Below are 114,982 nucleotides of genomic sequence, written 5' to 3'. Positions count from 1 at the left end.
GTAGAGGCGGACTTCCTCCTCGTCCAGCGCGTCACGCTGGAGCACGACGAAGCGGTCGGCAGCGACGGCCAGCACACTCGCGTCGGCGGGGAGATTCAGCCGTCCCCGCGGCTGTCCGTCGGGTCCGATGACGAGCCAGTCTCTCGTCTCCTCGGCCGGGCGCGTCGCGAGCCCGATCCAGACGAGCTCGTCGGGGCCCAGCACCGCCGAGTGGAAGGCCGGGTGCGTCTCGCGGAAGGGCGCGTTTTCGACAAACTCCACATACCAGTCAGGTGCGTCCGGACCGCGCCGGGCGAGTCGTGCCGCCCTCGATGTCTCGATCTCATCCGCCGTCACCGGCCAGCCACCGCCCGTTCCCCGAATGCGACGCGTCAGATTCCCCCCGGCGGTATGGACGGACAACTCGAAGAGGTCCGTATCGCCGAGTATGGCTCGATCCCGGGATCCGCCGGCGACGATGTCCCGCCCGAACCCCGGCTCTCTGCGGGTCACGCCTCCGCCGGGAATCTCCCCATAGCTCCATTCCTTCGCGGGGAGCATGGCGAGCGTGTCGGGCTCGGTCCCGGGATCCGCGAACGCGAGCAGCGGCGTGGTATCGCGTTTGGTTCCCTCGGGCATGAAGAATCGCTGCTCGCCCAGGATCGCCAGCATGCTCCCATCGGCGGCTATCGCGAGAGGTCTCAGATCGACGATGGCGCTCTGCGCGGAGAGGGGCCACGAGTCGAGGAATTCGCCGCTCGCGGAGAACTCGGTGAGGCGCGCCAACCGCGCGTCATAGGCCACAAACCCCTCGGGCGTCCCGATCAGGGCGGTGATCGCGCTGAACTCGCCCGGTCCCTCGCCCTGGCCGCCGATCCGGGTTGCGAGCGAGCCGTCGCCGGAGAAGAGCAGGACCTCGCTCGCGCCCGTATTCGCCAGCGCCACGCCGCCATCGCCGAGGAGAATCGCATCCCCGACGTAGAACAGTTCGATGCCGCGCTCCTTCGTGGAGAACACCAGGTCAGTCGTAAGGTCAGCGGCTGGGAGTTCCTCCACGCTGCCGAGAGAGATGTTCATCACGCCCGCCGAGTCGGAGACCTGGACGGCCCTCCGGGCCGCATCGTCCGGCCGGTCCGCCGGGGAGCGAGGATCGGCGCACGCGACGAGGGCGCACAGGAATCCGACGGAAAGAATGCTGCGGCAAGCGCTCATCGTGACCGTCCCCGGCTGAGTCCCCTGCGATGGCGACCGGTGTCCGCAGACGGCGGTGCCACCCTGTAGAGGCGTGATCCCGGCCGTTGGTTGTCTCCGGCCGTCGCTAGTCGGACGCAGGCACGTTCAGCGCGCGCCGCAGGGCCGCGCTCCCCCCTACAACGGGCAGTTCGATGCGGGTGTCGCCCAGATCGACGCTCAGGGTCGTGCCGGGGTCGGGGTGGAGCGTGAACTCCCTGTCGCTGGAGAAGATCATGAGGCCAATCCGGGCCCCGGCGGGGTTCGCGGACCGGCTGGAGGTCACGAATTCCGGTCGGCTGCAGCCGCCACTCACGGTGGAGAAGCTGCGCGTGGCGCACCCGTCGCTACCCGGCAACCCACTGCTCGCGGAGTCCATGTACCTGCTCCGGTACATCGAGCGAATGGGAACCGGTACGGTGGACATGATCCGGCGCTGCGTAGACGCGGGATTGGCGGAGCCGGAGTTCGACGCCAGCGGCGGCTTCGTGACGAGAATCGAGCGGGCCGGGGCAGGACCTGACGGCGCGCCGTTGTCGGGTAGTACCCAAGAAACTACCCAGGAACGAATACTCGCTCTGCTGTGTGAGGACCCTGGGCTAACTCGCAGGGCCTCGGCGACCCGCATCGGAATCACCGCCGACGGTGTCAAGTACCACCTCGACAAGCTCGGAAATGCCGGTCGCATCCGCCATGTGGGCGCGACCAAGAAGGGACACTGGGAAATCCTGAATGATGGCTAACGCTTAGTAGGGGGCTTCTTCAACGGATCGGACCCACCGGTCCGAGGCGTCCGAGGGCACGCGGGCAAGCCGTGCGGCCTTCGATGTCTCGATTTCGTCCGCTGACACCGGCCAGCCGCCGCCCGAGCCCTGGATCCGTCGTGTCGGATGTCCGGAGGCCGGTGTGGATGGACCGACCTGGCGGGCGCTCAGGACGCAGGCACGCTCAGTGCGCGCCGCAGGGCCGCGCTCCCCCCTACGACGGGCAGTTCGATGCGGGTGTCGCCCAGGTCGACGGTCAGGGTTGTGCCGGGGTCGGGGTGCAGCGTGAACTCCCTGTCGCTGGAGAAGATCATGAGGCCGATGCGGGCCCCGGCGGGGATGACCTGATCGTCGGGCTGCAGATCGAACTCCAGTTCAACGAAGTCCCCCGGCGCGAGCGGCGTGCCGCTGCGAGGCGAGGCGATCTCCTCGGCACCCGCGTTGGCCGGGTCGGCCCAACCTCTCGTGATGACGTTGTCGTTGAGATCGTCGCTTTCGGTCCAGGGTAGGGACACCAGCCAGACCGAAAGATTGGCCGCCGGCGCGTCCGCCGACACGCGCACGCGGACGGTGGCCACGCCCGAAACATGGACGTCCTCCTGTAGTTCGGGGGTCGCGTAGAGCAGGCGGTGGTTCGACCATTCGGCTGCGGCGAGCTGGCCGCCGGTGAACGAAAAGTTGTCGATGATCGTTCCGCTTGCCGGGTCCCCGCCGTGGTCATCGGCTGGACCTTCCAGCGAGAGGGCCCCCGTCCAGTTTCCGTCGCCTCTCGGATGGAGCGCCACACCCTCGGCTTCGGGGTGGGGATAGCTCGGATAGGACGTCGGCTGCTCGCGGTCGTCTCCCTCCCGTGCGATCCACGCCGCCGGGTCTTCCTCGACCCCGTTCTCGACCCCGGCCACGTAGCGCGTGAACCACCGGTTCACCATCTCCAGCGGCGGCGGGCCGCCGTGTCCCCCCTGGTGGTAGTAGATCTGCAACGGCACGCCCCGCTCCCTGAGAGCCATCGAGATGCGGTAGCTGTGCTCGGGCATGACGTTCCAGTCGTTGAAGCCGTGACTCATCAGGGTGGCCGCGCGCACGCCATCGATGTGGTTCAGGTAGTCCCGGCCCGCCCAGAAATCGCTGTAGTCGCCGGTCGTGCGGTCCAGGCTGGCGGTCATCTCGTCGCGCACGTTCGTGAGGCAGTAGTCGCGCACCTCAAGAAAGCCGCTGAAGATGAAGTCGAACAGGACATCGACATCCTCTCCCGGATATCCTCCCGGCGACCTCACGAGCCCGTTGGAGCGGTAGTAGTGGTAGTAGGACGTGTTGGGGGCGACCGGAACGATCGCCTCGAGCCCCTCGACGCCGGTGGTGGCGGCGGCGAGCGGGAGCGTGCCGTTGTAGGAGGTGCCCGTCATCCCGACCCGGCCCGTCGCCCAGTGCGCTCGAACCTCTTCGTCCCCGTCCACGCTCGTGAAGCCGCGCGCCCGTCCGTTGAGCCAGTCGATGACGGCCTTGGGCGCCAGCGACTCGTTCGCGCCGCCCACCGTCGGACACCCCTGCGACTGGCCCGTCCCCGGGGACTGCGAGTGGATCACGGCGAAACCTCTGGGCACCCAGGTTGCAACATGCGAGGTGGAGATCCTCGGCTGGCTGGGGACGTGGGCAATCGTGGGGGGGAAGGGGTCGCGCGCCCGGGGTTCGCCCCCCACCTCCTGGCGGATATCCCAGAAGTGCGCCAAGTCGACGCCGGCGACACCCGAGTAGTAGGGACTGGTCTCGTAGATCACGGGCACCTTCAGCCCTTCGTCATCGGTCTGTGCCGGGCGCGTGACATCCGCGTGCACCCGGTCGGGCCGGCCGTCGCCGTCGGAGTCGAACTCGGTCTCGACCCACAACTCGTGGCGGATCCAGCTGGACGAATCCGCGAAGGCCGGGACGATCTGCGCCTGCCCGTCCTGGATGACGAGGCCCGTCTGGGCGGTCACCGCCGCAGGAGCGAGGGCAAGTGCGAACGCCGGCACGAGGCACCGTGGCGTGCGGGGGCGAGTCATGCCGCCTCGATGTCGGTTAGGGCAAAGTCCTCGCCCTTGAACAACAGCGGCTCGCCGGCAACACGCGCGAGTCCGTACGCGAAACAATCGCCGAAGTTCAACGCTGCCGGATGACGCCCCTTGCCGAAGCGACGCCAGGCATCACGGGCTGCGGAGGCATGTTCGAGCGAGACGGGAACCAGTTCGATTTCCGCTCGTTCGACGAAGAGGTCCAGTTCCGTATCCGCCGCGCGGGCACGAACTCCGATGACGATTGACGCCTCCAACAGGTTGGCGACCGACAGTCGGCAGCGTGAGGTCTCCGCGATCTTCCTCGCGTAGCGTGGCGCGTCCGCCTCGCGAAAGAGCACGGCGAGAATTGCCGATGTGTCAACAATCATTTGGGCAGTCCGTGCGCATCATAGAGAAAATCGCCGTGTTCGACCGCGGACGGTCCCGGATCCAGCCGCGTCGCGCAGCGTTCTCCGATGGCGAGCAACTCCCGGACCAGCGTATCGGCGTTCCGCCGACGCTTCTCGGCCCGCAGGCGGTCGCGCAACGCGGCCGTGATCGCGCCCGTCTTCGTTTCGCCGGTCAGCCGGGCCAACTCCGCCGCCAACCGGCACGTTTCCGCGTTCTTGATATTGAGGCTCATCCTTGCACCGCCGAAGGTAGAACTCTGCCAGAGATTCTACCCTGAGGTTAACCGCCGATCAACGGTGCCACCGCACTTATTGGGGGAGATCAGGGTCGTCGGATGGGGCGGCCGGCAAGCTCGCCGGTCACCTCGTCGTCCCGAATCGCGAACCGGCCGTTCACCAGCACGTGTACTACGCCCTCGGAGAACTGGTGCGGATCGTCGTACGTGGCGTGATCCGTGTACCGCCCCGGGTCGATGACCGCGATGTCGGCGACCATTCCCTCTCGGATGTAGCCCCGGTCGTCCAGCCGCAGGAAGTCCGCGGCGAGGCCCGACATGCCGCGGATCGCGAAGGGAAGCCCGATCGCCCCGTCCCGGTTGACGAAGTCATTGATCTTCTTGGGGAACGTGGCGTAGACCCTCGGGTGGACGATCTCCGCCCCCGGTGTCGGCGTGACGCCGTCCGTGCACGTCATCATCCACGGCATCGTGGCGAGATAGCGCGTGTTCTCGACGTCGTAGAGGTCGCGGTTCATCACCCACGGGTTCGACTCGGACATGATCTCGCGCACCGCCTCCGGGACGGTCAGTCCGCGGTCCTCCGCCACGTCGGCCAGCGTCTTGCCGTTGAACTCGGGCCTCGCGTCGGCGAACACGATCTTCCCGGGTCCGCCGCGGATCTCCAGCATCTCCATCGTCTGCACGTCGAGAACCCGGGCCGTGTCGGGGTTCTGGAAGCGGCGCACCATCTGCTCCGGGCCGCCGGCCTGCGCCCAGCGCGGGATCGTGTAGGCGCGCAGGCTCGACATCGTGGACGTGTGGACGTGCTGCGCCGCCGCCACCTCGAGGCCTTCCGCCCGCGCCGAGTCGATGATCGCCGCGCCCTCAGCGGCCCGTCCGTAGAGGTGGGCCCCCTGCGCGTTGAAGTGGCTGAAGATGGTCCGGAGTCCGGACTCCGCCCCGATGTGGATCGCCTCCCGGATCGAGTTGTGGTAGCCGACCCCCTGGTAGGATGCACCGAGGTCGCGGTCGTGCGTGTCGTAGACCGGGGAGTGCTCGCCGCCGATCGGGTATTCCGCCGCGACCCGGCCCAGTTCGATGACCTCGTCGGCCTCCGCGTAGTAGCCGGGCGTGTAGAAGAGCCCCGACGAGAGCCCGAAGGCACCGTCTTCCATTCCCTTCCGGACAAGCGCCTTCATCTGATCGAGTTCGTCGGCGGTGGGGGCGCGGTCGTCCATCCCCATGACGGCCTCGCGGACGGAGCCGTGGCCGATGTAGGAGACGATGTTCTTGCCGACTCCGAGGTCTTCCAGCTCGGCGTACAGCGTGGCGAGGTCCGTGGTGCTGGCCCCATCGACGCCGATGACGCCGGTCGTGATCCCCTGCGTCAGGAACTCGACCGCCGGTCGACCGTACGCTTCGTCCAGGGTGATGTGGCTGTGCATGTCGATGAACCCGGGCGTCAGCAGGAGGCCGTCGAGCGCGATCGTGTCCCGCAGCGCGAGGTCCGCGGGCGCGGCGTCGCCAACGAAGGTGATCCGGTCGCCCTCCACCGCCACGTCGGCCGTGAACGACGCTTCTCCGGACCCGTCGAGGACCGTCGCGCCTGTGAACAGCACGCTCGTCGCCAGCAACCCCGCCTCCGCTTCGGGAGCATCGCCCGGCCCGCAGGCCAGAGTCACGCCGGCGAGCACGGGACACATCGCGAGGATCCGCCGTCGCAGCGGGCTGGCGGCTGGCGTACTGTCAACGCGTTCGACGTTCATCGCTTCTCCCTTTCGACCTTTCGACCGAGGCTGCCCCATGCCGGCACGTCCGCACGGACGGGCGCTGGACGCCCTGCGACCGACGACCCTGGAGACGGGAACGGCCCCCTTCGCCGAGGGATCGTGCACGATCACGATGGGGATGACGCGCGTGCTTTGCACGGCCTCGGTGGAGGAACGCGTGCCGCCGTGGCGCGAGGGGCGAGGCGGTTGGGTCACCGGCGAGTACGCCATGCTGCCCCGGGCAACGGCCGAGCGCACGCGTCGGGAGCGGCGCGGCGCACGGGGCCGTACTCAGGAGATCCAGCGACTCATCGGTCGATCTCTACGGGCGGCCGTCGACCTCGCGGCGCTCGGCGAGCGGACGGTGACCGTGGACTGCGACGTCCTCGTAGCCGACGGCGGCACACGCACGGCGTCGATCACGGGGGCGTGCGTCGCGCTCGAGATGGCGTTCCAACGGCTGGTATCGGACGGCGCCCTCGAGGCCAGTCCACTTCGCCAATGGGTCGCCGCGATCAGCGCCGGCATGGTGGACGGCGAGGCGAGGCTCGACCTGGAGTATGTGGAGGACGCAGCCGCCGATGTCGACTTCAACTTCGTTTATCTCGATGACGGACGCCTCGTAGAGGTGCAGGGGACAGCGGAGGGCGCGCCCTTCACGCGAACTGAGCTGGACGAACTGCTCCGCCTCGGCGCGGCGGGTGCGGATGAACTGATTGCCTTGCAGAAGGCTGCCGAAGTGCCCCTTTCGACCCTGTTAGATTCTGCACGGTGACCGACCCCGCCATGCGTTGCCCGTCCGAAGGATGGGGATAGTCGCCACTGCGAAGAGACCCCTCGGATCGGTCGTGTTCGGGCAGCGCAGCAATTGAGGCCATTCGTTCGGCGGCGCCAAAGCCTGATCCGTTTGCCGTCCCATCGGCTCCCCGTTGCTCGGAGCACTCGCTCGCTAGCGGTCATCGAGCAACGTCACTGCAGAAACCTGCATCCGTGCCCGTACAGGCAGCCCTCCGTGATCGGTTGCAACGAGTGTGATCACGGCATCTCCCTGGCTCTTGCCCTCCAGGATCACATTGTTCCCGGAGACGGTTACGGGGATTCGGTGCGGTTCATCCGACGTCGCCGAGAATGTCAGCGGACCACCCTCCGGGTCGCTGAAGTACTCTGACACCCCGTAGGGAACGCGGAAGCCGACCGGAATGATCCTCGCGGGAACGCCCTGCCTCCACCGGGGCGGCTCGTTCGGAGGAGTCCCGGGTGGGCGGACCACGATATCGAAGATCTGATGGACAGGGTGGGTCGACGCCACGACATCGTTGGACGCCGTGACGACAATCTGCGCCGGGCCCAGGCTACGGGCCTCGAGCACGAGCGAATCTCCCGCAATCGACGCCTGCACCGCGCCCGATGACGACGTAGCGCTGAACTTCGCAGAGCTTGGGACGCTGAACAAACGGCTCAAGGGGATGGCCGCCAGTTCTCCCAGCAGCAGTTGCCGCGACGGGAGGGAGGGGCCGGCACGAGGCTGTCCCGAAGGTCTGGGAATCCCGAACTCGTCCGGATTCGGAATGGGAGGCACGCGCACTTTGACGCGGAGCATCAGATCAGCCTTGCGATCGGACGGGTCGGTCGCCGCTACGAGCACATGTGCCAACCCAACCGGCGCAGCCGGACGGAGTTCTACAAATCCGCCGGACACCCTCGCCGCCAATGCGGTTGGAGGGTGGGCCTCGACTTCGACCGTCAAGGTCAGGGCGTCTCCGGTAGGGTCGATAAACAGCGGCGCTACGGCGACACCGGTAGACACTCCAATTGTAATCGGGGGAAACTGACCGATGACTTCGGGCGTCCCCGCCCGTCTGCCGAGGCCCGTACCCCAGCCGTCGCAGGCGGCAAGGGCACAGACGGTGGCAGCGAGCAGCAGTCTGCGATTCGTCATCGCATTCCTTCAGCGCCGGCGGGCTCGGATGAGATGGTTGAGGAGAGGGTATTCGCGGTCGAGATAGGTATTGCCCTCCGCGATGATGCGACCCTGGTCGCCTCGCCGCAGGCCGCCGCCGGAGGCCTCGCTGTACCTCGAATAGAGCGCATCCACGACCTCCATCCCGCTTACGACCTCGCCGAAGGGTGCGAATCCCGTCGAGTCCAGCCGTACGTTGTCTACAAGGTTGATATACACCTGGGTCGCGCGGGTTCCGGGTTCGGTGAAGGCAAAGGCGATCCGGCCGCGGGTGTTGGAGGCGACGACGGGGTCGTCGGGGATGAAGGCGTTCATCCACTCGGCGGTGAGGGCGGGGTCGCCCGCGAGCCCCCACTGGACGATGAAGTCGGGGACGACGCGGTGGAAGCGGGCGTCGTCGTAGTAGCCGGACTCGACGAGTGTGAGGAAACGCTCGGCCCCCAGCGGCGCCCACTCGGGATGCACGGCGATCACGAACTCGCCCTGGCTCGTCTCGACGCCCACTTCCACCGGTCCGACCGCGGCGACCGTCGGGGTGCCAGCGGCATCCGGGACGGTCTCGACGCGCTCACATCCCGCGAGGATGAGAGTTGCCGTAAGCAGACTCGTGACGCGCGGATCGACCTTCACTTCAGGAACTGCTCGAAGAAGTCGAGCATGTCGAGGAGCATCTGCCGGCGGTTCGCCTTCCCGTAGACGTAGTAGTTCTCGTTCGGGTACGTCTTGTACTGGAACGGCTTGTAGTAGTTCTCCAGCGCCCGCGCGAAGATCTCCGACTGGTCGGAGCCCGGATAGCGACCCACGCCGTGCACGAGGAGGATCGGCGTCGAGACGTCGGCGACGTGCGAGATCGAGGAACTGTGGCTCCACACGTCCTCGCTCGTCTCGAACGGCCCGAGTTCGTGGTCGAGCAGCTTGATGTGCCGGAGTTCGTTCTCGCCGTGGTAGAAGTGGACCCAGTCCGTGTATCCCGACCCCGGGATCGCCGCCCGGAAGGCGTCCGGCGCGAAGGCCACGGCGTACATGCTCATCACGCCGCCGTAGCTCGTCCCCGTGATCCCGATCCGCTCCGGGTCGACCTCGGGGAGCGCCCGCAGGTAGTCGGCGCCCGCGACCACGTCCTCCAGGTCGCAGTGCCCCCAGCAGCCGTTGTTCGCGTCGGCGAAGTCCTTCCCGTAGCCCGAACTCCCGCGGATGTTGGGCAGCAGCACGACGTACCCGCGCTGGACGAAGAACTGCACGTGCTGCCGGAAGGTGTCGTGGAACTGCGACGTGGGACCCCCGTGGATCCACATCACACCGGGGAGGCGCGTCGCCGGCGGCGGCCCCCGGCGGCCGATAGAGGTAGGCCGGGATCGAGTACCCGTCCGTGCTCTCGTAGCGGATCTTCTCCGGCATCACGAGCCGGCCGCCGAAGTTGCCGGCCGGCATGGAGGAGGCGAGTCCCCGGCTGTTCCCGTCCTCCAGCGAGACGACGTACAGGTCGCGGGGGCTCAGGAGGTCCTCCTGCAGGTACGCGATCGAGCGTCCGTCGGGGGCCCACGAGGGGCTCGACGCAACGCCGTCCTTCGGTGACACGAGCACCCTCGGCTCGCCGCCGTCCGCCGGGACGACGCGCAGGTCGTGGTGCCCGTTGTGGTTCTCCGTGTAGGCGATCCAGCGCCCGTCGGGAGACCATGCGGCGGCGCTCTGGTCGGCCTCGGCCGGGGCGACCGGACGCGGCTCTCCCCCCTCCCGCGGCGCGAGCCAGTAGTTGATCCAGCCGCTCCGGTGGGAACGGAAGAGGATCGAGCCCCCGTCGGGAGACACGCTCGGATAGCCGAACGTCGCCCCCGCCCCGTAGTCGAAGAAGTCGCGGTCCTCGATCACCGTGCGCGGGTTCGCGCCGGCGGCGTCGACCTCGATCACGTCGTGGTCCTCCCACGCGTCGTCGAGGCGGACGTAGAGGATGTGGCGGGAGTCGGGCGTCCAGGTCGGGAAGACCTCGTAGCGCTTGTCCTCCGTAAGGCGGTCCACCTGCCGGGTGGCGACGTCCACCTTCCAGATGTCGTAGTTCCCGTAGCGGTCGCCGGCGAAGACGATCGAGCGCTCGTCCGGAGACCAGCTCATCGAGTTGATCCGCGCCCCGAGGTCGGTGAGTTGGACGTCGGATCCGTCGCGGGTGGACCAGATCCAGATCTCGGGGGCGCCGCTCTTGTCGGATACGTAGGAGATCCACGTCCCGGAGGGCGACCAGCCCGGCATCTGGGAGGTGAGGAAGTGGCCCGAGCCGCCCATGTCCACCGGCACCCGGGTGGGGAACCCGCCTTCGGGGGAGAGGGTCGCGAGCCCGCCCGTGAGCCCCGACTCGAACAGGATCGCCGAGCCGTCCGGCGACCAGGACGGCGCGCCTCCGACCACGGACTCGATGGAGAGGAGCTGGTCGATCGAGAGGGCGCCGTCAGCGCGGCCGTTCTGCGCGTGCACCTCGCTCCCGCCGCCGACCGCAGCGCTCAGGGCGACGAGGAGGCCGAATATCGCCGTAGGATGCGGGTCGCGAGCCATGGATCGTCCTTTCGTCGCGTCAGTGCCCCTCGGAGGTCGTGTTGCGGCGCAGCGGGTCGCCCTGGAAGCGCCACACCGACTCGAAGTCCTTCGGCGGCGCCTCCCCCAGGAGGCGGGCGCGCACCATCTCGACCGGCATGCGGCCGCCCCGGAGGATCGCGTCGTGGAAGGCGCGGTTCGTCATCTCCCCCGACTGCACGAGCTGCTCGTGCAGGGCCCGGATCTGGAGGCCGCCGATCATGTAGGCGACCTGGTAGAGCGGCGAGTAGGAGCCGTTGAAGCTCCGCCGCACCTCCGCCTCGGCGTTGGCGCGCTCGTGCCCCACGCGCTCGACGAGGAAGTCGATCGCCTCCTGCGGGGTCATGCGCTCGAGGTGGAAGGAGAGGGAGAAGATGATCCGGGCGGTGCGGTGCATGCGCCAGAACAGCATCCCGATGCGGTCCTCGGGCGTCGACGGGAAGCCGAGGTCCCAGAGCAGCATCTCCCAGTAGAGCGCCCACCCCTCGCCCCAGAAGGGGGTCGAGAACGCGCCCCGGTGCGAGTTGAAGCGGCTCGTCATGAACCCCTGCAGGTGGTGTCCGGGAATCAGCTCGTGGTGGACGGTCGCGCGGGAGAAGTGTTCGTTGTTCCCCCGCATGCTCATGAGTTTGTACTCGTGCTCCATCCCGTCCGTGGGGAAGGAGACCTGGATCACCTCCCCGCCGAGGAAGAAAGGCGACACCTTCTGGCGCTCCGGCGACATCATCTCGATGCGCCAGATCTCGTCGGCGAGCGGGGGGACGGTGACGAGGTCGCGCTCGGTGACGAAGGCGAGCGCCTCATCGGCGAGTTCCCGGATCATCTGCGGCTGGTCGCCCGGGTCGCGGTGCAGCGTCTTCACGTACTCGAGCGCCGCGCGCCAGTCGTCGCCGTAGCCGAGTTCGCGCGAGGCCTCGATCATGCGCTCCTCGCACCACGCGTACTCCCGCTCGGCGATCGCGATGAGTTCCTCGGGCGTGTAGGGGATCATCTCGTGGCGCAGGTCCGCAGCGAGACCCTCGGCCCCGATCGGATCGCCGACGATCGGCTCGTCCTCGCCCTCGCGGTATCCGATGACCGTCTCGCGCAGGAAGGTCGCGTAGCCGTCGAGCGCGGTCTTGGCGCGGGCGTACGGGTCCTCGTTCCACCACGTGAAGACGGGGTCGTAGCCAGCGTAGTGCTCGTACCAGTCCTCGAGCAGGCGCGTGTGCCGGGCGAGCGTCGTCACCGCCCGGAGCGCGACGATGCGGGAAACGTCCGTCTCGCTCCCCAGCCGCGCCTCGACGCTCTCGCGCGTGGCCTCGACCTCGGCCGGCAGGGCCGCGAGCAGGGCCGCCGCCGCCTCGGATTCCACCGGCTCCCGCCCACGCCGGCGTTCCTCCAGTTCGACGATGAGCGAGGTGAAGGGGATGAACCCGTTCATCTCCCCGGCGAGGCGAGCCTCGCGCTCGATGAGATCCAGTTGATACGTAAGGTCATTGATGAGGAGGACATAATCGACGCGCCCCTCGAGGCTCAGCGTCTCGAAGTCGAGCGCGTCGATCCGTCGCCGCCAGTCGGAGAAGAAGTCGTGAAAGCGGCGGTTGCGCTCCGGAGAGTAGGGGACGTTCCACCGGCGCCCGAGCGCCGTGCGGTCGGTGCTGTAGCGCTCCACGACGGCCGCCAGCTCGCTCGTTTCAGTCCCGATGAGCGGATCCAGATCCTGACCCGCAACCGGTGCGGCGGCTACGAAGACCAGCGCAAAAAGGGAGATCAGGGCTCGCGTCGTTCTCATGGGTCGACCCTCCGGAGGACGTAGTGGCCGGAGACGACATCCATCCGGAGTTCGCCAACCGCCCCGTTCGCGTCGCGCACGAACCGGAACCGGGTGCTCCCCCGCCCGAAGGTGTCGCCCCCCAGCCAGGTGAGGGCGCCCGCCGAGCCCGGGCCGGCGTCGATCGTCAGCTGGCCATCCTCGATCCCCACCTCGGCCACCAGGCGCTGTCCGCGCGCCGGGCCCTCGTATCGTCCCGCATAGGGAGCCGCGTCGCCGTCGAACGGGATGGGCATGACGTCCGCCCGCTGCCCGAGAATCACGTCTTCGACCTGCTGTGCGATGTCGCTCGACGCGACGCCCCCGGCGGTGTTGATGAGGACCGCGATCGACAGATCCTCGGCCGGATAGTAGCGAAGGTCGGTGACGAAACCGAAGATCCCGCCCCCATGCCGGATCCCCTTCGCTCCGTCGCGGTCCGTGATCGCCACCCCCTTCGCGTACCGGAGTTCGGTGCCGTCGAGGAGCGGCTCGGGGGTGATCATCAGCCGGTAGCTCTCGGGACTCAGGATCGTCCCTCCCTCTCCATCGCCATGGAGGGCCTGATTCCACGCCATCAGGTCCCGAACGGTCGAGCACAGGGAACCGGCGGCGTAGGGCCAGAGATGGTTGAGGTAGGGGGCCGGGAGGAGGCCGTCGTCTCCCGGCTCGTATCCCCTGGCCCGGTTGGGGACGAGTTCGTCCTTGTGGCAGTAGCGCGAGTTCTCCATCCCGGCCGCTCCGAAGAGCCGCTCCTCGACGAAGTCCTCATAGCTCATCCCGCTCGCCGCCTCGATGATGAGTCCGGAGAGGAAGTAGGCCGAATTGTTGTACGTCATCGCGGTCCCGGGCTCGAACTCGAAAGGCTCGGCGGAGAAGAGCGTGACGAGCGTGTCCCGGGGGAGTTCCAGCGGGGCGATCTCGTCCCACAGGTGCCGCATCTCGGTGTAGCCCTTGATGCCCGAAGTATGGTCGAGGAGCCGGCGAACGGTCACCGTCCGATCCCCGACCGGGTAGTCCGGAAGCCACTTCGTGAGGGGGTCGTCGAGGGAGAGTTTCCCTTCCTCCTGCAGGAGAAGAACGGCGGCCGCCGTGAACTGCTTCGTCACGGATCCGACCTCGTAGACCGCGTCCGGGGGCGTGGGCACGCCGAGTTCGAGATCGGCGTGGCCGAACTCCTCGATCAGCAGGGTGTCGGTCCCGCGCACGACCGCGATCGACATGCCCGCGGCGCGCCCCTCCTCTACGGGGGTCGTGGCGAGGGCGTGGATCTCGTCGACCTGGCCAGACGTAAGGTATCCTTCGGGCTGGGGACCGGGCTCGCCGCACCCTCCGACCGCGAGGGCGGCGGATACGACGGGGAGTCCTGCGCGGAGGGGGCGGAGGCGTCTCGGTCGTGGCATGAAATCTCCTGCATCTCGACGGGTTCAGACCTATCTTCGGACGGCAGGGTAGATGTGTCGATAGTCCGGGGGCCGTCGTTCATCCGGCGCCGGAGAAAGGATTTCGATGGAATCGACAGCGGCGCCGGCTTCGATCTTCGCGGGGCGCGAGCGTGCGGCGGAGTCGGCGGACAGGATTCCGTGGTTTCTGACCGCGATCCTGTTCGCCTCGGTGAGCGTGATCGTAGGCATCACGTGGGACATCTCGTGGCACCGGACGATCGGCCGGGACACGTTCTGGACCCCCGCGCACATGGCGGTCTACGCGGGCGGGCTGGCGGCGGGGCTGTCGTGCGCGTGGCTCGCGCTCAAGACGACCTTCGCCGGGACGGACGCGGAAGTGGGACGCTCGGTGCGGCTGTGGGGGTTCCGGGCGCCGCTGGGGGCCTGGGTGGCGATCTGGGGCGCGATCGCCATGCTCACCTCGGCGCCGCTGGACGACTGGTGGCACAACGCGTACGGCCTCGACGTCCAGATCCTGAGTCCGCCGCACATGGTCCTCGCGCTGGGGATCTACGCCATCCAGATCGGCGCCATGCTCATGGCGCTCTCGTGGCAGAACCGGGCCTCGGAGGCGGGGCGTCGCAAGCTCGCATGGGCATGCGTATTCAGCGCCGCGGCGGCGATCATGTCGCCATCGGTGCTGCTGCTGGAGTACACGTTCCCCAACCAGATGCACGGGGCGACGTTCTATCTGGTCACCGCGGGAGTCTTCCCCTTTCTCCTCTTCCTGGTGGGGCGCGCCGGACGGTTGCGCTGGCCGGCGACATGTGCGGCCCTGGTGTACACGGGGATTTCGCTGATGATGATGTGGGTGCTGCCGCTCTTCCCGGCGGAACCGCTGCTCGCGCCGATCCTCCGTCCGGTCACCGCCATGCAGCCGCCCGAGTTCCCGCTCCTGCTGTTTGCGCCGGCGATCGCGATCGACCTTCTGCTGCGGCGGTATTCCGCGCCGGGCGAGGCGCCGGCCCGGGCATCGACGGACTGGTGGATCGCGTCGGTCGGCGCCGTCGCCTTCGTGGGCATCTTCGGCGTCGTGAACTGGTACTTCGCCGACTTCATGCTCTCGGAGGGGGCGCGGAACTACGTCTTCCAGGGCGACACGTGGGGCTACACGAGCAGGCCGGGCGACTGGCAGTACGTGTTCTGGCACGGCGGTCCCTTCAGGGGCGGCGAGTTCTCGGCGGCGCGCTTCGTGGCAGGGGCGTGGTGGGCGCTTCCGATCACCTTCGTCTCGGCCCGCCTGGGCCTGTGGTGCGGCAACTGGATGTCGCGCGTGCGCCGATGAGGCGGGACCGGGCCGCCCGCCTCCTGCGCTGGGCGGCGCTCGTGGCGGGGCTGTACGTCGCGACGGCGGGGCACGTCGGGAGCAACAACGTCTTCTTCTCCGGCGAGGCGGGTCCCTACCCCGTTTCCGTCGTCATCCGTCCGCCCGAGGTCATCCCGGGGCTGGCCGAGATCTCGATCCGGGTGCCCGGCGGCGGGGTCGACCGGGTGACAGTACGGCCCGTGCGTTGGGACGCGGCCACGGAAGGCGGGGCGCCGCCACCCGACGTCGCCGCCCCCGTAGCAGGCGACCCTGAACTGTACGCGGCCGAGTTGTGGCTCATGACGGTGGGCGCGTACCGGGTCGAGGTCGCGGTCGAGGGAAGCCGTGGGGACGGGGAGGTTTCGGTCCCGGTAACGTCCATCATGCTCGGCGTGCGCGACCTGCCGCCGGGGCTCGGCTGGATCCTGCTCGCACTCGCGATCCTGCTCGTCGCCGGCGTCGTCGCGCTCGCCGGCGCCGCGGTGCGGGAGAGCCAGCTCCCGTCAGGGGAAACGGCGGGTTCCCGGCGGCGGTGGCGCGCCCGGGTCACCATGGCCGCCACCGCTGTGGGGGTCGCGGGCCTCCTCTACGTGGGGAACCTGTGGTGGGAGGCGGTGGACCGGGAGGTCCGAAGCGGCATCTTCGCGCGCCTCGCCGTGGAGGGCGCGATCGTCCACGCCGGGGGAGTGCCCGTGCTTGAGATCGCGATCACGGATCCGGCGTGGCGTGGCCGGGACTGGAGCCCGCTCGTGCCGGATCACGGCAAGCTGATGCACATGTTCGTGGTGGGGGCGCCGGGCATGGATGCCTTCGCGCACGTGCATCCGGTCCCCGTGGATTCGGCCACGTTCCGCGTGCCGTGGCCGGACCTGCCCCCCGGCGAATACCGGATCTACGGCGACATCGTCCACGAATCCGGCTTCGCTCAGACCGTGGTCGACACGATCACGGTCGACGCGGCGGCGCTCACGGCTCCCGAGGCGGGAGATGTCCCGCCGGGGACGCCCGCGGGCCTGCTGCGAGACGCGGACGACTCGGCATGGACGGGCGTTCCGGTCGCGCTCTCGGGGCCGGGCTCCGAGACGCGGCTGGACGATGGCTCGATCCTCGAATGGCAGGGCGATCAGGAGCTGCGGGTCGACGAGGAGACGGTGCTTGCGTTCCGGGTCTGGGATCCCGACGAGAAACCGGCGCGACTGGAGCCCTACATGGGCATGCGCAGCCACGCCGCGCTCACGCGGGATGACGGCGCGGTCTTCGTCCACCTGCATCCCGCGGGCACGATCTCGATGGGCTCGCTCGCCGTGCTCGCGCCGGCACCGGCACCGACGGCTGGAGGACCGACGGCTGAGGCCGGCGGCACCGGCGTAGTGGAGTTCCCGTTCGCCTTCCCGCAGCCGGGGGACTACACCATCTGGGTCCAGGTCAAGCGCGAGGGCCGCGTGCTCACGGGAGCGTTCCAGGCGACGGTTCTGGAGTGAGCGAACCCATCGCGATGTGCTTCAGCGGCGGCAAGGACAGCGCCCTGGCACTCCACGCGCTGCAGCAGTCGAGTGCCTACCGTGTCGAGACCCTCATCACGACGGTAACCGACGCCTACGACCGGGTGAGCATGCACGGCGTGCGGCGCGCGCTCGTGCGCGACCAGGCCGCGGCCATCGGCATCCCGTTGGTGGAGGTCGTCGTCGCACCGCAGTCCTCGAACGAGATCTACGAGCGCGCCATGGGCGAGGCGTTCGACCGCCTGTACGACGACGGCATCCGGCGCGTGGCCTTCGGGGACATCTTCCTGGAGGATCTCCGCGAGTACCGGGAGCGGCAACTCGCGGCTTCGGGTCTGGGATGCCTGTTCCCGATCTGGCAGCAACCCACTGCGACTCTCGCCAACTCCTTCATCCGGGACGGGTTCGAGGCAGTCGCCGTGTGCATCAACCCGGCGGTTCTGGACGCGTCGTTCGCGGGACGCGCGTTTGACGCCGGCTTCGTCGCGGATCTCCCGGAGGGGGTCGATCCATGCGGGGAGAACGGGGAGTTCCATACCTTCGTGTGGGCGGGTCCGATCCTGCCGCGGCCGGTCCCGGTGACGCGGGGCGAGGTGGTGGAGCGAGACGGGTTCGTCTTCTGCGACCTGCTCGCGGCAGAGGGCGTAGCGCCGACGGCGCGGGGGGTAGCAACTCCGCAGCGGATTGAGACGATAGACCGAGACTGAGGGTACAAGGGGTGATAGCGGATGTTCAGAGTATTCGGCCTCATGTTGGGCCTTACGGTCGTACTGGTGCTCGCGGGCGGGGCGCTGTTCGGGCAGCAGGGGGCCGTCATGTTTCTCGTTCTTTCGGCGGTCATGAACTTCGGGATGTACTGGTTCAGCGACCGCATGGTGCTGCGCATGTACCGGGCGCAGATCGTCGACCGGTCGCAGGCGCCGGAACTCTACGACCGGGTTGACCGGCTGCGCCGGCGGGCGGGACTTCCCGCGCCGGTGGTGGCGATCTCGCCCCAGCCGCAACCCAACGCCTTCGCGACGGGCCGCGATTCGGCGCATGCGGTGGTCTGCTTCACGCAGGGGATCCTGCGGGCGCTGCCGCCCCGGGAGCTGGACGGCGTCATCGCGCACGAACTGGCCCACATCAAGCACCGGCACATGCTCGTCGGCACGATCGCCGCGACGATGGCGGGCACCATCGCGATGATCGCCTCGATCGCCCGCTGGGGCCTGATCTTCGGCGGGGGCCGGGACGACGGCGACAACCCGCTTGGTGTGCTGGTCATGGCCATCGTCGCGCCGCTGGCGGCCGTCATCATCCAGATGGCGATCAGCCGCCGGAACGAGTTTCAGGCCGACCGCACGGGCGGCGAGATCACGGGCGATCCGATGGGTCTGGCGGGCGCGCTGAAGCGCCTGGAGTCAGGGGCCCGCCGCATCCCGATGGACGTGAACCCGGCCGGCGCGTCGCTCGCGATCGTGAACCCGTTTGCGGGGCGCCGCAGGGGGCTCACCTCCCTGTTCACGACCCACCCGCCCACCGAGGAGCGGGTGGCCGCGCTGCGCGCTCAAGCCTACCCCTCGGCCTCGACCCAGCGCACCACGCGCCCGCTCAGCCGGATCGGCGGGGGGAAGCGTCCCTCGGCCGACCAGTCGTAGATCGTGCTCCGCGACAGGTCCGTCCGGGCCTCCACCTCCGACACCCGCAGGAATCGGGGCGCCGGCTTCGTTCTCCTCTTGCTCTGTCGCTTGGTCATCGCTCGACTCCTCCTGGTCTTCCTCGCCCACGCCGGATGCCGCCGCCGCCGATGGGCGCGGCGCCGGTCCCAAGTGCCGCCCGCGCCGGTGCCGTGGTCCGCGATGAACGCCAGAACCCGGTCCGCCGTCCTGAGCGACGGCGAGCGGCCGCCCGCGATCTGGCGCATCAGGTTCGGGTCGCCCACGGCCCTCATTCCGAGCGTCGTCGGACTCATGCCCGTCTCTTCCGGGAACGCATTCACCCGTGTGTTGAATTGATCCTCCAGCGTCTGCATGACTGCCGTTCCAACCGTGTCAAGACCCCTAACGGTGAGGGCCTCTTCGAGGAAGTCAATTCTTAGGAAATCTCCTAAGTGTCTGTCCCGTCCGATGTTGTCCGACGTGTCCGTCCTGTCCGGGAGGCCGCCGCCAATGCGGTGGCGGAGCACCCCCGCGAGCACTTTGGGGGAACCCGTTGAACGGGTGTCGCGAAGCGCGGCCGGCGGGGGGATGGGCACCGCCGACGCCGGGCCGTCCGCGCGGTGCGGCGGAAGGGGAGTGCCGGGGCTTCCGGCGCCGCCGTCGCGGGCAGCCGGGACCGGGCGTGGGGCCGGGTGTCAGGGGTCCGTGGGGGCCGGACCGTCCTCGAGGACCGGATCGGGGGCCGCGGGCGAGGCGGGGCGAGCCGGGTTCCCCGGGAACACCAAACGGAAAGAGGGGGCGCGCCGGCCGGCGCGCCCCCTCTCACACCATCCTTCCCTCGACGCTTCTCTGCTTCGTCTCGGGCGCCCCGCGCCCTACCGCCCGATGGCGACCGCGTAGTCCTCCGGGTCCCCAAGCGTGAAGTCCTCGGCCGCGACCTGGAGCAGGCTGACGCGATAGCGTGCCTGGTCGCCCCGGTGGGGCACCCAGATCCGCAGCACCGGCGCGTCCGGCGGGAGCGCTCCGGCGATGACGATCTCGCGCCGCGTCGAGGACGATTCGTCCGTCTCGAAGATCTCCAGGCCCGGCGCCTGCACCGAGTCGATGGCCGGACCCTCGATCACGAGCATGGCTCCGATGTCGCGCGCACCCGCCGGAGCCGTCAACCGGACGTGCAGGGGGCCGGGATCCGTGAACGCCGCGCCCACTGCGTCATGGCCGGGCGTGTCAGCCGGCGGGCCGGCGATGCCGTCCCCGAGGCCGCAGCCCCAGGCCGAGATCAGCGCGGCCGGCAGCGCAGTCCGCAACCACCCGGACCGCCGGGTCCGGGAACCGGCGGCGGGCGGGGCCGGAGCCTTCCGGCGGCGGCGGGCGGGGCCGCGCGCGCCCTTTCGCCGCTGGCTGGCTCCTCGCGCCGGCTGGGACGCCGGCATCGCGGGGGGAGCGGAGGGCAGCGGTCCGGCGCCGTCAGCCGATCCGGATCCCGGCTGGCAGCGGTTGATCCAGGCAAGCAGATCGCCGAGGTCGTAGGTTCCGTTCCCGTTCCCCATACCGTCCAGGGCGGCGACCTGGTCATTGTCCATATCTCCGTCCCTCCATAACGCCGCGGCCGCAGCCCCCGGGGCCAGGCCGTCTCCGCCGGCCAGCGCCGAGCAGGCGCGCGCGGCCAGGTCTTCCTTCATGGGGACACTGGCCGCCGAACTCCCCGCCGGACCCCGCACCGTCGCCGAGATCGTCTCCGACAGCGCCCGGCCGTCCTTCGTGCAGACCGCCGCCGGGGTGCCGCAGGCCGCCCCGGCCGCGAGCGTCACCGTCACGTCCACCAGCGAATCCGGCTCGACCGTCAGCTGCCACAGGTCCCGGCGCCGGTCCACCCGACTGGCCTTCGTCGCCCGGCCCCCGGCCACCGCCACCACGTCCTCCCGCAACCGCCGACCGTTCATCCAGCTGAGCGGCTCGCTGAACGCGATCCGCAGTGTGAACGCGCTCTCGCCGTCGTGCGTCTCCGGCATGTCCCGGAACTCCGCCGTCAACGGCGTCAGCGCGTCGTCGTTGTCGACGATCGTGCCCGTCGCCGTCGCGTCGCCCAGCGTCGCGTCCGCCGCGTTCGACAACGTCAGCGTGAAGGTCTCGTCCTCCTCGTCCGCCGAGTCGTCCGTCGTCGCGACGCTCACCGTCTTCGACGTCTCGCCCGCCGCGAAGGTCAGCGTCCCCGACGCCTCCGTGTAGTCCGTCCCGCTCTCCGCCGTGCCGTCCGACGTCCCGTACCGGACCGTCACCTGTCGGCCGCTCGCCGCCGACAGCGACACCGTGAACTCGACCGCGTCGCCCTCGGTCGCGCTCGCGTCCGACACGCTCACCGCCGGTGACTCGTCCGCCGGGCCCTCCACCGTCGCCGAGATCGTCTCCGACAGCGCCCGGCCGTCCTTCGTGCAGACCGCCGCCGGGGTGCCGCAGGCCGCCCCGGCCGCGACCGTCACCGTCACGTCCGCCGGCGAGTCCGGCTCGACCGTCAGCTCCCACAGGTCCCGGCGCTGGTCCACCCGGCCGGCCGACGTCGTCCGGCCGCCGGACACCGCCACGACGTCCTCCCGCAACCGCCGGCCGTTCATCATGCTGAGCGGCTCGCTGAATGCCGCCCGGAAGGTGAACGCGCTCTCCCCGTCATGCGCCTCGGGCAGGCCCTCGAACGACGCCGTCAGGCCCTCCGACGCGACGTCCTCGATCGTGCCCTCCGCCTCTGGGTCCGGCACCTCCACCGGGTCTTCCGAACCCTCCGAGCGCGCGTTCGACAGCCGCAGCACCACCGTCTCCGCGTCCTCCGTCTCCTCGTCGCGCAGCACCGCCACCTCTACCGTCTCGCGCGTCCCCCCGGGCGCGAACCGCACCGTGCCCCGCTTCGCCTCGTAGTCCTCGCCGGCCGTCGCCGTGCCGTCCGCGGTCTCATAGTCCACCGTCACCGGCGCTTTCGCCGCCTGCGCCAACTCCATCGTGAACCGTAGCGTTTCGCCCTCGCGCGCCGCCGCGTCGCGCACCCGCAGCGCCACCGAATACCACAGCACACCCAGGTGATGCAGCTCCGCATCGTAGCCCTGCTTGTTGCGGATCGTCGCCCCGTTCCGCGCCAGGCTGTTGGGCACCACCTCCACCGCGCTTATCCGCCCGTCCCCGGCCATCACCGCGTACTCGAAGCTCAGGGTGTTCGACCCCGACCCCCCCTTGTACGACGCCGTGCGCGCCAGCAGCCGGTTCTCCGGGTCGCCCAGACGCAGACCGATCGTCGGGGTGCCCCCGGTCTTGTTCACCTTCACCGGGTCCAGGTTCCGCTGCCCCGGACCCCTGAATTTGACCGTCACCCGTACCTTGTCGCCCGCGGTCCACGCGCCTCCGCCCGGCTTCTGCACATCGACCCGCATCACCCGCGTGCGCGTGAACTCCGGCCCGACGTCGTCCCCGCCCCCGAGCGGACGGATCGTCGCGCCCCGCAGCAACACCTTGCCGTCCACCACCTCCACGCCCCGCGCGCCGGCCTCGGCCGCGCCCACCGTGTAGGCGAACATCAGCGTGGCCGTCCCCGAGCCGCTCACGTACCGCGCCAGCGCCACCCCCAGCACTTCGCCGTACCCCGGCCGCGCGTCGGAACGGAATACCACCGCCACGTACGGACCCGGCGGCTTGCACGTGCCATCGGCGTTGTAGGACCAGCACTCGTCATCACTGGACGGTTGTTCCACCGCCACCGGCAAGGTGTAGCGGACCTCCAGATCGACCTGCTCCCCGGCGCTCCACATCCCGGCCGCGCCCGGTCCGTTGACCACCCTCACGTTCCGCATCACGGGCGTGTCGTTGTCGCGGATGACGATGGTTTGCTCGGGCGACTCTCCCTTACCGGCTTCGACCGTGAACACGATGGTCTCGTCCAACTCGCCTTCCTGGTCGTCGACGATGCCGATCTCGAAGGAACCCTCCCACACCCAGACCGTGCCGGCGGTGTTGGAGAACGCCGAGGGCGGCAGCGCCAGCTCGAGAACCACGAGTCGGCCCCCGCCCAGACCCGCGGCCGCGACCGGCGGCGTGTAGTCCACGCCGCGCGTCGCGGTCTCGGCATCCCCGTGATAGAAGTTCACATCCGTGTTGGCCACCGGAGCGCCGTCCCGCTTCGTGAGCGTGTAGGTCACGGTCGCCGTGCCCGCGTCCTCGTCCACGGCCGCCGGCGCATCGACCGCGACCTCGAACGATTCCGCGTCGTTGTTGTGGATGGTCAGCGTCACGTCGTCCGGGTTCGGTATGGTCAGGTACGACACGACGCCGGAGATCGTCACCACGTCCGGCGGTTCGGGCTCGTCGTCGTCGACCGGCCGGATCGTCACCAGCCCGGTGCTCTCGGTCGCGTTCGCGGTGAAGCTCAGCGTCCGGTTCGTGCTCAGCTCCAAGTCGTCGTCGGTCATCGGCGCCACCGGGGTCGCCGAGATCTCCACCGTGAAGGACACGGGCGTCGCCGGCGACACCGTCGCCGTCACCGTGATCGGTGTTGCGTCTTCAAGGACCGCGTCATCGCTCAGATGCAGCGTCACTTCCAGCCCCTGCAGCGTCATCTCCAGCTCCGGCGGAATCACCACCGTGCCGTTGATTCTGAATCTCAATTGCCCAGTGTCGGAGGACCAGTCGCCCGTGCCACGCCTAAACCGCTGGCCGACGCTCCATCCCGCGGCTTCGCCGCTGTCGGCGGATGTCGATGCTGTGTAATACACAGTCAGATAAGCCCTTTCCCCGCTGTAGGACACGAACACGAAATACGTTGTGCCAGCTTCCAGGGTCGTGCCTGCCGGGGCGTTGAAGGTGTTGGCGGCGTCGGCGATCCACGTCCCGGTGGAATGGGTCAGCGTGGCGACCGAGGCGTCGGGCGCGGAGCCGCTCGTCGCGGACCAAAGCTCGACAGTTACATCGGCCGGAGTATTGGGGACTTCGTAAACGTCCAGCTCGATGCTGCCGAGGTGGTAGCCGGAAGCGTTGGAGCCGGTGGTGAACCCTTGAGCCTGTCTGAAACTGCCAATAATTAACGCTGGCGAACCCTCGTTGTGGGATTGCCCGAGGTTGCTCAGCAGCACGTCCTGTGCCTGGGCCACCCCGGGCGGCAGCAGCAGGGCGAGCGCAACGAGCAGCGCGTGCACGGGCGGCTGAGGACCGACCCGGCCGGGACGCGTGGCGGCGGATGCCCCCTGCGGCTTTGAACGCGTCGGTCGAGGCGGGCCACAGCGCTGCCGCGGAGCAGGAGAGATGCTGGCGGCGCGAATCCGGACATGGTGGCCGCCGCCGTCGGTTGGTGTGTAAGGAGAGGGACGGCCGCCCCGGCGGGGCGGCAGGGTGTCAGGCCGTGGAGGCGGGCAGCCGTGTTCCCTCGCGCTTGAGACGCTCGGCAAGATGGTACCCGCGCGGCGCTCGCGGCCGCGTCCGTCCGGTATCCTAGTCATCGCGATGTCCCCTTCGCTCGTTCGCCTGCGGTTTCCGCGCGCGGATTTAGCTCTCGATAATTGTAGTTATCGAGAGTAAACCGCTTGGCTGTATGTCATTGTGCAGGGGGCACTTATGCGGATTTCGGCGCCAGGAGGCGTGTCCGGCCGTCCCGACCCGGCCACTCGAAAGTCACAAACTGGCGAGCGGCTGACCGCCTACTTGGAGGACGCCCGCGGCGCCCTGAGCGGCCATACGGTGCGAGCGGTGAGAGCGGACCTGGAACGGTTCGCGGCGTGGTGCGCGGAGCGGGGATGTTCTCCGCTGCCCGCGCGCGCGGGCACGATGGTGGCCTACGTCGAGGCGATGGCGAGTGAGCGAGCGCCGGCCACCGTGCGCCGCTACGTGTCGAGCATCGCCACCGTGCACAAGGCGGCCGGGGAGCGGAGCCCTCTCGAGCACGTGACCGTGAGGCGGGCCCTGAAGCGGATGCACCGGCGGAGGGGGTGCCGGCAGAGGCAGGTGCGGGGGCTGACCTGGACGCTCCGCCGGCGCCTGATGGAGGCCGCGGGCGACCGGGCGATCGACGTCAGGAACCGAGCGATTCTGGCCGTGGCCTACGACGCCATGCTCCGCCGCTCCGAGCTGGTCGCGCTGCAAGTCGTTGATGTGACGATGGAAAGGGGCGGTTCGGCCTCGCTCCTCGTGCGCCGCGCGAAGACCGATCCGGAGGGCGGCGGCGCGATGCTCTACCTGCACCGAGACAGCGTGAGGCTGCTCTCGGAGTGGCTGAGCGCGAGCGGGATCGGTGGCGGGCCGCTCTTCCGTTCGATGCGCAAGGACGGCACGCTGGGCGGCCGGCTGCATGAGAGCCAGGTGCCGCGCATCTACAAGGCGATGGCCGAACGGGCCGGGCTCCCGGCGCGGATCGTGCGGCGGCTCTCCGGGCACAGCCCCCGCGTGGGCGCGGCTCAGGACATGATCGCCTCGGGCATCGGGATCCCTGCGATCATGCAGGCCGGGCGCTGGAAGAGCGCCCGGATGGTGCAGCGCTACGGCGAGCGGCTGCTCGCCAAGCGCAACGGCGCCGCACAGCTGGCACGGCTTCAGAAACGCAGATGAGCCCCGAAGAACCCGGTGGGGCTCTCCGGTCACAAAGGTTGCCGCAATTTACTCTCGATAACTACAACTATCGAGAGCTATCCGGAAAGCTACGCGCTATGTTGTGAGCGATTAGTGACTACGCGGGTGCAGGTCGTGGCCTGTTAGTGGCTTTTTTCGCAAAACCCGCTATCCTCCACTTCCCTCCCGATTCGGCGGAACGCTGCCGGACCGACCGGCCGGAGCCTTTTTCGGCTCCGGCCCACCCTTCGGAAGCGAGTGGAGCATTGAGCGATCCAGTCCCTGCCGGCCCCGGAAACGGAGCGTCCGGTGACCGCACATCGCGGCTGAGCGCGGCGATCCTGCGCATCAGCGCGAGCCTCGACCTCGCCACCGTGCTTGAAGAGGTGGTCGATAGCGCGCGGGCTCTGACCGGCGCCCGCGCCGGCGTGATCACGACGATCGACGGTCGGGGCCGGGTCGAGGACTTCGTCACCTCCGGGCTTTCTCCCGAGGAGCGCCGGAAGATGGACGAGTGGCCCGACGGCGAACGGCTCTTCCGGCACCTCCGCGACCTTCCGGCCCCTCTCCGGGTGGCGGACGTTGACGACTACCTCCGCTCGCTCGGCCTCTCCCCGAACCCCTGGGGCTCGAAGACGATGCAGGGGACGCCGATGCGCCGCGGCGGCGGGCATCTCGGCAGCTTCTTCCTCGCCGACAAGGAGGACGGCGGGGCGTTCACCGACGCGGACGAGGAGGTCCTGGTCCTGTTCGCCTCGCAGGCGGCCACCGCGATCGCCAACGCGCGCACGCACCGGGACGTGGAGCGGGCGCGGACCGACCTGGCGGCACTCATCGAGACCTCGCCGGTGGGCGTCGCGGTGTTCGACGCCGCAACCGGCCATCCGGTGTCGTTCAACCGCGAGGCCAGGCGCATCGTCGAGGCGCTCCGCACCCCGGGCCGTCCGCCGGAGCAACTGCTCGAAGTGATCACGTGCACGCACCCGGACGGGCGGGAGGTCTCCCTCGAAGAGCTCCCCCTGTCCCGGCAGCTCGGGCACGCGGAGACGATGCGCGCCGAGGAGGTCGAGCTCTCGGTGCCCGACGGGCGGAGCGTCCGGACGCTCTTGAACGTCACGCCGATCCGTTCGCCGGACGGAGGCGTCGTGTCGGTCGTCGTCACCATGCAGGACCTGGAGCCGCTCGAGGAGCTGGAGCGGCAGCGGGCGGAGTTCCTCGGCATGGTGAGTCATGAACTGCGCGCCCCGCTCACCTCGATCAAGGGCTCGGCCGCGACCGTGCTCGACGCCGCCACGCTCCCCTCCCAAGCCGAGATGATGCAGTTCTTCCGCATCATCGGCGGGCAGGCCGACCACATGCGGGGCCTGATCGCGGACCTGCTGGACGCCGGCAGCATCGAGGCGGGCACGCTCACCGTCCAGCCCGAGTCCTCGGACCTGGCGGCCCTGGTGGACCGGGCCCGCAACACGTTCCTGAGCGGCGGAGGCCGCCATGCCGTCATGATCGACCTGCCGCCCGACCTGCCGCGGGCGATGGCCGACCGCCAACGCATCGTGCAGGTGCTGAACAACCTGCTGTCGAACGCGGCGCGCCACGCTCCGCCCTCCTCGCCGATCGGCCTCGAAGCGGCGCGCGAGGACGGCCATATCGCGATCTCGGTCTCGGACGAGGGCCGGGGGATCCCGCCGGACCGGCTGCCGCACCTGTTCCGCAAGCGCGCCAGCACGGCCGGGGGCACCGGGCTCGGCCTCGCGATCTGCAACGGACTCGTCGAGGCGCACGGCGGCCGCATCCGCGCTGAAAGCGGGGGGACCGGGCAGGGCGCGCGCTTCTCGTTCACGATCCCCGTGGCCGGGGAGGCCGCACCCGGGGCGGCCCCGCCGAGCGCGCCGTCCGGCCGGGCCGGGAGGCAGGGGGACAAGGGTCGCGTCCTCGTCGTGGACGACGATCCGCACACGCTCCGCTACGTGCGCGACATCCTCTCCGACGCGGGCTACGCCCCGGTCGCGACGGGCGAGCCCGGAGAGGTCGCCCGCATCATCCGCGCCGAGAAGCCCCGCCTCGTGCTGCTCGACCTCATCCTCCCCGGGACCGACGGGATCGAGCTGATGAAGCACATCCCCGCGCTCGCCGACCTCCCGGTCATCTTCATCTCCGGCTACGGCCGGGACGAGACGATCGCCAAGGCGCTCGCGAGCGGCGCGGCCGACTACATCGTCAAGCCGTTCTCCCATACCGAACTGCTGGCGCGGGTCCAGGCGGCGCTGCGCGCCCACGCCCGGCCCGAGACGTTCGCGTGCGGGGAGCTCGCCGTCGACTTCGGCCGGCGCCGCGTCACCGTGGCCGGCCGAGAGGTCCGGCTCTCGGCCACCGAGTTCGAGCTGCTCCGCGTCCTGTCGGCAGGCGGGGGACGGGTCGTGACCACGGAGGCGCTACTCCGGAAGGTGTGGGGGCGCCGGGGCTCCGGCGACACCGACCGCGTGCGCACCGCCCTCAAGAAGCTCCGCAAGAAGCTCGGCGACGACGCGGCCGACCCGGTCTACATCTTCAACGCGCACGGCGTCGGCTACCGCTTCGCCGCGGGCCGCGGGCCTCCGCTGCGGTAGCGGGCAGCATCCACTGTCGGGTGTCGGGTTACGCGCCACCAGCTTTGCCCTGGTTAGGTCTTGAAGGGTTACTCTACGGGAGGAACCATCAATCCGCAGAGGAGACCCGACCGCTGCGATCCGAGACCGCTCGGCATTTCAAAGATGAGATGCGAAGAGAGATCACTCCAGCTGATAGACCTGATTGGCCGGTTCGAGGCCCGGTCATCCGCCGATCATCGGGCGAAGAGGTGAGCTTGCGTCGGCTTGCCAGTGCGCGTGCCGAGGAGGGGGCACCGCCCCCCGCCAGCCCCCGCCGGGGACCCGCGAAGCTAGCTGTCCGTTCGCTACGCGGTCAGGTATCTCTTCGGGCCGGTCCCGTTTCGAATGCACCGGCTGAGCCGCGATGTCTCTATCGAATTGAGAGCGGCAGTCTGTACACACCACGACTCCAAATTCTCGGCCGTCCCCTGTGTAGACGATGTGGAATCCGAATCCCCGTTTCGGCGCTCCCATATTGATCTCAGCGTGCTCCTCGTTCGTCTGTTGCATCCCGTTCACCTTCTGCTGAGAGTCCTTTGGCACTTGGGTTCTAAGCACTTCTTCGCGGGTTCCTTTGTTGCCAGCGGTCTTCGTATGCGGCGCAGATCCGGTGGATCATCGTTGCGTGGTGCATGGGGTCACCCGTCTGGGGTGCGGGAGTTCCCGTGACGAGCTTCGGGTCTTGCGGACGGGGGGCTCCGTACGGCGGGGCGGGGTTCTTTCTCAGACCTTGTTGGCGACCAGAACACGCGGGACACGTTCACGGCCACGGTTCCCACGGCGATCGTCTTCTCGTTGTAGCTGTGTGCGTAGCCATGGAACGCCTGCGGGTCGCGCAGCCGATTGCGGCGTGCCTTCCCGTGCTCCGTCATGATGGCCTTGGCTTCGAGGGCCAGCTCGATGGTTGCCGGAGTTTCGAAGGTGATAGACCCGTTGCTCGGCGGGATGGGTGATCCCGGTGGCGGGCCCACTGCCAGGTCGATATTCCAATCCTGGTAGTGGACCTTGACGGTGTGATTCAGCTTGGCGACGATCTCGCCCGCTTGGGCTCGTTCCGCGAAGGCCGGACAATGCGCGAGCAGGTCATCGACGATCGCGAGGCAGACGGCGTTGCTGTGGGCGTCGGATCGTGGATGGTAGTTGTTTTCGGCCAGGTGGCGAACGAACGCCTCGAGTGCCTTCAAGGGCAAATCACCTCCGCCGGCACCTGCAAGGCGTCCACCTGCCCCAGCCGTCCCCGTCCGATCTCGACATATCTCGGTTCGATCTCGTACCCGATGCTCGAACGGGCGGTGAGCATGGCGGCGGCCGTCGTCGTGCCCGTCCCCCAGAACGGATCAAGGACGGTATCCCCCACGAAGCTGAACATCTGGATCAGGCGGGAGGCCAGTTCCACGGGGAAAGGTGCCGGATGGCCTCGTTTGCGGGCTTCACCCCGGATGTCCTCCCAGATCGACCGGAACCAGCACCGGTGGTCGTCCGGTTCGATGAGGCTGAGCGCACGCTGCGCCGCCGTTGGCTTCCGATAGCTCCCGGGCTTTCGCAGCATCAGAATGGTCTCGACATCGTTCTTCACGATCGCGTTGGGTTCGTACGGCTTCCCCAGGAACCCGACCCCCTTCGCTTCGGTCGCCATGTTGGCGATCTTGTACCAGCGGATCGGCGTGAGGTAGTCGAACCCGATCCGGCGCGCACGAACCGAGATGTCGGCCGGGAGCGGAAGAACGTGATGCCGACCTCCGGCCCGCCGTGAAATGCAGACGCTTCCCACGACCACGCAGAGCCGGCCGCCGGGAGTCAGGAGGTCGTAGCACCGCCGCCACACCCGGTCCAGTTCGTCCAGGAAGGATTCGTAGTCATCGATGCCGCCGAGCTGGCCGTGGTCCGCCCGGCCACCGTCGTAGTCGACGAGGTTGAAATAGGGCGGCGACGTGACGACGAGGTGGACCGGCTCCCGAACGTCGGCCAGGTCGCGAGCGTCGCCGAGATGCAGCGTGTGCGTCGTCCGGTCCGGCGCGGCCCCGTCCCGCCACGCCTCGATCTTGGCCTGACGCTTCAGACGAATCGAGGATTCGGCTCCGGACATAATCTCGTTGACGCCTACCGTCATGCCGGCCCTTTCACCTTTCGTCGTCATGCCTCTTCACGGGGGGACGACCCAACTTAATGCCTCGTCAGCCGCGGAGCAGGGCGGCGGCTTCGTCGATCTTGTCGGCGAGGCCTGTGAGGATGCCGGCCAGGCGCTCCACCTGTTCGGACGCCTCGTCCCACCCACGTTCCTCGATCGCTTCGCGGATCCCGGGGAGCGTCTTTACGCCGTAACCCGTATAGAAGCCCGGCGCGTAGATCTGGTGCCGGAACCAGTTGCGGCGCGGGAGTCCGTCCTCGCTCGTCATCAGGCGCTCGGTCTGGATGAGCGCGGCGTTCAGGCGCCGCTGCACGTCGGCGTGCTCGCTCATGTCGGCACCACCCCCGGAACCATCGCCGCCGCTGGCCGCCGCCCGGTGCGCGGCCCGCATGGCGTCGTAGGCGGCGTCATAGGCGGCGGCGCTCGCCTCCAGGCGCGTGATCGCGTTCTGCACAGGGGCGAAGTTGAGGAACGGCACCTCGTCCTGCGCCTCGGGCGGCACGTACGACTTCGTGGGGTCGGCCGCGAGCGTGTACGCGTCCGACGCCACGAGTGCGTTGCGGCGCTCCGTCTGTTCTCGCGTCTCGTCGAGGAGGGCCATCACCTCGTCCCGGTACGTCTTCACGTTGGCCACGAACGGAGAGAACCGCAGCGGGATGACGTCCGCGTTCGCCAGTCGCAGCGTTGCGCGGGCCGTCGTCTTGGCGAGCGCCGCGCCATACTGGAAGCCGGGGTCGCCGAACCGGGTGTAGTGGTCGAACGAGTCGTACTGCGAGTGGTACGACCCGCCGCCGCTCTCGCCCCCGAAGCTCAGGTTCAGCGACGCGATGCCCAGATGCTGCAGGAAGGGCGTGTAGTCCGAGCCGGAGCCGAGCGGGCTGATCGTGATGTCCGAGCCGTCATCCGCCCGGCGCCCGCCGCCCACGGCACGGGCCGCGTGCAGCCGCTGCCACACGGAGACGCCGGTCTGCGGGTCGTCGACCGAGCGGGCCACGTCGTTGATGAAGCTCTGCAGCGTGTGCGACCCGCCCATGCTCAGGAAGCCGCGGCCGCTCCCGTCGGTGTTGATGTAGGCGACGGCCTTCTGGCGCAGTTCGTCGGCGTGGTGTTCGACCCACTCCGTCGAGCCGAGCAGCCCGGGTTCCTCGGCGTCCCAGGAGCCGTAGACGATGGTGCGCCGCGGCCGCATCCCCGCCTGGGCCAACTCGCCGATGACGCGAGCCTCCTCCATCATCGTCACATGGCCGCTGATCGGGTCCGCCGCCCCCATGGCCCAGCCGTCCCGGTGGTTGCCGCGGATGACCCACTCGTCGGGGAACTCCGAGCCGGGGAGCGTGGCGATCACGTTGTACGCGGTCTCCAGCCCCCAGTCGAACTCGAGCCGTACGCGGACGGTCGCCGGACCGGGGCCCACGTGGTAGGTGAGCGGGAGCGCGCCCCGCCACGACGCGGGCGCCACCGGACCCTCGAGCGCCCGCAGCAGGGGCAGCGCATCGCCCCACGAGATCGGCAGGACCGGGATCTTCATCACCGTGGGCGACTCTTCGGGGGTCATGCGCTCGGCGTCCGCCGTCGCCCCCACGCCCGGCGTGAGGGGGTCCCCCGGATAGAGCGGCATGTCCTGCACCGCGCCACGCTGGACGCCGAACTCCGCCCGGTAGGCCCCCTTCGGATAGGCGTCCCCCTGGAAGAAGCCGTCATCCCGCGGGTCGGAGTACAGGATCGTCGCCAGGGCCCCGTGTTCATGCGCCACCTTGGGCTTGATGCCGCGCCACGACCCGCCGTAGCGGGCGATGACGATCTTCCCGCTGACGTCGATCCCCATGCGCTCGAGTTCCTCGTAGTCGCGGGGGATCCCCTGGTTCACGTACACGAGTTCGGCCGTCACGTCACCGTCAGCGGAATACGCGTTGTAGGTGGGGAGGCGACCCGCCACGCCGGACGATCCGTCTTCGGGGATCTCGGGCTCCTCAAGCGATGCGACGAAGGGCTCGGGCTCGAGCATCTCCACATGCCGCACGAGCGGCTTGGGGAAGAGGACCTCGTACTCGGCGATCTCGACCTCGTAGCCCCAGTCGCGGAACTGTTCCGCGACAAACATCGCGTTCTCGTAGTTGTACGGCGCACCCACGAAGAACGGCTCGCGCGTCATGCGTTCCATCCAGCTCTCGAGGTTGCTCGCCCGCACGCTTTCGTCGAGCCGGGCCTCGGCAGCCAACTGCGCGGCGGAGGACTCGGCCCCGAAGCCGAGGAGCGGCCGGTCCTGGGCCCGGGCGGGGGCGGCGGCCAGCGCCTGGAACGCGGCCAGCGCGACCAGCGTCGAGATCACGTTTCGCGGCTTCGTCGCCATGGGATTCATCTCCTGTTGCCTCACTTGTCTTCGTTCCGGTCTGAGGTTCTGCTCTCCCAAGTGTGGTCGGCAGGGCACCGCACCTCGCAGTCGAGGAGTTCGTCCCCCTGGAAGCGGGCGAAGGCCTCGAAGGGACGGTCTTCCAGCAGATGCGGCAGCCAGTAGCGGTCGTCCGCCCACATCCGATCGTACGGAATGTCGTCGATGGGCGCCCAGAGGGGGACAGCCTCGTCCGTCTCCGAGGGTTCGCCGTCCAGCGCATCCGCGCGGAAGACGTGGATGAGGATCGATACGCCGTCCACCACGTCGAACGCCACCTCGCCCAGCTTTCGCGGGTCGAGGGGACGCGCCCGAAGTTCCTCCTCGAACTCGCGCACGGCCGCGTCGAGGCAGCTCTCGCCCGGGTCGACCTTCCCCCCGGCGCCGTTCAGCTTGCCGGCGCCGATCCCGCGCTTCTTGTGAATGAGGAGGATCTCGCCGTCGCGCACCACGTAGAGGAGCGTCGCGTCGATCTCGGGCCGCCAGTCGTCCCGAATCATCCGCCGCTCCACAGGACGATCGCTCCGCAGCGGTTCGAGGGAGGTGCGAAGTCGTCGGACAAGGACACGGGCCGTGGGTAGACTTCCAGGGCCGCCAGTTCGGCCGGAGTCACGAGGCGATCCACGTCCTGTTCCTCCCGGTCAACACCGCGGCTATCCACCTGCAATGCCCCGTCGAGATAGATCGGAACGCGAGGACAACTGCCGGCCTGCGACGAGACGATTCTGCACCCGCGTCCCACGCAGATCTCCCGCAGCGGGGGAACCCTCTCCAGGAGATCCGTGACGCGTTCGGCGTCCAGGGCCTCGATCTCCTCACGGGTGAAGAAGTATCCGTGTCCCAGACGCGCGCCCTCGGCTCTGCGCGCATAGAACCCGATGGTCTCGAGACGCGGATCCCGCCGTGACGAGAGGATGCGCGATGTCGACGCCTCCGGATCGGGGCTGAGTTCAGCGCGGACATCGGTCGTGGCCCCGGAAACGATGAAGATCGAGTCCGCCGCGGAGCCGGTCTCCGGATGGAAGATGAGGAGCCGGTAGTCGCCGGGACGCATCTCCGGAATCTCGAAGAATCCGTGCTCGTCGGTCGTCGCAGCGTAATCGGTCCCTTCGAGTCTGATCTCGGCGCCGACGGCGGGCCGGCCACGCCCCTGACCGATGGTGCGACCGACGAGGTGGCCAGGGCGGGAGACCGGGATCGTCAGGTCCCGCACGACGATCGTCGTATCGGCCGGGACCACGGGACCGAGCCCGCCGCTCAGGCCGGCGAAGCTGGCCCATACGTCGACGCTCCCCCGCGGATCGAGGTCGCAAAATCGGTAACGGCCGGTGTCGTCGGCGGTCGTCGTTTTCTCCCGCCGGGCGCCGCCGGGATCGGTGATCCAGGCGGTGACCGTGGATCGCGGCAGGATCACCTCTGTGAGGTCATCGGTCACGGTGCCTTCGACGACGAGAGGAGCCGGTCTTCCCGTCACCTCCGGTTCGCAGAGGACGATCCGCAGACGCTCCAGTTCGTACTCGTTGAGCCACTGCCGCGTCCAGATGATGATTGTCGTGCAGAACGGATCGGCGCGTGCATCCCTCACGACTTCCGGGACCCTGTGGGCCCCGTGGTAAACCTCCACGGCTCCGATCCCGGACGCTGACAGGGTGGTGATGAGGCCGCTCCGATCGAGACGGCCGTCGATGATGACCTGGGGAGACCCGCCGCACGCCAGGCTTCCCCCGCCGCGGCCCCGGGCGAGGATGATCTCTCGGATGAGGTTCGGGGCGGCCGCCCATGTACCGACGCCCCATCGTGGGGGCGCCTGTGCCTGCGTCCACCACGCGTCCGACGACATCCGTGGGCTGCTGTGGCATGGCGCTCGCACCCTGGGGCAAAGCCGAGTAAGCGAGGACGAGCGCGAGGACGAGTGCGCTACCCAGGGATCCGCGCCACCTCGACCCTCGGGTACGGCGCGTTCCAGGAAAACACGACGAAGCCATCGGTCACCGCCAGCATGGAAGGGAAGGAATCTCCCCAGTACTCACCCTCTCCCGTTTCGGGATCCAGAACATACGTCTCCACGGTAGAGCGGCCCGTCTGGTTGAGGATGTCCTCCCTCAAGCTGTAGCTGTATTGCACGAAGACGGGGACACCGTTGCCGCCGGCGACCCGTCTAAGGAAGTGGAGGGCCCGCTCATCTCCGAAGATTCCCGTGCCGACTTCTCGCCCGCCACGTCCTTCTCTCGCCTCCGTCGGCTGGAGACCATCGATTCGAGCGTTCCACAACAACTCACCGTCCACGATGTCATATGCCTCTATGGCGTTGCGCAGCCGGTAGGCGATCACGACCCAGCCTGCGCGATTAACGCCGCACGCCACCTGTCCGCGCGACAGCATCTCGTAGACCAGGCTCGGCGAATAGCGGTAGGGGACGGCGAAGCTCAACTCCGATCGCGGGCCCGCAGGCATCCGATGGAGGACTTTTTGCCCGGCGCCGGAGCGCATCCCGTGAACGATCAGATCGTCCCCCACCCAACAGGCGTCCCGGGGTTCGCCCTCGAAGCGGCTGCGGTCGTGGTATTCGAAGCGGTCGCCCCGGCGCACGAAACGGTGGATGAGCTGGGCCTGGTCCGCCACCAGCAGGTCGCCGCCGGGTTCAAGCACGAGTGCCTCGCCGGGCGGCGCGGTCAGGCTGTCCGGGATGGGATGGATGACCACGCCCCGACTCCCGGGGGAGTCGCACGCCGCAAGGAGTAGGACCTGTGCAAGCGACCATCGGAGCATCCTCGACGACGTCATTCGTCCCTCGACCAGGTCCACTCGCGAATCACGACATGCGGTACGGGCTCCGCGACCCTGGAGAATGCAAGATCCCCCGAGAACAGTTCGATGCGCGGAATATCGTACGATTCGTCGAGAATCTCGCCGCTCTCCCCGTCTATCAGGAACGTTCTTGCGACCGTGGCGGGATCCGTGGCCTGACCCCATACGCCCTCCTGCACCTGAACCAGGAATCGTCCTCCTGGCGCTGGAACTAACGTAACAGGTCTGTCGTTTGTGCTTCGGCCTGGCGGAGGGTTCCAGCGGACGACACCGCGCTCGCGTGTGATGACCGCGGTTTCAACACCCGGCAATTCAATGTCCCACAACAGCGCCCCGTTCGCCGAATAACCGCGCGCACGAGGGACTGCGCGGGAGACCACGTAGACCCTGCCGTAGGCATCATCGCAAGCCAGGAGGCCGTCATCCGTCGCGGCTGCCATGAAGGCATCACCCTCCACAAACGGCGATCCGAACGACGACGCAAGGTTGGCCGCTTGATCAACGCGGTGGACAATGTGGCCAGAACCCTCCTGGTATCTCAGCAAGAACAGAGCATCGTCGAGCAGGCATACCTTGGTGGGACCGGCGACCGGCAGTCGCAACTCACCGGCGTACCCGAGATTGTCCGAATCCAGCTGGAACCGCGTGAGTCGGTTCTGGCCCCAATCGACGACATGGACCGAGCCCCAGGCGGAGACCATCGCTACCGGGCGCGTGAACTCGCCGGGACCCGCACCCTGGCCTCCGGCCCAATCGATGAATTCGCCCGCGATCGTGAACGCCGAGAGGCGATGCCCCAGCCGGTCCAGGACGAACAGGACTCCCCTACTCTCGTCGACCGAGAGCGCCGTCACGTCTCCGAACATCTGTGTCGGATCGCCCTCCAGGACGCCAAGACGACCTACTTCACTGAACTCCAGCGAATCCAGCGAAGTGTACGCGGGGTCTTGCAGCCCGCCGAGCGATGCTCCGGCGGGAATGATCCATGGGAGCGTCGCACCGAGGAAGGCATTGCGGAACCGGCGTTTGCTGGGCGTCATAGGCCCCCAGGGATCGCGCGCCGCGGATCGGTCGAACACCACTTCGCCATTTAAGACGGTCATTTCGCAAGACATGTCACGCAGTTCGATCGTCGGGACGGTGAGGGGATGTCGTCGACGGGCGCCCAGACGGGGACCGCTTCGTCCGTCTCCGAAGGCTCGCCCTCCAGCGCATCGGCGCGGAAGACGTGGATGAGCATCGATACGCCGTCCACCACGTCGAACGCCACCTCTCCCAGCTTTTGCGGGGCGAGCGGGCGCGCGCACAATTCCTCACGGAACTCTCGCGCGGCCGCAGCGAGGAGGCTCTCGCCGGGGTCCACCTTCCCCCCGGCGCCGTTCAGCTTGCCGGCTCCGATGCCCCGCTTCTTGTGAATGAGGAGGATCTCGCCGTCCCGCACGACGTACAGGAGCGTCGCGTCGAAGTCGCGACGCCAGCCGTCCCGGGTCACGCTCGCGGCTACCCGCTCCAAATGACGATCGCGCCGCACCGGTTGGATGGAGCGGCGAACTCCCCGGGCAGGGAGACGGCCCCGAGGTAGACTTCGATGGCGACGACCTCATGCGGAGCCGCCAGGTCGTCCACGCCCCCCTGCTCGAAGTCCCAGGCGCGGCCATCCATGACCAGGGTGCCGTTCAGGTAGACGGACACGTGGGAGCATCTCCCCGCCCTTGGCGAGACGAGGCGGCAGGTCTGTCGCGGGCAGACTTCGCGCAGGCCGTCCACCTCGGTGAGGAGGTCGGTGAGGCGGGTGGGCGCGAGGGCCTGAATCCGCTCCCGCGTGAAGAAGTGTCCGCGGCCCCGCGTCGCGCTCTCCCGCCTGCGTTCGTAGAAACCGACCTCCGTGAGACGCGGATGCCGCCGCTCGGCCACGATCCGCGGCCCCGCCGCGGGCGAGGCGGCGTCGGGCGCGGGAGGCGGCGTGGGGTCGAGTTCGACGCGGACATCCACCGTTGAACCGGAGGGGACCGGGATGGTTTCTCCGGCGACACCGGCGTCGGGGTGGGATACGGCGAGCCGGTAGTCCCCAGGGATCAGGTCCGGGATCGCGAAGAGGCCGTGCTCGTCGCTCGTCGTCAGATACCCGGCCTCCGCGGGCGGGCCACGGTCGCCGGGGGCCGGTGCGGCCGCGCCCGCCGCCAGCCTGATCTCGGCCCCCGGCACGGGTTCGCCTCGCCGGAGATCGAAGACGCGGCCGGCGACGTGGCCGTGACGAGAGATGGGGACCTCCAGATCCCGCGTCACGGGGGCCGTATCGGCCGTCACGGGGGCTGTCTCGGCCGCCACGGGCGCCAGTTCGCCGCTGAGGCCGGCGAACCTGGCCCAGATGCTCACGTCCGTCCGCGGATCGAGGTCGCAGAACCGGAAGCGACCGTTGTCGTCGGCGGTCGTCTCCTTCTCGCGCCGCCGGCCGGCCGGTTCCGTGATCCAGGCCGTCACGGTCGCCCGGGGCAGGAGAATGCCGGTCAGCGCATCCGTGACCGTCCCCTCGACCACGAGCGGAGCCCGTTCCGTTGTGGGGCCGGGCTCGCAGAGAACGATCCGCCGCTCTTCAAGCTCGGCCGCGGTCAGCCACTGTCGTGTCCAGACGATGACCGTGGGGCAGAGCGGATCCTCGCCCGCCGCGCGTATCAGAGGCACGAGGCCCGGCACCTTGTGCGGCTCGGCGTGGACCTCGACGCCTCCCATTCGGTGATGGGCGAGCGTGGTCATGAGGCCAACGCGGTCCCGGCGGCCATCGATGAGGATCTGTGGAGCGCACCACACGCCGCCGGACCGGTTCATGTTGAGAATGGTCTCGCTCATGTTTCGCCAGCCGACGATCAGGCCGTCGCCCCCGCGGCGGATGTCCTCGGGATCGTAGAATCTGCCGCTGCCGTGCGCCCGGCGCTCGTAGAAACCGACCTGCTCCAGGGACGACGGTCTCCACTCGACGTTGACCTCGAGCGGGGCGACTTCGATCGCGGCCGGTTCGATGCGGAACTCCAGCGAGAGTGTGCCGCCGGCCCGCGCCTCGACCTCGGTCGTCCGCGTACCGTAGCCGATGTGCCGGATCTCGAACGTGTGGGAGCCGGCGGGGACGACCAGATGGAACGCTCCGTCCGTGTTGGTGAGCGTCGAGATGTCCAGCGCGGGGATGGAGACGAGCGCCACCGAGATGGGTGCTCCGGTGCCGGCGTCGAGGAGGTGTCCCGCGATCTCTACCGGCTGCTGCGGCAAGGCGCTCCGAGGGAGAGCCAATCCCGCCAGCGCGAGCGCGGCGAGCGCGCCAACGGCCGGGCGACGTGAAACGGCCGGGCGTCGGGAATCGAGCGCCTCGCCCGTCTCGGCGCTGACGCGGTGTCTCGCCACGGGCCGCTAGGTGTAGATGCCAAGGACGTTGGTGACCCTTGGCTCGACGAGTCTTTGCATGGGTGTGAGCCGTCCGATGGCGGTTGTCGTCGCCTCAGGTTGTACGCACTCGAAGCCTCAGACGCGGAGAACTTGCGCCCGCACTAGCACTAGCGAAGCCAGACGCGGAGAACTTGCGCCCGCACGCGCGAGTGCGGATAGGACCGGCCGTAGGCCCACTCCGCGAGCGAGGTGCGGATGAAGCGCTGCACCTTGCCGTTGGTCCTGGGCGTGTACGGGCGGGTGAGGATGTGGCCGATCCCCAGTTCCCGGAGCACCCGCCGGAACCGTTTCGACCGGTAGCAGCCCCCGTTGTCGGTCATGAGCTGGCTGATCTTCACCCCCTGGCGCCCGAAGAAGCCGACCGCGCGCAGAACGCCACCGCGTCTGACAGGAACTCTCATTTTACTCGTCGATCCGGTGAACAACCACCGTGGCATCTACAGCTAGGGCATGAGCGTGCCGGAACGGTCGAACACCACTTCGCCATTGAAGACGGTCATTTCGCACGACATGTCACGCAGTTCGATCGTCGGGACGGTGAGGGGGTCGCGGTCCCATACCGCGAGATCGGCGTATTTGCCGGGCTCGATGGAGGACATCCTGGCGAAAGTGAACCGTTCCGAGCTTGTCGGTGAGGGGGTCTCGAGGAACATCTGGTGGGCGACCCAGGTCGTGAACGAACGCAGCGCCGTCTCGACGTCCACGGACTCGGCGGTGCCGTAGGGTTCGCTGCCGTACACGCCGAGGAGGGGCTGGCGGGCGACGGAGGCCCATACCCCGTAGCGCGCCGGGTAGGGGGTGACGAAGAAGTCGGAGCCGCTGGCCCAGATCATGCCGCGATCCCGATAGGAACGGAACGGGTTCAGCCGCAGGGTGCGCTCGGGCCCGAAGTTCCCGGCGTAGGTGTCGCCGATCCACCATGTGAAGGTGGGGGAGGGCTCCGGATAGCCGGCCTCCCACTCGCGCTGGAGTTCGGCCATCGCGTCGAGCGCGCGATCCGTGGGGATGTTGGAGTGGATGATCCCGTGGCGGAGGCCCCGCGTGGGGGTGGCCTCGATGGCCTCGACGAAGCTGTCGACGGTCCAGTCGATGGCGCGGTCCCCGATGGAGTGGATGGAGACGTGCAGCCCCGCGTCGTGGTAGGCCCGGAAGCGGCGGCGCAGTTCGTCCGGGTCCATGGTGGGATAGCCGCGATTGCCGGCATCGGTGCCGGTGTGGTCCCGGTTCCAGTCCTCGTACAGCCAGGCGGTGCGGGCGCCGCCGCTGCCGTCGATGTACAGCTTCACGCCGCCGGGGATGAGGCGGTCGTCCCCCGTCGACTCGTAAGGGCGGGTGAAGGTCGCGAGGCTGTCCGCGTAGGCGCGCACCTCCTCGAGCGTCCCGCCTCGCCCCCGCCAGAGCGCGAAGATGCGGACCGAGAGGTCGCCGTCGGCGAGCACGTCGCTGTAGGCCTCCCACGCGCCGCGCCCGATCCCGGGGTCCTTGCCGCCGGTCATGCACTCGGCGTTGAACGCGTCGGCGAGGGTCCGGATCCCCTCGCGCTGCTGCTCCGGGCCGAGGGAGGGGATGAGCCGCGTGACGAGCCCCATGGCGGATTCCTTGAGGACGCCGGTCGGCTGCCCGGCCGCGTCGCGGTCGATGGTGCCCCCGGGCGGATCGGGGGTGTCCGCCGTGATGCCCGCCATGTCGAGGGCAAGGGAGTTGGCCACGCCGTAGTGGCCCATCGTGTGGGCCAGCCACACGGGCTGCCCCGCGGCCACGGCGTCAAGGTCCGACGCGTAGATGTAGCGCAGTTCCTCGAGCTTGCCCTCGTCCCAGCCGCCGCCCCGTACCCACTCGCCCTCGGCCAGGCGCCCGGCCTGCTCCGCGACCATGCCCTGCACGTCCGCGATGTTCTCCACGTTCGGATAGCTGAGGTCGAGCCGGTACAGCCGGTTCGCGCCCCCGTTCGCGAAGTGGACGTGCGCGTCCATGAGGCCCGGCGTGACGGCGCGGCCCGCGAGGTCGACACGGCGGGTCTCCGGACCCGCGAGCGCCTCGATCTCCGCCGTCGAGCCGACCGCCACGACCCGCTCGCCGCGCACGGCCACGGCCTCGGCGACGCGGCTCTCGGCGTCCAGCGTGATCACGGGCCCGCCCACGAGGATCAGGTCGGCCGGGTCGGCCGGCGGCGGGCTGGAGCAGGCGGCCAGGACCGCACCCGCCAACACGGCAGGCAATGCGACAGATCGGTTCGGTCGGTTCATCATCTGGCTCTGCAGTAGGGGCGAAGCGAAGGCTGCATGGCGAATACGGCGCCGAGCAGCAGGAGCGGCATCGACCAGGCGGTCGCCGCGACGGGCCCGAACGCGTCCGCGAACCCGCCGACGACCGGAATGATCAGCGTCCCCACGGCCCAGGCGAGCCCCATCACGATGCCCGAACTCGACGCCGTCCCGGAGGGGAGGATCTCCTGCGCCATCACGACGATCGGCGGCAGCAGCGCCATGTTGAGGAAGCCCGCGCACACGGCCATCACGATCGCGGCCGGGCTCGCCGGCGCCAGCGTGAGGGCGAGGATGTGCGTCGGCATGGCGAGCACGCTGATCGCGGCCAGCAGGTGCTGCCGGTTGAACCGGTCCGTGAGGAAACCGGAGGCGAGCGTCCCCAACCCCTGGGCGCCCAGATAGATGCTCAGCACCACGGCGCCCGCCGTCTCGCTCTCGCCCGCGCGGTGGGCGATGATCGGGATGAAGGTGAGGACCGCCTTCTGCGCGAAGGAGCCGACGACCGAGATCCCGAACACGAGACCGAGCGGCCCCTTCAGCATCCGGATCAGCTCCATCGGCGGCGGCGGCGGGGTCCCCGGCCCCACCCGGGTCCGTCCCTTCACCCCGAACCAGAGCGCAATCCCGAGCAGGACGCCGGGGATCATCGCGATCCACAGGCCGGGAAGGCCGAACAGGCCGACGATCGCGACCGCGCTGATCGGCCCCAGCGCGAACCCGATCGCCCCCCCGAAGGAGAAGACTGACATGCGCACGCCGCTGCCCCGGCCTTCTCCCGCGCGCGCGACGAGCGAGGCGCCCGGCGGATGAAAGGCAGCCGACCCGAGGCCTCCCACCATGAGAAGCAGGAGAAGTACGGAATAGCTGGGCGCGAGCCCGAGGAGCGAGATGAACACGCCTCCCACGATCGGGCCTGCGGCGAGGAAGGCGCGTCGCCCGTACCGGTCGGCGAGGTAGCCGAAGGCCGGCTGCGGGAGCGCCGTCGAGATGGAGAGCACCGTCGACAGCGTCGCGGCGAGCGTGATCGAGAGGCCGAGGTTGTCCATGATCCGCGGCAGGAGCGGCGGCAGGAACGCGGTGTACGCGTCGATCGTCGTGTGCGAGACGACGATCATTGCCACGACCGCTGCGGGCCGCATCGAAGTGCGTCCCGAGAGGCCGGTGGGGGGATTGGCGAGCGCCGCGCTCGGTTCGTGCAGTGTCGAACTCCGATCCGGTTCGGATGGCAGCCGGTTGACAACCCATGTTAACTGAATCGAGGTGGTCATGGTTAAGGCGACTCCACGGGACCGGACGATCGCAGGCGCTTGGCGACATGTGGTTGCCTCGTCATCGCTGCAGGTCTACATTATCGATAACCCTAAGCGTTAATATCTTTTATGGAATGGTGGCGCCGAGGTGGCTTTCGATTGGACATCGTTTTCAGGACCAAACGGCTTGAAAAGCAGTGTAATTCGATTCACGCAGGGACCCGGGTTTGGGGGGCAGATGGAGCCAGAAGGATCAGGCGCCGCCTCGACGACCTACGAGCGGCAGAGAACCTCGAAGTGATGAGGAGATTGCCCGGTCGCTGTCATGAACTGAAGAGGGAGTTGGCCGGAGTGCTCTCCCTCGATTTGCGTCACCCGTATCGCCTCTTGCTCGAGCCGGCAGACGAGCCCGTACCGGTGAAGCCGGATGGAGGGCTCGATTGGACCGGCGTCACAACCGTAAGGATTCTTGGAGTCGAGGACACCCATGAGTGAGTCCGCGAGGAGCCGATACTCCCCCGATGAGGTGTCGCCGCCCGGCGACACTCTGAGGGAAATCCTGCGTGAGCGATGCTTGACACAGGCTGAGCTGGCGACCCGCACGGGACGACCGAAGAAGACGATCAGCGAGATTGTCAACGGAAAGGCCGCGATCACGGTCGACACGGCGCTGCAGTTCGAATTGGTGCTGGGAGTGCCGGCCGCGTTTTGGAATACTCGAGAACAACACTATCGCGAGTATCTCGCACGTCGGGCACAAGAGGACGCGTTGGCTCGGCGTGTGTCCTGGCTCTCGAAGTTCCCCGTCGCGGAGATGGTGAAGCGAGGCCTGCTTCGGCGAAGGGCGAGCAAGCCCGAGCGTGTGCGGGAGTTGCTGGCGTTCCTGGGCGTCTCCAGCCCTGAGCAGTGGTCGGATCTCTTTGCGCTTCAGAACGTTGCGTTCCGAAAATCGGCGGCTTTCGATGTCGATGAAGGCTCGCTGGCCGTCTGGCTGCGGCAAGGCTTGATCGAGGCTGAGAGAGTACCTGGCCAGCCATATGACCGGGCGACTTTCAGGGCGGCGCTTCGGGAAGCCAGAGCCCTGACCCGGAGAGAACCGGAATTCTTCCAGGACAAGCTCGTTGCCGCCTGTGCGCGGGCCGGCGTCATCGTTTCGTTCGTTTCCGAGTTCAAGGGTTGTCGTGCGAGTGGCGCCACGCGCTGGATTGCGCCGGACAGGGCGCTGGTTCAGCTGAGCCTTCGGTATCGTACCGACGACCATTTGTGGTTCACGTTTTTCCATGAGGCCGCCCATATCCTGCTTCATGGAAAGAAACTGATCTTCATCGAGGGGCATCGGCACGAGGGAGAGCAGGAAGCGGAGGCCAATCGGTGGGCGGCCAATGCGCTGGTTCCGAGACCTGAGTTCGAGCGACTCCGGAGGATGCGGCCCTACAGCAAGGCCGGGATTCGGGCGTTTGCCCGCGAGTGCGGCGTATCTCCGGGCATTATCGTGGGGCGGTTGCAGCACGAGGGTCTGTTGCCGCATTCGCATTGCAACGAGTTGAAGCGTCGCTTCAAGTGGGCCGACGAACCTGACACCGGGAGGAGTCGTCAGCGATGACTGCGAAACGACCGTGGCGGGGTTCGATCTTCTGCCTCTTCGGGATCGCGGCAGCAGGGGGGTGCGGGGACCTCGGGGACCTGCGCGACCTCGTCGAGGGCGAGGCGACCTACGTGATCGCCGGGGGGCGCTGGCTCGACGTGCATACCGGAACGCTCGTGGAGAACGAGGGCATCACCATCCATGACGGGCGGATCATCTCCATCGGCCCGCCGCCGGATACAGCCGACTTCACGATCACCGTCAACGTCGAGCGGGAAGACACGATCCTTCCGGGGTTCTTCGACCTCCACGCTCACTACGCGGTGGACCTGTTCGGCGAGGGCCGTGTGGATGAGACCGCCGCCTATCCCGAACTCTTCCTCGCCAACGGCGTGACGACGACGTTCCCGGCGGGCGAGATGGACCCGGTCCGCATGCGCGAACTGCGGCTCGCCATCGAGAGCGGCGATCGCAGAGGTCCCCGAATCCTCAACTCCGGTCCCTACTTCGGGTCCTGGCGGCGAGGATGGGACGACGATGCGATGACCGCCGACTCGATCCGCCGCGAAGTGGACCACTGGGCGTCACTCGGCGCGGCCGGCTTCAAGGCCAAGGGGATCCGGCCGGAGCACCTCTCCCCTCTCATCGAACAGGCGCACGAGCACGGACTCACGGTCACCGCCCACCTCGATTCCGGCTTCGGGAATTCGGTGAACCCCCGCGGCGCGATCCTCATGGGCATCGATCGCGTCGAGCACTTCCTGGGCGGCGACATGATGCCGGCGGATCGCACGGCGTACGCCTCGCTGCAGGAGTTCGACGACTTCGAGGGCGACGCACTCCGCGACATCATCGACCTCTACGTCAGCCACGGGGTGAACTTCGACGCCACGCTTTCCATCTACGGATACTGGGGTCCGCACGACCCGGAGATGACCGAGTACTGGACGGATGAACTCCGCTTCCTGACGCCCTACATGCGGGAGATCGTCGAGGCCCGTCCGCTCCGCCCCGTGAACGAGTCGTTCGCGAAGATGTCGCCGATCAAGTGGAGGACGCTGAAGGCCTTCTACGATGGCGGGGGACGGGATCTGATCACCCTCGGCACGGACCACCCGAGCTGGGGACAGTACTGGTCTCCGTTCGCTGTGCACCGTGAATTGCTGGCGCTCGCGCGCGCCGGCGTCCCGCCAGCGGACGTGTTCCGCATCGCGACCCTCAATTCGGCGCGCGCGATGGGCCTGGAAGCCGAGTTGGGCAGCATCGAGGAAGGGAAGATCGCGGATCTGGTCATTCTGCGCGGGAACCCGTTGGAGGATGTGCGGGCCGCCCGGGATGTCCGGTTCGTCTTCGCGCGGGGACGTCTTCATTCGCCGGACGAACTGCTCGCGAGGACGGAAGGAAGGATCGGGCCGACGGACGCTTCGGAGGAATCCGCCTGGCGTCCCGGCCGGCGGCGCTAGTGTCACGTCACACATCAAACGTCGGATAGAGACGCTTGAGCTTGACACGTGCGTCGTCCGTGGTGAATTGCCAGTTGACCTTGGCTTGGATTCGGTCTCTGGCCGCCTGCCAGGCGGCGACTTCGGCGCGTAGGGTGTCGATGGAGTCGATGCGGCGATTGAGGCATTGGCGGATCATGACGTTGAGTTCGACCTCGGCGACATTCAGCCAACTGCCGTGCTTGGGAGTATGGACGAACTCGAAGCGATCCCAAAGCGCCTTGGCCTCGGCGGGTTCGAAGGTTTCGTAGAGCGCGCCGGGGCGGTGCGTGTTGAGGTTGTCCATCACCAGCGTGATTCGGGTGGCGTCGGGGTACTGCGCGGCGATGTCGCGCAGGAAGCGGGCCCAGTCGGTTTTGGTCCTGCGCTCGGTCACCTTGGTCTGGCGTCGGCCGGCCAGTGGTTCGGTGGCCATGAACACGTTGCAGGTGCCGAGGCGCCGGTACTCGTAGTCTTCGCGGGCCGCCCGCCCCGGTGCCGGCGGGACGGGCGTGCGCGTCTCGCCGATCAGCTGGCGCGGCGTCTCGTCCATGCACACCACCGGGAAGTTCGCATCGTACGGACGCCGGTAGACGTCGAGCACCCGCTCCATGCCCGCTGCGAAGTCGGCATTGCGCCGCGGCGGGATCACCCAGCCGACGCGCCGCCACGGTTTGAGGGCGTTTTTTTTAGCACCCGCCGCACCGTCTCGTGCGAGACGCTGTCGATATAGCCAAGTTCCACCGCGCGGTCCGCCAACAGGCGCAGCGACCACTGCGCGCGCCCCTCGGGCGGATCGCCGCAACTGAGCGCGACCAGCCGCGCCTCGAATTCGCCGTCCGCCTTGCGAAGGTATTTCGCGCGACGACCCTGCCGGCCCCCAAGCGCCGCATCCAGACCGTCCTCCACAAACCGCTTCTTGACCCGGTCCACCCTGCGCGCGCTGATCCGCAACACCCCGGCGATCGCCCCGCCGGTCGTGCGCCGCTCGTTGAACTCGCCCTCGTCGCAATTGAGCAGAACCAGCGCGTTGATCACCTTCCGCGAACGATGCGAACCCTTGCGTGTCATCGCCGCCAACGCCTCGCGCTCCCCCGCTTCCAACTCCACCGAATACCGTTTCATGCCAGCCTCCCCGCCATCGTGAACCGGCAAGAAGTCTATCACGATCCTTACGACATATCACGTGTGACATGACACTAGTTCAGAAATCCGTAGCGAAACGCCCGGCGGGGTCCTCGAACGCCTTCCCAATCCGCGCGGGGGACGGATCGCCGGTCATCGCGGAGAACGGTCGGTGCGGCGGAACAACGCAAGCACCTTTCCGCTGTACGCGAGCGGATGCGCGGTGGGCGAGACGGAGATCCCCATGTGCGCATCGGTCCTGAGGCGAGGGAAGAGGCGCGGCCTGAGTATCCACCACTCGCCGATCAGCCAACGATCACCGGCTACACGCTCGAAGCGAAGGTGCCCCCCGAAAAGAGACTCCTGGACGTGGGTGCGGCTAATGCGGGCGCGGCGTCCAGGAAAACGACGACCCTCTATGTCATGCCGTAGCAGCGGAGCCAAATGTCGATCGAGGAACGGCCGCAGCGACGTGTAGTTGAACTCCAGTTCCCGCGGTTCGTTGGCCACGGTGTCGATCCACAGCACGCCCCTGACGTCGACGGCCTCCCGGCCGGGCCTCGGCTCGAACGCCAGTCCGGCCGTGACCTCAGCCCCGGTTCGCGCGGAGAGTTGAGGCCGGCTTGCCCCCGCACGCCCGAACGCCAGTCCGGCGGTGATCTCAGCCCTGGTCCCGGCCTCGGCTGTGCTCAGGCAGTGCGTCGCGAGGAACCCCGGCGACGCCAGCGCGGCACCGTCCGGGGCGTAGAACGTCGTCATGGAATCACGAACGACGTCCGCGTATCCGTACGCCTCCATGTGTCCCGGCGGCGCGTTGCTCAGCGGCTCCGAGACCATGACGGTCACGGTGTCCCGTCCCCAGCGGAACCCGTATTTCCAAATCCTGACCGGCCGTTCCAGCCGCACCAGCAGAGAGTCGCGAGTCTCCGCGGTCGACATTGAGTCCAGGATCGGGAGGACCGACTCGTAGAGTTCGAACGCCCGCCGCCGCTCCTCGGGCGTCGTCGGGCAGTTGTTCTGCTCCGTGACCATCAGCTCCGGGAGCGGCACCGGTCGCACCGGGATCTCCAAGCGCAGGGTGAGCGGCTCCACGTCGGATGCCACGCTGATCGTGTCGGAGGCCCACGACTCGTAGCCGATCCGCGACACCCGAACGCGGTACGTGCCCGGAGGCGGCAGCGGCAGGCTGAACGCGCCGCGCCCGTTCGACAGCGTCTCCCACACGACGACGCCGTCGAGACCGTCGAGCGACACGACCGCCCCGTCCACCGGCGCGCCATCGCGCTCCGACACGAGGATGCCCGTCAGCCGCGCGCCCGGCTCCTGCGCGGCGACCGCGGGCGCAAGCAGGGCGAACGCGAGGCTCGCGGCGAGAATCGCGCGGACGCGGGCGTAACGAGTCATGCGGTCAGCCGCCCGCGCCCTGGATCCGAAGCACCTGGACCGCCGGCACGCCGAACGCGTCGCGCACCTCCGCCCATACCCGGTCTCCGCTCACGGCGAGCAGCCGGGCGCCCTCGGGGACCGCCACCCGCGACACCACCCCCGCGCCGCCCTCGCCGGAGACGACGATCCACTCGTTCGACCGTCCGGACGCGTCGTAGCGTCGAAACCACATGCCGCCATCGGGGTCTATGATCACGCCCTCGTCGACGATGCCCCGCCCTCGGTTCTCGACCGGCGGGTGGTGGCCGGGCGCGTCGAGCGCCTCCAGCACCGCTTCGACCCCCGCCGCGCGGTTGGGGAACACGCCGAGTTCGACCACCCGCTCCACGGGTCCGAGATCTTCCGCCCACGCCCGGATCTCGCCGGCGTCCAGGGGGCGCGGCTCATACGACACCTGAACGGTGTCCACGATACCTCGCAACACGTCGTGCCGCTCCGCGACGAAGAACGCGGGCGAGCCCTCCGGCGTCGGACGTCGGATGACCGCGACGCGTCTCCCGCGGGGGCCCACGGCAATCATATCGCTGTGAGAATACGGGTTGCGCAACCGCAGGCTGCCGTCGCCCGTCGGTACTTGGGCCGCGACGGATCGGTCCCGGAGGTCCAGAAGCGCAAGGGGAGCGCCTTCCGGAGCGGTCCCGCGCTCGACGCGAAATGCAAGCACCTCCGCCAGCACGTCCCTCTCCGCCCACCTGAAGGCCATGATGCTGTGGTTCGCCAGCGCCGCGAACGGTCGCACGATCTCTCCGCCCGCCGTCGCGGCATCCCACGTGGGCGGGCCGAAATCCGCCAGACTCTCCCCGGTCGAAGCATCGTAAAGGTTGACGCGGCGCCGCGCATCCGCGACCCACAGCGTGTCGCGCCCCAGCAGCCCGACGCGGTCCGTCCGGCGGAGGGCCAGCAGTTGCCCCCGGTCCGGCGTGGTGTCGAGGATCCCGAACGGGACGTCGATGACCCGTCGACGCCTGAACGCACCCGACGAGTCGTAGATGACGAGGTGACGTCGGTCCGACGCGAGATCGGCCAGCACTTGCACGAAGCCGGAGTCGAGCGCGAACACTCCGGTGCCGACCCAGGGGTCGCTGGAGTAGTAGGCCTCGTTCCCCGGAGGGATGCGACCGGATGCCGCCGGGCCGCCGTCCCCTGTGGCTGCCGACCACCCAAACGGGAAACTGCGGGACGACACGATGACCCCGCGCGGCGTACCCGACACGGCCACCGCCGCGCTGTCGGACCAAGGGCTCCGCAACTCGGTCACCGGATGGGAGTAGGGATCGCCCCCGGCTCGCAGCAGGGAGACTCGGGTCGTTGGGGCTTCGGCATCGCCGCCAGGGGCCGTGCCGACGACGAACACCCAGCCCCTTGAAGCTCGGAATCGTTATGAAGCTAGGAGCTCCTCGGCAGCTGGATAGTGCCAAAATCGATGAATTTTGTTGCGAAAACGATGAGTTTTGTCAAGAAAACGATGAGAACGAGAAAAACCATCCTACGGCGGAGGCTCGCTGATCCGTCGGCGGCTGGCACCCGGTCGCGGGAACCTCGTCCAGGAGCGGCGGCGGCACATGCTCCGAAATGAACGCCGCGAGCGGCAGGTCCGGGGCCGGTCGCTCCAACTCCCTGAGGTGTGCCTCGGCCACCGGCGGGATTGCGGGTCAACGTGCACCGGAGAGTCCGAGCCGGACCGCTAAGTTCTCCCAGCGGGATCCTGGATCGGCGAAGCTGCCGCGCCCTCAGAATCACGAGGCCCGAAGACAGCCGGCCTAGTGGTCGTCACGCAGCCGGGCCGTGCGCCGAACTCGTGGGACGGGGTCCCCGGAGAACAGCGAACGGCCTGGACCCAGCGCTGAAGCCGGGTTCCGATGTCGTTGAACCGGACAAGCTCGGTCATTTGCACTCGTGCCGGAAGAACGTCAATCCGACCCGCGTCACCGCGACCTCCGGTCTTGGTGGCCACCATCCCGCAGTTGGTCGGGCGACCGGGAGGAGGGGCGGCTCGTGCACCCCAAAGGCGTTCAACACATGGGGCAAGGCGGTGGTGGTCGAGCGGGACGTGCCCGCGACGTGGGCACGCCGAGACGTCTGTCCTGCGGAACCTGGTCTTGCGCCGCGCGCTACGCCGACGCTCAGATGCAGAGCAGGCCCGCCTCCGAGGGAGGCAATCCACTCACCGTCCGAGGTTAATCATGAGATCCGGCACCCTGAGCCAGCGAAACCCGATTCCCCGACGACAAGTGCTGATCCAGGGAGGCGCCGCGGCGGCCGGTCTCGCGGTCCTGCCGACGGACATCTTCCGCGGCTGGCTCGCCGGATTCGAGCAGGAGGTCGTGATCCCGTGGGTCCAGCGCCCGCACCCGGGGCTGACCGAGCGGATGAACATCCTGAACTGGGAAGAGCTGGATTCCTGGATCACGCCCGTCAGTCAGATGTTCCGCGTGGGGCACTACGGATCGCCGGTTATCGCCGAGAGCGACTGGAGTCTTGAGATCGGGGGGCTCGTCGACCGGCCCCGCACGTTCAGCCTGGCCCAACTTCGGGAGCGACCCCGTCAGGAGGTCGTGTTCACGCTGGAGTGCTCCGGGAACCGTGGCCGTCCCTCCTTCATCGGCGGCGTGCACAACGCGCGCTGGGCGGGGGCCCGGCTCGCGGATGTCCTTTCCGACGCGGGCGTGCAGGACGAGGGCATCGAGGTCGTCTTCTTCGGGGCCGACGAGGGCGAGGAGGAGATCCGGGGCAACACCGTGACGCAGAACTTCGCGCGCAGCCTGTCGCTCGAAGACGCGATGGACCCCGGCATCATCCTCGCGTGGGAGGTCAACGGCGAGCCGCTGCCGAACGCGCACGGGTCCCCGCTGCGCGTCATCGCGCCCGGCTGGTACGGCATCGCGAACGTGAAGTGGCTGACGCGCATCGGACTCCGCGACCGGCGCTTCATGGGCAAGTTCATGGCCCGCGACTACGTCACGCTGCGGGCGGAGGAGCGCGACGGGGCCACGGTGTGGACGGAGACCTCGGTGGGTCGCGTCAACATCAACTCGGTCCCCGCCAAGGTGACGCGAAACGGCGACAGCTACGCCATCCACGGGGCCGCGTGGGGCGCCGACATCGCGCGCGTGGAGGTCCGCGTCGACGATGGCGCGTGGCGGGCGGCGACGCTGGGCGAGGGCCAGGGCGACCCGCACACATGGACGTTCTGGCGCGCGGATTGGGACGCGACGCCGGGGGAGCACACGATCGTCTCGAGGGCGATCGACGCGAACGGGAACGTCCAGCCGGCGGCGGACGACCCGATGCTCGTGAACAAGAGGACGTACTGGGAGAGCAACGGGCAGCTGACCCGGACCGTCCTCATCGACTGAGCCGGTCGGCCCGCAGGACTGCTAAGGGCGTAACCTGACGCTCTTCGCGCGGATCCGCCGGATCAGCCAACCGTAGGCGGCCAGGTTCAACGCCAGCACGGCGAGCCCGAGCCAGATCTGGATCTCCCGGTTCAGCGCGCCGGGATAGATGATCGGCAGCAGATAGCGCTCGATGAAGCCGCCGGAGTAGCCGGCCTGACCGCTCGCGACACGAAGGTTGTTCTCGAGCGGCGTGAGCGGGCAGATCCAGCCCGCGAATTCGATCAGCGCTCCCCACACGAAGCAGGGAACGTGCGCCCACGCGAGCCTCGGCCAGCGGACCGCCGCGAACCCGCCGGCGACGACAAAGGCGATGAAGAGGAGGTGTGTGACGAGGACGATGTCCGCGAGCAGCCTCCACCCCACGACGCGGAGCTACTCCACCTGGACGGGGTGCGGAAGCGGGACGTTCAGCAGGTAGCCCTTGTCGTTCATCAGAGGCTCATCCGGCTGTGTGTTCCCCGCCGCATCCGTGGCGCGCGTGACGAGCGTGTGCGCTCCCGCCCTCGCCTCCCATTCGAACTCGAAACGCTGCCAGGCCAGGGGGAGGATCGGTTCGACGATCGTGGCCTGCAGCCAGGTCGCGCCGCCATCGGGGCTCCATTCAACCGCCGCCACGGGACCGTCCGGGGCGTGTGCGAAACCGTGGATGGCGTGGGAACCCGGCGCCAGCCGAGCGGGACGCGGGAGAGCCAGCGCGCTCTTGACCACCAATTCGTTGATCACCTTCCCCTGCGCCGGCGCGTAGTCCTCAGCCGGCCACTCGTCGCCGATGAGGACGTAGGAACTCGTGTTGTTGCGGTTCCATACGCGTTCGGTGGCGATCTGGATCCGGCCCAGCCACTTGATGCTGTTGGAACCCGACCATCCGGGCACGATCGACCGGGCGGGAAACCCGTGGTCGGCGGGGAGCGGCTCCCCGTTCATGCGAAGCGCGATCAGGGTGTTCGGATCCAGCGTCTTGTCGAGCGGCATGGCGCGCTCGAAACCGGAGCTGTCCAGGCCCACGAGGTTCACGTCGACGGCTTCGGGTCGGACGCCGGCCAGTTCGAGGACGGTGGCCAGGGAGGGCCCCGACCACTCCGCGCAACCAACCGCGCCCGTCGACCACTGCCCGCCGCTGGCGCGCGTGCCGGTGAGTTCGGGGTACAGGCCCCGCCAGTTGCCGGCACATTCGAGGTAGGCGGTGATCGTACGCTGCGGCAGGGCTTCCAGCGTGGACAGATCGAGGCTCAGTTCGGTCTCGGCGCCGTCCCCTTCGACCCGGAGCGAGTAGCTGGCCGGGTCGATCGTCAGCGTGGGAGAGTGGTTGCGGACGAAGAAGAGTTCGTTCGGCGTGAGGAAGCCGTCGATCAGTTCGAGCCGGGTCTCCAGATTCGTGACCCGCTGCACGAAGGGCGAGGGATCCTTCACCCACCGGGCCGCCGCGGCTACTTCTCGTCCGGCGGCCGCCGCCGATCCCGCGTCGCCGGCACGTTCACAGGCGGCGAGCCAGGCGGCCGCGGGTCCCACGCTCGCGGCGCGGACGAAGTCTCGACGTGTGAGGCGGAAGGTCCCTTTTTTCGGTTTCATCTGCGCAGTCTCGCGGTTCGACGCTTGGCAGGGCGCGTTCAGAGAGCATATTAGGCGTATGCGACCGAGGAGCAACGCAGCCGGGACGGCCGGGGGGCGGCGGGGAGCGGGCGGTGTCCACCGGAAGCGACACTCGGTCCCGGCGCTGCTGCTGGGCACGATGGGGGCCGGATGGGCGTCGTGCAGCCCGGAGAGCAGCCCGGCCTTCGAGGTCGTCGAGACGACGATCGCCGAAGTGCAGGCGGCGATCCACGACGGGACGACGACCTGCCGAGCGGTCGTGGAGCGGCACCTCGCCCGGATCGCGGCCTACGAAGATCTCATCAACGCGATCACCGTGCTCAACCCGCGCGCCCTGGAACGAGCCGATGCGCTCGACGCGTCGCTGGCCGGCGGCGAAGCGACGGGACCGCTCTTCTGCGTCCCGATGCTGGTCAAGGACAACTTCGACACGCACGATATGGTCACCACCGGTGGCTCGATCGCGCTCGCTGACAACCTTCCGCCGGACGACGCCTTCATGGTGCGGAAGATCCGCGAGGCCGGCGCGATCGTCGTCGCCAAGACAAACATGGCCGAGTGGGCGTTCAGCCCGCGGCAATCCGTCAGCTCGTCCTTCGACACCACCCGCAACGCGTACGCCCTCGACCGCGTCCCCGCCGGTTCCAGCGGCGGCACGGCCTCCGGGGTGGCCGCCGGCTTCGGCGTGATCGGGCTGGGGAGCGATACCGGCAATTCCATTCGAGGGCCCAGCTCGCACCTCGCCCTGGTGGGCATCCGATCCACAATCGGCCTCACGAGCCGGGACGGCGTGATCCCCCTCTCCTTCGACCGGGATATCGCCGGTCCGATGGGCCGATCGGTGGAGGATGTCGCGCGCGTGTTTGATGTCGTGGCCGGCTACGACCCCGCGGACCCGTACACTGAAGCCGGACGCGAGCGCGTGGAGGAAGACTACGCCGCCTTCCTCGAGGTGGACGGGCTGCGCGGGGCGAGACTCGGCGTTTTGCGCGCTCTCGTGGACCCCGCGGAGACGGACGACGAGATCCTCGCGCTCTTCGAGACGGCGATCGACGACCTGCGGCAGCTGGGGGCGGAAGTCGTCGACCCGTTCGAGTTCGATGTGGAGGCGGAGTCGCAGCGCGAAGGGATGTTCTGCCGCCGGTTCCGCTACGACATGTGGGTCTACCTGCAGTCGCTGGGCCCGGGGGCGCCGATGGCCGATGTCCTCGAGGTGCTCGAGGACGGGCGCTATTCCGACCATGCGCAGGCATCGCTGCGGCGCAACCAGGGCGCCCCTCTCGATGTCCATCCATCGAGTTGGGACGAGCCCTGCCCGGACTACGCGGAGAACGAGGGCCGACAGGCGTACCTCGGCAACCTCGTGCGGGCGATGGACCTCGAGCGTCTGGATGCTGCCATCTACCCGTCCTGGCTTTGCGTGCCGGCCGCGATCGATCGGGGTGACGAGGACTACTGCGGGGACAACAGCCAGCGCGTGGCCCCGGCGACCGGCATGCCGGCCATCACGGTTCCAATGGGTTACACGTACGGCACGCTGCCGGCGGGCCTGCAGATTCTGGCGCGTCCCTATGATGAAGGTCTGCTCCTGCGCCTCGCTTACGGCTTCGAGCAGGGTACGCGACACCGCCGTCCCCCGGACGGCTTCCCGGAGATCAGTAGGTAGTCACCCGAGATCTGTCCCCTCCCATAAAGGGGGGGGACGGGTGGCAACTCGGGCACCGTCGAGGTTATTTATGAAGCAGTGCAAGAACCATTCAAGGACGAAGTGAAGTGACCCCCAAAAGTTGGACACCCGATCTCCGGGTTTATTGTGCTGCTCAACCCTCGCGGTAGAAGTCCTCGATGATCGTCAGGGGTGGCCGGTCTCCGAGGGAGGAGTGACGGCGCACCCGATTGTAGTAGTTGATCCGGTCCCGCACGACGGCCGCGAGCTCCTCGAGCGAGCCGGCGTCGAGGACCAGCGACCGGTTCTCCACCTTGAACCGGCCGAAGAAGCTCTCCATCTCCGGGTTGTCCCTCGGTCCGCGGAGCGCGTGGGAGAGGCGCGCACCCGCCGCCAGCAGCCGGCCGGTCCATGCGTAGCCGGTGAACACGGGGTCCCGGTCCTGGTGGACGATGATCCCGTCCAGCGAGTTCCGGAGGCGGGCCAGGGTCCGCTCCGCCGCCGTCCAGGCCGAGAGCGCCAGATCGGAGTTGGCCGACGCTCCAACGGCGAAGCCCGGCACGTACTTCGCCCGGTGATCGAGGATGGGGATCAGCCACGCCTTCCGGGTCCCGCCGGCGTAGAGGAGTTCGGTGAAGTCCGTGTAGAAGACCTCCAGCGCTCCGATCTCCGCCTTCGACCGCCCCGACAACAGGTTGGCGCGCGGCCCCGCGGCGTCGATGGCCCGCCGGACCGCGCTCGGCTTCGGCCGCGTAACGGTGCGCCTCAAGGACAGATCCCACAGCCGGTGCAGCCGCGCCACCACCTTCCGGTTCACCCGGTAGCCGTAGGTCTCCCGGAGTTCCGCGGTACTCCGGCGGTACCCATACTCCGGGTGCGCCTCGGCGATCGCCTTGAGCGGCGCCCCGGGTGCGCGTACTTCCGTGCGTAGGCGACCCTCGTCCGCGTGTGGTGGTACCACGTCGAGCGCGCCAGCCCCACCGCCCGCAGCGACGGCGCCGGGCCGTACGTCTCGCGCGTGCCGGAGACGAGCGCCACCTTCTCAGCCACGCTCAGCCGCTCCGGCCCAAGAAATTTTTTTAGCAGCGCGATCTCGACCTCCTTCTTGCCCAACAGCTGCTCCAGATCCCGGATCCGGCGCTCGTACTCCTTCACCGTCGTCTCCTCGGCGAAGACCTCCGGCGCCCGGTCCACGAAGTGCCGCCTCCAGAGCTGCACCGAGTTCGGGTGCACCCCGTACGCCCTGGCCACCTGCCCGGGCGTCTTCTCGCCCCCCAAGACCTCCAGCACCACCCGCGCCTTCAGCTTGGGCGTGTACCGCCGCCGTGCCATGACAACCTCCCTCCGGTCTGCCAGGTTCTACCCTGCGCGGCACCGCGCCCGGAGGTCAATCGTCACAATGGTGGGGTGTCCAGGATCTGGGGGTCATATCCAAGACCGCAGCTTGGGGCGCTGACCTCTGCGAGTCCGGGTGTCGGTGCTGACGGTACTTGTACACGAGGAGGTAGCAACATGACGACCAGCACACGCCTTGTTGCGGTGCTCGCTCTGGCGTGGCCCGTGCCGGCGCTGGCGCAGGACGGCGCGATCAGCGGCACCGTCACCGACGAAGACGGACTCGCCCTGCCGACGGTGAGCGTGACGGCGACGAGTCCCGTACTCGGCGACGAGTCGCGGACGGCGCTGACCAACGCTCAGGGGCTCTACAGCCTGACGGGGCTGCCCTCGGGTACGTACTCGCTGCGCTTCGTCTACCCCGGTTTCACGATCGAGACGCGCGGCGGCGCGGTGGTCGGGGCCGGCGACCGAACCGTGGTCGATGTCCAGCTCATATCGCTACGCACGGCGACGGTGCAGGAGCTGACCGCGGTGGTGACGGGCACGCACTTCGCGGCCCCGCCCATCAGCCTCCCGTACGCGGTGGACGTGGCGAGCCGGGAGTCGATGCAGGAGCAGGGTTCGCCGCAGACCGTGGACTTCTTCAAGAGACTTGGCGCCAACCACGGCACTCTCGGGGAGCGCAGCAGCTGGTACAACCGCAGCGGGGCGCTGATCCCCGAGACCGTAGCCAGCGTCAACCTGCGGGGCCTGGGGGCCTCGCGTACGCTCGTACTGCTGAACGGGCGGCGGCAGGTGTACACGCCGTCCCGGCTCCCCGGCGGCCGCTTCGTGGACGTCAATGCGTTTCCGAGCATCGCGCTGGACCGCATCGAGGTGCTGAAGGAGGGGGCCTCGGCGATCTACGGCTCCGACGCGGTGGCGGGCGTGGCGAACTTCGTCACGCGGCAGGACTTCGAGGGCTTCGAGTTCACCGCGGCACACGACTACTTCAGCGGGGCCGGGGACTCGAACGCGGGCGCGATCTGGGGCGGCAGCCTGGGGGCGTCCACGAACGTGGTCCTCTCGGCGGAGTGGGCGGCACGCCAGGACCTCATGCCGGAGGAGCGCGACTGGGGGCTGCGGCCGTACCCGGGACCCGGCGGCGGGGGATGGTCCTACTACGGGAACCCGGGCGCCTTCCTCATGCCGAGCCTGACCGGGAACGAGACTCCCGGCGAGTTCGTGAGCGCGCTCATCGACTCGCAGTTCGGGGACAATCCAAGTCTGTTCGTGGATCCCGAGTGCGAGAACTTCGGCGGGGTGAACGAGGGCGTGACCTGCCGGTTCCGCTACCAGCCGTACGACAACCTGATCGAGAAGCAGACGCACGTCCGGGCCTTCGGCGAACTGAACAGCGAGCTGGGCACCGGCACGACGCTGCATGTGGAGGGGCTGTGGGCCGAAGCCACCATACCCGAATGGAGGACGACGCCCTCGTTCCCGCCCATCTCGCTCTACGACGGCCTGCAGTTGGTCGTGCCCGAGAACCCGGGACGGCAGGCGTTCTGCGCGGCCAACGCGGCCGGCGGCGGGTTCGGCTCCGCGGCGGACTGCCTCCAGGACGACTGGTACTTCTACGGGCGCATGGTCGGCAACAGCGGCCCCGGCCGGGAGCTGCGGCGGTCGTCGCGCACGCAGCGGATCGCAGCCTCGCTGGACCGCCACTTCGAGAGCTTCGGCGGCGGCGAGGGCCACCTGGACATCTCGGCCAGCTACTCCCGTGCCACGGGCAACGTGAACCAGCCGGCCGAGTACGCCTACCGGAAGTACCTGGCCTACCGCGGGTTCGGCGGCCCGGACTGCGGCGTGGGCGTGGTCGTGGATCCCACCTCGGCGGCCGGCATGTCGCTCGGCTCGACCGGGGGAGCCGTGGCCGGGCAGGGCGACTGCATGTTCTACAACCCGTTCAGCAACGCGATCCAGCGCGCCGAGCAGCCGGGGACGAGCTACACGAACGCCAACAACCCCGGCTACGTCGCCGGCGCGGCCAACTCCCCCGAGTTGCTGGCCTGGATCAACGAGGAAGTGGACCTCTTCAACACGGCCGATCTGTTCGTGGCCGAGGCCACCTTCAGCGGCAGCGCCATCTCGGACGCGCTCGGCTACGCATTGGGATACCAGTTCCGCCGCTTCGACGTGACGGGAACGCCCAACGACGCGGGCAACCAGGCCATCAACCCCTGCCAGGTGCCGGGGGACCGGTCCTGCCTCGAGCAGGCGGGGCCGTTCACGTTCACGACGGGGTATTTCCCCTATGACGACGCGCAGACGGTCCACCGCTTCTACGGCGAGATACCGATCAATCTCGGCGATTGGCTCGATGTACAGTTTGCCGCCAACTACGAGTTCCACGATATCGCGAGCAGCTTCAACCCGAAGGTCGCCGCACGGGTGAACCTGTCCGAGTCCGACAACCACCAGTTGGCGCTGCGCGGGTCGCTGCAGTCCACGTTCCGGGTTCCATCGGTGGACGACGTGAATACCGACCAGATCACCGCGCTCGAGTACGTGCAGGAAGTGGATGTCTACAAGGCGGTGGACACGCGCGGTAGCGAGGATCTCGATCCGGAGACGGCGCTGACAGGCAACGTGGGGCTCATCCTCTTCCACTATCCGAGCCGCACGCAGGCCACGTTCGACTTCTGGAGCTACGACTTCAGGGATGTGATCAATGTGATCCCCCACGCGAGCATCACGCGGCTCTACCACGAGGAGGGCGCCAGCCGCGCCGCAGTTCAGGAACTCGTGAAGTGCCCGGACGGCTGGGGGACCGGGACGTGCAGTTCGGCCCTGATCGAGCGTATCCGGATCAACCTGATCAACTGGCCGGGCATGCAGACTTCGGGCTTCGACTGGAGCGTGGCAACGCGTCGCACGCTCGGGGGCGGCGAAATCTCGCTCGGACTGGACGGCACCTATACCCGCACGTACAACATCGATGCTCTCAACTTCAATGGCGTGGAACTGCAGGCCGCGGCGCAGGGGGCGGGGAAGCTCAACCGCTACAATCCGATCGCCTGGCCTCTGCCGAAGTGGAAGTGGTCAGCCTCGGTCGGTTACCACCAGGAGCGCTACTCGGTGATCGGCAACCTCCACTACATCTCGTCCTACGACGATCCGGACTCGGTTGATACGGACCACCGGGTCATCGACTCGTTCGGCACGTTCGACGCCACCGTGATGATGAGGCTGACCGACGGCATCGATGCCTTCGCGACGGGCTTCAACCTGCTGGGGACGGGGCCGCCGCTCGTCAATCAGGAGGGTTCGTACGACGGCCTCACGCACGATCCGAAGGGGCGGCGGATCAAGGCCGGGATGACCTACACGATCAACTAGCCGGGGGGCTCGGCGGGGCGCGCGACCATGATGCCGTCCTGGGAGCCGATGGAGAGGATCCGTTCGGCAAGGGGCTGCTCCGAGATCTCCACGGAGCGGCCGACCAGGGGGGCGTGGAGCAGGTGGAGCGCCCCGTCGCGCCACACGGCGAATCCGGTGTGGGCGACGTCCAGCCCGGCGACGGTCGAGGTGGCCGCGATCACATCGCCGGGCCGGATGCGGCCCGCCACCTGCGCGATCCGGCCCTCCGGCACGTACAGCCGGTCCGGCCCCTCGTCGAGCCTCTCCTCCATCGTGGCGATGGCTTCGAGTACGCCGGCATCGGCCAGCTGCCGGTACGCCTCGGGGTGCTCGGACATGAAGCGCACCGGCTCCGGATCGGCCGCGGGATCCAGCTCGCCGGTGACCACGCGCAGCAGGCCCTTCAAAGCGTTGTCCGTCAGCCATTCCGAGAAGTAGTGGAGGCGGCTCGGATATCCGTCGAGCGTGCCGCCACGATACCGAAGATCCGTCAGGTGGGCCTCGTACCGGGCCCGCGCCGCGACGGGATCCGCGAGGGCCTCCGCTCCGTCTTCCCGGACGAAGCGCGTAAGAGCGAGGACGTTCTCGACGAGCGTCACGCAGTCCAGTTCGCGGAAATTGATGACGAGCCGCTCCCGTCCCGGCTCCTCGAGCGTGCCCGGCGTGTACGTCGTGCCGACGAACGACTCGGCCAGCTGGACGATGGCCTCGCCCAACTCCGTGTCGGCGAGCCCGCGTTCGGCGGCGAAGCGGACCTTCTCCTCGAAGACCGCCCAGTCCTCCGGTGTCCAGACCGCCGGGCCGGGCGACGTGGACGCCGAGCCTCCCCCGCCCGACCCCGATCCGATACCGGCCGTCTCGTCAACCACGGTCGAGGTCGGGGGCTGTCCCTGCCACGATGCGAGGGCCGCGATGGCGACCACGGTCACCACGATGCAGAGGATGACCTTCACCAGCGTGAGAACGCCGCGCCATTTCATCTCGAATTCACGTCGAACTGAGGTTGAGTACCACCCGTTCCTCCCCTTCCCTGTATTCGACCCGCAGGGAGCGGCTCACCGACCCCCACAGGTGGGGGTGCGCGCGAAACGCCTCCGTCAGATAGACCCCGAGCGCCCTGACATGGAACGCGTGTTCCCAGCCCCGGCGCATGAGGCGGGCCGCCTCGCCAACCTGCGTGTGGGGTCCGCCGCCCGCGATCGCCTCGTGCAGGCGTTCGGCGCCTCTCGCGAGATCAGCCCAGCGTCCACGGGTATCTCCGTTCTTCCTCGCCAGATCGCCCACCGTCCACCAGTGTCGCATCCGGCGCTCGAAGCCGGCCAGCCCCGCGTGACCGGACCCGCGGGCCGACGCCGACGCGGCGGCGGCGAGGTCGCCGGCCGAGAGCGACGGATCTTCCAGATACTGATGCCACGGGTCCCCGTACAACAGCTGTCGGAGGAGCGGTGTCTCGCGGCCCGGTTCGTCGGCGAGCCACGGGACCGCCCGGCCCAGCGCCATGCCGAGCGCCCGCGCGTCGGCCCCGGTGAGCAGCTCCAGGAGGGTCGGGAAGGTCGCCTTTCTGAACCGGAGGTGGAACGACACCTCCACGTCTCTCCGCTCCCGCCCCACGCGTTCGAGGCGTGCCCTCGCGGCCCGCGCGCCCCCCGGCGTCACGCTGCCCCAGAGGACACCGAGATCGACGAACCGCCCCGCGTCACGAGCTGAGAGTCGCCGCTCTCCGTACTGCATGAGGAGGTGCAGCGTGTAGTTGAACCCGTCCGCGGTCGGGGCGGCGCCGGGGGTCCAGTCACGGGATCTCGCGGTCAGCGTCGTCTTCCATTGGCAGCTGTCCCGGCCCCACTTGCCCGCGTAGCCCTCGATCGCGGTGAAGCTGAAGCGGCTGCGCTCCAGGCGACGGTCCCTCCGGATCGTCTCCCGCATGTACGTCCGCGCCTTCCCGCCCATCGAGAAGAGATCGCCGAGATCGAGGGACACGCCCCACGACCGGGTCGTCTTCACCGTGTCCTCCTCCAGGAATCGGCGCAGCGTCACGCCGTTCGCCGCCGCGGAGGCGCCATCCTCGAGCACTCGCGCGAAGTCGCCGCGGAGCATCGCGCCGTGTAGCGGCCGGAACCCGTCCCCCAGCCGGGCTTCGTCCAGCGTGACCTCGATCAGCGCTTCCTCGGTGCGGGTGCGACTGTAGAGGAAGTCGACCGCGAACTCCGCCTTCTGCTCCGCGATCCGCGTGATCAGGGCGGCGGCGTCCGACTCCAGCTTCTCGATCCGCTTCCGGAGAGCGGCCAGCCGCAGACGCTTCCCTTCCATCCGCAGCCGGTCGACGAGCCGGTCCGCGAGGGCTCGCTCGCGGGGATCGAGGTCCGCCACCCTCGGTTTCGCGAGGATCGCCCTCACCTGCTCCAGGGGCTCGCCGAGAAGCGCCTCGATCGCGGCCCCGAGCGCCTCTTCGGTCTGCGATTTGTCGGCGAACCGCACGTTGACGCGGGCCGCCGCGCGCAGGGCGAGCGCATCCCGGTCGGACTTCCTGACCTGGACGTCGATCTCCCCCTCCCTCTGCCGGGAGAAGACGACGAGGAAGTGGTCGTCGATCTTGACCTTGAAGCTCGCCCGGAGGCGGGCGCCGACCTTGACGCCGAGGTCCTCCCCGGACGCGAGAAGCCCGCCGAGGGCGCCGATGTGGGTGGTGAACACGTCCGACCACTTCAGGCTCACGGTGGCGCCCAGGGTTCCGTTCACCTCGAGCGCGAGCGCCTCCCCGCGAGCGAGCGAGCGGACGTCCGCCGCGGAAACCACGAATCGGGCCGTGGCCAGATCGCGGGCGACCGCCGGGCCGACGAAGTCCTCCGCGTGGTGACGCCGATAGTCGTGGAAGAGGACGGAGACCTCGCCGTCCGCCTTCGCCGCAAATCCGAACGTCGCGGCCTTCAGTCCTCCCTTCGCCATGACCCGGGCGGTCGTGCGATAGGCCAGCCATGCCGAGTCCGCCGCGAACAGGACCGGCGTTCGGATCTCGAGACCCTTCGGTTCCGCATCTTCCGCCGGGGCCTCTCCAAACAGTCCGGCTGGATCCTCATCCCCGGGCGCGTTGAAGACGTCGATCGTGACGTCGCCCCCGACCATGCATGTGAGGTCGTCGTTCACGACCGGCAGTTCCTTCTCCACCGACCGCGTGAGGAGGGTGGGGTTGGGCAACTCGGAGTCCCCCAACCGCCGCGCCGCATGGTCGGCGAGGTGGGAACTCAGGTCGCCGGCATCGAGCTTCTTGGGCATGGTGTCTCACCTTCGCAAGATGTTGACTCGCGGACACTTCACTTGGACGAACTACAGTCCCGGGGTGTTGCCTCGACGGCAAGTTCATGCGGCATCCGGTCGCCGCCGCCGGGGGCGCCGCCTATTTTCCGCGCTTCTCCGCCATCAGATGGCCCTTCTGCCGAGAGCTACGGATGAAGATGCACCGCTCGCGCACACTCGCGCCCTTACCGTTCACCGCCGCCATGCTCCTCTTCGCCACGGGCGCCGCGGGGCAGGCCTTCGACCCGACCGATCGGATCCCGCCGGACCCATCCGTGATCGCGGGGGCGCTCGACAACGGTCTCCGCTACTTCGTCCAGGAGAACGACCAGCCGGAGAACCGGGCGGAGTTGCGCCTCGTGGTCAACGCCGGATCGATCCTCGAGGACGAGGATCAACTCGGACTCGCGCATTTCGTCGAGCACATGGCGTTCAACGGGACCCGGAACTTCGAGAAGCAGGCGCTCGTCGACTACCTCGAGTCGATCGGGATGCAGTTCGGCCCCGACATCAACGCCTACACCAGCTTCGACGAGACCGTCTACATGCTCCAGGTGCCGATGGACGACCCGGAGATACTGGCGACCGCCTTCCAGATCCTCCACGACTGGGCGGGGGGCGTGCTCTTCGACCCGGAAGAGGTCGACAGGGAGCGCGGAGTCGTGATCGAGGAATGGCGCGGCGGGCGGGGGGCCCAGGCGCGCATGCAGGACCAGCAGTTCCCGATCATGTTCGAGGGGTCGCTGTACGCGGAGCGTCTCCCGATCGGGAAGCCCGAGATCCTCGAAACGGCCCCCGCCGAGCGGCTGCGCAGCTTCTACGAGGACTGGTACCGGCCGAACCTGATGGCGATCGTGGCGGTCGGCGACTTCGATGGGCGCGAGATCGAAGCGACGATCCGGGAGCAGTTCGCCGGGTTGCGTGGCCCTGCCGAACCCCGTCCGCGGATGACGGCCGAGATCCCCATCGACCATCCCGCACGCGTGGCCATCGCGACCGACACCGAGGCCCCGCAGAGCCAGGTCGGGGTGCTCTACAAGCAGCCCCCCGCCCCACGCGGCACCATCGCGGACTTCCGCCGCGGCCTCGTCGAGGGCCTGTACTCGGGGATGCTGAACGCCCGCCTCGACGAACTTAGGCAGCAGGCCGAGCCGCCGTTCCTGTTCGGGCTCTCGGGCCAGGGCCAGTTCGTGCGCGGGGTGGATGCATACCAGCTCATCGCCCTCGTCGCGGAGGGCGGGATCGAGCGCGGGATCGAGACGCTGCTCACCGAGGCGGAGCGCGTGGTGCGGCACGGGTTCGCCGAGACGGAACTCGAGCGGCAGAAGACCGCGGTGAGGCGGTCGTACGAGCGCCGCCTCGCGGAGCGCGAGAACCAGGAATCGGGCGGACTGGCGGGCCGCTACGTGCAGGTCTTCCTGCAGGGGAGCGCGTACCCCGCCATCGAGACGCAGATGGAACTCGTGGACGCCTTCCTCCCCGGGGTCACGCTGGACGAGACGAACGGCGTTGCCCAGGCGTGGCTGGCCGAGCGGGGCCGCGTCATCCTCGTCAGCGCGCCCGAGAAGGAGGGGCTCGAGACGCCCGCCGAGGAGGATCTCGTGGGCGTGTTCGCCGCGGTCGGCGGGCGGGAGATCGCCGCCTACGAGGACGCGGCCACCGACGCCCCGCTCCTTCCGGTCGTCCCCGAGGGTTCGCCGGTCGTGAGCGAGGAGACGCTCGATGAGGTGGGGGTCACCCTCTGGACCCTGGAGAACGGCGTCCGCGTCGTGCTGAAACCCACCGACTTCAAGGACGACGAGATCCTCTTCTCCGCGACCAGCCCCGGCGGTACCTCGCTCGTGCCCGACGACCTCTACCCGAAGGTGTCGCTCGCCGGCGCGGTCGTGAGCCAGGCCGGGGTCGGCGAATTCGACCGGACCGCGCTGCGCAAGAAGCTCACCGGCAAGGCGGTGAACGTCTCCCCGTCGCTCGGGTCGCTCTCCGAGGGCCTGGGGGGCTTCGTCTCGCCAAGAGACATCGAGACCGCTTTCCAGCTTGTGTACCTGTACTTCACCGCGCCGCGACGGGACGAAACCGCGTTCGAGGCCTTCAAGGCCCAGCAGTTGGGGGGCCTCGCGAACCTCGGCGCCAGCCCCGACATCGTGTTCTCGGACACGGTCTCGGCCACGATGGCCCAGGGGCATCCGCGGGTGCCGAGCCTCTCCCAGTTCCTGGAGCACCTGGAGCAGGCCGACCTCGACGCGGCCTACGGCCTCTATCGCGAGCGCTTCGCGGACGCCAGCGACTTCACGTTCTATTTCACCGGCACCTTTGATCTCACCGGGATCCGGCCCCTTGTGGAGCAATACCTGGGCGCGCTCCCCGACCTGGATCGGGTCGAGACCTGGCGCGATACCGGCATCGATCCGCCCGCGGGCGTAATCGAGAAGTTCGTGTACAAGGGGCTGGAACCGCAGAGCCGGACCCAGATCATCTTTTCGGGCGAGGCCGAGTACTCGCGGCAAGAGGCGAACGCGATCTCGGCCATGGCCGACATCCTCGACATCCGGCTGCGGGAAGTGCTGCGGGAGGACCTGGGCGGAACGTACGGCGTGGGCGTCGGCGGGTCGCTCAGCTACCGGCCGGACGAGGAATACAGGGTCACCATCAGCTTCGGCTCGGCCCCGGAACGCGCGGAGGAACTCTCCACCGCCGTGTTCGAGGAGATCGAACGGCTCAAGGCCGAGGGGCCGGACGCGGAGACGGTGGACAAGGTGCGCGAGACGCAACGGCGGACGAAGGAGACGAACCTGCGCGAGAATCGCTACTGGCTTGGCCAGTTGGCCGCCTTCGAGCGTGCCGGAAGGGACCTGAGCGAGATTCCGGGCTACGACGCGATCGAAGGCTGGACGGCGGAACAGGTGCGGCAGGCCGCGATCCGCTATCTGCGCACCGACCAGTACGCCCGCTTCGTGCTGCTGCCGGAACAGAAAGTCCCCTAGATGAGCGGATCCGCCTACGCGCGGCGGGAGCGTTTGCCCGTCCGCGTGATGCCGGACCACGACAGCATCGCCGCCGAGGTGGCGGGGCGGATCGCCGCGCTCATGTGCGAGCGGGCCGGGAACGGGCATCACGCCGTGCTCGGTCTCGCGACCGGTTCGACCCCCGTCGGAGTGTACCGGGAACTCATCCGCCTGCACCGGGAGGAAGGGCTCGACTTCTCCAACGCGGTCACCTTCAACCTCGACGAGTACTTCCCCATGCGGCCCGGGAGCTTCCACAGCTACCACCGCTACATGCGGGAGCACCTGTTCGATCACGTCAACATTCCCCCGGACCAGCGCCAAATTCCCCGGGGAGACGTGCCCGAGGCGGAGGTGGAAGCGCACTGCACGGAGTACGAACGTCGCATCCGTGAGGCGGGGGGCATCGACTTCCAGATCCTCGGGATCGGGCGCAGCGGCCACATCGGCTTCAACGAGCCCGGCTCCGAGCGCGAGTCTCGCACCCGGCGGCTCTATCTGGATACGGTCACGCGGGCGGACGCGGCGTCGGACTTCTTCGGAGAGGAGAACGTGCCGCCCCAGGCGATCACCATGGGCGTGGCGACGATCCTCGAGGCCCGTGAGGTCGTCCTCCTGGCGACGGGGGAACACAAGGCCGCCATCGTGCGGCGGTCGGTCGAGGGGGAGGTCCACGCCGACGTGGCCGCGACCTTCCTCCAGCAGCATCCCGCCGCGACGGTCTACCTCGATCCGGCCGCCGCCTCGGACCTCACTCGCATCCGCACGCCGTGGCGGGTGGGCGAGGTGGAATGGACGCCGGAACGGGAGACCGCGGCGGTCATCTGGCTGAGCGAGCGCACCGGAAAATCGATCCTCCACCTCGCGACCGACGACTACCGCGCCAACCATCTCGCCCCACTCACCTCCAGACATGGTTCGGCCGAACCGCTCAACGGGCAGGTCTTCAACGCGCTGATCTCCAAGATCCGGGGCAAGAGCCGGCTCCCGCGCGGCCAGGAGATCGTCGTCTTCTCGCCCCATCCCGACGACGACGTGATCTCGATGGGCGGCCTGCTGCGGAAGCTGGTCGAGAACGGCAACCGGGTGACGGTGGCGTACCAGACCTCCGGGAACATCGCCGTGTTCGACCACGAGGTCCGGCGCTACCTGGACTTCCTCCGTCGGGCGGCCGGCGTGATCGACCTCGGGGCGGCGAGGACGCTCGAAGCAGCATTGAGCTCCGTGGAGGAGCGGCTCGCGCGCAAGGAACCGGGGGGCGTGGACGCCGGCGTGGTGCAGCAACTGAAGCGGATCATCCGCGAGAGCGAGGCGATCGCCGCTATCGAGTCGCTGGGCCTGGCCGCGGACCGGGCCCGCTTCCTGAACCAGCCCTTCTACCAGACGGGGAAGGTGAGGAAGAACCCGATCTCCGGGGCGGACGTGGAGATCGTCACGGAGCTGCTGGAAGAGATCCGTCCGACGATCGTGTGCGCGGCGGGCGACCTCTCCGACCCGCACGGGACGCACCGCATGTGCCTCGAGACCGTCGAAGCCGCCCTCGCCCGCTACGGAGGCGACCCGCCCTGGCTGTGGCTGTACCGGGGCGCGTGGCAGGAGTGGAGCCTGGACGAGGCGACCGTCCTCGTACCGCTCTCCGAAGGCGAGGTGCGCGGCAAGGTGCAGGCGATCTTCCGGCACGAGTCGCAGAAGGACTCGGCGCCCTTCCCCGGACCGGACCCGCGCGAGTTCTGGCAGCGCGTGGTCGACCGCAACCGCGGGACCGCGGATCTGCTGCGCGCCCTCGGGCTCCCCGCGTATTACGCGATGGAGGCGTACGTGACGCTGCGCGAGGGACGGCGGGTGGAGGGACCGGAGATCCCCACCTCGTCGCTCGCGGACGCGGAGGGGTGAGGCGCGGCGCCGCGGCCGCGGACCGAAGCATGTGAGGGGCTGACATGGGCCAGTTCTTCGGGACGGAGCTGCAGCCGCTGGATCTCTTCGGCCCGGCGCATCTGGTGGCGTCCGGCATCCTGGCCCTGCTCGGGTTCTGGCTGATCCGCGCCGGCATGGCCGCGGACGAACGCGGACGACGCCGTCTGCGGATCGGAATCATCGCCACCATCGTCCTCTTCCGCATCACGAAGCATGCATGGAAGGCGTCCGTGGGGCTGTGGGCCGTGGAGACCGACCTGGGCCTGCACCTGTGCAGCGCCATGTCCTTGATCGCCGCGTACGGGCTGTGGACCCGCCGCCCGTGGACCCTCCATCTCATGTACTTTTTCGGCGTCGCCGGCGCGGTGCAGGCGGTCTTGACCCCGGACGCGACGTTCGGCGTTTGGCACTTCACGTTCTTCGAGACGATGGCGTCCCACGCGATCCTCGTCATGGCGGGGATCTGGGCGGTGAAGGTGGAAGGCTACCGGCCGGCGGCGCGCGATCCGTGGCTCGCGCTCGGCCTGCTGAACCTGTACGCCCTCGTGATGTATCCGCTCAACCGGCTGCTCGGATCGAACTACCTGTACGTCATCGACAAGCCGCAGACGGCTTCGATACTGGACTACTTCCCGGGCTGGCCGTGGTACATCCTGCTCCTCGAGCCGCTGGCGATCGCGCTCTTCCTCGCGCTGTATCTTCCCTTCCGGAACCGCACTGCCGGCTGACGCCGACGCGGGGACTTTCCTCAACCAAAAGTCGACTTCCGGCAGTTATCGTCATTCGTTCTTTTTTGTGCAGAAGTATGTTCAAAAGAGAGGCTCGACATTCGCACATTCGCCCGCATATCGACGTCTAACTGACGTTACATTCGGGGGGTCAGGCGGACGGTCGCTGTGGCGCGCGCCTCGCCCTCGGCGAACCCGATCCTGACGACTCCGGGCACGGAATCCGAGACGCGCGCGGCGCCGCTCGCAACGGTCAGGTGTACGGGGGTGCCGAACAACGCGATGTCGTAGGTGCGACCGGCCGTCCCCTCGACGGAGAGGGTCCAGCCATCCGCTTCGGACGCGAAGTCGAGGATCCGCAGGCCGGTGCTCCGCTGGCCGGGCTGGAGGGAAACCCGGGGCGGCGCGACCGTGAGCCCGCCCTCCCAGCTCACCACGATCTCGGCGCGCTCGCCCGTCTGGGTCCCGGCGCCGGTGATCACCTCGAAGCTGCCGTCTGGCCCGAGTTCCGCGTCGATGCCGTTCACCCGGATCGCCACCTCCCGCGCGCCAACCGGCACGTCAGGGACGAAGTCGAAAGTCAGCGGCGGCCCGGTGGTCGTCAGCGTCGTGCGCCGTTCCCCACCCGTCGCGGTCCAGGTCTGGCGGAATTCCACATCGGTAGTCGTGGCCCCGGCCCGGAGCCGCCTAACCGTCACCTCCGGCCAGTCCGGCGGGAGCTGCGGGGCGAGCCGGGCCCGGCCCAGCGGCGCGTCGGGTTCCCATCCGATCACGCCGCGCAGGAGAGGCGTCACCAGCGCCGACGTGGCGAAGAACTGGTGCGGGACGGTCTGGTCGAGGGGCTGGTAGAAGGTGCCCGACAGGAGTTCCGGGTGACGCCCCAGGCTCCAGTCGAAGGTCATCTGCTTCACCGCGTCCATGAGGTGGAAGCCGGCCCACGGACGTCGGTACCGGTACTGTCCCCAGGCCACGTACCCGGTCACGAAGGGCCACACCGTGCCCATGTTGTACTGGAGCGGATGGTACAGATCGCTCTCCGTCGAGAGCATATGGGCGCCCCAGTCCGACGACACCCGGTCGCTCGCAAGGTGGGTCAGCGTCGACCGCGCCCGCGCCGCGTCGAAGAGACCGAACGCGGCCGCCGTGGCGGGCCACACGGTGAGATTGTCGTTGGTGCCGCCATCGGCGAGGATCCCGAAGGCATGATGTCCCGCGTCCTCGAGCCAGTACGCGTCATCCAGGGTCGCCCGGGCACGGGGAGCCATCTCCCGTGCCCGGTCCGCGACCTCGGCATCGCCCATGCGCTCGGCCAGGGCCCCGGTCCCCTCAAGAGCCGCGGCCCAGACCCCTGCCAGGTAGATATCCTGGTGGAGCGCCGCCCCGAGGCCGCCGACCTCGACCGCTGCCAGTCCGCCCACGGTGTTCTCGATGATGCCGTCGCCATCCGTCTCGGCCGTGAGGCACCACTCCCACGCGCGCCGGTACGCAGGCCACAGTTCCCGCAGCAGTTCGTCGTCGCCGCTCGCACGCCAGTACTCGTAGAGGGCGACCATCCAGTAGGGCGTCGTGTCGGCGTGGTAGTAGGCGTAGGGGTAGGTGCCGAACCAGTCGATGCGCGCGGCCGCCTGCGAGATTTCGTGCGTGATCTTCCCGTCCTCGCGCTGGTACTTCGCGAGAAAGGCGAGCTCTTCCGCCACCAGCCCCCACTGGCCGAGGGCGTCCATGGCGAAGGTGGTCATCGCCGCGTCGCCGCCGAAGAACCAGCCGAAGCCCGGCCGGGTTCCGTTGCGCGACAGTCCCCACCCGGCCACGAACCCGCAGCCGAGGTCCGGATTGCAGACCCGCTGTTCCTCCAGGTTGATCTTCGCCCACTCGAGGGCGAGATCCAGCGCCGGGTCCGGCGACTCGATGGAGACCGTGGATGCGAGCACCGAGTCGGCCCAGGCTCGTTTCGCGTCGTACAGCGAGCGGGCCTCGGAAATCAGCCGCTCGTAGCTCTCGAAGACTTCCTCGCGGGGCGTGGTCCCGCCCGCCATCGCGATGGGGATGAACTCTCGCCGGGCCCGCTCCGGGTCGACCGGGATCACCATCGTTCGGGGCGCCTCCCCCAACTGGTGGGCCGGGTGTTCCACCGAGTTCGCGGCCCACGGCGAGCCCACCACGGCGTTCTGCGCCTGCAGGCTTTCGGACAGGACGAAGACGCGCCGGCCGGCGTCCCAGTAGGCGTACTGCCCCCCGATCGACCCCGGCCACATGTAGTTCAGCACGGGCTCGAACTCGGCGACGACCTCCAGCGGCTCCGGGCTGTCCACCTCGAGCAGGACGAGGAGACCCGCGACTTCGGCGGGGGCGAGGATGTGCTGGCGCACCTGGAAGGCCGCGTGGCTGTAGGTGATGGTGGTGATTTCCGGGCGTACCTGCACGCTGCGGGCGAGCTGCTCTCCCGGAATCGGCGACCCGTAGCTCGGGGTCGAGAAGCCCAGCCGGAACCCGCTCCCGACCTTGAGGGGATGGACCCACAACTCCGCCTCGCCCGTCTCGAGGCCGAGCCAGGCCGATCGCGGCCCCGTCACGCCCAGGTACTCTCCGGGGCGCACGGGTCCGGAGAGTTCGATCGGAGACGCCTCGATCTCGAAGCGGGGGACCGACAGGGCTGCCGCATCCGGCGGAACTCCCGCCGGCGTTTGCGAGGAAGCCAGGCTCGGCGAGGTGGCCGAGATCGCGACCAGCAGCGGAAGCGAGATTACACGGGGGCTGCGGTCGATCTTCATCGTCAGGATTCCTCACTCCCGCGGCAACGGTTCCGGCCATCCGGCCATCCCCGGAACCGCACGGTTCTTCCGGAAAACTACGTATCGACTGGCCCCGGACAATCCGCCGCTCAGGGCTTGGTTGACTCAAAACGAATCCAACGGACCCTGCACGAACCTGTTCAGCGGGACGTCCATACGATCCTGGACCCGCGTGAAGAACCGATCCACGGCGGTCGTTGGCACCCATTCGGGGCCGGGCAGATGGGACAGGTGGTGGGGCAGCACGAACAGCGATTCGACGAGAGACACCATCAGCATGGCGATGACGATCACCGGCAGTGCCGACCATGTCTCTCCAACGCCTCCGGGAATGAAGAGAAGAGGCATGAACGCCAACACGCCGGGGGTCCCCCGCATGCGTTCGGAGTGGATTTTCTCGGCCACGACGATGGCGTCGTCGACGACAATGCCGATGGCGAGGACGAACGAGAACAGTGAGATCGTGTTGATCGCGTAGTCGAGCACAAGCCTGACGGCGAGAGCGCCGATGCCCGCAACGCCGAGACCGACGGCGACCCACAGGGCAAGCCGGATCTGAAGAAAGAGGCTCAGGGCGATCAACACCGGCAACAGGCCCAGAATACCGTTCTTGAGGAGAATATCGGCGCGTTCCTCGTAGTCCCGGGACTCGTCATTCCAGATGGTGACACCCACCCCGTCGGGCAGGGACGGGATCACCTCGTTCGCCATGTGCTCTCGGACGCTGGTGGCGACATCCATCACCTGCTCGCCGCCGGCCCGGTAGACCTCGACGAACACGGCCGGGTGGTTCTGATGCCTGAGAATCAGGTCGGTCTCCTGATAGGCATCGCGCACTTCGGCGATATCACCCAGGCGCAGCCCGTGCCGTCACGGTTGCCGAGAAGGACGATCTCTTCGAAGTCCTGTTGATTGTAGTTCTGGCCGAGGGTCCTGACCCGCGCCTGGGATTCCCGCGTATCGATACTGCCGGCGGACAGGTCGAGCGAACTGCGGCGAATCGTATTGGCGATGTCGGTGAGAGTGAGTCCCAGGGCTCTCACCGCTGGAGCGGCACCTCGATGGAGATCTCGTATTGCCGCACGCCGCTGACGCCGACCCGGGACACCGAGGCAAGCGTCGTGAGTTCATCCTCGATCTTGACGACGATCGACTCCTCCGCCTCCTCCGGGGTGGCGCCGGGATAGACCATCGAGACTTCGATGTGGTAGAAGGGGACCGTGGGCCACGCCTCCCGCTCGAGGCCGGTCCACGACACGAGTCCGGCGGCGATGATGCCGCACATCAACAGGTTGGCCGCGATACCGTTACTCGCCATGTAGGCGAGCGGCCCGGAGCGCTCGCGGTGCATGCCGTTGGTCGGACTCACCGTGCCGGACTCACCGTGTCGAACTCACCGCGTGGCGTCGGTCTCGGTCTGAACGCGCATGCCTTCGGTGGCGAACGGAATTCCGCCGGTGATTGCCGCCCGACCACTCTCGAGGGCGCCGGTCACGAAGACCTCGTCATTGGCGCGTTGCAGCACCTGTACCGGAACGAGGCTCACGACGCCGCCATCACTCACCGTCCAGACCTCGTTTCCGGGTTGCAGGGCCGCTCGCGGGATCTGGAAGTAGTTATCCAGTGAGAGGCCCTCGATCTCCACCTCCACGAACTTGCCGACCAGCAAGGGGGGGTGACCGCCGACGGCATCGGACGGGTCCGCCGGGACCCCCGCGTTGAACGGATCGGGCACACGCACGATCACGTCGATGGTTCGCGTCTGCGCGTCAAGCGAGGCTTCCCCCCGGTCCACATACCCTTCCCAGGCGAACGTCCCCTCTCCGTATTGGGCGATCACGCGGGCCGGCACTTCGCTCGCTCCATCGCCCGCGCGAAGTTCCCACAGTCCCGGGATCAAGGCCGCGTCGGCGTCGGCCAGCGGCACGATCACTTCCACCGCGTCCGAGGCGAACATCCGTCCCACGGGCTGTCCGGGGCTCACGATTTGGCCCACATCTACGGATTCGGCACGGACGAAGCCGTTGAAGGGCGCTGTTACCCGGGTTCTGGACAGCGCAAGATTCGCGTCGGCGAGCAGGATTTCGTCGCGGCTCAGAGCGGCACGCGCCGCCTCCAGCTGGGGCTCCCTGAGTGTGAGAGGGCTCGCCTCGGCCGGCACAGCCCCGGCTCCTCGCCGGTCCGCATACAGCTCGTATTGGGCGCGGGCGATCTCCGCCTGCTCCTGTTCCTGGAGGAACGCGACCTGACGAGAGGCGAGGTTGGCCTCGGCTTCCTGCAGGCGGTACAGGTAGTCCGCCTCCTCAATGCGGAAGAGGATCTGGTCCGCCTCCACCCGTCCTCCGCTCTGAAACCCGGGATCCACCCAGACGACCTTGCCCCCTACCTGTGGCGCGATGTCGATCTCCGCGCTTGGGCGCACCGTTCCGAAGCCGTACACCGGTATGGGGCCCGACCCGGCTGAAACGCGGGCGGTCTGTACGAACGGGATCTGGGGAGGCGGCTCCCGGCTCTCCGGCTCCGGGGCCAGCGAGACCAGTAGCGCCGCCCCCCCCGCGGTAACCACGACGATGACGATGATGATCCTGAGACTCGATCCGAATAGCAGTCTGCGCAGCATGGTCATCTACTCCGTGGAGGCCGAGGGGCTCAACCGGACCGCAGGGGCGGCGGAAGCCCGGCGGGCGGCATGGGGCTCGAGAGTTCGAGGAAGAACCAGCCGTTGGAAAAGGACGTGAAGGGGGATCGGCGGCCCGAATCCGGTTCCTCCATGTCGCAGTCCTCCTCCTCTTGCCGAGACTTGGTTCGTCCAGCTTGAGCATAGAAATCCGAACTTTGCGCTGTCAACCGGATCGAAATCCACTCCGGCCAACCCGGCTCTTGCCCTGAATGAACCGGAACAAAGGGACGAGCCACGCGACGTGGCGCACGTCATGCACGATGTGTTGGAACCACCACTTTCCGATGACCTTCCGCTCGTCGATTGGGCTGATCGCGTTGCAGGTCACCAGGCACATCTCGGAGTCGAAATCGTGGGCGTAGAGGCGGCCCCGGCATTTCACGCTGTAGCTGAATCTGGTGTCGATCAGTTCAATGTCGAACTGTTTCAGCAACGACAGGATGCGCAGCTAACGGTTGCGGAGGACTCGCACGACGCGGCCGGCCGGATCGACCACCTGTAGCGGACCGGTCAGCACGTCGTCGCCCAGGTCGACCACGCGGCCCGGTGCCTCGCCCGCGGCGGCGCGCCGGGCGGGGAGCGTGTACGGCTCCGCGAGGCTGACATCGACCGTGTAGCCGAGATCGGCCATCGACTGGATCGTGATCGCGCTGAACGTCTCCGGCGCGCCGAGTGCGTTGAGCGGCCGCATGAGTTCGCCTCGCAGCACGGCCCCCCGCCAATGGAGGTTCGCGCTCCCTCCCCCGCCGAGGTTCTCGACCGGGACCTTCGCGCCGCCCGTGTAGTCCGTTCCGCCCGCCGCGTCAAAGGCGGCAAGGGCGAGCGGGCCCGTGAAGTGCGAGTCGATCGCGCCCACGCCGAAGGAGCGGTCGCGTAGCAGGCCCTTGGCGGGCCACAGGAGTCCGAACCCCAGCGTATGAGCGATCTCGTGTACCGCCAGTTCGGTCGCGTCGCTTGACCCGATGAGATCGTCGAGGTCCGACGCGTCGAAGAACATCACCGAGAGGTGCGGCAGCATGGAGCCGTCCCGCAGGCGACACATGCCCGCCTGGGCAAGCGTCCTCCCCGGACCGTCGATATCCCGGATTTCGACCAGGATCATGAGATCGTCGATGGTGCCCGGCGGCTCCGATGTGCGCGCGCCGTGACACTCGAGGTGGCCGTCGACGGGCACGTCCGGAAGTTCCGTGTCGGCGAGGACGGACATCCAGAGGTCCGCCGCCGAGCGGATCGCGGCCCGCTGCGGCTCGGTCGCCGAGCCGACGAAGTCGAGGGTGATGTCGAATGCGCCCCCGGTTGGCCGTACCTCGACTCCGAACGACAACGTCGTCGTCAGGCCTCCGGGATCGCGGGCGGTCACGGTCACGATCGCGCTCCCGCGCGCGAGTGCGACGACTCGCACCATGTCGTCCACCGCAGCGGCGCTCACCACGGCCGGGCCCGAAGACTCCGCCTCGTACACCAGCGGATCGCCATCCGGGTCGGTGAAGTATTCCGACGGGTCCACGCGCACCGTATCTCCCGGGATCAGCGTCAGAGCGGAGATCGGGCCCGCGGCCAGCGGCGCCCGGTTCGGCACCGTCACCTCGAATCGAAGTGCGGCGGCCCGGCCTTCAGGGTCCCGGGCCGTCACCGTCACCGTCGCCGTGCCTCGAGACACGGCGATCACCCGGACCGTGCTGCCCGTCACCTCGGGCGTCGCCACGCCCGGGTCCGAGGACCTCGCTTCGTAGGAGAGGACGCCTCCCTCCGGATCGCTGAAGTACGCTGACGCTTCCAGCACGGCCGCGTCTCCCACGGCCAGTTCCAGGTCGGGCGCCGTTTCGATCACCATCGGGGGCCGGGTCAGCGGCGGCTCCGTGCTCCCGTCGCCGCACGCCGCGGCCCAGGCGACGGCCAGGACCGCGAACGTCCAAGTGACGGCCCTGCCAGGGGCTGCCCTGCGCGGCCGGCTCATCTGTGGCATGACTCCCAGGGGCCCGTTGTGATCGAAATCAGTCGCGCGCGACGGCTGACCGGAGTCCCGGGAAACGGCTCATCGTGATGGAGGCGCTTCACCATGTCCGGGGCGCTTCGTTTCGTCGCTCTGACTGCGCAACCCCCGGAACCAATCGGGGAGACGACCCAGGACGAAGATCGCGGCAACGCCTGTGAGGGTCCAACCGCCCAGAGTCATGGCGAAGTCTTCGTGGCCGAGGTAGAGAGCCCATCCGCTGCAGACGAGCACGGCGAACACAACCAGCGTTCCTGACAGCTGCCCCCGTCTTCGCTCAGCCAGAACTCCCTCAACGACCCTCTTGCCCGTTTCCATCTCGTGGTCGGTCGCTTTCTCCGCCATCCTGATGATGCGATCGGCCGAACCGGGAAGAAGCTCCTCGTATTGGCACAGGAGTTGGGGCGGTGGTATGGGCCCCGTGATTGTTACAGTTCGTGAGCCAGCGATCAGAGGTTCGTGGTGGCGCGCGCGCGACCGCACGGGCTGGTCGCCAGGATCAGGTTCTGGAGTTGGTGCTTCCCCCGTGCCCTTCGTGGGGATCGTCCGTGAGTCCGTCCGGCGGCGTTTCTTCTTCGGCATGCCCAAGCTCTTCGATTGCTTGCCAAATCGCCCCGCCCGTCCTTTCCCAGCTGCGACGGAGAACAGTATCCGCATCATACGGATACCACTCGCTATCCTTGGTGCTTGGCCACAGGTCGAAGATGGAGCCGAAGCCCCGGACAACGCTCAGCAAACGCTCGGCCATGAACACGCTCCCGTACCGGACCAGCTTGGCGTTCTTACAACCAGCCTGAACGCCCCCGTCAACACAGTATGAACAGCACCATCCTCCCGCACGCGACAACCGGCGCTAGGCGCCGGTGACGTGGAGGACCACGGTCCGGCGGTGCGGGCGGCTCCGGTGCTCGAACAGATAGATCCCCTGCCAGGTGCCGAGCGTGGGCGCGCCATCCATGAGGGGGATGGCGAGGTGGGTCTGGGTCAGCGCCACCCGGATGTGGGCCGGCATGTCATCCGGTCCTTCCATCGTGTGGCGGTACAGGCGGTCGTCTTCGGGCACCAGCCGCGCGAAGAAGCCTTCGAGGTCGTGCAGGACGTCGGGGTCCGCGTTCTCCTGGATCGTGAGCGACGCCGACGTGTGGCGAATGTAGACCGTGAGCATGCCCGTTTCGAACTCGAGCCGGGCCACCCAGTCGAGGATCGGGCGGGTGATCTCGTACAAGCCCTTGCCCCGCGTATCGACGTTCAGCTGTCGAACGAACTGTCTCATCGCGGTGGCGGGCGCAGGGGTCCGGTCGCGGTTCAGGCCACGTCCTCGCGGGCGGCCTCGGCGGCGTGCGCTCGCAGGGCCCGCCACACCCGCTGCGGCGTGAAGGGCAGCGCGTCGATGCGCACCCCGACCGCGTCGTAGATGGCGTTCGCGATCGCGGGGAGCGACGGGTGGAGCGGCCCCTCCCCCGCCTCCTTGGCGCCGTAGGGTCCTTCCGGGTCCACCGACTCGACGATGAGCGCCTCGAACTCCGGGCAGTCCATGGACGTGGGGATCCGGTAATCGAGGAGGGACGGCGCCGTGTGCAGACCGCCCTCGACCTCTCCCTCCCGGAACAACTGCTCTTCGAAGATCGCTTCCGCGAATCCCATGTAGGCCGAGCCCTCGATCTGGCCCTCGACGAGCACCGGGTTGAGCGCGCGCCCACAGTCGTGCGCGACCCAGATGTTCTCCACGTTGACGACTCCGGTGTCCTCCTCTACCTCCACCTCGGCCACGTGCGCGGTGAAGGAGTAGGCCGGGGAGGAGCCGATCGTCCCTCCGCGGTACTCTCCGTGGACATCCTTCGGGGTGTTGTAGGAGCCGACGGCGCCGAGGAGCCCGAACTTCGCCTCGGCGAGGTTGAAGGCCTCCGAGATCGGGAGCCTTCGGTCCGCATCTTCCGGGGCTTCGGCGTCGAACGCCCAGCCCCGGGCCAGGCGCACCCGGCCGGCGGGCACGCCCCACGCCTCCGCGACCGCCTCCGTCACCTGCGCGCGGAGGGTCCGGCAGGCCTCGACGCAGGCGTTCCCCACCATCACGGTCTCGCGCGACGAGTACGCGCCGAGGTCCACGGGCGTGAGGTCGCTATCGGCGGAGAACACCCGCACGTAGTCGAGCGGCACGCCGAGTTCCTCGCAGGCGATGTAGGCCATGGTGGAGTCGGAGCCCTGCCCGATCTCCGACGCTCCGTGCAGGACCGTGACCCGGCCGGAGCGTTCGATCTGCACCTGCACCGCCGCCTGGGGCATCTCGTTCGGGTAGATGGGATAGTTGGTGCCGGAGATGTAGGAGGACGCGGCCACGCCGAGACCCCGGCCGCCGGGCAACTGCCGGTAGCGCTTCTTCCAGTCGCTCGCCCGCTCGACCGCCTCGAGGCACTCCAGGAACCCGTTGGAGCGCACCTTGAACTCGTTCACGGTCCGGCCCGTGCCCATGAAGTTGCGACGGCGGAGTTCGAACGGGTCGAGGCTGAGCTTCTCGGCCAGCTTGTCGAGCGAGATCTCGTACGCGAAGCGCGGCTGCACCGAGCCGTGGCCGCGCTTGGGGCCGCACGGGGCGACGTTCGTGTACACGCGGGTCGAGTCGAAGCGGTACGACTCGATGTGGCAGGGCGACGTGAGAAGCTGTCCCGAGTAGTACGTGGTCACGAGACCGAACGACGCGTAGGCGCCGCCATCGAGGATGGTCTTCGCATCGAGCGCCATCAGCTTGCCGTTTCGGGAGGCGCCGAGCCGGTACTTCATGCGCATCGGGTGGCGGCCGCGGTGCGAGTAGAACACCTCCTCGCGCGTGTAGAGGATCTTCACCGGACGGCCGGTGCGCATGGCGAGGAGTGCCACGCAGAACTCGAGGTCGAAGGGCTCGGACTTGCCGCCGAAGGCGCCGCCCACGGCGGGCTGAACGACGCGCAGCTTCGCGACATCGTAGTCGAGCACGCGCGCGAGTTCCCGCTGCAGGTAGTGCGGCACCTGCGTCGAGGACCACACCTCCAGCAGGCCGTCCTGATTCACCTGTCCGATCGCGCAATGCGGCTCGATGGGCGTGTGCGTCGTCCCGTGGAAGAAGTATTCCCCCTCCACCGTGACGGCGGCCCGGGCCATGCGTTCGTCCACGTCCCCGAACTCGAGGTGGACGTGCTTGAGGATGTTCCCATTGTGGCCGGACTTTCGCGGCCCGTGGATGGGCTCCGTCGCCGCCTCGCCGGTCAGCGCCTCTTCGGGGGAGAGATAGACGGGGAGCGACTCGTATTCGACGTGGATCAGCTCCAGCGCCGCGTTCGCCGTGTCCTCGTCCACCGCAGCCACCGCAGCCACCGCATCGCCTATGAAACGGACCTTGTCGACGCACAGCGCGTGTTCGTCCCGGGTCCAGGGGATGATCCCGTACGGCGTCGGCATGTCGCGGCCCGTGATGACGCCGTGTACGCCTTCGAGCGCCTCGGCGGCTGACGTGTCGATGGAGACGATGCGGGCGTGCGCCTCCGTGGAGCGCAGGATCTTCCCGTGCAGCATCCCCGGCAGGATGATGTCGTCGGTGTAGATCTCGCGGCCGGTCGTCTTGCGCAGCCCCTCGACCCGGCGCGCACGGCGACCCAGCGCCGTGAATTCGGCGTCGGCGAGCCCGGGGAGCCTGTCCGGATCCTCCGCGGCCGCCTTCTGCGCGGGCGTCAACTCGTGCGGGTGCATGGCCCAGGCATCAGTTGCAGGTGGAGGGGTCCACCGTGATCGTGACGGCCTTCACCGTAAGCGTCGCCCCTTCCCGGTCCCAGTTGATCAGCGCGTTGGCGCCCAGTCGCCTCGCGTCCGCCACCAGCTTGCCGATCGCCTCGCGGAGTCCCGCCACGGAGCCCGCCCCGCCATCCAGCCTGCGCCCCCCGGATTGGAGCGCGGCGATCTCTGCGGAGCTGACCCGCATGACCCGCGACACCAGGGGAACGGCCGCCTCCACCTCACCGTGCTCTTCCTCCCGGGGGCACGCCTCAAGCTCCCCCCAATCGGAGTCGCAGCGCAGGAGGCCCAATCCCCGCATACGGCCGTCAGGGTCCACGCGGAAGTCGGGACAGGCCCACAGACGGTCGTCAGCGCCGGCATCCGTCAGCGAGAAACCGAGGTCCACCCGCAGGAAATCGTCCGTGAGCGTCGCGACGACGACGGCCCCACCCAAATCCGCCACGCTGGGTTGGACCGACGCCTCGACACCGAGCGGAACATGGCAGAGCACGTAACCGCCGTCGAGCGCGGTCTGTCCCTCGCTCCGCCCCGCGTCACCATCGTTCTCCCACGTCGCGACGACCGTCGCGCCGGGCAGGCCGATGCCCGCGTCCGCGTCCGAAACGAGACCCCAAAGTGCGCCCGTGCCGGGCTGCGCATCCGGGCAGATCTCGTCGAGCTCCTGGGCGATCGCACCGCTCGCGGCGAGAGCCAACGCCGGCACGGCCCCCAGGAGTGTGGCCCCGAATCGTCTCATCGTCTCCAGCTTTCCGGCGGTGGCGGAAATCGGACCACCCCGGGTCGCCGGCGTCGGGGTGGTAACCAAACCACGTTAACTGTTGCTCAGCGAGGGGTCACGCTCCCGCGCCGATCGCGGGATCCGTCGGGCCGGCATCTCAATTCGCCGCCACGGCGTGTCGGTGCGGTCATCGGTCCGCGGCCTCCTCGAGCATGGCGTCCAGTGCGGCCCGGTCGAGCCATTCGCCCCGCCGCACCACTCCCGCGATCCGGCGCGTGTTTCCGATGGCTTCCAGGGGGCTGCCCTCCAGCAGTACAAGGTCGGCGGGGCTCCCCTCCGCCACCATGCCGGCGCCCTCGCCCCGCGCGAGGAAGCGGGCCGGGTTGACCGTTGCGCTCTGCAACGCCTCGTACGGCGAAAGTCCCGCAGCGACCAGTTCCTCCAACTCGCGATGAAGGGCGAAGCCGAGCGGCGGAGTGTCGGTGCCGGCCATCACGGGGGCGCCGACGGCCACCAGCGCGCGGATCACGGAATCGGCCACCCTGAAACCCTCCATCGCGGCTTCGAAATCGTCCGGCGTGAAGTTTGCTCATCCACGGGATCGACATGCGCTCAGTGTAGGACTTGAGCATGTCCCCGGTCATGTGCGACGCCTCTTCCGTAGCGAGATAGGCGTCGATCAGGCGATCCGGCTTGTGGATCATGCGGACCGAGAGCGTCGGCACGTTCCACGCGCCGGCCTCCCGGGTACGCTCGGCGAGCGCCGGGATCCGCGAGGGGTCTCCGTTTGCTTTGCTGGAACATCCGGGGCCTGCGCTGCGCGGACGGTAACTCGAGCGGGGCTCGTCGTGCTCCTACCTCTCCCACGGGTCAGCCGTCGCTCGACGATCCTCTGTTTATCGAGGTCATGGGCTCGTGACGGCCTGATGCAGCTCCGTCACGCACTCAGCGATCATGTCACCGACCAGCTCGGCTTCCGGCGTATCGGCATCCGGCAGGCCTCTCATCCCGCTGTGAGAGGGGTCGGCTTCAAACCCACCTTGGGTCTCTAACGGATCATGCACGAATCGAAGGTCTTCGAGCTCTTCGCGCAGGTGTTGTTTCGTGCGACCCGCATGCAATTCGGCGAAACGCCCCTTGCGACTCAGCCGCAATCGACCTAGGCGCCGCACCTGGCGAAGTTGCCCCGACCGAGATTGATCGTCAAAGCATTCGAGCCAATGAACGGACAGGCTTGCTTCACCCGGCCGTAGCTGGAACGCCGGGCCACCCACGGAGCCATCTTCCTCAACCAATGTCGGTTTCGTGTAACGGACCACGTGGTGGTCGTCCGGCAGATCGTCGTCGCTCATCCGGCCATGAGTGCTTCGAGTCCGAACGCTCGAATCTGCTTCCTAACGCCATGCAATGTGTCCTTGCCCGCAACCCGAGAAACGTCCGTACCTCCTTGTCGACGTTTGAATATCACGTAGCTCGCGTCTTGGCCACCGCGGAACTGGATCCCGACATGACTCCCATCATCACCTCTCCAAGTTGCCCGGAGATTGCCGTTGTCCAGGAGCACGAGAGAAGCTCTTCGCGGATATGCGTTTGACTTGACGAAATCAGAAAACGCGGTCTGGGATGCGGTACTCAGCGTGATTCCATCTTCTTCGCCGTATTCGCGCAGGACTGCGACTCGTTGCCGGTATGCGTTTAGTGCGTCTGGCAATCTGCTCAACGCAGACCATGGATGCGGCTCGTGGTCGATCAGAAGATTTGTGCGTGAATACGCTGGTGCCGAGCGGCTGGGTAGACGGAACGGACGAGCTTCGGGTCCTTCCCGAGAAGTGTCACGATACGTCACGAACGGCGGAGCGTCGGGGGATCGGAGCACCGTCATCCATTACCTTCCGCTTGCGGCTTGGTGCGTGAATCAAGAGGGGGGTGCCCCTCTTCGGAGGGCGACTGAAGTCTGACGGTGACCTTGCTCATGTGGAGATCCACGGTTCCGATGGCACTCTCGGGGCTCACTTCAAAAAACACATGATACTCCCGCTGCGGTTCCGACTCCGTTGGTTCCAGCCAAAGATTCGTCTTCTTGAGAATATCGTGCAAAGAGATATGAATTTGCTCCCCTGCCAGCAGATAGAAAACGACCGTCTTGAAGGACGAATCTTGCATGTAGACGTTCTTCACCTCGTACTCGTGCGAGGAGTGTTCGTCCGGCCCGTATCTCATGCCCTCCGCCTTTGGTCGTCCACGTCCCGCAGGATGGTCCCGCGTCAAGGTTAGCCGATCTCCCAGTGCCGGGGAAGCGCGACAAAGACCCGGGACCATTCGGTGCCAAGCTCACGTAACCGGCGCAAACCGGATCGCGTGCTGGAGGCGTGTCCTACCCTCGTTGGCGAGCACACGTTCCCGGAAAGTCGTCCGGGCCGGAGCCTCGCCCCGCAAGGGTTTACGCCCCCGCAAGGACTCCCAGCACATCGGTGAGAAGCCACCAGGCCCCGACGGCGAGGATCGCGGCGGGGATGACGAAACGGAGCCAGTAGTAGAGCCAGATCGGCGGCACCCCCCGCTTCGGGCGCCGATCCTCGCCCGTCGCGAGTTGCCGCAGCACTTCCGAGCGGTCGAGCGCCCACCCCACCGCGACGACCGAGAGGAGAGCACCCAGCGTCTGGAAGCCCGACCCGAAGGTAAGGTCCCAGGGCGTGAACACGCTCATGTTGATCATCGGGGGGAGCGCGAACACGAACACCACCGCGGTCGTGAGGGTCACGGCGCGAGACCGGTCGAGGCGCGTGTTGTCGGTCACGCCGGCCACCAGCACCTCCAGCGCCGCCACATCCGACAGGTAGGCGCCGCCGAACAGCGCCAGGAAGAAGAGCGTCCCGAACACGGCGCCGGCCGGGATCTGAGCGAAGACCTGAGGCAGCGTGGCGAAGAGGAGGCCCGGTCCGCTCCCCGGCTCGAGGCCGAACGCGAACACGGCCGGGAAGATGACGAGGCCGGCCAGCAGCCCGGCGCACAGGTCGCCGCCCGCCGTGAGGACGGCGTTGCCCCGTAGCGGATCGTTCCGGTTCAGGTATGAGCCGTACACGACCATGAACGTCCCGCCCAGCGAGAGGCTGAAGATGGCCTGGCCGAGCGCCGCCAACATGACGGGCGGCGTGAGCGCCCCCGGGTCGAACGCGCCGAGGTACCAGCGCAGACCCTCGCCGGCGCCCGGTAGCGTGAGCGAGCGGACGATGAGGATGACGAGTCCCGCGAGGAGCGCCGGGACGATGAAGCGGCTCGCCTTCTCGATCCCGCCCCGCAGGCCCCTTCGCAGCACCGCGGCGCAGGTGAGGAGGACGACGCCGGTGCAAACGCACTGCAACAGGAAGGAGCGGAGCAAGAACCCGTCCTCCGGAGGGAGGATCGCCGCGGCGTCGAGTTCGATCCCGACGCCGGAGAGCAGCCCGGCCAGGGCGTGGTACAGCACCCAGCCGAGCGCGTTCGAGTAGTAGCCGGTGGCGGCGGTGACACCGACGAAGAAGATCCAGCCGAGGACGCGGCCGAAGGGGAGCCCGGCCGACTCGAACGCGCCGACCGGGCCGCGGCGGGTGTGCCGGCCCAGGGTCCATTCGGCCATGAGCGCGGGGACGCCGATCAGCACCACGGCGAGGACGTAGAAGGCCACGAAGGGGGCGCCGCCGAACTGCCCGACCATGTACGGGAAGCGCCACACGTTCCCGAGGCCGACCGCGACGCCGATCATGGTCGCCAGCAGCCCGAAGCGGGAGCCGAACGTCTCGCGTCTGTCTCGTTCCATCCGCCGCCTCTAGCTTGGTGCGCCTGTGGCAAGCCGCTGCCCGGCGTCCTCGTCAACGCGCTGAGGGGCGAAACCTTGCGGGACGGGCCGGCCGAGAGAAAGGGACGTGCGCGTGAAAGCCCCCTGGTTCCGCCGCTATCTGCTCCCGGGCCTCGTCTTCCAGTCGGCGGTCATCGCCGGCGGATACGGCACGGGCCGCGAGAACGTCGAGTTCTTCCTCTCGATCGGGCCCACTCCCGGGCTCGCCGCCATGGCGCTCTCGACGGCGATCTGGAGCGCGGTGTGCGCGGTCACCTTCGAACTGGCGCGCCAGTTCCGGAGCTACGAGTACCGGAACTTCTTCAAGCGGCTGCTCGGCCCCTCCTGGACGCTGTTCGAGGTCACCTACGTGCTGCTGACGCTCCTCGTGCTGGCGGTCATCGGCGCGGCGGCGGGCTCGATCGCGGACGAGACGTTCGGGCTCCCCTACGCCCTCGGCGTTATCGTGGCCCTCGGGTCGGTCGCGCTCCTCCTCTTCTACGGGAGCGTGACGATCGAGCGCTTTTTCGCCGGCTGGTCATTCGCGCTCTACGCCGTGTACGTGGGGCTCGTCGTGTGGTCGCTGATTCGCTTCGGATCCATGCTGGGCGAGAGCTTCGCCGCGAGCCCGCTCGAGGGGAGCTGGGTCGTGAACGGGATACGGTACGGCGGCTACAACCTCTCCGCGGCCGCGGTGGCGCTGTTCACCGTGCGCCACATCCAGACCCGGAAGCAGGCCGTGTGGGCCGGCCTGCTGGCCGGCGTCATCGGGATGCTGCCGGCGTTCTTCTTCTACCTCGCCATGGTGCCGCACTACCCCGCGATCGTGAACGCGACGGTCCCCTCGAACCTCATCCTCGAGGCGCTCGGGTCGAGGACCTTCCAGATCGCCTACCAGGTCATCCTCTTCGGCACCCTCATCGAGACCGGGACGGGGATGATCCACGCCGTCAACGAGCGGCTGGCCGCCACCCGGCGTGAACGGGGCGCAGGGCTGCCCAGCTGGGCCCGACCGGCGGTCGCGGCGGTCTTCCTCGGGATCGCGCTGTCGCTCACGCCGCTCGGCCTCATCGACCTCATCCGGCAGGGGTACGGGACGATCACGTGGGGGTTCATCGTCTACTACGTCCTGCCCGTCCTCACCGTCGGCGCCTGGCTCGCCTTCAGGAAGCGGCGAGAGACGCAGGGCGGGACGCAGGGCGCGGAGGGCGCCGCTTGAACACGCGCGCCATCCTCACCGGCCTGGCGCTGGGGCTGGGCCTCGGGGTCGCCGCCTCCGCCACCGGATCCCCGGCGCTGCTGCGGGCCGCCGAGGCCGTGGATCCCCTCGGCCAGGTCTTCCTGCGCGCGATCCAGATGGTCGTGATCCCCCTCGTGGCGGCGATCGTGTTCGTCGGCGTGGGACGGATCGGGAACCTGCGCAAGCTGGGGCGGATCGGGGGGCTGGCGGTGGGCTTCTTCTGGGTCACGACGCTGCCGGCGATCCTCATCGGGATGGGCGTGATGCGGGTCGGGCTCTCCTTCACCGCCCCGGTGGCGCCTCCGACCGATGTGGCCGAGATCGCGACCGAGGCGCCGGGCGTGGTCGACTTCCTCGTCAACCTCGTCCCGCGGAACCCGATCCAGGTCGCGGCGGACGGGGCCCTCCTCCCGCTCCTCATTTTCATGGTCCTCTTGGCCGCGACGACGACGACGCTCCCGAAGGAGAAGCAGGAGATCCTCACCTCCTTCGCCGACACGGTGAGCGAGGCCCTCATCAAGCTCATGAACTGGGTGCTGTGGACGGCGCCGGTGGGCGTGTTCGGGCTCGCGGCGCCGGTCACGGCGCGCACGGGGATGGCGATGCTGCAGAACCTCGGCGTGTTCATTCTCGCCGTCGTGGTCGGCCTGTTCATCATGAAGGCGCTCATCCTGCTGCCGCTGGTCCGGTTCATGGGAGGGATGCGGGCGGGCCGCTTCATCCGCGGGACGGTGGGGACCTATACGGTCGGCTTCAGCACGACGACATCGGTGGGGACGCTGCCGATGATGCTGCGGGAGGCGGAGAAGCTGGGCCTGTCCAGGAGTAGTTACAGGCTGATCCTGCCGCTCGCGGCATCGATCAACCGTCCGGGCAGCGCGCTCTTCCAGGGCGCATCGCTCGTCTTCCTCGCGTCGATGTACGGGGTATCCCTGGGGCCGGCGCCCGTGGCCGCCGCGGTCCTCGCGACCTTCCTCGCGGCGATGACGGTGGCGCCGGTGCCCAGCGCCAGCATCGTATCGCTGGCGCCGGTCCTCAACGTCGTGGGCGTGCCGCTCGCCGGACTCGGCATCCTGCTCGGGATCGACCGGGTGCCGGACGTGTTCCGCTCGGCGGCGAACGTCATCGGCCACATGGCCGCGACGACGACGGTCGATGCGATGACGCGCCGTGATGAAGAAACGACGGGGCCTGAAGAGGAGACGGAGGACGGATGACGAGACTTCCCGCCAGCGGGCCGCTGCCGAGGCCCCGGGACCCCGAGGAGGGACGCGAGACGCTGCGCGCGGAGGCGATCCCGGCTCCCGATGTCCAGCGTGTCCGCCTGCGGGCGTTGGAGTTCACGTCGTTGTGCCCGCTGACGGGACAGCCGGATTTCGGAAGGGTGACGATCGACTACGAGCCTGGCGACCGCTGCCTGGAATCGAAGGCGCTCAAGTTCTACTTGTGGTCCTTCCGGGACGAGGGGGAGTTCTGCGAGACGCTCGCGGCCCGGATCGCCGACGATGTGGTCTACGCAGTGCAACCGCGCTGGGTGCGTGTCGACGTGGAACAGAATGTTCGCGGTGGGATCGAGATCATCGCCACCGCCGAGCGTGGAGAGCTGCCCGCGGAAGACAGCCATCGGATCCACTGACGCGTCATGCGCGCATCATGCATGGGCGCTTGACTCTCCAGTGAGCGCCTCCACCAGATCTGCGCGACGAAAGGCGGCGGACAATCGCTGCAGGGTACGCTCTCGATCCTTGAACAGAGGCTCCAGTGCCGTCTCGATGTCGCTCTCGGCCCTAGCAGCGTAATCTTCCGCCCGAGCCGCGATTAATTCCTTCGCCTGATCGTACGTTTGATGGTTCAGCCTCTGGAGTTCTTCGACCGATAGGCCCATGTCCGCCAGCAGGAACCCGCCCATAAGCATGGCGACGAACCGCGAACCATACGCCAGAAAATCCGGTGCGTCCGGTGAAGGACGCTTGCGACGATTCTCCGCATGCCTGAGCAGCAGAGCCGCCGCCACCGCCTGCGCCCCGTTTAGATCCTCGGTGAAGATGGTGTTGTACAGTGCCCCAAAATGTTCTCTCCTCAAGAACCTCGCTTGATGCGGCCTCTCCCGCCAAACGGCGAGCACCGCCTCCGCAACAACGGCGCTCGTGAAGTCCTTTGACGACACGGAGCGGTCCTCCCGTTTCGTTCGATACCGATACCCCAGCCCCGCGATCGACTCGCCGAGGGCCTTCTGTCGAGCGTCGTTCGACTTCAGGTCTCTGAGATCGACGGGGTTCTGACTGTTGGTGGCGAACGTGATGGATTCCACCAGTTCCTGGTCTTCCGACTCCAGCTCGTAGATGCGCACAAGCACTTCCGCCGCCCCGACGTCAAGGCCCGTATCCCTGGCCGTCCGCTGAACGGTGCGCGCCGTCTGCCCGCCATTCACGATCTGGAAGTCGCCGAGTCTCACTCGCCAGTCACCCCTCTTGAGTGCGTTGTGCCGGAACTTCGAGCATGTGATCGTGATTCCGTTGTTGAAGAAATAGAAATTCCCGCGCTGCGCCTCATCCCGAAGCGTGGCCGCCACGGCCTCATTGACCCGGTTACCGGCGAGGCCCAAGTAGCGACGGATGTTACGCTCGAACAGACGATTGCCGTGAAGTTCAGTGAGCCGTGCGAGCTCCGAGACGGACATGCGTCCGACCAAGACGCGTCGATAATCAAAGGTCTCGACGATCGCGTCGCCCACGAGCTGGAGGTCCGCAGAAATCTCTTTCGGCGTTTGCAGTTGGCGGAGTATTTCCTCGGATCCGATATGACGCCACTCGACTTGCGATCCGAAATCCGCCCGCGCACGGTCAATGCGGTCGTCTGCCTCCGACGACCAACGCCGACCATTGTTTGCGGCGATCACAGTAACATGTGGTATCGCACCGGCCCTGACAAAGGATCGGATGTCCTCAACGCGCTGCTCTAGCCGGTCATTCAGGCTAACATTCTTCGCGGGATCGAAGAGCGTCCCGATCGCGTCGATCAGCGCGGCGATTCCGGTTTCCGGGAACCCGGACCGTCCATCAAGACGGTTGCGGTATTTTCCCTGCATCAAGACAATGGGAAGCTCACCGTCCTCTGGTGGGTCGAAGTAGATCGCGTCGACTCCGAAGTCGTGGGCTCCATCGACGATGCCGTCGAATGCCTCGTCGTCCGTAAAATCGAAGAGGGTCTTGGCCACTAGGAAGAGGAGAGCGGCGGAGCGTTTCCTCCGTTCGTCATTGCCCATGCCGAGTTCTTCGGTGAGGATATCCGAGTGCTCTTCGACGATCCCCCTAACGCGCTGGTCGATGATCTGTGTCGCGAGGTTCATTACGTTTCTCTTCTGGCCTAGCTATAGGACACTTCACGCGCCGACTGCGGGCTCATTCGACCGCACCCACGAGGCTACGAGGCGATGCCTGCGTTCGCGCGGTTTGACTTCCGACAAGGTATCCTTCAGAGAGGGACTCGCCACCTTGAACTCTTGGCGTCAGGGCGCGCGGCGCACGGCGCGGCCCGGGCGGGCGCCGGTCGGCGCCCCGGCGGACCACGTCTCGACGCCGCCGAGCCACACGCTCTCGATGCCCGTCGCCTGCCGGGTCCCGTAGTCGAAGGTCGAGCGGTCGATCACGCGTTCCGGGTCGAAGATCGTCAGGTCCGCCCGGGCTCCGGCGCGCAGCACCCCGCGGTCCGCGAGTCCCAGCCGCCGCGCCGGCATCGAGGTCGCGCGCGCCACCGCCCGCTCCAGCGTCAGGATGCCCCGCTCCCGGGCGTAGTGGCCCAGCACGCGCGGGAAGGTCCCGGCGCCGCGCGGGTGCGCGCTGCGGACGCCGCCGTCGCTCGCCGTCATCACCCACTCCGACGCCATGAAGGTGTCGACGTCGTCTTCGTTCATGGTGTGGCCGATGAGCCCCGAGCCGCCGTTCTCCATGATCCACATATAGGCTTCGACCTCGGTCATCTCCTTGAGCCGGGCGATCTCGTCCAGCCTGAGCCCGTTCAGTTCCGGCTCGGGCTCGAAGGCGACGATCTGGAGCCGGCCCCCTCCCCCGGCGGCCTCGATCCCCTTCGCCACGGAGTCGGGGTTCGAGAACATCCTCGAGCGGACCACGATGGCGAGCCCCGACTGCCAGGCCGCGTACGGATACTGATCCGCCGTCACGTCGAGGCCCGCCTCGTTCGCCTCCCGGATCCGCTCCAGCACATCCGGCGCGCGCCCCCACACGGAGGCGTTCCCCGCCTTTATGTGGGAGATCTGCACGGGGAGGCCCGCCTCGCGACCGATGCGGATGGCTTCGTCGACCGCATCGAGGAGTCCCTCCTCCTCGTCCCGCATATGCGACATGTAGAAGCCGCCGCGGTCCGCGGCGGCCCGGGCCAACGCGATGAGTTCGCCGGTGGAGGCATAGAAGCCGGGGTCGTACTCGAGCCCGCTCGAGAAGCCGAACGCGCCCTCCCGCATGCCGCGCTCAACGCGCACCGTCATGTCCGCGATCTCGGCGTCGGTCGCGGTGCGGCGATACTCGTCCCCCAGCACGGCCCCGCGCACGGTCCCGTGTCCGACGAGCGTCGCGACGTCCACCGTGGGCCGGAGTTCGTCGATTCGTTCGAGGTAGTCGGAGATCGGCCACGGCGAGGAGCCGTCCGCTCCGACGACGATCGTCGTGATCCCCTGCGCGAGTTGCGTCGTGGCCAGCGGCGAGTCGAACAGGCGGGTCGTGGAGTGGTTGTGGATGTCGATGAAGCCCGGCGCGAGCACGAACCCGCCCAGATCCCGACGCTCAACGCTCGGCGGGGCGTCAATGGAGCCCGGCGCGCCCACGGCCGCGATCCGGCCCGCCTCGATGAGGAGGTCGCCGACGTAACCCGGGGCACCCGTCCCGTCGATGATCGTCGCGTTCGTGAACAGGACCGTGGCCGCTTCCGCCGGAGCGTCCGACGCCGCCTGCGCGCCGACCTCATGCGCCGCCCCGAACCCCGCTGTGGCCGCGAGTACCAGCGCCGCCGGCAAGGGGTGGCCGCGCCCGCGGACAACGTCGTGCTTCGTTCGATCAGGCATATCGCGTTACTTTCTCCCGCCGTGAGCCGGACCCCGGTGAGACAAGGGAAGAATAGAGGGAGAACCGATGGGAAGATATGCAACTCCGGCCGGATCCTCGGCCTCGATCGAACGCGGGTCCGCACGCCTGCTTGTTGTGGCCGCCGTGGCGACAGTCGCCTTGGCGACGCCCGCGGCGTTGGCCGCGCAGGCCGAAGCGGTCGGGGAGACGCCGCTCAAGGTCGGCGTCATCAACGTCGACGCCGTCGCGCTTCAGTCCCCCGCCGGCCAGGCGTTTCAGCAGGAACTGGCGGCGTTTCAGGAGGAGGTCCTGATCGAGCTTCAGGCCCGGCAGGAGACGGTGCGCGAGATCGAGGCGCGCATCGCCGAGGCGGACAGCCTTTCCGTCGAGGAACGGCGGGTGCTCGAGCGCGAGTACCAGGACGCCCTAACCGAGTTTCAGCGCTTTCAGCAGGACAAGCAGGAAGAGGCGACGGTGCTCCAGGGCGAGGGCCAAGCCCGGATCCGGGAGGAAATCGGCCCCGTGATCGCGGCGATCCAGTCGGATCTCGGCTACGATCTCGTGCTGAATTCGACGAGCCCGATCATCCTCTTCTTCAGCGAGCGCATCGACCTCACGCAACTCGCCATCGAGCGCCTGGAGGCCGGCTCGCCGTAGCAGGCGGGCTCGCCGTAGCAGACCCGGTCAGCCGGGAAGGGGACCGGGAAGCTTCACGAAGAGCAGATTCCGGACCCGACCGCCGCTGACCCGCATCTCCGCCACCGCGCCGTCCGGCGCGCGCTCGAAGCGTACCTCGCGCATGAACCAGCGATCCGTGACGAATTCGTCGCGGGCGCTCGGTTCGAGGACGATGTCGCCGTGTCGTATGTGGCGCGCCACGAGCCCGTCCTCCGTCGCCTCGAGGTGGTATAGCGCGTCGAGTTCCGGGCTGTAGTAGCTGCCCGCGTATCCCCCCGGCGTGGCCGCGTCGGGGGCCGGGAACGACGTGGAATCGGCCGGCGAGGCGGGCTGATCCTCTTCCTCCTCCGGCGCTTCCTCGGGGAAGACTCCGGCCAGGACGACCTCCGCCACCTGCCGCGCCCGTCCCCCCGGGTTGCCGTTCGCGACGTTCGTGAGGACGACGACCCCCACGTCCACCTCGGGATACCAGTTCACCTGACTCCGGAAGCCCGCGTCGGCGCCCCCGTGCCCGATGGTTTGCAGCCCCCGGTGCTCCCCGATGGCGAGGCCGTGCGCATAGGGGATCGTGTCCCCGCCGTTGAGGATGCCGCGCGTCTTCACCATCTCCATCACGCGCGCACCGCCGACCGTCTCGTGCCGGAAGTTGTCGAGCCAGCGCGCGAGGTCGTCCGCCGTCGTGAACAGGCTCGTCGCGCCCGCGTTCGCGTAGCTGAGGACCGCCTTGGTGTACTCCGTGTCCGTCTCCTCCCCACTACCGTCCTCCCCGTTGTCCTCGTCCGTCGGGAACGGCCGGTAGGAATAGGCCCGGTCGGGAACCATGTGTTCGTGGTCGTCGTGGAAATGCGTCCGCTCCATCCCGAGCGGACGGAAGATCCTCGACGCGGTGAATTCGGCGAAGGACATGCCGCTGACCTCTGCCGCCGTCTGCGCGAGGAGGGTGTAGCCCATGTTGGAGTAGAGGTACTCCGACCCGGGCACGAAGTTGAGTTCGCGCTGGCGCGACATGAGGCGCAGGATCTGCTCCGTCGTGATGACGTCGTCGAGGCGCCATCCGGAGATGCCGAGCAGTTGCCACTGGTCGCGGATCCCGCTCGTGTGGTGGATCATCTGGCGCACGGTGACGGGATGCTCGAACTCCGGGACGAAATCGAGCTGCGCCTGCACGGGGTCGTCGAGGGAGAGCGCCCCCTCGGCCGCGAGCATGGTCACGGACATCGCCGTGAACTGCTTCGACACCGAGGCGACATGGAACACCGTGCGGGGCGTGACGGGGACGCCGTGTTCGATCTGGGCGTAGCCGTAGCCGCGCGAATGGATGATCTCGCCGTCCCGGATGACGGACACCGAGGCGCCCGGCGATCCCGGCCGGTCGAGGTCGGCGAACACCGCGTCGATCCCGCGCGCGAGGGCGGAGGAGGAGGAGGGCGGGCCTTCGGTTCCGCCGCACGCCGCGACGAGCAGCGCCACGGCAACGCATGCGCCGGCCCCGGCGATCCGTGCGCCCGCCGGTGCGAGCATCCGCCCGCACCCGCTCATCGCCACGCCTCCACGATCCGCCGTTGGCCTAGGGATCGTGGAGTTCCACCAGCATCTCGATCTCCACGGACTGGTCGCGGGGAAGGGATGCCATCCCCACGGCGGCGCGCGCGTGCTTCGAGATCGCGGGGCCGAACACCCGCTCCATGAGGTCGGAGCAACCGTTGATGACCTGCGAATGCTGCGTGAAATCCGGAGGCGTGTTGACCATCCCGAACACGCGGACGATCCGCTTCACGCGAGACAGGTCGCCGATCTCGCGGGCGAGGGAGGCGAGCAGGCAGACGCCGACCCGGCGCGCGATCGCGTAGCCCTCCTCGACCGTGTGGTCGAGCCCGACCTTCCCCGTGTTGGTCTCGTCGAGGCCGCCGCAGGGGCCGTGGCCCGCGAGGAAGACGAGATTCCCCGTCGTCACCGCCTTCACGAAGTTGGCCGTCGGCGCGTCCGGGGCGGGGAGTTCGATCCCGAGTTCCGCGAGCCGTTCCTCGGGGGTCTGGCCGGCGACGCCGGAAGCCCCGAGCAGGAGGGCGAAGACGCCCGCGAGCGGGGAGGCGGCGCTCCGGCCCGCCCCCGCGCGGCACCGCGGCGGGAGGCGCGAGGTCATGCGGTCCCCGGCGGGTCGTGCCGGCGGGAGACGATCTCCTCGGGCGCCACGCCGGTGCGCAGGGCTTCGGCCGCGATCTCCACGGCTTCGAAGATCTTCGTGTAGCCCGTGCAGCGGCAGAGATTGCCCGACAGCGCCCGCGCGACATCCTCGCGAGCGGGGTCCGGGTCGCGGGTCAGCAGTCCATGGGCCGAGCAGAGGATGCCCGGCGTGCAGAAGCCGCATTGCGCCCCTCCCGTGAGATCGAAGGCGTCCTGGAGCGGGTGGGGTTCGGGTCCGTCCGCGAGCCCCTCGACCGTCGTGATCTCGTGGCCGACGGCCTCGTGCACCGGCATGATGCAGGAGAGCACGGCCTCCCCGTCGCGCAGCACCGTGCAGGCGCCGCAATCGCCCTTGTCGCAACCCTGCTTCGATCCCGTGAGGCCGAGGGCGTAGCGGAGGGTCTCGAGAAGGGTGTAGTGAGAGGGCACGCCGACCGTGCGCCGGTCTCCGTTCACCCGCAGTTCCACCACCGTATGCATGACGCGCAATGTTGAGCGGGCGAGTCACGGCCGGCAACCGACGGGACCGGGGCGGCGTACGCATCCCGTTTGCGCGAGCGGGGTGGCCGCTTTAGAGGTTCGGGAGATGGGAGGCGGATGCGCCGCCTTTCTGCGGACGGGAGGTGCGATGGTGTCCCGGTACATACGCGCGATCCTGCTCTCCGCCGCGGGAGTCGGCGCCCTGGCGCCCGCCGCTGCGGAAGCCCAGGAGATCCCGGTCGATCGCTGGCTGGTGTCGAGCACGGAAGTCGAGGCGGGCGAGGACCCGCTGCCCGAGTCGGCCGCCGACCGGTTCCCGGACCGCAATCTCGAGACGGATTCCGGTATCTGGAGTCTGGTCCGCCGCGACGGGGAGGCGCGGTTCGACTTCGCGGAGTGGACGGACCCCGGCGAGGCCACCCTCGCCCACGCGTATCTGAAGGCGGCGTCCGACACGGATGTCCGGCTGGCGCTGGGAGTCGAGCCCTGCGCGGGACTCCAGACGTGGCTGAACGGCCAGACGCTCCCGGAAGCGGCGCGCCCCCGCGAGGTGCGGCTGGCGAGCGGCTGGAACACGCTGCTCGTCGTCCTCGACGGGGAGCCCGGGTGCGACCGGTCGCTCTCGGCGACCCTGTCGCACGAGACGGGACCGAATCAGCGGAACGCCCCCGCCTCGGTCCGGGTGGCCGTGCAGGCGTCCCGTCCCCCCGGCATGCGGCGGAACTACCCCGAGGGCGCCGTGACCGTCTCGGCACCGCGCGTGACGGCGCTCGCCTGGAACCCCGGCCGGGAGGACCTCGAGGCCGCGATCCGTTACGACCTCGCGAGCTGGGGTCGCGAGGGTGGCGACGCGGGCACCGCCGTGGATGCCCCGGGGGTCCAGCGACCGGGGGCGCCGCGACCCGGGGGTCCGCCGGCGAGTCCGTTCGACGCCCCGCGCCGGGGCGGCGCTGGCCCCCCCGGGGAAGCCGCGGGCGACGATGACACGGGCCCCACGGACCCGGAAGGGATGCGCGCGAGCATGATCGCGACGCTGCTGGGCCGCCCGGAAGTCAGGGAGCCCGCGCCGCGCGACGGATCGGTCGAACTGCGCCTGGGCGACGCGTCGTTTGTCGGGGCGGGTAGCGATCTCCGGCCGGGCAGCCCGGTCTCCTTCAACGGCTCCCTGCCGTTCCGGTCGCTCCGCGAGGCGGCGCTGCGCGAGAACGGGATGCGGGCGGAGTTCCGCTGGCGGGACGGTGACGCCGAAGGCGAAGGCCGCATGCCCGCGGCGCCGGTGCTGCAGGCCCTGCACGGGCCGCTCGATCTGGGCCTCGCGGCCGGCCCGGACGGCATATGGCGCGGCCAGTTGCGGGTTCCCGACGCCCTCGCCGGCTTCACGGTTCGGGGCCTGGAGGGTTCGTGGTCCGTCGATGGGGCCGCCGCCGAAGACGCCGTGCTGTGCGCCCCCTGCGAGCGCGGCCGACGGGTCGAGGTCGAGTTCAGAGCGTCAGGCGAGTCGCCGGACGGGAAGCCGCGGGCGCGTATCGTGGACCGTGGCTTCCCGGATCTCGCCGAGGGTACCGGCGTGTCGGCGCTGGAACTGCTACGGGCGCTGGAAGGCGACAACCGGCGCTACCGGGGACTCGTCGGCGGATAGCGGACCCGTTCAGTCCTTCGGGGCGTCCTCGGCGGGCGTCGCCGACGGGGCGTCGGCGGGCTCGGTGGTGGGAGGGGCGATCACCGGCTCCGGGCGCGGTTTCGGAGCGAAGTTCGGGCGCGAGGAGTCCGTCGACCAGGGATCGATGAACTCCTCCGCGGGATCGACCATGTCCCGGGGGACGGGTGGCGCCTGCTCCTCGACCACGGCCCCGGCCGTTTCGTCCGTGCCGGCTTCGGCGGCGCCGTCGTCCGTGTCCGCGTCCTCCTCGTCCGCACCCCCGCTCGCCGTGGCGACGGTCCCGGCGATGGTGGCGCCGCTCGCTGCCGCCCCCGGCTTCGGCGGGGCGGGCGGGGATTTCCACTGCGTCTCGCGGCCCGCCGCCTCGAGTTCGCGCTGGATCTCGTTCATCCCCTTCCGGAACTCGCGGATCCCCTTCCCGATCGTGCGGGTGATCTCCGGGAGGCGGCGCGGTCCGAACACGATGAGCACCAGCATCGCGATGAAGAGGACCTCGCCGAATCCGAATCCGAATTCGATCAGCATCGGGCCGGCCGCGCGCGGTTCAGGGTGCGAGCGCCTTCAGCACGTCCTTGCCGTAGAACGTGCCGATATACTTCGCCTGCACCGGCGTGACGCGTCGCACTGCCCAGATCAGCTCGACGTGATTCGGTTCCCGCGGCTCGGCGAGCAGCGCGAACCCGCACTCGCCCGGGAGCCGGTCCGCCTTCTTCAGGTTGCACTTGCTGCAGGCGGTGACCACGTTCCGCCACCCGTTGTCTCCCCCACGCGAGAGAGGCTTGACGTGATCGCGGGTCAGCGACTCGCGGTAGCCCAGCGCCTGCCGGTGACGGCCGCAGTACTGACAGCGGTATGCGTCGCGCGCGAACAGGAACGTGTTCGTGACCTGGCGGCGGAAACGGCGCGGGATCTGGATGTAGCGCGCGAGCCGGATGACGACGGGCGTGTCCATGCGGACGCGCTCGGAACGGATCGGACGTGCCGAATCCACCTCCAGGGCGTCGGCCTTCCGGTCGATGATGAGGCGGACGGCGCGCCGGACCGGGATGATCGTCAGCGGCTCATATGAAGCGTTCAGGGCCAGGCAGCCCATGAGTGACTCCCCGTTGGAGTTCGTGGCGAAAAACAAGCAACCCGGCCGCAGCGTGTCAAGCAACCTGCCCGGCAAACCGCCCGGCGAGGCGTCCGGCGATGACCGGATTCGCACGGCCACGCGGGCGGTGAGTTCCGCCGGAGTGTGCGAAGTGGCGGTGGCGCGGACTTTCCTCGGCACGCTCGCCTATTCGATTCCGGCCTCGCTCGTCGGCGCCGTGACCCCGGGCGTCCGCGTGCGGGTGCCGCTCGGCGGCGGGGTCGAGTTGGGTGTCGTGGACCGCATGGGGCTCAGGGAAGACCGGACGCGGCGGCCGCGCCTCCGCGACCTTCGCGCCGTCCTCGACAAGACGCCGGTCGTCGATGCGGCCGTGCTCGAACTGGGCCGCTGGATCGCCGACTATTACGTGGCGCCGCTGGGGGCGGTCCTGAAGGCGGCGCTCCCCCCGGGCCTGCTCGTCGGCCGCTCGGGGCGCGGCGATGCGAGCCCCGGCGTACGGACCGAACGCGTCCTCAAGCTGGCTCGCGAACTGAAGACGCTGACCGAGCGTGAGCGTCTGTTCGGCCACGCCCACCGCCAGCGCGAACTCTACGAAACGCTCGAGGCCGCGGGGGGACAGGCCGCGCTGCGCCACCTCACGAAGCAGCTCGGATTCGGCCGCTCCGTGCTGAACGGGCTCGTCACCCGCGGGGTCGCCGAGATCGTGGAACGGGAAGTGGAGCGCGACCCGTTCGGCGGGCCGGTCGAGCCCGAGAGGCCGATCACCCTGACCCCGGCCCAGGAACGGGTCGTGGCGGCGCTCGAGCGGCTCGGCGCGGTCGACGGCGGGGAGGTCGCGCTCCTGCGCGGCGTGACGGGGTCGGGGAAGACCGTGATCTATCTCGATGTGCTCGAGCGACAGCTCGCGAGGGGCCGCTCGGGGATCTTCCTCGTCCCGGAGATCGCGCTCACGCCTCAGATGGTGCGGCGCTTCCGCGCCCGGTTCGGCGACGCCGTCGCCGTCCTGCACTCCGGTCTGTCGCGCGGGGAGAGGTTCGACGCCTGGCGCGGCCTGCGCGAAGGGAGGAAACGCATCGCGATCGGTCCCCGGTCGGCCGTCTTCGCGCCGGTCCGGAGGCTGGGGGCGATCATCGTCGACGAGGAGCACGAGAGCAGCTACAAGCAGTCCGATGTCCCGCGCTATCACGCCCGCTCCGTCGCGGTGATGCGCGCCCGCATGGAAGGGGCCCTGTGCGTCCTCGGCTCCGCGACGCCGGCGCTCGAGAGCTGGGCGAACGCGCGCGAGGGACGATACCACCTGCTCGAACTCGAGGAGCGCGTCACCGGCCACGGGCTGCCGCCGGTCGCACTCGTCGACCTGCGGGCCGCTGCGGAGGACGAGGCGCCCGCCGACGCCGACGCGGGCCCCCGGATCTTCTCCCGCCGCCTGCGCGACGCGATCGATGTCCGGCTCGAACGGGGGGAGCAGACGATCCTCTTCCTCAACCGGCGGGGCTATGCCTCCTTCGCGGAATGCGCCGCGTGCGGTCACGTGTGGAGCTGTGACGCCTGCTCCGTCACGCTCACTTATCACCGGAGACGCCGCCAGCTCGTCTGTCACCATTGCGGGTCCACCGCGCCGCCGCCCGACCGGTGCGACAACTGCGGCGCGCCCACGCCGGGGTACGCGGGGGTCGGGACCGAGCAGGTCGAGCGGCGCGTCGGCGAGCTGTTCCCGAGCGCGGGACTCGCGCGCATGGATCTCGACACGACCGGATCCAAGTGGGCGCATGCCGAGATCCTCGAGGCGTTCCGTCGCCGGGAGGTGGATATCCTCCTCGGGACGCAGATGATCGCCAAGGGTCTCGACTTCCCGCACGTCACCCTCGTCGGTGTGATCAACGCGGACGTGGGCCTGCATCTGCCGGATTTCCGCGCCAGCGAACGCACCTTCCAGCTCCTCGAGCAAGTCGCCGGACGGGCCGGGCGCGGCGACACGCCGGGTGAGGTCCTCGTCCAGACGTCGCGTCCCGGGCACTACGCGCTGACCGCCGCCGCCGCGCACGACTACGTCGGTTTCGCGTCGCGCGAACTCGGGGACCGGCGCGAACCGGGATACCCGCCTCACCGCCGGCTCGCGAATCTCGTCGTATCCGGGACGGACGAATCGCGGGTCGTTGACGCGGCGGAGGCACTCTCCGAGTGGACGCGCGCGCTGATTCGGGACCGGCGGCTGGAGGGGATCGACGTCATAGGGCCGGCCCCCTGCCCGATCGATCGGCTCAGGAAACGGTGGCGGTGGCATTTCCTGCTCAAGGCCGACCGCGCCGGGACGCTGGGGGGGGTCCTTCGCTTCCTCGGGGAGCGGCGGGGGCAGCCCGGGTCGGGGTTGCGTCTGGAGATCGACCGCGACCCGGAAGCGCTGCTCTGACCCGGCGGCGGAATCCGGGCCGGGGGGCGGCTTGTTTGCAGGCCCAGGGGCCATGCAAGTTATGCGGTTGAATTCCCTTCCTGCGCAGGAGCGACCATGAGCGAGGCGAGCACCCGGAAGATCCGGGTCACGGTTCGGGCGGTCCAGATTCTCGATAGTCTGGATGTGGACAAGATCGGCGAATTCATCTTCTGGTCCAGTGTTTCGAGCGATGGCGGCCCTTCCGTCGAACGGCGGTATCCCGCCAAGGGACACATGAAGATCTCTGAGGAGCCGGTCTTCAACCGGGCCGTCCTGAACTGGGTGATCTTCGAGGGAGAAGTCACCGATCACCTGTCGGTCGAACTGAAGGGCGAAGAGGAAGACCGCTTCGGCGGAAACGACTTCCTGACCACGTACGAGCGCGAGTTCAAGGGTCCGGCCGCCGACTGGCTGGGCGCCTACGGGCCGGGGGAGGACACCGGGGACGACGACGACGATGACGACCCGGAGATGATGAGCGACTGGCGGGTGACGCTGCGCATCGAAGCCGCGTGATCGTCTCCCGATCCAGGCCTGGGACGGGCGTCGTGTTCGCTTCGCGGCTGGCTTCGGCCCTGACGCTGGTCCTCGTGCTCGCGGGGTGCGGCGGCCGGTCGCTTCCACCCGGCGCCTCCGCGGAGGCACGGGCCGCCTTCGAGGAGTGTCGTTCCCTGCAGCACGACGAGAAGCAGGCCTGCTACGAGCGCCACCTGCTCGACGAACTCGATCGGGCCGGAGTCGGCCCCGCGCTCGGGATGCTGGAGACGGTCGCGGTCGGCGACCTGTCCGTCGAGGCGCAGGGGCATGTGTACACGCACGCGATCGGGATCGAGGCCTACTCGCCCGAAACCCCGTTCGAGGATGTGTTCAGCGAGTGCACGGTGCTCTTTCAGTCGGGGTGCTACCACGGCGTCGTGCAGTCGCACTTCATCGCTTCCGGCGCCGCGGATGCGGAACAGGTGGTCGAACTCTGCGGGCCCTTCGAACGCGAGCCCGTGGACCGCTGGATCCTGTTCCAGTGCCTGCACGGTCTCGGACACGGCCTCACGATGTACTACGGGCACCATCTCCCGATGGCGCTCGAGGGCTGTGACTTCCTGACGAACGACTGGAACCGGGAGTCGTGCTACGGCGGCGTGTTCATGGAGAACGTGGTGAACGCGACGGATCCGCATCATCCCGCCTCGGAACTCCTCCTGGCGGAGGGCGACGGGAGAGGGCGAAGGCGGGGGCGAAGGGGAGGACGGGCACGGGGCGCACGGTGCGCACGACCCTGCGGCCATGGCGATGACCGAGGCGCTCGAGGCGCTCGAGCCGTGGGAAGCGCTTCGGGCCGATGACCCGCACTATCCGTGCTCGGTCCTGGACGAGCAGTATCTGAACGCCTGCTACATGATGCAGACGTCGGCCATGCTGTGGCACAACGGAGGCGATGTCGCCGACGCGGGCACCTCCTGCCTCGATGCCCCCGAGGGTTGGCGCGAGCTCTGCTTCGCGAGTCTCGGCCGCGACATCAGCGGCCGCACGGTGCTGGACCCGGACGAGGGGTTGCTCGAGTGCCGCAAGTCCCCCGAAGAGTTCCGCGAATGGTGCTACGTGGGGCTGGTCAAGAACTACGTGGACGTGACGGCCACGACCGCGGAGGGGTTCGCCTTCTGCCGGCGCGTCGAACCGTGGGCCCAAGTGCGCTGCTACGAGGCGGTGGGAGAGCAGTTGCTCGGGCTGTACTCGGATGAGAGCGGACGCCGGGAGGAGTGCATCGCCGCCCGGGAGGAGTCGGAGGAACTCGAACAGGCGTGCCTGCGAGGCGCGCGGATCCCTATCGACTAGTCGTCCCGGCCGGGGGCCCGCCGTGCCTCGCCGCCCCCGGCTTCCTTGACTTCCCGCATGAACCGTCTCAGGAGCCGCTCGTCGAGCAGGATCGCGTCGACCAGCGGCGCGACGGCGGCCGCCTCATCGATCGCGTGGGCGTCGCGGACGTGGACGACCTGCACGAGCGAGACGCCGGGGAGTAGATCGCGCAGGCGGCGGAGCGCGTCCGGCGCCACCCGCGCTGCTGGGCCGCGATGCCGGCCGGGGAGGTCCACGAGGTGAGCAGGAACGTCGCCACGCCCGCCGGGGCCCCGGCGACGATGTCGGCGATCTTCGCTTCGTCGATGACTCCCGGTCCGCTCGGCATGGCCGAGACGAGGCCGATCCCGGACGCCCCGTAGCGGGCGGCGAGTTCGGCCTCGTGCCGACTCGCGATACAGCAGATCTTGACCACGACCGCGGGTGTCAGGCGGGCTCCCCGTCCCCGGCCCGAGTGACGCCCAGCCCCGCCGCGTCGGGCAGCACCACCCGTCCCGCCTCGAGATGCGGGCCGCGGAACGGATCCGAGCGCAGGAGCGCGGCCCCGTCCAGGTCGGCGTAGTCCACGAGCGGCGCGAGGTGCGCCGCGGGCGCGATCCCGAGGCTCGTCTCCAGCATGCAGCCGAGCATCACCTTCAGCCCGCACGCCCGAGCCGTGTGGACCATCCGCAGCGCCTCCCTCGGACCGCCGCACTTGGCGAGCTTGATGTTGATCCCGTCCACGCTCCCGTCCAGGCGCGGGATGTCGGTCGCCACGATGCTCGATTCGTCCACGACGATGGGGAGCGCCGCACGGGCGCGGACGAACGCCAGTTCGTCGTTCTCCGTCGGCGGGAGCGGCTGCTCGACGAACTCGACGCCGTACTCGGCGCACATCGCGATCCCCTCGACCGCTTCCCGCGGCGTCCAGGCCGCGTTGGCGTCCACGCGCAGGATCTTGTCCGGGGCGGCGCCTCGCACCGCGCTCAGACGCGCCTCATCGTCGTCGCTCCCGAGCTTGATCTTGAGGATCGGCCACGCCTCGGCCGCGCGCGTCCGCTCGGCCATGACCTCGGGTTCGTCGAGCGCGATCGTGAACGAACTCAGCGGAGCGTCACCGGGATCCAGACCCCAGAGCTTCCACAGCGGGAGCCCGACGCGTTTCCCCACCCAGTCGTGGAGCGCGGAGGAGATCGCGCAGCGCGCCGACCCGTTGCGGCCCAGGAGCGCCGCTAGGTCGCGCTCGACGCTCTCGAGCGCGAACGGATCCTCCACCTGCTCGATGCGCGGCGCCAGCTTACGCAGCGCCGCCTCGACCGTCTCGGCGGTCTCGCCGTAGTAGCCGGAGGGATCCGCCTCCCCCCAGCCCTCGATCCCCTCGTGCTCCAGCCGCACCCAGACCAGATCGTCGCCCGTCCTCACGCCGCGGCTGATGCGGAACGGGTGCGCCGTTCGGACGTGGAACGGCTCCCAGGAGATGTTCATGCGTCGGCCGTCCTCCACAGGTTGTACTGGATCCGCGACGGCGTCACCTCCGGCCCGTCTTCGCGCATGTAGACGTCGATCTCGGTGCGGTGCCCGAACCGTCCCTCGAGATAGACGCCGGGTTCGACGGAGAATCCGACCCCCGGCACGAGCCGCCGGTCGTCGCGCATCTCGATGCTGTCGAGGGTGGGCCCGACGCCGTGGAGTTCGCGGTCGATGCCGTGCCCCGTGCGGTGGAAGATGGCGTCCCCGTAGCCCCGCGCGACCAGGGTGTCGCGGGCCGCGCGGTCCGCGTCCGCCCCGGTGGCGCCGGGATTCGCGCGGATGACGTCCACGGCCGCGTCCCGCGCCGCGACGACCGCGTCCCAGGCCTCGGTCACGTCGGCCGGCGGCTCCGGCCCCAGGTAGCCCATCCACGTCTGGTCGGCGAAGACGGCCTCGGGTTCACCGGCCACGCGTCCCCACAGATCGACCATAAACACCCGCTCCGCCGCCAGCGTCGCGGACCCTTCGGCCAGGGGCTCGTAGTGCGGCTTGGCGGCGTTCGGTCCCACCGCGACGATCGTGTCCGCCCCGGTCAGGCCTTCGGCGCGCAGCCGGGCCCGGATCCACTCGGCGAGATCGTGCTCGGTCTCCGGGGTCGGCTCGCCGGCGGTCTCGAAGGCGTCGGCCGTCCCGGGATCGGCCTCGGGGCTCAACCCCGCGGCCCGGGCCGCGAGTTCGAACGCCGTCCGTGCCGTCCGCGCCAGGATCTCGGCCGCGCGGTGGTGCAGTTCGGTTCCGCGGGCGCCCCACTGGGCCGCGGTGCCGGAGATCAGGTCCACGGAGCTGACCACCCGGGGCCCGACCGACTCGACGAGTTCGACCACCCCCGCGGGCACGTTGTCCACGTACGGGATCGAATCGTGGGGGCTGACCTCCATGGCCACCGAATCCATCCCGTCCAGCATCCGGCGCAACTCCGTCTCCATCTCGTCCCAGCCCACGTAGCTCGTGAGCCGGTGCGGCCAGCCGCCCCAGCCGGATACCTCGATCTTCTGTATGAGCGCGTGCGGCGTCCGACCCGGCGCGATGAGCACGAAGTAGCGGCGTTTCTGGCCCTCCGGGAGGCCGACGAGATCCGCCGCCAGCGCGTTGCAGGCCCGGAAGTCGTACAACAGCCAGGCGTCGATCCCCCGGTTCTTCAACTCGCGGGAAGCGGTCTCCAGGAATGTGGCGTCGAGATCGGGCAAGGGCAGGCTCCGTAGCTTGATTCGTACCGGGTCAGGCCGTGGCATCGCGGAGGGCCGTCAGATGGGAGACGACGTTTCGTCCCAGTTCGTCGGGATTGTAACCGCCCTCGAGGAAGGAAACCACGCGGTTCCGGGCGGTCGCTCGCGTCCGTCCCACGACTTCGAACGCCAGGGCGGTGAAGTCCGCCTCGGAGAGGGTGAAGCCGCCCAGCGGATCTTCCGCGCCCGCATCGAAACCGGCCGAAATCAGCGTCAGGTCGGGCGCGAAGCGGGCCAACGCCCGATCCAGGCCGTCGAGCAGCGTCTCGACGTAGCGTTCAGGCGCCAGACCGGCGGACATCGGGAGGTTCAGCGTGGTCCCTTCGCCCTCGCCCCGTCCCCGCTCGTCGGCCATGCCGGTGCCGGGATAGAACGGGTGCTGGTGCATCGAGAGGAAGAAGACGGACGGGTCTTCGTAGAAGATGTCCTGGGTACCGTTCCCGTGATGGACGTCCCAGTCGACGATGAGCACGCGTTCGATTTCCGGCCGCGTCAGCGCGTGGCGCGCCGCCACCGCGATGTTGTTGAACAGGCAGAACCCCATGGCGCGGTCCCGCGTCGCGTGGTGCCCGGGGGGACGCACGGCACAGAAGGCGGCGCGGAACTCACCGTCCACGACGGCATCGACCGCCGCGACTCCACACCCGACTGCGGCGAGCGCCGCCTCCCAGCTTCCGGGGGAGACGGGCGTGTCGGGATCCAGCCGCAGGATCCGGCCTGTCTCCACGGACCGTTCGCAGCTGGACCGGGTCCGCTCGACGTGCCCCGGAGAGTGGGCCAGCTCCAGCGCTGCCGCCTCGGCCGGCTCCGGCACGACGGGCGTGACGTCCCCGTGCAGTTCGGGCAACGCCCGCTCGAGCGCGCCCATCACGGCCCGGAGACGCCCCTGGTGTTCGGGGTGCCCCCACCCGGTGTCGTGACGGCTGCAGGCGGGATGCTGGAACAGACCCACAGGTCTCGGGTCCGTCGCGGGCCGGGGTTCCGCCAAGGTCTCTACGTTGCGTAGCCCGCGAGGATCTTCCCGTCGGGCCCGTCCCTCAGCTCGCGGAGTGCCCGATCGCGGAGCTGCCGGACCCGTTCGCGGGTCACGCCCAGCAGGCGCCCGATCTGCTCCAGCGTATGGGGATCCTCGCCCTGCAGTCCGTAGTAGAGGCGCACGACGCGAGCGTCCCGCGGGCGCAGTTGCCGCAGGCTCTCGGCGATCTGCCGCTTGAGGAGTCGAGCCTCGACGACCTCCTCGAGGTTCGTCTCATCCGCCAGGAAACGGTCTCCGAGGGCGCTGTCTTCGCTGGCGCCGACCCGCGAGTCGAGCCTGACCGCGGCGGTGTTCAACCTCCGCAGCATCTCCACGGTGGGGCCCGCGAGGCCGGCCCCGTCGGCGATCTCGTCATCTCTGGGTTCACGGTCCAGGCTCTGGCGCAGTTCGCCGCGCACACGGACCACGCGCGCCAACTCCGTCGCGCGATTGAGCGGCAGGCGCACGGACCGGGCCTGCTGCGCGAGGGCGGCCAGGATCGCCTGGCGAATCCACCACACGGCGTAGCTGATGAATTTCACGCCCTGGTCGGGATCGAATTTGCGGGCGGCGACGACCAGGCCGACGTTGCCCTCCTGAACGAGGTCGAGGAAGCTCAACCCCCTGTTGCGGTATCGCTTGGCGACGGAGATGACGAAGCGCAGGTTCGCCTGGACGCGGCGGTCGAGGGCGATCCGGCCGCCGCTCCTGGCCGAGCGGGCGGCCTCTCTCTCCTCGCGAGCGCTCAGCAGAGGATAGCGGCCCAGTTCCTCGAGGTAGAGTTCGAGGACGGTGGGTGAAGCGTCCGTGCCATTCATCGGGAACTTTCCGCCGGTTTGCGAATCCATGCCGGTCCGGGAAACGAGCCCCCGGTGCCGGCGCCCCGACCCTCGCGCGACGTCCTGAAGCTAGGAGCGGGTGAGCAGCCCGGCAAAGGCGGCGCCACGAGCCCTCTCGCTGCCCTTCAGTACCGGCCGCGAGCCCGTTCCCTGGCAGGCAGAACCTCGAGACACGTCGTCCACCAGCCGGTCAGGATCGTCTGCACGAACTCCTCCGGCAGCCCCTCCTCGCGCATCTCTCGGGCGAGGCGCGCCTGGTCGTACTCGAGGGGCACGAACTCGACGGACGGGGATGCCCCGTCCGCGGCGTCGAAATCGAGCAGCGCGTACCAGACGTCCGTCCGCCCGTCGTTCGCGGGGCGACCCAGCACGCCGACGTTGGCGAACAGCCCGCCGCCCGGGAGCGCCCGCTGCCAGGGGATCCCCGTGTGGGTGGCGAGCACGACATCCGCCTCGCGTTCCCGGGCCAGGTGCGCCAGGAACTGTGTCGAGGTCGCCGACTCCCAGAGGAACTCGTTCATGCGGCGGGGGCTGCCGTGGCACATGAGGACGCGGGTGCCGTTCACCTCGAGGCGGATCTCGCCCGGCAGGCGGCCCAGCCAGCGGCGCCACGTTTCCGCCGTGTTCCGGAACGTGTACCGGTACGAAAGTCGGGCGAAGCGGTTGTCGCGCGGGTCGGTGTATCCGCACTGGCAGTCATCGAGGCCCCGCGCGATCGAGTCGTCGTAGTTCCCGCGCAGTACCTGCACGTCCGCATCGAGGAGAAGCGGGAAGACGCGGTCGGGATTCGGACCGAAGGCGCCCAGATCGCCCAGGCAGTAGAGCGCCTCTGCCCCGCGGGCCGTCGCGTCCTCGATCGCGGCTCCGAGCGCCAGGTGGTTGCTGTAGACGCCGCCGAACACGGCGATGCGGCGCGGTTCAGGAGACATCCTGCCCGATGCCCGCGTAATTGGAGCAGATCGCGCCGTGCAGCCAGCAGGTATGGCAGGCCGATTCGGCCAGTCGCACCGGGCGCGCCGCCTCCTCCAGCGTCGACCCCAGTCGCGCATCCGGCGTCTCGATCAGGATGGGGCACGCGTACACGCCGCGGCTCGTCACCACGCGGCTCGATGCGCAGAGCAGCTGGTTCGCGTCGTATCCCTCCATCATGTCCGCGGTGACCCGTTCCTCGTCCATGTAGGGACGCGCGCGCTCGGCTTCGCGTCCGATCCGGAGCGAGGGAAGGATCTTGAGGCGCGGGTTCGCGTAGCCGAGGTCCCGCAGACGGGCCACGAAGGCCTGCCGCACTTCCTCGTCGCGTTCCGGCTCCCACACCTGCGTGGCCGTAATGATCGGGAGGAACCCCCGTTCGAGGAGCTTGCGGACGCCGTCCATGGCGCGGGCGAAGGTGCCTTCGCCCCGGATCGGGTCGTTGGTCTCGGGTGAGGGCCCATCCACGGAGACGCGGATCTCGAGCGAGTACCGGGATTCGCGGGCGGCCCGCGCTATCGGCGCGAGAGCTCGCTCCGGGAGCAGCGTGCCGTTGGTCAGGACCGAGGCCGGCCCCCGCTCCAGCGTCCGTTCGAGCATGACGGGGAGGTCCGGGTGCATGAAGGGCTCGCCGCCGGTGAAGTAGTACTCCTTCACGCCCCATCCCTCGGAGCGGGCGAGCCACGCCTCGACCTCGGCGAGCGGGAGGAACTCGAAGCTTCGGTTGTCGGGGGCACAGCTGATGAAACAGTGGACGCACCGCAGGTTGCAGATCGTCCCCGACACCTGGAACCACAGCGTGTCCAGGTGGTCGAGCCGCACCAGGGGCGCCTCGGTCGAGGGCGCGGCCCCGTTCGAGGGCGCGGCCCCGTTCGACGACGGGTGGATCCGGAGCGCGCGGTCGGCGCTTCGCTCCGGATCGATCGGGAGTGCCGATCCGGACATGGGACGAACCTCTGCGGGTTTCCGGTGCCTGATCTCCCGTGGTAAGACCCCCGCCACGGGCTGTTGATCCTACCGCATCGGCGGCCCCGCGCGCGACCGAGCGACGAGATGGCTCTGCGCGCGGGCCGCTGCGCCGGCACCCGTGGGAAAGCCTCGCTACGTTCGAGCGGCGCTGCATCTCGCCCGAAACGCTTCGCTCCGCGTCGCTCCTCGATCACATGATGCTGCGCCGGACCCGGAGGGGTTCCCTATGGCCCCCACGTCTCTCAACGTGTGTGGGCGCTCCGTTTCAGAAGGACCACCGCACGCCTGCGCCCAAAGGTATCGTCAGCAGCCATTCGAACGCGTCGGTGGGGATGTTGTAGCCTCTAAAGCGAATCCCGACGCCGTTGTAGCGGACACCGGATTCAAGGAAGACGGACAGGGCCCGTGCGGGCCGCAATCCCATCCGCACGGCGGCACCGACGGCGAATCCGGGATCGCCGTAGCGCGATTTCAGTGGCGGATCAAAAAGCAGAGCCTCCACGAAAACTCCCCGCGTCCAAGTGGGGCCGGCCAGGGCGGCCAGTTCGACCCAAGGTGCGCGAGGTCCGCCGGCGATGGAGAACTCCCGGCCAACACGGCCGAGCAGACCGGTGATCGCCACCGAATTGGAAGTGAACCAGGACGCGCCGTTACGGCTCACACCGTGCAGGTCCCCAGATGACCCCCAGGCGTACTCGTCCTGTCTGGCAGCCGAAGTCCACGCCAAGGAAACCTGACCTGTCGGGCCGCCCAGTGAGGTTATGGGTGATCGGGAACGCTCCACCCCCGCTCGCCGCAACGGCGCACCCCTGCGCGGCCAGCCGTCCGGGCAGACTGCCCACCAGCGGTACCGCAAGAAGCGTTATTACAAGGACCCTCCTTACGCTTACGCGCGGGAACGCGATGCCCATCCGCGTCACGGCGATCGGCATGCCCGGGCGCGGGCGCTGATGCAAGGGCGGGGCCGCGGTGGGCGGCTTAAACACCGCGGTGTCCAGAACGCCGGTTCTGTCTTCGGACCGACAGGCCCCCACCATGATGATTCGCATGGGTCGCCTACGTGTGCAGGGCATGACATCATGAACGGAGCATATGGTCGAGGAACCCCCCACAGCCCGGATGGGTTCCGTCGAGAACAGCACGGATGCCCCGCTGCCGTGCTCCCTCGTCGCTCCGTGTCAAGCGAGCCCCTTACCGCTCTCGGCGTTGACGCCGGGTCTTGCCACGGGCCGCCAGGAGCGGGACTCCGGTATCCAGGCGGGCCTCTACCTCCTCTTCCGATGCTTCGATGAGCGCGAGGACGGGCCCGGGGTCGCGGGGCGCCGAGGGTTCGAAGGAGAAGATGCGGAGCACGCGCGCGGAATGGTGCAGGGAGCGGCCCAGCCGCGGGATGTCGATGAGGCCGCGCTCGCCTAGCGTCGTGAGGCGCCGGACGGTCCCGTCGGTCCGGACCAGAAGCAGGTTGAGTTCGAGCATGCCGGGATAGCTCGGATAGTCGAGCATCACCGACCCTTCGGGGAGGCCCCACTCCCGGGCCATGCGCCGTTCGAGCGCCGCGACGAGGTCCCCGCGCCGCGACGGCCAGGACGACAGGCGGTCCGGAAGCTGATCGCCGGTCAGTTCGACCAGCCGTTTGGGGAGACGCCGGTCGAGGAGCGCCCGCAGCAGTTTCGCGGCGCGGCCGAGCGCCGACGCCGGGTCGTGGCCGCGGTGCGTCGCCGACCGTTCGATCCGCCGGCCGATGAGCGACAGCAGCTCCTCGTCGCTTGGGCCGGCGAGGTCCTCGGGGGAGAGCAGGCCGTTGTCGAGCGCCGTCTGCACGAGGCGCACGAAGGTCAGCGTCGCGGCGCGCACCGCGTGGTGCCAGTAGACGTTCCGGTACATCTGGTACTTCGAAAAGAGGAGCGTCTCCAGCGCGCTGAGCCCCTTCTCGCTCACCGCGAGTTCGAGCGGCCGCCCATCGCCTTCGCGGGCGACCGCGAGCGCCGGCAGCAGCCGGTCCACGTCCACGGCCCCGTAGGGCACGCCGCAGAAGAGCGCGTCGCGGCGCAGGTAGTCGATCTTGTCGAGATCCAGCGACCCGGAGATCAGCCCCTGGAGCGGGTGACCCGAGCGACCGCGGATGAGCGCCCCGATGCGGGCCGCGGCGTCCGGCCCGTAGCGCTCGAGGACCCGCCGAATCGGATCCGCCGCCATGAAGCGCGTCGCGATCTCCTCGTGATCGCCCGGGATCGACTTCGGCCCGAGTTCCTCGACCGCATGCGAGAACGCGTAGTGCCCGACGTCGTGAAGAAGCGCACCGAGGCGCACGACCGGCAGTTCGTCGAGTTCGGCCCCATCCAGGGGCGCGAGGTGTCCGTCGCGTTCGAGGCAGGAGATCGCCCTCGACACGAGGTGGTACACCCCGAGCGCGTGGAGGAAACGGTTGTGGACGCCGCCCGGATACACGAGATGCGCGAAACCGAGCTGCTTGACGCGCCGCAGTCGCTGGAACTGGGGCGCATCGAGGATCTCGGCCGCGTCGGCTTCGACGTGGATGTTCCCCCACAGGGGATCGCGGATCGTGCGTGGTCTCGTCATGGAATCGCGTGAAGATGTTCCGGTGCGAGGTCAACGGGCAATCAAACGCGCCTTCACCCGCGGTTCCTGCGGCGGGTGGTTGCGGCGCGGGCCGGGGCTTCGCGAGCTTTCCGCCCTTGGCTGTCGGGCTCATCCCGCCCGCGGCGGTCTTCCTCTGACGGCCTCCGGAGCGGGAGCAGGTTGAACGGGAGGCGGCGTGGAGATCAAGCGCGACCGGATGGTCCACCTGGGGTACGCGAAGTACTGGCGCTCCGACCAGATCGTCGGATTGCTCCCGATCGAGGAAGGGAGGGGACCCGGCCGGCGGACGGAGGTGTTCGTCTCCACGAGATCCAAGCCGGTCACCGCATCTCGATCCGAGGGTTCGATCCTCCACGACATGGCGTCGCTCCCGGACGAAGCCCGGGCCGCCGAGGCCGGCTCCATCGCGGAGGACCTCGTGGGAGCGCTGCGCGAGCTGTCGCCGGTCCTCAAGCGCATGCTGAAGAACGAGCAGGGGTTCGACGTCGAGTACTGGGCGGGCAGACTCCGTCGGGTTCTGGAGCCGGACGATGGAAGCGAGGGGCAGGAGGATCTCTTCGGCTGACGCGCGGGCCGTGTCGGTCACGCTGGCGGCGCTCTGCATCGCCGCCGCTGCCGGGGCTCAGGAAATCCCGGCGTCAGAGGCTGCGGGCGCGGAGGTCCAGGGCGCGGAGGTCGCAGCTCTCGATGGCTGGAACTCCGAGGCGGCCCTCATTCTCATCGAGCGCGCGATCGAAGCGCGGCGGCATGCATGGGCCGACAGCTCGCTCGAGCGATTCCGGGCCGAGGCGCAGGGCCACCTCTACTACATCGGAGACTTCCGGGGGCAGCGGCACGTCATCCGGGCCGACCAGGTCGCCCTCGACGTCCGCTGGCAGGCGCCGGACCGCACCGTGCAGACGATCGTCGGGCGTCGCCGCGAACTCCGCCTTCCGACGAACATCCAGTATCACCTCGACCATCTCTTCCTCGTCCTCGACAACTTCGGAGACCGGATCCGGATCGGAGACGGGTACGAGGTAGAGCACGTCCTTCACCCCGCCGGGACCGGGGCGGGGGACTTCTACGATTACCGGCTCGCGGACTCCCTGGAGATCCGGATCCGCGGCCGGAGCGCGCGGGTGTTCGAACTCGAGGTCCGTCCGCGGGAGAGCGGGACCCCCGCGGTGGTCGGTTCGCTCTTCCTCGAACGGGCCACGGGCGCCATCGCGCGGATGCGGCTCACGTTCACGCCCGACGCCTATCTCGACCGGCAACTCGTCCGGATCGTCGTCGATCTGCGCTCGGCGCTGTGGGAGGGGCGCCACTGGCTTCCGGTCGAACAGGATCTGGAGATCACGCGCTCGCTTCCCTGGCTCGATTTTCCACTGGAGACGCTGATCCGGACGCGTCTGAGGGTGCTGGATTACCACTTCGATGAATCGTCCGCCTTCAGCCTCGGTCCGGGCCAGTACGTGTACGCGTATCCGGAGGAGGATCTGGCCCGCTTCGACGGCTGGGAAACCTCGCTCTACGGCGGCCCTCTCGAGGGCGCCGGGGTCGAGAGTGGCCTGACGGGGGATGACCTCGGGCGGCTGGTGGAACGGGCCGGCCGCGACCTCGAAAGGGCGGTCCTCGACGCCCGAAGGCTTCTCCCGAGGCAGGGTCTGCTCGGCGGCCGGCGGCTCCAGCTCTGGTTTCCGAACGCATCCGGGGCGATCCGGGCGCGGCGCGCCGAGGGGCTTCTCGTCGGGGCCGGAGGCGCCTACCGGATCGATGATCTGACCGAACTCTCGTTGTGGGGAGGCTTCGCGGCGGGCGAGGCGAGACCGCAGGCCAGCGTCGCCTTCCGCCGTTGGTTGGGACGTTTCGAGCTGGAAGTCGAGGGCTGGCTGCGCGCGAACCGTGACGTGGGGCGCGAAGTGGCCTCCGGGGCGCTCCAGACGCTGGCCCTGCTGGTCGAGGGAGAGGACTACCAGGATCCGTACTTCGCGGACGGGGCGCGCGCGGGCCTCGTCCGGGAGACCGGCTCGGCCCGCTGGCGCGTCGGCGTGTCGGCCGAGCGCCACCGGGCGGCGGGCCTCGTGGTGCGGACGACACCGCTCGGGGAGGGGGCACTCCGTCCGGTGCGACCGGTGGACGAGGGGGAGCTGGCGGCCCTGGACGCCGGAGTGGAGCTGGATCTGGGACGCGGGCTGGGGGCGCGCTGGGGGCTGGACGTCGCGGGCGAGGCGGCCACTGGGGCCATCGGCGACTTCGGTTTCGGGCGGGCGACGGTCGCCCTGCGCGCCGCGCGAGAGAGCCTGGGCGGCGGGTGGGGATGGGCGAGCGAGATCGAGTTCGGCGCCGCGGGCGGGGACCTCCCGGCCCAGCGGCTCTTCCTGCTCGGCGGCCGGGGCTCTCTCCCGGGCCACGCGTTTCGCGGCTGGGGCGGCGACCGCATGGGGCTGTGGCGGGCCGAGGTGTCGCGCAGCCTCGCCTCGCCCTGGGTGCGGCTGCGCGCGCGCGGCGCCGTGGGATGGACCGGGCTCGGGACGGCGGGCGCCGCGGCCGCGCGGCGTTTCGGCGTCGGCGAGAGCGCCGGGCTGCGCGCCTCGGCGGGGCTCGGGCTCGGGCTCTTCTACGACCTCCTCCGGATCGACGTGGCGCGCGGTCTCGGCGGAGGATCGGCCGGGGAGGGAGGCTGGGTGGTCCTCCTCTCGCTGGACCCGAGGATCCGGGGGATCCTCTGACCCCGAAGGGGAACCGGTGGGGGACCGGAAGCCTTGTCATGGCGGGCGGGGGATGACAGGATTTACGCTGGGCTGTCGCGCCCCACTCTCGGGGCGCCGGGCACGGCATTTTACAGATCTCCCGCTTGAGGTTCGCCCATGAGTGACGCAGAGATCACGACCGCGACCCCTCCGGGTCCCTCCACCGGCCATTCCCGCAGGACGTTCATCAAGGGGGTCATCGCGACGGGGGCCGTCGCCTCCTCCTCCGGGTACCTGTTCCGGGCCCGGAACCCGCTTTCGGCCAGTACGGTCGTCAAGGCCTCGATGCCGCGCATGATCTCGCTGGAGGTCAACGGCGTTTCGCGCTCGGTCGACGTGCTGCCGCAGGAGACGCTGGCGATGACGCTGCGCTACAAGCTCGGTCTGACCGGCACCAAGCTCGGCTGCGACCGCGCCGAGTGCGGCGCCTGTACGGTGCTCATCGACGGGGTCTCACACTACTCGTGTTCGACGCTGACGAACGCCGTGCGCGACCGCTCGGTCACGACGATCGAGGGGCTCGAGAGCCCGGACGGGACGCTGCACCCGGTGCAGCAGGCGGTAATCGACGAGGGCGGATTCCAGTGTGCGTTCTGCGCGCCCGGCTTCATCATGAGCATGGTCGCGCTGACCAACGAGAATCCGAACGCCACCCGCGAGGAAACGGCCTACGCGCTGTCGGGCAACCTCTGCCGCTGCGGCGACTACAACAAAATCCTGGACTCCGCCATGCGCGCCGCCGAATACGCGCGGCGCATGGTGTGAGGGGAGGGCGACAATGGCACTGATCGGACAGGACATTTCGCCGCCGGACCTGCGCGCGAAAGTCACGGGACGAGCCAAGTACTCGGAGGACTTCCGCGCGGAGGGAATGGTCTTCGCCAAGCTCCTCCTGAGCCCCATGCCGCACGCGCGCGTGCGAAGCGTGGACGCGAGCCGGGCGCTCGCAATGCCCGGCGTGTTCGGGATCCTGCGCGCGAGCGAGGTCAACCAGCCCGACGCGCCCGGCGAAGCGGCGCTGACGGATGAGCCGAAGTACGTGGGCGAGCCGATCCTCGCGCTGGCGGCGGTGGACGAGACGACGGCCGCGGACGCGATCGAGGCGATCGACATCGATCTGGAGCCGCTCCCGTTCTCGATCGATCCGCTCGAGAGCCTACGCCCCGGCGGGTCGGATGCCCGTCTCGAGGGCAACGTGCTTCGCTTCGGGGAGAGCGGGCGGGAAGTCGTCCCGATGAAGTGGTCGCAGGCGGACTTCGACGCGGCGGAGGCCGAGGGGCGGCTGCCGATGGGCGAGCCGACCGACGAGTGGGAGCACGGCGACCTCGACGCCGCCTTCGCCGAGGCGGACTACGTGTTCGAGGACACGATCGTGCACCAGTCGCTGACGCACCATCCGATGGAGCCCCGCAGCTCCATGGCCTACTGGGATAACGGCCGTTGCTACCTGTACGGGTCGACCCAGAGCACGCAGCGCACGCACACGGCGATGGCGGGCCAGCTGAACCTCGACCCCGAGGAGCTCGTCTTCGTGGGCCAGTACTGCGGCGGTGGCTTCGGGTCCAAGATCGCCGGCGCCCCCATCTACCAGGTCACGGCGCTCCTCGCGAAGAAGATCCAGCGGCCGGTGATGATGCGGATCAACCGCTACGAGGAGAACTACATCGGGCGCGGCCGGCCGGGCTTCCAGGCCTGGACGAAGATGGGGTTCCGCAACGACGGGAAGATCACGGCGATCGACCTCTACATCGTCCAGGACCACGGGCCGTACGGCCGGTCGAGCGACTACATCACGGCCGGCTCCGTAGCCGACCTCATGTACCAGCCGGACGCGATGCGCTTCCGGGGCATCACGGTGTACACGAACACGCCGCCGCGGGCGGCGCAGCGGGCGCCGGGCGGCGCGCAGATCGTCGCCATGCTCGAGCCGCTGATCGACAAGGCGGCGCGGGAGCTGGGGATCGACCGGGTCGAGATCCGGAAGATGAACGCGCCGACGCACGATTCCCCGTTCGGGCCGCAGCGCGGCACGACGACGAGCGCCTTCGTCCGCGAGGCGATCCAGGTGGGAGCCGAGCAGTTCGACTGGGCCGGGAAGCAGGCCCTCAGCGGCCAGCGGAACGGCACCAAGGTCACGGGCGTCGGGGTGGGCGTCAGCCCCTACGTGGGGGGATCGTCGGGCTTCGACGGCCTCCTCCTCATCCGTCCCGACGGCAAGCTGTACGTCCACCAGGGGATCGGGAACCTGGGGACGCACTCGATGGCGGACACCGCTCGAGCGGCGGCCGATGAACTCGGCCTCGAGTGGGAGGATTGCGCGGTGATCTGGGGCGACAGCTCCCAGCACCTGCCGTACAGTTCGGTGCAGGCGGGGAGCCAGACGATCCACGCGCACACGCGGGCCAACTACGCGGCGGCGCTGGACATGAAGCGCAAGCTGCGGGAGGTCGCCGCCGCGAGTCTCGGCGGGGCCGCGAGCGGCTATCGGGTCGCGGGGGGCCGCGTCACGGGGCCCGGCGGCTCGATGAGCTTCGCGCAGGCCGCCGGGCGCGCCATCGCCATGGGGGGCGAGTACTCGGGCCAGGCACTGCCGGAAGACATCAACGACGCCA

At 68.8% G+C, this 114,982-nt stretch carries 97 protein-coding genes and 1 pseudogene (2 of these 98 cut by a window edge); 31 read left to right on the top strand and 67 right to left on the bottom strand.

What is annotated here, in order from left to right:
* Together ACOQPP_RS14470 and ACOQPP_RS14465 are read right to left on the bottom strand one after the other, a co-directional pair.
* On the bottom strand, window positions 1-1,191 hold the 5' portion of the coding sequence (locus tag ACOQPP_RS14470) for a hypothetical protein (protein WP_420636792.1). The gene continues 12 nt to the left of window position 1, outside the view; 1,191 of the gene's 1,203 nt are visible here — the first part of the coding sequence; the start codon lies at window positions 1,189-1,191; its stop codon lies beyond the left edge, outside the window.
* Window positions 1,192-1,297: 106 nt separating this feature from the next.
* Entirely contained in the window at window positions 1,298-1,447 is a 150-nt protein-coding gene (locus ACOQPP_RS14465; protein ID WP_419167963.1) for a hypothetical protein, read from the bottom strand.
* On the opposite strand from ACOQPP_RS14465, the gene ACOQPP_RS14460 reads away from it, so the two are divergent.
* Window positions 1,446-1,952: an ATP-binding protein gene (locus tag ACOQPP_RS14460; protein ID WP_419167964.1), complete on the top strand. Its 507-nt coding sequence runs from the start codon at window positions 1,446-1,448 to the stop codon at window positions 1,950-1,952. The genes ACOQPP_RS14465 and ACOQPP_RS14460 overlap by 2 nt on opposite strands.
* 188 nt (window positions 1,953-2,140) lie before the next feature.
* Here the strand turns inward: ACOQPP_RS14460 and ACOQPP_RS14455 are convergent, their stop codons facing one another.
* The 4 genes from ACOQPP_RS14455 to ACOQPP_RS14440 all read right to left on the bottom strand — a co-directional run bounded on the left by ACOQPP_RS14455 (window position 2,141) and on the right by ACOQPP_RS14440 (window position 6,397).
* Window positions 2,141-4,012, bottom strand: coding sequence for a Xaa-Pro dipeptidyl-peptidase (locus tag ACOQPP_RS14455; protein WP_419167965.1), 1,872 nt, complete (start codon window positions 4,010-4,012; stop codon window positions 2,141-2,143).
* Entirely contained in the window at window positions 4,009-4,392 is a 384-nt protein-coding gene (locus ACOQPP_RS14450) for a type II toxin-antitoxin system VapC family toxin (RefSeq protein WP_419162682.1), read from the bottom strand. The genes ACOQPP_RS14455 and ACOQPP_RS14450 overlap by 4 nt, the downstream gene beginning before the upstream one ends.
* Window positions 4,389-4,646: a type II toxin-antitoxin system VapB family antitoxin gene (locus ACOQPP_RS14445; RefSeq protein WP_419162681.1), complete on the bottom strand. Its 258-nt coding sequence runs from the start codon at window positions 4,644-4,646 to the stop codon at window positions 4,389-4,391. Before ACOQPP_RS14445 ends, ACOQPP_RS14450 begins: the two co-directional genes overlap by 4 nt.
* Before the next feature lie 89 nt (window positions 4,647-4,735).
* Window positions 4,736-6,397, bottom strand: coding sequence for an N-acyl-D-amino-acid deacylase family protein (locus ACOQPP_RS14440; protein WP_420636791.1), 1,662 nt, complete (start codon window positions 6,395-6,397; stop codon window positions 4,736-4,738).
* A gap of 37 nt (window positions 6,398-6,434) precedes the next feature.
* Here ACOQPP_RS14440 and rph point away from each other — a divergent pair, with 37 nt between their 5' ends.
* Window positions 6,435-7,175: a ribonuclease PH gene (rph, locus tag ACOQPP_RS14435; RefSeq protein ID WP_419167968.1), complete on the top strand. Its 741-nt coding sequence runs from the start codon at window positions 6,435-6,437 to the stop codon at window positions 7,173-7,175.
* Window positions 7,176-7,349: 174 nt separating this feature from the next.
* On the opposite strand, the gene ACOQPP_RS14430 is transcribed toward rph, so the two are convergent.
* The 5 genes from ACOQPP_RS14430 to ACOQPP_RS14410 form a co-directional block, all read right to left on the bottom strand.
* Window positions 7,350-8,000 carry a hypothetical protein gene (locus ACOQPP_RS14430; RefSeq protein ID WP_419167969.1) on the bottom strand — a complete coding sequence of 217 codons (651 nt, stop codon included), beginning with the start codon at window positions 7,998-8,000 and terminating at the stop codon, window positions 7,350-7,352.
* Between the two features lie 348 nt (window positions 8,001-8,348).
* Window positions 8,349-8,990: a peptidylprolyl isomerase gene (locus ACOQPP_RS14425; RefSeq protein ID WP_419167970.1), complete on the bottom strand. Its 642-nt coding sequence runs from the start codon at window positions 8,988-8,990 to the stop codon at window positions 8,349-8,351.
* Window positions 8,987-9,658, bottom strand: a complete 672-nt coding sequence (locus ACOQPP_RS14420) for an alpha/beta hydrolase family protein (protein ID WP_420636790.1) — start codon at window positions 9,656-9,658, stop codon at window positions 8,987-8,989. Before ACOQPP_RS14420 ends, ACOQPP_RS14425 begins: the two co-directional genes overlap by 4 nt.
* Before the next feature lie 1,265 nt (window positions 9,659-10,923).
* Entirely contained in the window at window positions 10,924-12,696 is a 1,773-nt protein-coding gene (locus tag ACOQPP_RS14415; protein ID WP_420636789.1) for a DUF885 family protein, read from the bottom strand.
* Window positions 12,693-14,117, bottom strand: a complete 1,425-nt coding sequence (locus ACOQPP_RS14410) for a serine hydrolase domain-containing protein (protein ID WP_420636788.1) — start codon at window positions 14,115-14,117, stop codon at window positions 12,693-12,695. Before ACOQPP_RS14410 ends, ACOQPP_RS14415 begins: the two co-directional genes overlap by 4 nt.
* Before the next feature lie 106 nt (window positions 14,118-14,223).
* On the opposite strand from ACOQPP_RS14410, the gene ACOQPP_RS14405 reads away from it, so the two are divergent.
* The 4 genes from ACOQPP_RS14405 to ACOQPP_RS14390 are packed head-to-tail and all read left to right on the top strand — an operon-like array spanning window position 14,224 to window position 18,607.
* Entirely contained in the window at window positions 14,224-15,444 is a 1,221-nt protein-coding gene (locus ACOQPP_RS14405) for a hypothetical protein (protein WP_420636787.1), read from the top strand.
* Window positions 15,441-16,946 (top strand): hypothetical protein, encoded by a 1,506-nt coding sequence (locus ACOQPP_RS14400; protein WP_420636786.1) that lies wholly within the window; start codon window positions 15,441-15,443, stop codon window positions 16,944-16,946. The genes ACOQPP_RS14405 and ACOQPP_RS14400 overlap by 4 nt, the downstream gene beginning before the upstream one ends.
* A complete protein-coding gene (locus ACOQPP_RS14395) occupies window positions 16,943-17,674 on the top strand; it encodes an ATP-binding protein (RefSeq protein ID WP_420636785.1) in 732 nt (243 codons plus the stop codon). The genes ACOQPP_RS14400 and ACOQPP_RS14395 overlap by 4 nt, the downstream gene beginning before the upstream one ends.
* A gap of 21 nt (window positions 17,675-17,695) precedes the next feature.
* Window positions 17,696-18,607 carry a zinc metalloprotease HtpX gene (locus tag ACOQPP_RS14390; protein ID WP_420636784.1) on the top strand — a complete coding sequence of 304 codons (912 nt, stop codon included), beginning with the start codon at window positions 17,696-17,698 and terminating at the stop codon, window positions 18,605-18,607.
* On the opposite strand, the gene ACOQPP_RS14385 is transcribed toward ACOQPP_RS14390, so the two are convergent.
* Together ACOQPP_RS14385 and ACOQPP_RS14380 are read right to left on the bottom strand one after the other, a co-directional pair.
* Window positions 18,523-18,921, bottom strand: coding sequence for a helix-turn-helix transcriptional regulator (locus ACOQPP_RS14385; protein WP_420636783.1), 399 nt, complete (start codon window positions 18,919-18,921; stop codon window positions 18,523-18,525). The two genes, ACOQPP_RS14390 and ACOQPP_RS14385, sit on opposite strands and share 85 nt — an antisense overlap.
* Before the next feature lie 561 nt (window positions 18,922-19,482).
* Window positions 19,483-23,778, bottom strand: coding sequence for a Calx-beta domain-containing protein (locus tag ACOQPP_RS14380; protein WP_420636782.1), 4,296 nt, complete (start codon window positions 23,776-23,778; stop codon window positions 19,483-19,485).
* A gap of 439 nt (window positions 23,779-24,217) precedes the next feature.
* Between ACOQPP_RS14380 and ACOQPP_RS14375 the strand changes: the two genes are divergently transcribed.
* Complete coding sequence (locus ACOQPP_RS14375) at window positions 24,218-25,180, top strand: tyrosine-type recombinase/integrase (RefSeq protein ID WP_420636781.1); 963 nt, start codon at window positions 24,218-24,220, stop codon at window positions 25,178-25,180.
* Between the two features lie 266 nt (window positions 25,181-25,446).
* Entirely contained in the window at window positions 25,447-27,786 is a 2,340-nt protein-coding gene (locus ACOQPP_RS14370) for an ATP-binding protein (protein WP_420636780.1), read from the top strand.
* 659 nt (window positions 27,787-28,445) lie between these two features.
* Here ACOQPP_RS14370 and ACOQPP_RS14365 read toward each other — a convergent pair.
* From ACOQPP_RS14365 to ACOQPP_RS14310, 12 genes and pseudogenes are all read right to left on the bottom strand, one after another.
* A complete protein-coding gene (locus ACOQPP_RS14365) occupies window positions 28,446-28,991 on the bottom strand; it encodes a hypothetical protein (protein WP_420636779.1) in 546 nt (181 codons plus the stop codon).
* Window positions 28,988-29,944: a DNA-methyltransferase gene (locus ACOQPP_RS14360; RefSeq protein WP_419165831.1), complete on the bottom strand. Its 957-nt coding sequence runs from the start codon at window positions 29,942-29,944 to the stop codon at window positions 28,988-28,990. The genes ACOQPP_RS14365 and ACOQPP_RS14360 overlap by 4 nt, the downstream gene beginning before the upstream one ends.
* 37 nt (window positions 29,945-29,981) lie before the next feature.
* Complete coding sequence (locus tag ACOQPP_RS14355) at window positions 29,982-32,285, bottom strand: transferrin receptor-like dimerization domain-containing protein (protein ID WP_420636778.1); 2,304 nt, start codon at window positions 32,283-32,285, stop codon at window positions 29,982-29,984.
* Window positions 32,286-32,305: 20 nt separating this feature from the next.
* Window positions 32,306-32,824 (bottom strand): 8-oxo-dGTP diphosphatase, encoded by a 519-nt coding sequence (locus ACOQPP_RS14350; RefSeq protein WP_419165833.1) that lies wholly within the window; start codon window positions 32,822-32,824, stop codon window positions 32,306-32,308.
* Entirely contained in the window at window positions 32,821-34,164 is a 1,344-nt protein-coding gene (locus tag ACOQPP_RS14345; RefSeq protein WP_419165834.1) for a carboxypeptidase regulatory-like domain-containing protein, read from the bottom strand. Before ACOQPP_RS14345 ends, ACOQPP_RS14350 begins: the two co-directional genes overlap by 4 nt.
* 77 nt (window positions 34,165-34,241) lie before the next feature.
* The gene (locus ACOQPP_RS14340; RefSeq protein WP_420636777.1) at window positions 34,242-35,027 is read right to left on the bottom strand and encodes a hypothetical protein; all 786 of its coding nucleotides are present in this window, start codon (window positions 35,025-35,027) and stop codon (window positions 34,242-34,244) included.
* A gap of 77 nt (window positions 35,028-35,104) precedes the next feature.
* Window positions 35,105-36,172 (bottom strand): 6-bladed beta-propeller, encoded by a 1,068-nt coding sequence (locus tag ACOQPP_RS14335; protein ID WP_420636776.1) that lies wholly within the window; start codon window positions 36,170-36,172, stop codon window positions 35,105-35,107.
* Window positions 36,173-36,231: 59 nt separating this feature from the next.
* Window positions 36,232-36,624, bottom strand: coding sequence for an 8-oxo-dGTP diphosphatase (locus ACOQPP_RS14330; protein ID WP_419165838.1), 393 nt, complete (start codon window positions 36,622-36,624; stop codon window positions 36,232-36,234).
* Between the two features lie 8 nt (window positions 36,625-36,632).
* Window positions 36,633-38,525, bottom strand: a complete 1,893-nt coding sequence (locus ACOQPP_RS14325; protein ID WP_419165839.1) for a carboxypeptidase regulatory-like domain-containing protein — start codon at window positions 38,523-38,525, stop codon at window positions 36,633-36,635.
* A 155-nt stretch (window positions 38,526-38,680) separates the two neighbouring features.
* Window positions 38,681-38,890: pseudogene (locus ACOQPP_RS14320) on the bottom strand (IS481 family transposase); the annotation flags it as partial.
* 120 nt (window positions 38,891-39,010) lie between these two features.
* Window positions 39,011-40,777, bottom strand: a complete 1,767-nt coding sequence (locus ACOQPP_RS14315) for an amidohydrolase (protein WP_420636857.1) — start codon at window positions 40,775-40,777, stop codon at window positions 39,011-39,013.
* 35 nt (window positions 40,778-40,812) lie between these two features.
* A complete protein-coding gene (locus tag ACOQPP_RS14310) occupies window positions 40,813-42,102 on the bottom strand; it encodes an MFS transporter (protein WP_420636775.1) in 1,290 nt (429 codons plus the stop codon).
* Window positions 42,103-42,243: 141 nt separating this feature from the next.
* On the opposite strand from ACOQPP_RS14310, the gene ACOQPP_RS14305 reads away from it, so the two are divergent.
* Genes ACOQPP_RS14305 through ACOQPP_RS14295 form a run of 3 tightly spaced genes read left to right on the top strand, consistent with a single transcriptional unit; the run spans window position 42,244 to window position 45,132 of the window.
* Complete coding sequence (locus ACOQPP_RS14305; RefSeq protein WP_419165841.1) at window positions 42,244-42,579, top strand: killer suppression protein; 336 nt, start codon at window positions 42,244-42,246, stop codon at window positions 42,577-42,579.
* Window positions 42,572-43,687 (top strand): helix-turn-helix domain-containing protein, encoded by a 1,116-nt coding sequence (locus ACOQPP_RS14300; protein ID WP_419165842.1) that lies wholly within the window; start codon window positions 42,572-42,574, stop codon window positions 43,685-43,687. The genes ACOQPP_RS14305 and ACOQPP_RS14300 overlap by 8 nt, the downstream gene beginning before the upstream one ends.
* Entirely contained in the window at window positions 43,684-45,132 is a 1,449-nt protein-coding gene (locus ACOQPP_RS14295; RefSeq protein ID WP_420636774.1) for an amidohydrolase family protein, read from the top strand. The genes ACOQPP_RS14300 and ACOQPP_RS14295 overlap by 4 nt, the downstream gene beginning before the upstream one ends.
* A 7-nt stretch (window positions 45,133-45,139) precedes the next feature.
* Here ACOQPP_RS14295 and ACOQPP_RS14290 read toward each other — a convergent pair.
* From ACOQPP_RS14290 to ACOQPP_RS14280, 3 genes are all read right to left on the bottom strand, one after another.
* Window positions 45,140-46,275, bottom strand: a protein-coding gene (locus ACOQPP_RS14290; RefSeq protein WP_419165592.1) for an IS630 family transposase whose coding sequence is annotated in 2 segments (ribosomal slippage) — window positions 45,140-45,843 and window positions 45,843-46,275 — 1,137 coding nt in all. Because the reading frame shifts where the segments join, the coding sequence is not laid out codon by codon here.
* Window positions 46,276-46,428: 153 nt separating this feature from the next.
* Window positions 46,429-47,679: a carboxypeptidase-like regulatory domain-containing protein gene (locus tag ACOQPP_RS14285; protein WP_419165844.1), complete on the bottom strand. Its 1,251-nt coding sequence runs from the start codon at window positions 47,677-47,679 to the stop codon at window positions 46,429-46,431.
* A gap of 4 nt (window positions 47,680-47,683) precedes the next feature.
* The gene (locus ACOQPP_RS14280; RefSeq protein ID WP_420636773.1) at window positions 47,684-48,970 is read right to left on the bottom strand and encodes a hypothetical protein; all 1,287 of its coding nucleotides are present in this window, start codon (window positions 48,968-48,970) and stop codon (window positions 47,684-47,686) included.
* 934 nt (window positions 48,971-49,904) lie between these two features.
* Here ACOQPP_RS14280 and ACOQPP_RS14275 point away from each other — a divergent pair.
* On the top strand, window positions 49,905-51,077 hold the full coding sequence (locus tag ACOQPP_RS14275; protein ID WP_419165846.1) for a sulfite oxidase: 1,173 nt from the start codon (window positions 49,905-49,907) through the stop codon (window positions 51,075-51,077).
* A gap of 21 nt (window positions 51,078-51,098) precedes the next feature.
* Here ACOQPP_RS14275 and ACOQPP_RS14270 read toward each other — a convergent pair whose 3' ends face one another.
* Together ACOQPP_RS14270 and ACOQPP_RS14265 are read right to left on the bottom strand one after the other, a co-directional pair.
* On the bottom strand, window positions 51,099-51,482 hold the full coding sequence (locus ACOQPP_RS14270) for a DUF2784 domain-containing protein (protein WP_419165847.1): 384 nt from the start codon (window positions 51,480-51,482) through the stop codon (window positions 51,099-51,101).
* Between the two features lie 9 nt (window positions 51,483-51,491).
* Entirely contained in the window at window positions 51,492-52,688 is a 1,197-nt protein-coding gene (locus tag ACOQPP_RS14265) for a sulfite oxidase (RefSeq protein WP_419165848.1), read from the bottom strand.
* A 58-nt stretch (window positions 52,689-52,746) separates the two neighbouring features.
* Between ACOQPP_RS14265 and ACOQPP_RS14260 the strand changes: the two genes are divergently transcribed.
* Window positions 52,747-54,375 carry an amidase gene (locus ACOQPP_RS14260; RefSeq protein WP_420636772.1) on the top strand — a complete coding sequence of 543 codons (1,629 nt, stop codon included), beginning with the start codon at window positions 52,747-52,749 and terminating at the stop codon, window positions 54,373-54,375.
* 154 nt (window positions 54,376-54,529) lie between these two features.
* Here ACOQPP_RS14260 and ACOQPP_RS14255 read toward each other — a convergent pair whose 3' ends face one another.
* Complete coding sequence (locus ACOQPP_RS14255; RefSeq protein ID WP_420636856.1) at window positions 54,530-55,264, bottom strand: transposase; 735 nt, start codon at window positions 55,262-55,264, stop codon at window positions 54,530-54,532.
* Window positions 55,189-55,707 carry a transposase gene (locus ACOQPP_RS14250; RefSeq protein ID WP_420636771.1) on the bottom strand — a complete coding sequence of 173 codons (519 nt, stop codon included), beginning with the start codon at window positions 55,705-55,707 and terminating at the stop codon, window positions 55,189-55,191. The genes ACOQPP_RS14255 and ACOQPP_RS14250 overlap by 76 nt, the downstream gene beginning before the upstream one ends.
* A gap of 180 nt (window positions 55,708-55,887) precedes the next feature.
* Between ACOQPP_RS14250 and ACOQPP_RS14245 the strand changes: the two genes are divergently transcribed.
* Entirely contained in the window at window positions 55,888-59,094 is a 3,207-nt protein-coding gene (locus tag ACOQPP_RS14245; protein ID WP_420636770.1) for a carboxypeptidase regulatory-like domain-containing protein, read from the top strand.
* Here the strand turns inward: ACOQPP_RS14245 and ACOQPP_RS14240 are convergent.
* Both ACOQPP_RS14240 and ACOQPP_RS14235 read right to left on the bottom strand, forming a co-directional pair.
* On the bottom strand, window positions 59,091-60,095 hold the full coding sequence (locus tag ACOQPP_RS14240; RefSeq protein ID WP_419165851.1) for an N-acetylmuramoyl-L-alanine amidase-like domain-containing protein: 1,005 nt from the start codon (window positions 60,093-60,095) through the stop codon (window positions 59,091-59,093). The genes ACOQPP_RS14245 and ACOQPP_RS14240 overlap by 4 nt on opposite strands.
* Window positions 60,096-60,102: 7 nt before the next feature.
* Window positions 60,103-62,385, bottom strand: coding sequence for a hypothetical protein (locus tag ACOQPP_RS14235; protein ID WP_419165852.1), 2,283 nt, complete (start codon window positions 62,383-62,385; stop codon window positions 60,103-60,105).
* A 173-nt stretch (window positions 62,386-62,558) separates the two neighbouring features.
* On the opposite strand from ACOQPP_RS14235, the gene ACOQPP_RS14230 reads away from it, so the two are divergent.
* The 3 genes from ACOQPP_RS14230 to ACOQPP_RS14220 are packed head-to-tail and all read left to right on the top strand — an operon-like array spanning window position 62,559 to window position 68,053.
* Entirely contained in the window at window positions 62,559-65,390 is a 2,832-nt protein-coding gene (locus ACOQPP_RS14230) for a M16 family metallopeptidase (RefSeq protein WP_420636769.1), read from the top strand.
* On the top strand, window positions 65,391-67,304 hold the full coding sequence (gene nagB, locus ACOQPP_RS14225) for a glucosamine-6-phosphate deaminase (protein WP_420636768.1): 1,914 nt from the start codon (window positions 65,391-65,393) through the stop codon (window positions 67,302-67,304).
* Window positions 67,305-67,348: 44 nt separating this feature from the next.
* Window positions 67,349-68,053, top strand: a complete 705-nt coding sequence (locus ACOQPP_RS14220) for a TIGR02206 family membrane protein (protein WP_419165855.1) — start codon at window positions 67,349-67,351, stop codon at window positions 68,051-68,053.
* Window positions 68,054-68,190: 137 nt separating this feature from the next.
* Here ACOQPP_RS14220 and ACOQPP_RS14215 read toward each other — a convergent pair whose 3' ends face one another.
* The 17 genes from ACOQPP_RS14215 to ACOQPP_RS14135 all read right to left on the bottom strand — a co-directional run bounded on the left by ACOQPP_RS14215 (window position 68,191) and on the right by ACOQPP_RS14135 (window position 83,797).
* Window positions 68,191-70,824 (bottom strand): amylo-alpha-1,6-glucosidase, encoded by a 2,634-nt coding sequence (locus ACOQPP_RS14215; RefSeq protein ID WP_420636767.1) that lies wholly within the window; start codon window positions 70,822-70,824, stop codon window positions 68,191-68,193.
* Between the two features lie 126 nt (window positions 70,825-70,950).
* Window positions 70,951-71,682: an efflux RND transporter permease subunit gene (locus tag ACOQPP_RS14210; RefSeq protein WP_419165857.1), complete on the bottom strand. Its 732-nt coding sequence runs from the start codon at window positions 71,680-71,682 to the stop codon at window positions 70,951-70,953.
* A complete protein-coding gene (locus ACOQPP_RS14205; RefSeq protein ID WP_419165858.1) occupies window positions 71,652-71,888 on the bottom strand; it encodes an efflux RND transporter permease subunit in 237 nt (78 codons plus the stop codon). The genes ACOQPP_RS14210 and ACOQPP_RS14205 overlap by 31 nt, the downstream gene beginning before the upstream one ends.
* Window positions 71,885-72,214: an efflux RND transporter permease subunit gene (locus ACOQPP_RS14200; RefSeq protein WP_419165859.1), complete on the bottom strand. Its 330-nt coding sequence runs from the start codon at window positions 72,212-72,214 to the stop codon at window positions 71,885-71,887. The genes ACOQPP_RS14205 and ACOQPP_RS14200 overlap by 4 nt, the downstream gene beginning before the upstream one ends.
* Before the next feature lie 24 nt (window positions 72,215-72,238).
* Window positions 72,239-73,465, bottom strand: coding sequence for an efflux RND transporter periplasmic adaptor subunit (locus ACOQPP_RS14195; RefSeq protein ID WP_420636766.1), 1,227 nt, complete (start codon window positions 73,463-73,465; stop codon window positions 72,239-72,241).
* A gap of 29 nt (window positions 73,466-73,494) precedes the next feature.
* Window positions 73,495-73,617, bottom strand: coding sequence for a hypothetical protein (locus ACOQPP_RS14190; protein ID WP_419165861.1), 123 nt, complete (start codon window positions 73,615-73,617; stop codon window positions 73,495-73,497).
* Window positions 73,618-73,688: 71 nt separating this feature from the next.
* Complete coding sequence (locus ACOQPP_RS14185; protein WP_419165862.1) at window positions 73,689-73,958, bottom strand: hypothetical protein; 270 nt, start codon at window positions 73,956-73,958, stop codon at window positions 73,689-73,691.
* 15 nt (window positions 73,959-73,973) lie between these two features.
* A complete protein-coding gene (locus ACOQPP_RS14180) occupies window positions 73,974-75,482 on the bottom strand; it encodes a leishmanolysin-related zinc metalloendopeptidase (protein ID WP_420636765.1) in 1,509 nt (502 codons plus the stop codon).
* Between the two features lie 78 nt (window positions 75,483-75,560).
* A complete protein-coding gene (locus ACOQPP_RS14175; protein ID WP_419165864.1) occupies window positions 75,561-76,100 on the bottom strand; it encodes a DUF2335 domain-containing protein in 540 nt (179 codons plus the stop codon).
* Window positions 76,018-76,266 (bottom strand): hypothetical protein, encoded by a 249-nt coding sequence (locus tag ACOQPP_RS14170; RefSeq protein ID WP_419166174.1) that lies wholly within the window; start codon window positions 76,264-76,266, stop codon window positions 76,018-76,020. Before ACOQPP_RS14170 ends, ACOQPP_RS14175 begins: the two co-directional genes overlap by 83 nt.
* Before the next feature lie 105 nt (window positions 76,267-76,371).
* On the bottom strand, window positions 76,372-76,791 hold the full coding sequence (locus tag ACOQPP_RS14165; protein WP_419165865.1) for a secondary thiamine-phosphate synthase enzyme YjbQ: 420 nt from the start codon (window positions 76,789-76,791) through the stop codon (window positions 76,372-76,374).
* A gap of 32 nt (window positions 76,792-76,823) precedes the next feature.
* Entirely contained in the window at window positions 76,824-79,238 is a 2,415-nt protein-coding gene (locus ACOQPP_RS14160; RefSeq protein ID WP_419165866.1) for a xanthine dehydrogenase family protein molybdopterin-binding subunit, read from the bottom strand.
* Window positions 79,239-79,248: 10 nt separating this feature from the next.
* Window positions 79,249-80,019, bottom strand: a complete 771-nt coding sequence (locus ACOQPP_RS14155) for a hypothetical protein (protein ID WP_419165867.1) — start codon at window positions 80,017-80,019, stop codon at window positions 79,249-79,251.
* Window positions 80,020-80,188: 169 nt separating this feature from the next.
* Entirely contained in the window at window positions 80,189-80,542 is a 354-nt protein-coding gene (locus tag ACOQPP_RS14150) for an amidohydrolase family protein (RefSeq protein ID WP_419165868.1), read from the bottom strand.
* 364 nt (window positions 80,543-80,906) lie between these two features.
* Window positions 80,907-81,353 carry a hypothetical protein gene (locus ACOQPP_RS14145; RefSeq protein ID WP_419165869.1) on the bottom strand — a complete coding sequence of 149 codons (447 nt, stop codon included), beginning with the start codon at window positions 81,351-81,353 and terminating at the stop codon, window positions 80,907-80,909.
* A 526-nt stretch (window positions 81,354-81,879) separates the two neighbouring features.
* Entirely contained in the window at window positions 81,880-82,179 is a 300-nt protein-coding gene (locus ACOQPP_RS14140) for a hypothetical protein (protein ID WP_419165870.1), read from the bottom strand.
* 262 nt (window positions 82,180-82,441) lie between these two features.
* Window positions 82,442-83,797, bottom strand: coding sequence for a sodium-dependent transporter (locus ACOQPP_RS14135; protein WP_419165871.1), 1,356 nt, complete (start codon window positions 83,795-83,797; stop codon window positions 82,442-82,444).
* A 112-nt stretch (window positions 83,798-83,909) separates the two neighbouring features.
* On the opposite strand from ACOQPP_RS14135, the gene ACOQPP_RS14130 reads away from it, so the two are divergent.
* Genes ACOQPP_RS14130 through queF form a run of 3 tightly spaced genes read left to right on the top strand, consistent with a single transcriptional unit; the run spans window position 83,910 to window position 86,691 of the window.
* Window positions 83,910-85,034 carry a hypothetical protein gene (locus tag ACOQPP_RS14130; RefSeq protein ID WP_419165872.1) on the top strand — a complete coding sequence of 375 codons (1,125 nt, stop codon included), beginning with the start codon at window positions 83,910-83,912 and terminating at the stop codon, window positions 85,032-85,034.
* Window positions 85,031-86,272 (top strand): dicarboxylate/amino acid:cation symporter, encoded by a 1,242-nt coding sequence (locus tag ACOQPP_RS14125; protein WP_420636764.1) that lies wholly within the window; start codon window positions 85,031-85,033, stop codon window positions 86,270-86,272. Before ACOQPP_RS14130 ends, ACOQPP_RS14125 begins: the two co-directional genes overlap by 4 nt.
* The gene (queF, locus tag ACOQPP_RS14120; RefSeq protein WP_419165874.1) at window positions 86,269-86,691 is read left to right on the top strand and encodes a preQ(1) synthase; all 423 of its coding nucleotides are present in this window, start codon (window positions 86,269-86,271) and stop codon (window positions 86,689-86,691) included. Before ACOQPP_RS14125 ends, queF begins: the two co-directional genes overlap by 4 nt.
* A 15-nt stretch (window positions 86,692-86,706) precedes the next feature.
* Here the strand turns inward: queF and ACOQPP_RS14115 are convergent, their stop codons facing one another.
* Complete coding sequence (locus ACOQPP_RS14115; protein WP_419165875.1) at window positions 86,707-88,404, bottom strand: AIPR family protein; 1,698 nt, start codon at window positions 88,402-88,404, stop codon at window positions 86,707-86,709.
* Between the two features lie 159 nt (window positions 88,405-88,563).
* Window positions 88,564-90,132 (bottom strand): N-acyl-D-amino-acid deacylase family protein, encoded by a 1,569-nt coding sequence (locus ACOQPP_RS14110; protein ID WP_419165876.1) that lies wholly within the window; start codon window positions 90,130-90,132, stop codon window positions 88,564-88,566.
* Between the two features lie 67 nt (window positions 90,133-90,199).
* On the opposite strand from ACOQPP_RS14110, the gene ACOQPP_RS14105 reads away from it, so the two are divergent.
* On the top strand, window positions 90,200-90,790 hold the full coding sequence (locus ACOQPP_RS14105; RefSeq protein ID WP_419165877.1) for an OmpH family outer membrane protein: 591 nt from the start codon (window positions 90,200-90,202) through the stop codon (window positions 90,788-90,790).
* Window positions 90,791-90,817: 27 nt separating this feature from the next.
* Here ACOQPP_RS14105 and ACOQPP_RS14100 read toward each other — a convergent pair whose 3' ends face one another.
* The 3 genes from ACOQPP_RS14100 to ACOQPP_RS14090 are packed head-to-tail and all read right to left on the bottom strand — an operon-like array spanning window position 90,818 to window position 93,475.
* Entirely contained in the window at window positions 90,818-92,350 is a 1,533-nt protein-coding gene (locus ACOQPP_RS14100) for a serine hydrolase domain-containing protein (RefSeq protein ID WP_420636763.1), read from the bottom strand.
* Between the two features lie 28 nt (window positions 92,351-92,378).
* Complete coding sequence (locus ACOQPP_RS14095) at window positions 92,379-92,954, bottom strand: RidA family protein (RefSeq protein WP_419165879.1); 576 nt, start codon at window positions 92,952-92,954, stop codon at window positions 92,379-92,381.
* Window positions 92,951-93,475, bottom strand: a complete 525-nt coding sequence (locus ACOQPP_RS14090) for a (2Fe-2S)-binding protein (protein WP_419165880.1) — start codon at window positions 93,473-93,475, stop codon at window positions 92,951-92,953. The genes ACOQPP_RS14095 and ACOQPP_RS14090 overlap by 4 nt, the downstream gene beginning before the upstream one ends.
* Window positions 93,476-93,626: 151 nt before the next feature.
* Between ACOQPP_RS14090 and ACOQPP_RS14085 the strand changes: the two genes are divergently transcribed.
* A complete protein-coding gene (locus ACOQPP_RS14085) occupies window positions 93,627-95,114 on the top strand; it encodes a hypothetical protein (protein ID WP_419165881.1) in 1,488 nt (495 codons plus the stop codon).
* 9 nt (window positions 95,115-95,123) lie between these two features.
* On the opposite strand, the gene ACOQPP_RS14080 is transcribed toward ACOQPP_RS14085, so the two are convergent.
* Both ACOQPP_RS14080 and ACOQPP_RS14075 read right to left on the bottom strand, forming a co-directional pair.
* The gene (locus tag ACOQPP_RS14080) at window positions 95,124-95,660 is read right to left on the bottom strand and encodes a Sec-independent protein translocase subunit TatA/TatB (protein WP_419165882.1); all 537 of its coding nucleotides are present in this window, start codon (window positions 95,658-95,660) and stop codon (window positions 95,124-95,126) included.
* Window positions 95,661-95,679: 19 nt separating this feature from the next.
* Window positions 95,680-96,228, bottom strand: coding sequence for an HNH endonuclease (locus ACOQPP_RS14075; RefSeq protein ID WP_419165883.1), 549 nt, complete (start codon window positions 96,226-96,228; stop codon window positions 95,680-95,682).
* A gap of 22 nt (window positions 96,229-96,250) precedes the next feature.
* Here ACOQPP_RS14075 and priA point away from each other — a divergent pair, with 22 nt between their 5' ends.
* From priA to ACOQPP_RS14055, 4 genes are all read left to right on the top strand, one after another.
* Entirely contained in the window at window positions 96,251-98,638 is a 2,388-nt protein-coding gene (priA, locus tag ACOQPP_RS14070; protein ID WP_420636762.1) for a replication restart helicase PriA, read from the top strand.
* Between the two features lie 96 nt (window positions 98,639-98,734).
* Window positions 98,735-99,175, top strand: a complete 441-nt coding sequence (locus ACOQPP_RS14065; protein WP_419165885.1) for a hypothetical protein — start codon at window positions 98,735-98,737, stop codon at window positions 99,173-99,175.
* Window positions 99,172-99,999, top strand: a complete 828-nt coding sequence (locus ACOQPP_RS14060) for a hypothetical protein (protein ID WP_420636761.1) — start codon at window positions 99,172-99,174, stop codon at window positions 99,997-99,999. Before ACOQPP_RS14065 ends, ACOQPP_RS14060 begins: the two co-directional genes overlap by 4 nt.
* On the top strand, window positions 99,947-100,489 hold the full coding sequence (locus ACOQPP_RS14055) for a hypothetical protein (RefSeq protein WP_420636760.1): 543 nt from the start codon (window positions 99,947-99,949) through the stop codon (window positions 100,487-100,489). Before ACOQPP_RS14060 ends, ACOQPP_RS14055 begins: the two co-directional genes overlap by 53 nt.
* On the opposite strand, the gene ACOQPP_RS14050 is transcribed toward ACOQPP_RS14055, so the two are convergent.
* Window positions 100,486-100,707, bottom strand: a complete 222-nt coding sequence (locus ACOQPP_RS14050) for a hypothetical protein (RefSeq protein ID WP_420636759.1) — start codon at window positions 100,705-100,707, stop codon at window positions 100,486-100,488. The two genes, ACOQPP_RS14055 and ACOQPP_RS14050, sit on opposite strands and share 4 nt — an antisense overlap.
* A gap of 42 nt (window positions 100,708-100,749) precedes the next feature.
* Between ACOQPP_RS14050 and ACOQPP_RS14045 the strand changes: the two genes are divergently transcribed.
* A complete protein-coding gene (locus ACOQPP_RS14045; RefSeq protein ID WP_420636758.1) occupies window positions 100,750-100,872 on the top strand; it encodes a hypothetical protein in 123 nt (40 codons plus the stop codon).
* A gap of 64 nt (window positions 100,873-100,936) precedes the next feature.
* On the opposite strand, the gene ACOQPP_RS14040 is transcribed toward ACOQPP_RS14045, so the two are convergent.
* The 8 genes from ACOQPP_RS14040 to ACOQPP_RS14005 form a co-directional block, all read right to left on the bottom strand.
* Window positions 100,937-101,974, bottom strand: coding sequence for a dipeptide epimerase (locus ACOQPP_RS14040; protein ID WP_419165888.1), 1,038 nt, complete (start codon window positions 101,972-101,974; stop codon window positions 100,937-100,939).
* Window positions 101,971-103,206, bottom strand: coding sequence for a M24 family metallopeptidase (locus ACOQPP_RS14035; RefSeq protein ID WP_419165889.1), 1,236 nt, complete (start codon window positions 103,204-103,206; stop codon window positions 101,971-101,973). Before ACOQPP_RS14035 ends, ACOQPP_RS14040 begins: the two co-directional genes overlap by 4 nt.
* Window positions 103,207-103,237: 31 nt before the next feature.
* Window positions 103,238-104,233: a histone deacetylase gene (locus tag ACOQPP_RS14030; RefSeq protein ID WP_419165890.1), complete on the bottom strand. Its 996-nt coding sequence runs from the start codon at window positions 104,231-104,233 to the stop codon at window positions 103,238-103,240.
* A gap of 5 nt (window positions 104,234-104,238) precedes the next feature.
* A complete protein-coding gene (locus tag ACOQPP_RS14025) occupies window positions 104,239-105,078 on the bottom strand; it encodes a sigma-70 family RNA polymerase sigma factor (RefSeq protein WP_420636757.1) in 840 nt (279 codons plus the stop codon).
* A 146-nt stretch (window positions 105,079-105,224) separates the two neighbouring features.
* The gene (locus ACOQPP_RS14020) at window positions 105,225-106,028 is read right to left on the bottom strand and encodes a metallophosphoesterase family protein (protein WP_420636756.1); all 804 of its coding nucleotides are present in this window, start codon (window positions 106,026-106,028) and stop codon (window positions 105,225-105,227) included.
* Window positions 106,018-107,013: a radical SAM protein gene (locus ACOQPP_RS14015; protein WP_419165893.1), complete on the bottom strand. Its 996-nt coding sequence runs from the start codon at window positions 107,011-107,013 to the stop codon at window positions 106,018-106,020. Before ACOQPP_RS14015 ends, ACOQPP_RS14020 begins: the two co-directional genes overlap by 11 nt.
* 289 nt (window positions 107,014-107,302) lie before the next feature.
* Window positions 107,303-107,698: a hypothetical protein gene (locus ACOQPP_RS14010; RefSeq protein ID WP_419165894.1), complete on the bottom strand. Its 396-nt coding sequence runs from the start codon at window positions 107,696-107,698 to the stop codon at window positions 107,303-107,305.
* 530 nt (window positions 107,699-108,228) lie between these two features.
* The gene (locus ACOQPP_RS14005; RefSeq protein ID WP_419165895.1) at window positions 108,229-109,617 is read right to left on the bottom strand and encodes an HD domain-containing protein; all 1,389 of its coding nucleotides are present in this window, start codon (window positions 109,615-109,617) and stop codon (window positions 108,229-108,231) included.
* Window positions 109,618-109,813: 196 nt separating this feature from the next.
* On the opposite strand from ACOQPP_RS14005, the gene ACOQPP_RS14000 reads away from it, so the two are divergent.
* The 4 genes from ACOQPP_RS14000 to ACOQPP_RS13985 all read left to right on the top strand — a co-directional run.
* A complete protein-coding gene (locus tag ACOQPP_RS14000) occupies window positions 109,814-110,203 on the top strand; it encodes a hypothetical protein (RefSeq protein ID WP_419165896.1) in 390 nt (129 codons plus the stop codon).
* Window positions 110,169-112,349: a hypothetical protein gene (locus tag ACOQPP_RS13995; RefSeq protein ID WP_420636755.1), complete on the top strand. Its 2,181-nt coding sequence runs from the start codon at window positions 110,169-110,171 to the stop codon at window positions 112,347-112,349. Before ACOQPP_RS14000 ends, ACOQPP_RS13995 begins: the two co-directional genes overlap by 35 nt.
* Before the next feature lie 138 nt (window positions 112,350-112,487).
* Entirely contained in the window at window positions 112,488-113,135 is a 648-nt protein-coding gene (locus tag ACOQPP_RS13990; protein WP_419165898.1) for a (2Fe-2S)-binding protein, read from the top strand.
* A gap of 13 nt (window positions 113,136-113,148) precedes the next feature.
* On the top strand, window positions 113,149-114,982 hold the 5' portion of the coding sequence (locus tag ACOQPP_RS13985; protein WP_420636754.1) for a xanthine dehydrogenase family protein molybdopterin-binding subunit. Its footprint extends 563 nt past the window's final position; the window shows 1,834 of its 2,397 coding nt (coding positions 1-1,834); it begins with the start codon at window positions 113,149-113,151; its stop codon lies off the right edge, out of view.

The sequence above is a fragment of the Candidatus Palauibacter sp. genome (assembly GCF_965222475.1).
In the GTDB taxonomy this organism is placed as follows: Bacteria; Gemmatimonadota; Gemmatimonadetes; order Palauibacterales; family Palauibacteraceae; genus Palauibacter.
Note: the sequence above shows the minus strand (reverse complement) of the source record. Positions and strands in the feature narration are given on the sequence as shown.

What these genes read in the sequence shown, in the direction of transcription:
- rph (WP_419167968.1), top strand. Translation starts at nt 6,435, where the DNA reads ATGCCGGCACGTCCGCACGGACGGGCGCTGGACGCCCTGCGACCGACG.
- ACOQPP_RS14180 (WP_420636765.1), bottom strand. Translation starts at nt 75,482, where the DNA reads ATGAGCCGGCCGCGCAGGGCAGCCCCTGGCAGGGCCGTCACTTGGACG.
- ACOQPP_RS14400 (WP_420636786.1), top strand. Translation starts at nt 15,441, where the DNA reads ATGAGGCGGGACCGGGCCGCCCGCCTCCTGCGCTGGGCGGCGCTCGTG.
- ACOQPP_RS14080 (WP_419165882.1), bottom strand. Translation starts at nt 95,660, where the DNA reads ATGCTGATCGAATTCGGATTCGGATTCGGCGAGGTCCTCTTCATCGCG.
- ACOQPP_RS14105 (WP_419165877.1), top strand. Translation starts at nt 90,200, where the DNA reads ATGGGAAGATATGCAACTCCGGCCGGATCCTCGGCCTCGATCGAACGC.
- ACOQPP_RS14240 (WP_419165851.1), bottom strand. Translation starts at nt 60,095, where the DNA reads ATGAAATGGCGCGGCGTTCTCACGCTGGTGAAGGTCATCCTCTGCATC.
- ACOQPP_RS14440 (WP_420636791.1), bottom strand. Translation starts at nt 6,397, where the DNA reads ATGAACGTCGAACGCGTTGACAGTACGCCAGCCGCCAGCCCGCTGCGA.
- ACOQPP_RS14095 (WP_419165879.1), bottom strand. Translation starts at nt 92,954, where the DNA reads ATGACCTCGCGCCTCCCGCCGCGGTGCCGCGCGGGGGCGGGCCGGAGC.
- ACOQPP_RS14245 (WP_420636770.1), top strand. Translation starts at nt 55,888, where the DNA reads ATGACGACCAGCACACGCCTTGTTGCGGTGCTCGCTCTGGCGTGGCCC.
- ACOQPP_RS14260 (WP_420636772.1), top strand. Translation starts at nt 52,747, where the DNA reads ATGCGACCGAGGAGCAACGCAGCCGGGACGGCCGGGGGGCGGCGGGGA.
- ACOQPP_RS14455 (WP_419167965.1), bottom strand. Translation starts at nt 4,012, where the DNA reads ATGACTCGCCCCCGCACGCCACGGTGCCTCGTGCCGGCGTTCGCACTT.
- ACOQPP_RS14465 (WP_419167963.1), bottom strand. Translation starts at nt 1,447, where the DNA reads ATGATCTTCTCCAGCGACAGGGAGTTCACGCTCCACCCCGACCCCGGC.
- ACOQPP_RS14250 (WP_420636771.1), bottom strand. Translation starts at nt 55,707, where the DNA reads ATGGCACGGCGGCGGTACACGCCCAAGCTGAAGGCGCGGGTGGTGCTG.
- ACOQPP_RS14265 (WP_419165848.1), bottom strand. Translation starts at nt 52,688, where the DNA reads ATGAAACCGAAAAAAGGGACCTTCCGCCTCACACGTCGAGACTTCGTC.
- ACOQPP_RS14115 (WP_419165875.1), bottom strand. Translation starts at nt 88,404, where the DNA reads ATGAACCTCGCGACACAGATCATCGACCAGCGCGTTAGGGGGATCGTC.
- ACOQPP_RS14055 (WP_420636760.1), top strand. Translation starts at nt 99,947, where the DNA reads ATGACCGAGGCGCTCGAGGCGCTCGAGCCGTGGGAAGCGCTTCGGGCC.
- ACOQPP_RS14040 (WP_419165888.1), bottom strand. Translation starts at nt 101,974, where the DNA reads ATGAACATCTCCTGGGAGCCGTTCCACGTCCGAACGGCGCACCCGTTC.
- ACOQPP_RS14145 (WP_419165869.1), bottom strand. Translation starts at nt 81,353, where the DNA reads ATGAGCGACGACGATCTGCCGGACGACCACCACGTGGTCCGTTACACG.
- ACOQPP_RS14220 (WP_419165855.1), top strand. Translation starts at nt 67,349, where the DNA reads ATGGGCCAGTTCTTCGGGACGGAGCTGCAGCCGCTGGATCTCTTCGGC.
- ACOQPP_RS14300 (WP_419165842.1), top strand. Translation starts at nt 42,572, where the DNA reads ATGAGTGAGTCCGCGAGGAGCCGATACTCCCCCGATGAGGTGTCGCCG.
- ACOQPP_RS14410 (WP_420636788.1), bottom strand. Translation starts at nt 14,117, where the DNA reads ATGCCACGACCGAGACGCCTCCGCCCCCTCCGCGCAGGACTCCCCGTC.
- ACOQPP_RS14310 (WP_420636775.1), bottom strand. Translation starts at nt 42,102, where the DNA reads ATGACCACCTCGATTCAGTTAACATGGGTTGTCAACCGGCTGCCATCC.
- ACOQPP_RS14345 (WP_419165834.1), bottom strand. Translation starts at nt 34,164, where the DNA reads ATGTCGTCGGACGCGTGGTGGACGCAGGCACAGGCGCCCCCACGATGG.
- ACOQPP_RS14015 (WP_419165893.1), bottom strand. Translation starts at nt 107,013, where the DNA reads ATGTCCGGATCGGCACTCCCGATCGATCCGGAGCGAAGCGCCGACCGC.
- ACOQPP_RS14430 (WP_419167969.1), bottom strand. Translation starts at nt 8,000, where the DNA reads ATGCTCCGCGTCAAAGTGCGCGTGCCTCCCATTCCGAATCCGGACGAG.
- ACOQPP_RS14160 (WP_419165866.1), bottom strand. Translation starts at nt 79,238, where the DNA reads ATGCACCCGCACGAGTTGACGCCCGCGCAGAAGGCGGCCGCGGAGGAT.
- ACOQPP_RS14335 (WP_420636776.1), bottom strand. Translation starts at nt 36,172, where the DNA reads ATGACGCCCAGCAAACGCCGGTTCCGCAATGCCTTCCTCGGTGCGACG.
- ACOQPP_RS14170 (WP_419166174.1), bottom strand. Translation starts at nt 76,266, where the DNA reads ATGGCCGAGCGTTTGCTGAGCGTTGTCCGGGGCTTCGGCTCCATCTTC.
- ACOQPP_RS14295 (WP_420636774.1), top strand. Translation starts at nt 43,684, where the DNA reads ATGACTGCGAAACGACCGTGGCGGGGTTCGATCTTCTGCCTCTTCGGG.
- ACOQPP_RS14230 (WP_420636769.1), top strand. Translation starts at nt 62,559, where the DNA reads ATGAAGATGCACCGCTCGCGCACACTCGCGCCCTTACCGTTCACCGCC.
- ACOQPP_RS14350 (WP_419165833.1), bottom strand. Translation starts at nt 32,824, where the DNA reads ATGATTCGGGACGACTGGCGGCCCGAGATCGACGCGACGCTCCTCTAC.
- ACOQPP_RS14235 (WP_419165852.1), bottom strand. Translation starts at nt 62,385, where the DNA reads ATGCCCAAGAAGCTCGATGCCGGCGACCTGAGTTCCCACCTCGCCGAC.
- ACOQPP_RS14385 (WP_420636783.1), bottom strand. Translation starts at nt 18,921, where the DNA reads ATGAGTCCGACGACGCTCGGAATGAGGGCCGTGGGCGACCCGAACCTG.
- ACOQPP_RS14445 (WP_419162681.1), bottom strand. Translation starts at nt 4,646, where the DNA reads ATGAGCCTCAATATCAAGAACGCGGAAACGTGCCGGTTGGCGGCGGAG.
- ACOQPP_RS14460 (WP_419167964.1), top strand. Translation starts at nt 1,446, where the DNA reads ATGAGGCCAATCCGGGCCCCGGCGGGGTTCGCGGACCGGCTGGAGGTC.
- ACOQPP_RS14025 (WP_420636757.1), bottom strand. Translation starts at nt 105,078, where the DNA reads ATGAATGGCACGGACGCTTCACCCACCGTCCTCGAACTCTACCTCGAG.
- ACOQPP_RS14065 (WP_419165885.1), top strand. Translation starts at nt 98,735, where the DNA reads ATGAGCGAGGCGAGCACCCGGAAGATCCGGGTCACGGTTCGGGCGGTC.
- ACOQPP_RS14100 (WP_420636763.1), bottom strand. Translation starts at nt 92,350, where the DNA reads ATGAGCGGGTGCGGGCGGATGCTCGCACCGGCGGGCGCACGGATCGCC.
- ACOQPP_RS14275 (WP_419165846.1), top strand. Translation starts at nt 49,905, where the DNA reads ATGAGATCCGGCACCCTGAGCCAGCGAAACCCGATTCCCCGACGACAA.
- ACOQPP_RS14450 (WP_419162682.1), bottom strand. Translation starts at nt 4,392, where the DNA reads ATGATTGTTGACACATCGGCAATTCTCGCCGTGCTCTTTCGCGAGGCG.
- ACOQPP_RS14390 (WP_420636784.1), top strand. Translation starts at nt 17,696, where the DNA reads ATGTTCAGAGTATTCGGCCTCATGTTGGGCCTTACGGTCGTACTGGTG.
- queF (WP_419165874.1), top strand. Translation starts at nt 86,269, where the DNA reads ATGACGAGACTTCCCGCCAGCGGGCCGCTGCCGAGGCCCCGGGACCCC.
- ACOQPP_RS14020 (WP_420636756.1), bottom strand. Translation starts at nt 106,028, where the DNA reads ATGTCTCCTGAACCGCGCCGCATCGCCGTGTTCGGCGGCGTCTACAGC.
- nagB (WP_420636768.1), top strand. Translation starts at nt 65,391, where the DNA reads ATGAGCGGATCCGCCTACGCGCGGCGGGAGCGTTTGCCCGTCCGCGTG.
- ACOQPP_RS14195 (WP_420636766.1), bottom strand. Translation starts at nt 73,465, where the DNA reads ATGCTGCGCAGACTGCTATTCGGATCGAGTCTCAGGATCATCATCGTC.
- ACOQPP_RS14190 (WP_419165861.1), bottom strand. Translation starts at nt 73,617, where the DNA reads ATGGAGGAACCGGATTCGGGCCGCCGATCCCCCTTCACGTCCTTTTCC.
- ACOQPP_RS14405 (WP_420636787.1), top strand. Translation starts at nt 14,224, where the DNA reads ATGGAATCGACAGCGGCGCCGGCTTCGATCTTCGCGGGGCGCGAGCGT.
- ACOQPP_RS13990 (WP_419165898.1), top strand. Translation starts at nt 112,488, where the DNA reads ATGAGTGACGCAGAGATCACGACCGCGACCCCTCCGGGTCCCTCCACC.
- ACOQPP_RS14135 (WP_419165871.1), bottom strand. Translation starts at nt 83,797, where the DNA reads ATGGAACGAGACAGACGCGAGACGTTCGGCTCCCGCTTCGGGCTGCTG.
- ACOQPP_RS14165 (WP_419165865.1), bottom strand. Translation starts at nt 76,791, where the DNA reads ATGAGACAGTTCGTTCGACAGCTGAACGTCGATACGCGGGGCAAGGGC.
- ACOQPP_RS14215 (WP_420636767.1), bottom strand. Translation starts at nt 70,824, where the DNA reads ATGAAGATCGACCGCAGCCCCCGTGTAATCTCGCTTCCGCTGCTGGTC.
- ACOQPP_RS14075 (WP_419165883.1), bottom strand. Translation starts at nt 96,228, where the DNA reads ATGGGCTGCCTGGCCCTGAACGCTTCATATGAGCCGCTGACGATCATC.
- ACOQPP_RS14415 (WP_420636789.1), bottom strand. Translation starts at nt 12,696, where the DNA reads ATGAGAACGACGCGAGCCCTGATCTCCCTTTTTGCGCTGGTCTTCGTA.
- ACOQPP_RS14355 (WP_420636778.1), bottom strand. Translation starts at nt 32,285, where the DNA reads ATGGCGACGAAGCCGCGAAACGTGATCTCGACGCTGGTCGCGCTGGCC.
- ACOQPP_RS14110 (WP_419165876.1), bottom strand. Translation starts at nt 90,132, where the DNA reads ATGCCTGATCGAACGAAGCACGACGTTGTCCGCGGGCGCGGCCACCCC.
- ACOQPP_RS14155 (WP_419165867.1), bottom strand. Translation starts at nt 80,019, where the DNA reads ATGAGACGATTCGGGGCCACACTCCTGGGGGCCGTGCCGGCGTTGGCT.
- ACOQPP_RS14090 (WP_419165880.1), bottom strand. Translation starts at nt 93,475, where the DNA reads ATGCATACGGTGGTGGAACTGCGGGTGAACGGAGACCGGCGCACGGTC.
- ACOQPP_RS14360 (WP_419165831.1), bottom strand. Translation starts at nt 29,944, where the DNA reads ATGACGACGAAAGGTGAAAGGGCCGGCATGACGGTAGGCGTCAACGAG.
- ACOQPP_RS13995 (WP_420636755.1), top strand. Translation starts at nt 110,169, where the DNA reads ATGGAAGCGAGGGGCAGGAGGATCTCTTCGGCTGACGCGCGGGCCGTG.
- ACOQPP_RS14175 (WP_419165864.1), bottom strand. Translation starts at nt 76,100, where the DNA reads ATGCCGAAGAAGAAACGCCGCCGGACGGACTCACGGACGATCCCCACG.
- ACOQPP_RS14285 (WP_419165844.1), bottom strand. Translation starts at nt 47,679, where the DNA reads ATGACTCGTTACGCCCGCGTCCGCGCGATTCTCGCCGCGAGCCTCGCG.
- ACOQPP_RS14005 (WP_419165895.1), bottom strand. Translation starts at nt 109,617, where the DNA reads ATGACGAGACCACGCACGATCCGCGATCCCCTGTGGGGGAACATCCAC.